The sequence below is a fragment of the Luteimonas aestuarii genome, assembly GCF_004357985.1.
GTDB classification, from domain to species: Bacteria; Pseudomonadota; Gammaproteobacteria; order Xanthomonadales; family Xanthomonadaceae; genus Luteimonas; species Luteimonas aestuarii.
The window spans coordinates 1-112,091 of the sequence record NZ_SMTF01000006.1; the positions used below are offsets into that span (position 1 = coordinate 1).

The window sequence follows — 112,091 nt, forward strand, 5'->3', positions numbered from 1 at the left end:
CGCCGACAGGTTGCGCTGCGAGAGGTCGTGGCCGGCGTTGACGCCCAGCCCGGCGCGATGCGCGGCGATGGCCGTCGCGCGACAGGCACGCAAGGCGGCATCCGCGCTGCCGGCGGCATGGGCCTCGGCGAAGGGACCGGTGTACAGCTCGATCCGGTCAGCGCCCGCAGTTGCGGCGGCTGCCGTGTCCGCCCCGGCGTCGGCGAACAGGCTGACGCGGCAGCCCAGCGACTTCAGCGCGGCGACGTGCGGATGCAGCGCGACCAGGTCGCGGGTGAAATCGAAGCCGTGGTCCGAAGTGAGCTGTCCGTCGCTGTCCGGTACCAGGGTGGCCTGCGCCGGGCGCACAGCCTCACACAGTGCGAGGAACCCGGGATAACCGGGGCGTGCGGGGGCGAACGGGTTGCCTTCGAGATTGAACTCGACGCCGTAACCGCGCGCGATGTCGGCCAGCAGCAGTACGTCGTCATGGCGGATGTGCCGGGCATCCGGCCGCGGATGCACCGTGAGGCCATGCGCGCCGGCCTCGAGGCAGGTGCGTGCCGCGCGCGCAACGTCGGGCTCGCCGCCACCGCGCGAATTGCGCAGCACCGCGATCTTGTTGAGGTTGACGCTGAGCCGGGTCATGCCGGCACCTTGCGCCGGATCATGGCCCCGGTGGATCCCCTTGCGCCGCGGCGGCCTGTCGCGCCTGCGCCTGCTCGCGCAGGCGGCGCAGTTCCTGCGGGTCGAGCATCAGCGTGTCGTCACGCGCCTGGTTGCCGATGCGCTGTGCCAACAAGCCCATGACCCAGAAGCCCAGCAGCGCGAGCGCGGCCAACAGGCTGATCGCGGCCAACGCCACCGACGATGTGGTGAACGCGAGCGCAAAGGCAAGGATGGCGAACAGCAGGAACAGCCAAGGCATGGCGAGGCCCCTTGTTGGGAACCGCGCCAGTCTACCCGCTCACGCGCAACACGCGGGCCGTCGGGTCGATGCCATCGGCCGCCGGTCGCCGCATTCGCCACGGCTCACAGCAGGGGCGATGCCAGTCGCGCGAGGGCTTCAGGCACGCGCGCGGTGAGCAACGGCCGGTGCCGGCCCTGGCGCACGCGCGGCGCGCTGGCGAGGTCGGTCTCGATGACGCGATGCAACTGCGCAGCGATGCCCGGATCGTCGAACAGCATCGACACTTCGAAGTTGAGCCGGAAACTGCGGTGGTCGAAGTTGGCGCTTCCGATGATCGCCAGGTGGTCGTCCACCAGTAGCGACTTCGAATGCAGCATCCGCGGGCCGTACTCGTACACCTTCACGCCGGCTACCAGCAGGGGCCCGAAGTACGAGCGTGCGGCCAGCGTGACCAGCCGCGAATCGCTCATGCGCGGCACCAGCAGGCGCACGTCCAGCCCCGCCAGTGCGGCCGAGGTCAGCGCCATCATCGCCGCCTCGCCGGGCACGAAGTAGGGCGTGGTCATCCACACCCGCTGCTTGGCGGCATGGATCGCACTGACATGCGCGCGGTGGATCGCTTCCCAGGACGAATCCGGCCCGGACGCCAGGACCTGCGCGGGCACGTCGCCCTTCGGCGGCAGCGCGGGCATGTCCGCGACCACGCTGGAGATGAATTCGCGGCGGCCGGTGGCATAGGCCCAGTCCTCGACGAACAGCAGCTGCAGCGCGCGCACGGCGCGTCCTTCCAGGCGCAGGTGCAGGTCGCGATAGGCATCCTCGCGCAGCGATTCGTCCTGGATGTCGCAGACGTTCATCCCGCCGGTGTAGGCGATGGCGCCATCGACCACCACGATCTTGCGATGCGTGCGCAGGTTGGTCCACGGCCGCGACCAGATCCGGCCGAAGCGCGGCGGGTGGAACCACGCCAGCTCGCCGCCCGCGGCCAGCAGGGGCGCGAAGAACCGCCTGGCCGCCGCCGAGCCGACCGCGTCCACCAGCAGGCGCACGCGCACGCCCGCGCGGGCGCGTTCGACCAGGGCATCGCGCAGTGCGGCACCGGTCTGGTCCGGCTGCCAGATGTAGTACTCCAGGTGCACGTGCTGTCGCGCGCGGGCGACGTCCTGCAGCAGCGCGGCGTACTTCGCCGCACCGTCCACCAGCAGGCGCACATCGGTGGCGGTGGTCATCGGCAGCCGCGTTGCCGCCTGCACCATCCGCGCGATCTCGGCGGCCTCTTCGTCCATCGGAAGGGTGTCGTCCGGCAGCGTCGAGCGGCTGCGAGAGCGGCGCAGGCGGTGGCGGCGGATCTTCTGCGGCCCGAACACGTGGTAGACCAGGAACCCGACGTAAGGCAGCAGCGCCAGCCCCAGCAGCCAGCTGAGCGTGGCCACGGGCTCCCGCTTCTGCAGCACGATCCAGCCGCCCAGGAGCAGCAGGTAGAGCAGCCAGCCGAGGACGAGCAATGCCGCCCAGAAGTTTCCGGCAAGTGGCTCCAGCCAGGCGAAGACACGATCAGGCATGGGACAGGGGCCAACGGGGCGGGGCTACAGCATAGGGCCGCGGGATGCATTGGGTTCGCATCGCCAAGGCGGCCGCACGCCCCGCGGTTGTGCCAGGAGAACGCCTGGCGCGTGCCGCCTGGCCTCCGAGGAGGAGAAGCGAAATGCCACGCCGCACGGACATCGCCTCCCGGGCGCCGCAGGACGGCCCGGCCTTGCGGGCAACTGCACCATGCGCTCCCCGGGCCGCCGGTGCGTCCCGGTGCCGTGGGACCGAGGCCGTCGAACGCCTTGCCATCGTCCCGCCGCAAACCGACATGGCTGGTCGCCGCAATTGCGACGCCAACGGCGTAGTCTCGCGGCATGTCCCACGGCCGCACCATGTCCACCACCCCGCCCGCCATCGCGCCAATCAAGGGGCGTGGCGCGGCCTCGCAAGTGGTCGGGCGGTTCGAGGTCACCAGCGCGCATGCCGAAGACGATGGTTGGGGATCGCTGCACGCGCGCGCCGAGGAAGATCCGTCGCCGCATCCCGACACCCGCGTCCGGGAGGAGCGCGCCCGCAGCGTGGTCAGCCGCAACGACTCGCCCGACATCTCTTTCAGCCAGTCGGTCAACCCGTATCGCGGCTGCGAGCACGGCTGCGTTTATTGCTTCGCGCGCCCCTCGCACGCCTATCTCAACCTGTCGCCGGGTTTGGACTTCGAGACGCAGCTGTTCGCCAAAACCAATGCCGCCGAACGCCTGCGCGCCGAGTTCGCGCGACCGAAGTATCGCTGCGCCCCGATCGCGCTCGGCATCAACACCGATGCCTACCAGCCGATCGAGCGCCGCTACCGCATCACACGGTCGCTGATCGAGGTGATGGCCGAGTGCCTCCATCCCTTCAGCCTGATCACCAAGAACGCCATGGTGCTGCGCGACCTCGACCTGCTGGCGCCGCTGGCCGCGCAGCGCCTGGTGACGGTGTACTTCTCCGTGACCACGCTGGACAACAGGCTGTCGGCGCGGATGGAGCCGCGCGCGTCGGCACCGCATGCGCGGCTGCGCGCGATGCGCCAGCTGGCGGAGGCGGGCGTACCGGTCGGCGTGATGGTCGCGCCGGTGGTGCCGATGGTCAACGATCGCGAACTGGAAGCCATCCTCGAGGCCGCCCACGATGCCGGCGCGCGCGCCGCGGGCTACGTGCTGCTGCGCCTGCCGCACGAATTGAAGGCGATCTGGCAGGAATGGTTGCAGCTGCACTATCCCGAGCGCGCCGGGCACGTGATGAGCCTGGTGCGGCAGATGCGCGGTGGCAAGGACTACGACAGCGCCTTCGGCAAGCGCATGCGCGGCGAGGGGCCGTTCGCCGACCTGCTGGCGGCTCGGTTCCGCAAGGCGCATCGCCGGCTCGGCTTCGGCCGCCTGCCGCCTCTGGACTGTGATCGCTTCGTGCCGCCGGCGAAGGACGCGTCGCAGGGCCGCCTGTTCTGAGGCCTGACGACCGCGCGGGGCGAGGATGAATGCACGCTGCCCGCGCAGGGATGATGACCGCGCCTGCACGGGTCGATTCCGTACACTCGGGCGCACCCTGCCGCTGGAATCCTGCGGACACCGCGATGCCTGCCCAGACCACCCGCAACGACGCGCTGCTGGCCTACGCCCGCTGCGGCATGGCCATGGTGGCGGCCAGCGGCGAGTGGCTGGCCGTCAATCCGGCGCTGTGCCGGCTGCTCGGTGAGCCGGCGGACGCCTTGGTGGGCGAGGCTGCGCATCGGCGCCTGTTCCCCGACAACGCCGCGCGCATCGATGCGGTGCTGCACGGACTCGCCGGCGGCGTGGCGATGCGGCTCGGGCTGGATGTCGATTTCCGCCACGCCGATGGCACGCAGCTGCGCCTCGAACTCGATGCCGACCTGCTGCCCGACGCGGGCAATGGCAACGAGTTGTTGCTGCAGGTGCACGACGCCACCGCCGCGCATCGTGCGCAGGCGGCGCTGGACGCGGTGAACCACCAGCAGGAACAAGTGGCCTTCGGCATTTCCCACGACCTGCGTGCCGCGCTGCGCGGCATCGAGGGCTTTGCCAGCCAGTTGGCGAAGCAGCCGCTGGATGCGCAAGGTGTCGAGCATCTGGACCGCGTGCGCAGCGCGGTATCGCATGCAGGCGCCCTGGTGGATTCGCTGGTGCAGCTGATGCGTGCCACGACCGCGCCGCATGACGAAGACGTGGTGGACGTCAGCATGCTGGCGGCGTGGACCATCGCCGAGCTGCAGGATGCCGAGCCCGGGCGCGAGGCGGTGTACGACATCCAGCCCGATGTCCTCGTGCGCGGGGACGAGCGCCAGCTGCGGCGCATGCTGCAGCACCTGCTGCACAACGCCTGGAAGTTCTCCGCGACCCGGGAGCGCGTCGAGATCGCATTCAGCGCCGTCGCCGGCGATGCCGGGCGTTGCACCCTGTGCATCCGCGACCACGGCAGCGGATTCGACATGCGCTATGCGGACCGGCTGTTCGTGCCGTTCCGGCGCCTGCATGGCGCGGACGATGGCGGCGGCCCGGGATTGGGGCTGGCGATCGTGCAGGCCATCGTGCAGCGACATGGGGGCCGCGCGTGGGTGGAGTCGGAACCGGGAGCCGGCAGCCGGTTTTACGTAGAATTGCCCGGAGTCGACGCAGGGAGCACCCCATGACCGCCCAGGACATCCTGCTGGTGGAGGACAACCCGGACGATGTGGAACTGACCCGCATCGCCTTCGCCGAAGCCGGCATCGACGGCCGGCTGGCCGTGGTGCGCGATGGCGCCGAGGCGCTGGACTACCTGTTCGCGCGCGGTGCGCACGCCGGGCGCGACCCCGATGCGCTGCCGGCGATCGTGCTGCTCGACCTCAACCTGCCCAAGCTCGATGGCCGCGAAGTGCTGCAGGGCATCCGCTCCGACCCGCGCACGCGCAAGCTGCCGGTGGTGGTGCTGACCACCAGCGACGAGCCGTTCGACGTCGAGGCCAGCTACGCGCTGGGCGTGAACAGCTACATCCGCAAGCCGGTGGATTTCGACCAGTTCGTCGCCGTGGTCAAGCAGATCGGGCTGTACTGGCTGGTGCTGAACCAGCCGCGCGTGGACGCGTGACCGCGGGCGCGATGCTCGAACTTCCGGTGAGGGAGCCTTGCGACCTCTGCGTCGCGGCACGCGACGAACCATGGAAGGTCATCGACGAGGGCGAACACACGCTGACGGTGATCAATCCCTGGCAGTTCGAGGTCGGCCAGTGCTGCGTCATCACGCGGCGGCATGTCGCGACGCTCCTCGAGCTTTCCGACCCGGAGTGTGCGGCCATCCTGGCCGCGGCCAGGCGTGTCGCAGGGGCGCTGGTCGGCGCCTATCGTCCACTCGGAATCCTGACGTTCCAGAACAACGGGGTCTACAGCGGGCAGGAAACGCCGCACTTCCATTTCCACGTCGTGCCGCGGCAGCCGGGCAGCGACTGGGGGATCGGTCCGCCCCAACTCGCGACGTTCGACGGTGCGGGACGCGAGCCGGGCACCGCGCATGATTCCGCCGGAGACATGCAGCGACGCGAGCGTGTGCAGGCGTCCGTGGCGCAACTTGCCGAGACGGTGCGCAAGATTCGTTCGAACCTGCCGGCGTAGCACGCCATCGTCAAGCCGGGGATTCTGCTTCCTGAATCGATGCGAGGGCACGGGTGTCCTGGCGTTCACCGGGGAGACGATGCCTGGACGGCGGGGCCGGAGTCGCGCGGGCATGGGCTGCTGCGCCAACCTGAAACCATCAACCACCGCCGTAGAGCGTTTCCGCGCGCTGGAACAGGATCCAGCTGGTGGCGATGAACTTGTCGCCACCAGCCGGACGGTTGCCGCGATGGGTGTGCGTGAACGCAGTGGGCGCGAGCAGCAGGTCGCCGGTGCGCGGCGCGACCTTGCGCTGCTGGAACAGGAATTCGGTCTCGCCGTCGTCGAAGCCGTCGTTGAGGTACAGCGTCCACAGCAGGTGGCGGTGCAATGGCTCGCAATCGGCGCCGCGCGGGTACAGCTCGCAGTGCCAGTACGGATAGCCCCCTTCGCCCGCCGCATACCACTGCAGGTTGATCGCACCGGGCCGCAGGCAGGTGCGCGCCAGCTGGCCCAGGGCCTTGTCGTCCATCGCCGCGATGTCCTCAGCCGACAGCCGGCGCAGCGTGCCGTCCTCGCCGGGGACCTGCAGCATCAGTGGCGCCACGAGTGCCTGCGGGTACTTGCGCAGGTAAGCCAGCAGGCCGCCGTAGACCGCGACATTCAGTGCCTGCGCCACGTCGGCCCAGTCGCCGCGGCCTTCCAGCGACAGGTCGCGGCTGCGCTTGAGGTCGGGGAACACGCCGCCGCCGATCCGTCCCGGCTGCAGCTGTGCGCTGTCGTGCATCCGCGCCACGATCGTCGCGCAGGTCTCCGCCGGCAGTACGGATGGAAAGACTTCGATGAAATCAACGTTGGACATGGACGCGCGCCGACGGGGACTCAGTGATTGTCGCCAGCCGCCCATTGCCAGCGCAAACCCGCCAGTACGCCGCGGCCCGGGCCGGGCTCGTGGAAGCGGCCGTTGCCTTCGTTGACGATGATCGATCCCACGTGCGTGCGGTCGAGCAGGTTGTCGATGCGAAGGAAGGCGCGCAGCGTGCCGTGCGGGACCGCCCACTGCCGCGATGCCTCGACGTGCGCCAAGGCGTGTCCTGGCGCGCGTTCGCTGCCGCGATCGTTGACGGATACCGAAGCGATCGCCTGCGCCTCCAGTGCCAGTCGCCAGTCCGCGCGCTGCCACTGCAGGCGCGTGAACAGCTGCTGCCGTGGCACGCCCGGGATCGCGGTGCCGGGCGGCAGCCGTTCCACCGGTTCGGTGCAGCCGGCGCCGACGCACAGCGGGAAGCCGTCGCGGAAGCGCGCGTCGATCCAGGTGTAGGCGAGTTGTGCCTGCCACGCTTCGGCGAACGGCAGCGTCGCGCCGATCTCGATGCCCTCGCGCACGCTGCGCCCGACGTTGCGAAAGCTGCTGCGCCCGGCGACGTTGCGCGCCACCGCGATCTCGTCGTCGGTCGTGGCGCGGAACAGCGCGGCCTCCACGCGTACCGCGCCCGCGCGCCACTTCGCGCCCAGCTCCACGTTGCGGCTGGTCGCCGGGCGCAGGTCGAACGCCAGGCCCGCGCCGCCATCGGCGCGATAGCCGAGTTCGTTGAAGGTCGGCGTTTCGAAGCCGCGGCCGGCGGACAGGTACACGCGTGCATCGTCGTGCGGCGAGAACACCACCCCCGCGACCGGCGTGGTCTGCGCGTAGCGGACGCGGCCGCTGTCGTCGGGGTTGCTGTCGGTGATGTAGTCGTCGTCCGCGCGGAAGTCGACGCGGCTGCGGCGCACGCCGGCCTGCACCGCCCAGCGCGGCGCAACCTGCCACCAGGCCTGCGCGTACTGGTCGAGGTTCCGTACGCGGTTGCGCTCGTCGCGTCGCAGCGCACCGCGCACGCCAAGCGCCTCGCCGATGAAGTTCTCGAACCCGCGGCGGTGCTGGCGCATGGCATCGGCATTGCCGCCGATGGCGACCTCGAACGGACGATCCGCCAGCAGCCCCGTCCAGTTCCAGCGCAGGTCGAAGCCGTGGTATCCGCCATCGAGGTCGATCACGCCGCCGGCATTGAGCGGATTGGCCTGCGCGGCCACCGGCAGCGCGAGGAATTGCTCCACCTCGCGCTGCCCGCCGTAGGCCATCGCGCGCAGCACGTGGCCGTCGCCGACCGGTTGCTCGAAGGTCATGCCCAGTTGCCGCTGCGCCACCGACTTGCGGGTATCGAACTGCGTCGCCACCGGGGCGACCTGGCGTGGATCGGCGCGATATTGCGTCCAGGTCAGGCCCAGCGGGTCCTGTGCATCCGGTGCATCCAGCGCATTCGCCACCACCTGCAATCGCCCGCCTCGCGCCGTGTCCAGATGCCACTTGCCATTGAACGTGGTGCGCCGCGCGGCGCTGTGCGCGCGCCAGCCATCGGTCTCGAAGCGCGACAGCGACAGCGCATACCCGGAGGCGCCACCCCCACCGCGCACACCCGCCGACAGCGCGTGGCTGGCGTGGCGGCCACTGCTGGCCTGCACGTGGCCCTGCGTCGGCGCCACGCCATCGGCGGTCCACAGTTGCAGCACGCCGCCGGACGAGTTGCCGTGCAGCGCCGAGAACGGCCCGCGCAAGACTTCGATGCGCTCCGCGCCGGCCAGTGCGAAATGCGAGACCTGCCCCTGGCCGTCCGGCATGGTCGCCGGGATGCCGTCCGCGTACAGGCGCAGCCCACGCACGCCGAAGGTTGCGCGCGCACCGAACCCACGCAGCGACAGCTGCAGGTCCTGCGCATAGTTGCCGCGGTCGCGCGCCACCAGTCCGGGAACCGCATCGAGAAACTCCGAGACGTGCACGCCCGCAGTGGCGGCGTTGCCATCGACTGCGATTCGCGAGACCGACGCAGGCGTATCGAACGCGGCCACGCCGCGCAGCGGGCCCGACGTGACCACCACGCGATCGAGGTCGGCGGCGTCTGCTTGCGCTTGCGCAAAGGCGACGGCGGGCAGCAACGCGGCGGACACCGCCGCGGCGAGGAGAATGGGGGAAGAGCGCATGCGGCCAGCATACCGCCGGGCCGTGACCGGCGCGTGTTCTGCGCTGCTCAGATCACGCGCAAGGTAATGGCCTTCAGCACCGCGCGGGTACGGTCGCGCGTCCCCAGCTTGTCCAGGATCACCGACACGTAGTTCTTCACCGTGCCTTCGGCGAGGAACAGCGTGCGCGCGATCTCCTTGTTGGAGTAGCCGCCGGCCAGCAGCCGCAGGATCGCGATCTCGCGTTCGCTGAAGGTGTCGACCGGTGCGCTGTCGTCGTGGAAGCGGTAGCGCGATCGCACCGGATCCGTACTGACCGGCTGCAGCAGGGTATCGCCGGCGGCCACGCGTTCGATGGCATCGCGCAGGTCCTCCGGCGCGGCATCCTTCAGCAGGAAGCCCTGCGCGCCGGCTTCGGTGGCGCGCAGCAGCAGGTCGCTGTCGTCGAAGGTGGTAAGCAGCAGCACCGGCGTGGCGTCGCCGCGTTCGCGCAGCGCCTGCAGTGCGGCGATGCCGTCCATGCCGGGCATGCGGATGTCGCTGAGCACCACGTCGACGGATTGCGCCGCCAGCTTGCGCAGCAGGCCTTCGCCATCGTCGGCTTCGAACGCCACGTCGATATGTTGCGCCTGCAGCAGCGCGCGCAGGCCCGCGCGCACCAGCGCCTGGTCGTCGGCGAGGGCAACACGGATCGTGGAAGTCGTCGCGGTCATGCCGGCAGGCTCGCATGGATGCTGAGCCCACCGCCGGCGGTGCGTCCCAGGTCGAAGCGCCCGCGTGCGGCCGCCACCCGTTCGCGCATGCCTGACAGTCCATTGCCCTCGCGCAACGGACCGCGCAGCACGCCGTCGTCTTCGATGGCGAGGTCGATGCCGTTGACTGCGCGCGCGATCGTCACCGACACGCGGCTGGCACCTGCGTGCCGCGCGGCATTGGTCAACGCCTCCTGCACCAGCCGCAACACGGTCTCGGCCTGTGCGGGATCGGTGACCTGTACATCGTGGTCGATGCGCAGGTCCAGCTGCAGCTTCGGCAGCGGCGAGGCAAGCGCACGCAAGGCGGTGTCGAGGTCCAGGCCCCGGGTATCGCGGATCGCCTGCACCACGCCGCGGATGTCATCCAGCAGTTCGGTCGAGAGCTGCTGCGCCACGCGCACGTCGTCGCGCGCCTGCAGCGCGGGATCCACCGCCAGCGCGCGCAGGTTGAGCTTGAGCGCCGTGAGCTTGTGGCCCGCCACGTCATGCAGCTCGCGCGCCACGCGCAGGCGCTCGTTGTCGCGCGCGCTGTCGGCCAGCAGTGCGCGGGTCGCCAGCAGGTCGGCATTGACCAGCGAAAGCGCATCGCGCGCCTTCTCGGCGGTGCGTGCGTAGTGTCCGACCAGCAGCGCGAACCCCTGGAAGCCACCGTAGATCATCACCGTGAACAGCGCCCGCGAATGGTGGGTGGCGTCGCGCATCACCAGGTACAGCGCCAGGTCCACCAGCAGCAGCACCACCAGGCAGGTGCGCAGCGGCCAGCCGACGCCGAGCTGCGCCGCCACCACCACCAGCAGCACCGGCATCGTGCCCGAGCGCGGGTCGATCACCACCAGCCCGAGTCCGCAGGCAATCTGGATGGCGAGCAGCGCGGCGGCGGGCCATTTCGGGGCCTCGGGTTCGGGACGGGTCAGCAGGGCGGCGACCAGGAAGGCGCCCATCAGCGCCCACGCCAGCGTCGCGTTGTGGCCCACGTTGTCCGACAGCGCCAGCGCAACCGCCAGCCAGGTGAGCAGCAGCGCGATGTGCATCGGGTTGAACAGCAGGGCCCGGAACGTGTGCATGCCGCCATGCTGCGACTGGTGGCTGGGCGTGGCAATGCCCCGGCGGCAGAAAGTGACTTCCGGCAGGTCGAGGCAATGACCATCGGCCACTCCATGGCGCGGGCGCATTGAGCAGGATGGCGCCATCCAGCCACGTCCACCAGGGAGACCGCCATGATCCGCACCCTCCGCCGCGCCGCGCTCGTCCTCTCGCTGTCCGTACTCGCGACCTCGCCGGCGTACGCCGGCGACCTCGCCATCGACCTGTCCGGCATCCGTGTCGCCGAAGGCCATCTGATGGTCTCGCTGGTCGATTCGGCCGCCGGCTGGGACGACCAGGCGCCGCCGCGACAGGCCACGCGCGTGGCGGCCGTCGAAGGCACGACCCGCGTCGTGTTCGAAAACGTGTCGCCCGGCACCTACGGCGTGATGGTGCTGCACGACGAGAACGACAACGGCAAGCTCGACACCAACATCGTGGGCATGCCGATCGAAGGCTACGGCTTCAGCAACAACCCGCGGGTGATGCGCAAGCCGACCTGGGCCGAGGCGCGCTTCGAGCTGGCGGCCGACGGCGCCACCATCGCCATCGCCCTGCGCTGAGGCTGCTGCCATGGACCGTCGCCGCTTCCTGCGCAACCTGCTGTCCGGCACCGCCGCGCTGGCCGTCGCCCCGTCCCTGCTGCAGCAGGCGCTGGCCGCCGACCCCGCCCGGTTCGCGGCGGGCCTGCGGCGCCATCCGTGGATGGCGGGCTGGCAGCAGGTGTCGGCCGAGGCGCTGGGCCCCGCGGTGGCGCGCATCGAAGGCCGCGTGCCCGATGGCTTCGCCGGCACGCTGTACCGCAACGGGCCGGCGTGGTTCGAGCGAGACGGCTTCCGCTACGAGCACTGGTTCGATGGCGACGGCATGGTGCACGGCTGGCGTTTCGGCGACGGCGTGGTGACCCATCGCGGACGCATGGTGCAGACGCCGAAGTTCATGCGCGAACGCGCCGCAGGCCGCTTCAACACGCTGGCGGCGGGCACCACCATTCCCGACGCCGGGCCGATCCGCAACAACGACGATGCCAATGCCGCCAACACCTCGGTGGTGGCCATCGGTGGGCGCCTGTTCGCGCTGTGCGAAGCGGGCTCGGCGTTCGAGCTCGACCCCGACCAGCTCGACACCCTCGGCCCGGTGGCCTGGCGGCCTGACCTGCAGGCGCTTCCGTTCTCGGCGCATCCGATGCAGGACCGCGACGGCAGCTGGTGGAACTTCGGCGCGATGGCGATGATGGGCGGCGCCGGCTTGCTGGTCTGGCACATCGGCGCCGATGCGGCGCTGCGTGGCGCACACATGGTCCCGATGCGCGAGCCGGGTTACCTGCACGCCTTCGCGATGACCGACCGCCACCTCGTGTTCGTGCTCACGCCTTTCGACCATGTGCAGGCCGGTTCGTTCTTCGAGAGCCTGCGCTTCGCGCCGTCGCGCGGCTGCCAGGTGGTGGTGGTGGACAAGGATGCGCCGGACAACGTCCGCTGGTTCGAAGTCGACTATGCGATGGCCTACCACTTCGGCGATGCCTTCGAACGCGACGGCGAGATCGTGGTCCGCGCGGTGCACCATACCGACCCCGACGAGGCGATCTCGCCGATGCGCGAGGCGATGCAGGGCCATGCCGGAGCGGCAACGCCGGCGCGACTGGCGGAGCTGCGGCTTGGCCTGCGCAGCGGCCGCGCGCGCTGGGAGAAGGTGTTCGACGGCACCCTGGAATTCCCGTTGTTCGACGCACGGACTCCGGGCGACCGCGGCGCGCGGCTGTACATGCCGGTGGCCGAGGGTGAACGCACGGCGCCGTACTTCAATGCGGTCGCGATGGTGGACCTGCAGCGCGACGTGCGCGACGTGCATCGCTACGGCCGCGACATCCTGGCCGAGGAGCACGTGTTCGTGCCGCGACCGGGCAGCCGCGATCCGGACGACGGCTGGCTGGTCGGCACCCTGCTCGACCCGGTGCAGGGCCGCAGCGGCATCGCGGTGCTCGATGCAAAACGCGTGGGCGACGGCCCGCTGGCGCAGGCGTGGTTGCCGTACACGTTCCCGCTGGGCTTCCATGGCCACTTCGCTGCCGCGTAGTGGCGGGGCCTTGCGCGGCCGCAGGTGGGTTCGCGCCGGCCGGATGCGCTAGACGTCGCCTTCGCTGCTCCAGCCTTCGCCGCTGCCGCGCTGGAACACGTGGTCACCCGCCAGCACGGTGCCGGCCGGCACGGATTCCTGCGCCGCCAGCCGCGCATAGATCGGCGTGAAGTCGGGATCGGTGGCGTCCATCAACTGCTGGAAGCTGTCGATGACGAAGTAGGTCTTCTGGTAGGTGTCGATGCGATAGCGCGTGCGCATGATGCGTTCGAGGTCGAAGCCGATGCGGTTGGGCGCGGCGCTTTCCAGCGCATGCACGCTTTCGCCGGCCGACGACACGATGCCGGCGCCGTAGATGCGCAAGCCGTCGTGCTGCCGGATCAGCCCGAACTCGACGGTGTACCAGTACAGCCGCGTCAGGTTCTGCAGCGCCTCCGGGCCAATGCCGTGCGCCTTCACCCCGCCCTTGCCGTAGGCCTCCATGTAGTCGCCGAACACCGGGTTCATCAGCAGCGGCACGTGGCCGAACAGGTCGTGGAACAGGTCGGGCTCTTCGATGTAGTCGATCTGGTCCGGGCGACGGATCCACCACGTCACCGGGAAGCGGCGGTTGGCGAGGTGGTCGAAGAAGTCCAGTTCGGGCAGCAGCCCTTCCACGCCGATCAGGGTCCAACCGGTGGCCGCCATCAGCGCGTCGTTGAGCTCGGTGAACTTCGGGATGCGGTCGGGCGTCATGCCCATCGCATCCTGCGCCTGCAGGAACTCGTCGCAGGCGCGACCCGCCAGCACCTCGCGCTGGCGCGCGAACAGCGTCGCCCAGGTGGCGTGGTCGTCGTCGCTGTAACCGTCCCAGGGTTGCTCGACGATGCCGGTCGCGTACACCGGCACCTTGCCCTTGTCGGTATGCAGGTTCTCGACGCGGCGCGGTTGCGAGGACATGGCGGTCTCCGGGGGGCGGGGCTTGCGAAGGCAAGGCCAGCATAAGCGCGGGGCGGCGCAACAGGCTTGCAAAGTTGCGCGTTATCGCGCTACTGCGGCAACATCATTGCGCCAATGACGAAACAAGGGCATGAAATGGGCGCCGTCGACCTCGATCGCACCGACCTGCTGCTGCTGGCCGAACTGCAGCGCGCCGGCCGCCAGACCAATGCCGAACTGGCCGAGCGCGTGCACCTGTCGGCCTCGGCCTGCCTGCGCCGGGTGCAGCGGCTGGAGCGCAGCGGCGTGATCGCCGGGTACCGCGCCGAGGTGGATGCCGAGCGCATCGGCCTCGGCCTGCAGGCGTTCGTGCGGGTGCAGCTGAAGCAGCACGACGCCGAATCGGTCGCCGCGTTCGCGCGCCACGTCAACGCCTGGCCGGAAGTGGTGGCCTGCCACGCGCTCACCGGCGACATGGACTACCTGCTGATGATCGCCGTCGGCGACCTCGAGCATTTCTCGCGCTTCCTGCTGGACAACCTGCTGGCCGAGGCAGGCGTGGCCGACGTCAATTCCAGCTTCGTGCTGCGCACGGTGAAGGCGTTCCGCGGATTGCCGCTGCCGGCGGGATGAGGCCGGCGGACGGGGGCCTGTCGCGGTGGTGTAATCTGCCGCAAGCGGGACGGTCGCATGATGTTCCGCAAGTGATCGCCAGCACCCTCGCCGGGGATGGCGGGCGTGTTCGAAGCGCCCTGGGCAAGGGGCAAGGTCAGCGGATCGCCATGGAATTACCTGCCTTGAAAGCATGGATGCTTGCGGTTGTGGCCGGCCTGGGTGCGATCGCCGGCCCTGCCGTTGCCGAGGAAAACGTGCGTGCGAAGTACGCAGAATACGCACAGGCTTGCCGGACCGAGCCGGGGACGGATGGCAGCAACCCCTGCAGCCACGCGCTGTGGTACTACGGCGGGCGCATCTCGCTGGAGGACCTGGAAGAACCGCTGGAGCTGCTGTGGGAGAACTGCCGTCCGGAAGGCAGGATCGCCGGTTGCAGCACGCTTCACAGCTTCTACGCCGGCAACGAACGGCTTTTTGCGGACGGAACCCGCAGGACGTGGCCGCGTCAACCCGATCTGGCGCTGAAGGCGGCGCAGACTGGCTGCAGGGCAACGCTGGAGGGCGTCGGCAATTGCGGCAGCCTCGGCCTCCACCATGAGGCAGCGGGCGATTTTGCCGCTGCCGGCCGTGCCTATGCGATGGGATGCGAGGCTGGCATGAGGGCCCGCACCGGCGAATATTACGGCCAGGGCAGGGTCTGTTACTGGGCGGCGAAGAATGCTCGCGACAACCTGCAGGACCATGCCAATGCGCGCCGGTGGTTCGACTATGTCTGCGAAGCGGAGCGGGACCCGTTCGCCTGCAAGTTCCTCGGGCTGATGTACGCCCAAGGCGAGGGCGGCGAGGCGGATCCGGTCTCCGCGCTTGGCCTTTACGCGCGTGCATGCAACATGGTCGACGACATCAGGACGGGGGACGGGCAATCCTGCTTCCTGCTCGGCCAGTCGCTCGTCACGCTGCGCGATAAGGTCGTTCCGCAAGGCGCGGGCTATCGGTATCGCGCGGCGACGACGGGCGATCCGGCCCCGGAGGCGCGACCGAGGGACAATCTGGTCGTCGCGTCCCGTGCGTTCCTGCGCGCCTGCATGGATGGCCGAACCGAAGGCTGCAAGGCCCATGCCGAGCTGTTGGGCGCCTGGTCAACGGGCGGCCATCCGCGCACGCCCCTGAGGTGCCGGCTCATGGATGCCGCCGGGCAGATGGCGCCGGAAAGCGTCTGCCAGCGATTCGATTTCTACCTGTCGTCCCCGGCGGGGACGGATGATCAGTCGCCAGCGAGCGTTTTCGTCTGGCCGGATGGCGACAGGACGATCCTCGTCGGCGACGACATGGCGCCGACGCTCAACGGCGCGGCGGCGGAATGGAGTGTGTCCGGGCACTGGGAATGCGCTCGAAGCGCGGTGACGGGGCGCAGCTTTTGTCTGGCGTCGCCATCCCTGTAAGGCTTCTTCGTGGCCGGAGCGCCCAGGCCGCGCTTGCAATCAAGCTCGCGGCTCGAGGGAACATCAGGACTGGCGGAACCGAAACACCGCGTCGTCCACGATGCGCGGGATCTGGATGTCCACGCACAGCGTGCGGTGCGGGCTGAAGGCCTTGGCGAAGTCGCGGCCTTCGATGTGCCAGGCGCCGATGTCGCGGCCGGTGGCGGTGCTGTAGCCGACCTTGGCGTTCCCGGTCTTCGCCGGCGAGGCGAACACGCTGACCAGCAGCTTCTGGAACCCCAGCGTGCCGTGCATGCGCAGCGCGTCGAACTTGTCGATGTCGAGGTTCAGCGTGCGCCAGGCGCCGTTGGCGGCATACGTGTGCACGTGGCTGATCACGTCCTGGTAGAAGCGCTGCTCGAAGGTCTTGTCGCTACGCTCGCTGCGCCAGAACTCGAAGAAGAAGTCGTCCACGTCGTCACCGACGCTGTCGGCGAGGTGCACCACGGTGTTCTGTCGCCGCGGCGAGGACAGCTTCGCCGCACCCGCACGCGCATCCAGCGTGGCCTGCCACGGGAACGCGCCGTCGGCGGATTCGGGGAAGTCGCCGTCGCGCACCCGGAGCGCGCCCAGGATCAGTTCCTCGCGGATACCGTTGCGCGAGGGCTTGTCCTTCATGGTGATGTCGCTGTGGTTGTCGCCATCGACGATGGCGAAGGCGGTGGCACCGGCGGCATTGCGGAACTGCACGACGGGCGCGACCGGGCCGGGCGGGAACACCACGCTGGCCTGCGCCACCTGCAGGCTGGCGGTGCCGATGCGCACGGTGCCGTCGGAGCCGGCCTCGTTGGCGATGGCCTGGATGCCGGTGTAGCCCTTGTTGCCCACCAGCACCGTGGACAGGATGCGGCCGGCGCCGTACCAGCGCTTCGACGGCGCCACGAACAGGTCGCGATCGGCCAGCGCGCGCGTGTACGGCGAGGCGAGCTCGAGACCCCGCAGGATGCGCGTACCGGTCTGGAAGCCGGTCTTCCAGCCCTTCACCGCGCGGCCGATGAACGAGCGTCCCTTGTGCGCCAGGTGCGAACCGAAGTTGGCCGGCGCCAGCTGCAGGAAGCGTCCGATCGGCACCGTCTCCGGCGCGTGGTACCGCGTCATCCATTCGCGCACCACCAGCGCACCGGTGCTGTGCACCACGATGTCCACGCTGCGCGGCGAGGTGGGCAACCCGGCGGCATGCCACGCGCGTTCCAGCGCGATGGCGATGTCGGCATAGCCGACGTTGTCGTCCAGCGAGATCCAGTCGCCCAGACGGATGATGGTGGCCGGCACGCCGAGGTTGGCGACGAGGAACTCGCGCAGCTTCTGGAACGAGCCGAAGTCGTCGCTCCAGCCGTGGACGATGGCGATGGGATTGGGCGTGGGCATGGCGTCTCCGAACGGGGGATTCCGGAAAGTGCTTGGCAACATCGGTGCAACGGGCGCTACTCCGAGCCCAACGCAGTGCGGTGGCCGCCGCGGACAGCCGCCCCTCCCGTCGTCAGGGCACGAACAGGAAGTAGTCGTGCGCGGCGCGTGCCAGCTGGGCGATGGTGCCGGCACGCGTGGCGGCCGGCGCATCCGACTGCACGAAGGCCACCACCACCACGTGGCCGCGCCCGTCCGGCAGCGTGATCACGCCGACGTCGTTGACCATGTCGCCCACGGTGCCGGTCTTGTGCGCGACGGGCGTGTGCGGCGGCAGCGCGCCGCGCAGGCGGTCGCCGCCGGTGCGCGTGGCCTGCATGATCGCCTGCAGCAGCTGCGTGGAATCGGCCGAGAGCAGTTCGCCGCGCCAAAGCCGCGCCAGCAGCGTGGCCATGGCGCGCGCAGTGGCGGTGTCGCGTGGGTCGGCGTTGTAGGCGTCCATGTTGCGGCGACGTTCGTCGGCGTCGCGATCGCTCGCTGCGAGGGCGCCGTAACCTTCGGCATCCAGTGGCGTGGCCTGGGACGCGACGGCATCGCCGTAGTAATTGGCCAGCAGTTCCCAGATGTAGCGGTCCACGCGGATGCCGTCGATGCCCAGCGCGCGCATGCGCGCATCGACCGCGGCCGTGCCGCCGCCCAGGCGCAGCAGCAGGTCGGTGGCATTGTTGTCGCTGACGGTGATCATCATGTGCAGCAGGTCGCGCACGGTGATGGCCGAGCCGGGCGTGAGGTGCAGGTCCATCGGACCGCCCATCTGCGGATACACGTCGCCCGGCGCCAGCAGCACCTGCTGGGTGAGCGACAGAGTGCCTTCGTCGACCTGCTTGAGGATGTGCACGGCGACCGGCAGCTTCATGGTGCTGGCCATGGGGAACGCGCGGTCGCCGTCGACGAACACTGAGCGCCCGCTTTCGACATGGATCGCCGCCGCGCCGACGCTGCCACGCAGCTGGCCTGCCAGGCGCTCGGCTTCACGCTGCAGCGCGACCGGAGTAGCCGAGCTGCGTTCGCGCGCCTGCGACAGCGGCGCGGCCAGCAGCAGTGCGACCAGGGCAAGCGACGCGACGCGCTTGAGGCAAGGGAGGGAAGGGCGGCACAAGCTGATCATCGACATGCGGGCTCCGGCGAGAGACATGCCGCGCGACGTCGCGCACGGCGGACGCGACCCATGGTACGCGTGTCGTGGCGGCAGGGAGGCATGGCGTCGTCGAGGACGCGGCGCAGGCATGCCGATGACATCCGCGTCGGGCGCACCAGGGCAGGCCGCCGCCGAAGCCGCGGCGGGGATGCCAGGTCCGGTGGAGACGCGATCGCGTCAACAGGCCCTAGTGCGTGTCGCCGACATGCCGTGCGCACTGTCCGCGCGCGGTCGATTCGGTGACGCCGAAGAATGTATCAAACGTGGTGAGGGTTACCACGGACAGGTCGCTGCGATCGATGTCGATCTGGCTGCTGTACATGGCATCGCCGGCCTCGCCCGCGACGAGGGTGAGCCGGATGACATCGGGCAGCATTTGCTTCGCGTAGACCTGGCCACCACAGGCACGCTCCGCGGCACATGCCGCGTCCCGCGCGTACAGTTCAACCGCTGCCTGTTCCGTGGAATCGTCGAGGGCGGCGTGGATCCTCTGTTCCACGCCATCGTGTGTCGTTTGCACGCACTCCAGATGCGTCGTGCCCGCGGTGGACGGGACGGGAAACAACAAGGCGAGTGTGACGAGGGCCAACGGACGCATCATGGCGTCTCCTCCTGCGTGAAGCGCACTAGGGTTGCGGTGCCGGCACTGCCGCTGCAGCGGCGTCCGCGCCGAATGTCTTGCCGAAGAAATTCCCTTCGTTCCACGCCGGACGTTCCGGCGCGTCGCCGACGATGCGGCCGATGCCGGCGGCGATGCGCGCCATGCGTGCGGCGTCGTTGTAGTGGATCGGCAGGTCGGCCCGGTCGCAGGGCTTGTGGTAGCAGTTGCGCAGGAACCACGCGACGGCAAGCTTCGGGTCCTGCGCGTCGTTCGCGGCGACCACGCCGCCGTCGAGGTAGACCGCCGGGATGCCGGCGCGCACGAACGCGAACTGGTCGCTGCGCACGAAGGCCACCTGTTCCGGGAACGGGTCGGCCGACACGGTGGCGTCGTGCGCGGCGGCAGCGTCTTCCACCACTTGCTTCAGCGTGGAATGTTCGGCGCCGATCGGCACCACGTCGGTGGTGGGCGCGGTCAACACCGGCATGTCGATATTGAGGTTGCCGACCAGGCCCTCGCGCGGCACCGTGGGCCGGCGCACGAACCAGCGCGAACCCAGCAGGCCCTGTTCTTCGGCACCGACCGCCATGAACAGCATCGAGCGCGCGGGGGGCGACGCCGCGGCATGCAGTTCGCGCGCCGCTTCCAGCACGATCGCGACCCCCAGCGCGTTGTCCAGCGCGCCGTTGTGGATCGCATCGCCGTCCACCGGTTCGCCGATGCCCATGTGGTCGAGGTGGGCGGTGTAGACGAAGTGTTCGCTCGACAGGGCGGCATCGCGGCCGGGCAGCCGGCCGATGACGTTGCGCGATTCGACGCGCCGGGTGGTCGCGCGCGCCGCAAGGGTCAACGTGCCCGGCAGGTCGAAGCCCTTGAGCGTGCCGGCGTCGGCCGCGGCGAACAGGTCGGCGCCGGTCCAGCCGGTGTCGGCGAACAGCAGGTCGACTGCGGTGACGTTGACGAAGGCGCCCGCCCGCACGCCGGGAGTGCCATCGACCACCGTGCCGTCGTCGTCGACCAGCACCATCGACGGCTTGTCGGCGGTCGCGCGGATCACGTCCCAGGGGATGCGCGCCGCGAAGGACGGCGTGGGGATCGCGATCCACGCCACCGCACCTCGCGCGGCGAGCGCCTCCGCGCGCGCGGCCTGCGAGGCGTAGTAGGCGCGCATGTCGTCGTCGAAATGCGCGGGCGCTTCGGGGAACGTGAGCACGATCTTGCCGCGCAGGTCCAGGCCGGCGAGGTCGTCGTGGCCCAGGTGCGGCGCGTGCACGCCGTGCGCCACGAACACCGCGGGGGCTTCGATCTCGACGTCGGTTTCGGCGCCGCTGGCGCCGGACAGGAACTGGTCGAGGTAGGTGAGTTCGATCGTGCGGCCGCCACGGTGGATCGCCAAGCGTGCGCCCTCGGGCACGCGGGTGCTGGCCAGCATCGGGATGCGCTGGAACCAGGTGCCGTCGTCGCCCGCAGGCTGCAGGCCGATCTCGGCGAAGCGCGCGGCCACGTACGCCGCGGCGCGGTCGTAGCCGGGGGTGCCGGTCTCGCGCCCTTCCATCGCATCGTCGGCCAGCGCCAGCAGGTCGGCTTCGATGCGTTGGCCGGCGGCGGAGTCGTTCGGCGGTTTCGGCGTATCGGGGTGTGCTGCGCCGGCGGCGTCCGCGGAGGTGGTGTCATTGCCATCGCGCGTGCAGGCCGGCAGGGCGAGCATCAGGGCGAGTGCGATGGCGATCGGCGGGAACAGGAAGGGGCGCACGGCGGTTCCAGGGGCGGGGCGGGCCAAGACGCTAGCATCGGCACCTGGTGGCGGCAATGGATCGCGGCGGCCGTCCATCACGGATGCGGGCAGTGCGTCAGTCCTGCGTGTCGTCGTCGAACAGCGCCGCGATCCGCCGCGCCAGTGCATACGGACGCGGCGCGTTGCGATTGCTCAGCAACACCACTGTCAGCCGACGCTCGGGCCAGCGCAGCATCACGTTGCGGAAGCCGATGGTTTCGCCGGAATGCCACAGCAGTCGCTGGCGGCCGGCACCGTGCACGCGGATGCCGTAGCCATACCCATCCACATCCGCTTCGCCGGTGGCGATGTGCGGGGTGAACGCTTGCGTGCGGGTCGCATCGCGAAGCAGGCGGTCGTCGTGCAGGGCGGCATCCCACCGCGCCAGTTCATCGATGGACGCATGGATGCCGCCATCGCCCAGCACCGCGCTGGTGGGGCTCTGGTCGGTGCGCAGCCAGCGGCCGTCCACCCGGCTGTGGCCGTAGGCGCGGTCGGCGACCACCGAGGCGCCTTCGACGAAGGCCACGGCACCCGCCATGTCCAGCGGCGCGAAGGTCCGCGCCTGCAGGAACGCCGGGAACGACAGGCCGGAAGCGCGTTCGACCACCAGCGCCAGCAGCGCATAGCCACTGTTGCTGTAGCGGTAGGCGCTGCCCGGCACGAAGTACAGGTGGTCTTGCGCTTCCAGCAGGCGCAACACGTCGGCATCGCGCAGCTGGCGGTCGAGGCCATCGGGCAGCAGGTCTTCGTAGTCGACCAGCCCCGACGCGTGCACCAGCGCGTGGTGCAGGGTGATGTCAGCGGTCGCGGGCGGCAGCGATGGCAACCAACGGCGCAGCGGATCGTCGAGCGACAGCGTGCCGTCTTCGGCCAGCAGCAGGACGGCGGTGGCGGTGAACTGCTTGCTGACCGACGCCAGGCGGAAGCGCGTCGTGGGCGTGACCGCCACCGCGTTGTCGATGTCGGCCAGTCCGTAGCCCTTGCGCACGACGGTTGCGCCATCGCGGACCACCAGCAGCGCGGCGCCGGGGCCGTCGCCGTCGTAGCCGGCCATCAGTGCATCGATACGATCCTGCATGGCGGGAACTCCGGTGGCGCAGGCCGACGACAGGCAACACAGCATGAGGATGAGCAGGCGCATCGGCCGATTCTGGATCGGGTCGGCGTCGATGCGGTGCTGGAGGCCCGACGTTTCAATGCGCGGGCGGATCGCGTGGCGGGAAGCGCAGCACCACGCCGCGCTCGTCATCGGCCGGCGTGCGATGCCACAGCACGGGCACATCGCGTGGCGACGGTGGCTCGAACTGGTCCTGCAGCTCGCGCGCGGCGGCTTCGGCTTCCTCTTCCTCGAGTTCCCAGCTGTACTTGCGCCGCGGCGGCACCGGATCGGCATGCCGGAACAACACTGCGCCCAGCAGGCCGCCCAGCGCGCCGCCCAGGTGCGACTGCCAGGACACGCCGGGCTCGTGCGGCAGCACGGTCAGCAGCATGCCGCCGTAGAAGAAGAACGCGATCATGCCGGCCGCGATCGACGGGCGGTCGCGACGCAGCAGCCCCAGCATGAACACCAGGAACATCAGCCCGTGGGTAACGCCGCTGGCGCCGAGATGGTGCGAACCGGCAACGCCCAGCAGCCATGCGCCCAGCCCCGACCCCAGCCACATCAGCGGCAACGCGCGCAGCGTGGCGCGCGGGTACACCGCCAGCGCCAGCGTGCCGAGGATCAGCAGCGCCGATCCGTTGGCTACGAGGTGCGCGGGCGATCCGTGCAGCAGCGGCGCAGTGAGCACCCCGAGCAGGCCCGGCCACGACCACGGCGACACCGCGAACAGTCGCCAGTCGCCCATCGCCTGCAGGCCGAACACGATCACCAGCAGCAGCACGAAGGCGATGCTGGCCCGCAGCGCGCCGCTCAGCCGGCGCCGGTCGGCGGCGCGCTGGGCCTTGGGGTCGAGCGGCTCTTCGGGCATGTCCAGGTGCATGCCCGAGAGGATGGCGGCGAATTCCTGCGATGCAAGTGCGCCGTTGCGTGCCGCACGCTCAGGAGGTGGCAGGCGTACGCGGTGGCCGCGCCAGGCTCAACGCGATGGTGATGCCCAGCACCACCGCAACGGCCGCGAGCGACCACGGCACCGGGATCTTGTACACGTCGATCAGCAGCATCTTGGCGCCGATCAGCACCAGCACGATCGCCAGCCCGTAGGGCAGCAGGTGGAAACGGTCGGCCAGGCCGGCGACCAGGAAGAACATCGCGCGCAGTCCCAGCACCGCGAACACGTTCGAGGTCAGCACGATGAACGGGTCGGTGGTGATGGCGAAGATCGCCGGGATCGAATCGACCGCGAAGATCACGTCGGTCACGCCGATCATCACCAGCACGATGAACAGCGGCGTGAACTTGCGGTGGCCGGGGCGGCCCAGCCACAGTGCGCTGCCGTGGTAGCGGCGCACGAAGGGCACGTGCGTGGTCATCCAGCGCAACAGCGGGTTCTTGTCGAGGTCGGGCTCCTGCCCGGCGGCGAACCACATCTTCACGCCGGTCAGCAGCAGGAACGCGCCGAATACGTACAGCATCCAGTGGAAGTTCGCGATCAGTGCGGCACCGGCGAAGATCAGGATCGCGCGCAGCACGATCGCCAGCAGGATCCCGATCACCAGCACCCGCTGGCGCTGTTCCTCGGGCACCGCGAAGTACGTCATCAGCATCAGGAACACGAAGATGTTGTCGACCGCCAGCGCCTTCTCGACCAGGTAGCCGGTCAGGAACTCCAGCCCGATGCGCCGCGCGTCCTCGGCACCGGCGGTTTCGGCGAGGTACCACCACAGCGCCAGGTTGAACAGCAGCGCCAGCGCCACCCAGCCCGCGCTCCACCATGCCGCTTCCTTGAACGTGACCTTGTGCGCGCCGCCGTGGCGCATCAGCACCAGGTCCACCGCCAGCGCCACCAGCACCAGGCCGGTGAAGCCGGCCCACAGCCAGGCGTTGCCTATCGTTTCCATCGCGTTTTCCGTGCATGCCAAAGGGGACGACCGCAGGAACCGGCGTCTTCGGACCGTTGCACGGAATCCGGGGACATGCCTTCGCCATCGCGGCGAAGGTCTTGCTCACAACCCGTGCCTGTCGCAAGCCGGGCTGCCGTGGGACCGGGGCATCGCTGCCCGAACTGACGGCCTTCACGCGTGGGAGCTACTCCCCTTCGGCGCGCATTCTGGGCGTGCGGGCACGACGCCGTCAACGGGGCGGATAAACTGGGGCCATGACCGAACCCCTGCCCATCGTCCGCCTGAAGAACGCCTGGCGGTCCAACCATCCGTGGATCTTCCAGAAGCTGGTGGAGAAGCCGACCCCGCGGCCCAAGCCCGGCACCATCGTCGACATCGTGGGCGTGGATGGCGTGTGGATCGGCCGCGGCTTCTACAACGGCCACTCGCGCATCGCCGTGCGCATCCTCGAAACCGATCCGGACGTGGCCGTCGACGCCGCCTGGTTCGCGCGCAGGATCGCCGAGGCGGTGCGCCTGCGCCGCGAGGTGCTCGACCTCGACGCCACCACCAACGCCTGGCGCGTGGTGCACAGCGAGGGCGATGGCCTGAGCGGCCTGGTGGTGGACCGTTACGACGACCTGCTGGTGGTGGGTTTTTTCAGCGCCGGCATGTTCCGCCACCGCGAATGGATCTACGGTGCGCTGCGCGAACAGTTCCCCGGCTGCCGCTTCCACGCCAGCGCCGACGAACACGTGCAGAAGCAGGAATCGTTCGACTTCCACGACACGCGCGGGACCGAGCCGGCGGAGATCGTCGAGCACGGCATCCGCTTCCGTGCCGATCCCGCCGACGCGCACAAGACCGGCTTCTTCGCCGACCAGCGCGACAACCGCGAGTGGCTGTCGCACCGCTGCACCGGCAAGCGCGTGCTCGACCTGTGCTGCAACACCGGCGGCTTCGGCGTGTATGCGGCGGTGCGCGGCGCCAGTGAGGTGGTGGGCATCGACATCGACGATGCCGTGCTCGAGATCGCCAGGGGCAACGCGAAGCTCAACCACGTGCGCCCGCGCTTCGTGCAGGCCGACATCTTCCCGTGGCTGCGCGATGCCGCCAACAACGGCGAACGATTCGACGTGGTGATCCTCGACCCGGCGAAGATGACGCGCGACCGCGACCAGGTCATTCCCGCGCTGAAGAAGTACCTCGACATGAACAAGCTGGCGCTGGGCGTGGTGAAGCCCGGCGGCCTGTTCGCCACGTTCTCGTGCACCGGCCTGGTCAGCGAGGAGCAGTTCCTCGACATGCTCCGCCGCGCGGCGTTCTATTCCAACCGCACCGTGCAGATACTCAAGGTATCGGGCGCAGGCGCCGACCATCCGTTCCTGGCCCATGTGCAGGAATCGCGTTACCTCAAGGCGGTGTTCTGCCGCGTGCTGGATTGAACCGCCGCGTCGCGCGCGCCGCGCGGCCGGGCACGCGGCGCGCCATGGTTGCCGTCGTCGTGCTGGTGCTGCTGGCGCTGGCGGCGACCTTCGTCGTCGAATGGTGGCGCGATGCAAGGGCGCCCGAGCCGGGTGTCGCGGCAACGCCGTTCGAGTGGGCCGCGCGCATCGACCCGCTGGCGGGCGACGGCCACCGCGGTGCGCGTGACGGCCATGTCTTCGCCGCGCGCTTCGACGAGCCCTGGGGGCTGGTGCGCGCGGCCGACGGCAGCCTGTTCGTCAGCGATGGCGGCGAGGCCAACCGCATCCGCCGCGTCGCCCCCGATGGAGAAGTGACCACGTTCGCAGGCTCGACGGAAGGCTTCGCCGATGGCAGCGGTGGCGAGGCGCGCTTCCATACGCCGTCGTCGCTCGCCATCGATCGCGACGGCAATCTCTATGTCGCCGACAGCGGCAACCACGCGATCCGCAAGATCACCCGCAACGGTGTGGTGACCACGCTGGCGGGCAACGGGCGCGCCGGCTTCCGCGATGGCGATGCCGCGTCGGCGCAGTTCCACGCGCCGATGGGCGTGGCGGTGGACGATGCGGGGCGCGTTTACGTGGCCGACACCTGGAACGACCGCATCCGCGTCATCACGCCGGAGGGCCGGGTACGCACACTGGCCGGCGGCGGGCGACCGGAGCATGTCGATGGCCCCGGCGTAGTGGCACGCTTCGATACGCCCACCGCACTGGCGCTCGCGCAGGACGGCAGCCTGTGGATCGCCGATACCGGCAACGGCGCACTGCGCCGCCTCGATGCCGCGGGCGTGGTGCACACCTGGCAGCCGACGCCGGGGCGCGCCGTTTCGCCGGGGCGTGTGATCGCACTGGCCACCACGGCCGATGGGCAGCTCTACGCGGGCGAACTGTCGCCCGGCCGCGTACTGCAGCTCACGCCGCAGGGCGATGCGCGCGTGCTCGCCGGCGCGAATGCGCCGTGGTTCGCACGGCCGTCCGCGCTGTGGCGCGATGGCGATGGCGCACTGCTGGTGGCCGACGCGGCCGGCCATCGCCTGCACCGGCTGGTGCCACGCGACGACGGTGCTGGCGCCGGCGAAGGCTCGCTCGCGGACGGCCCCGTCGGCCCGTCGCCGGAGCGCGCGCTGCCCGACACGCGGCGACGCTGGCCGCTGCACCCGCAGGACGGCTGGCATGAAGTCGTCGGTACGATGGGCGAAGTGCGCGGCAACTTCCGTGGCGAAAGCCGCAGCCACCTGCACAACGGTCTCGACATCCGTGGCGACGTCGGTGCCACCGTGCTGGCGATCGCCGATGGCAAGGTCACCAGCCCGCTGGCGGCGTGGAGTTTTGGCGGGCAGGCCGAAGGCCTCGGGGTCGATGAACTGTCGTACGTGCACATGCGCGTCGGTCGCACGCCGCAGGGTCGCAACCTCGATCCGGCGCGCTTCCTCATCCCGGTCGGCGACAGCGGCCGGCCGGACCGCGTGCGTGTCGCGCGCGGCACGCGCTTCCGCGCGGGCGATGCGCTGGGCACGATCAACGCGCAGGCGCACGTGCACCTGATCGTCGGCCCCAACGGCCACCAGCACAATGCGGTGCGGCTGGGCTTCCGCAACTACGTCGATACCGTGCCGCCGCGCATCGACGGCGTGCACCTGCTCGACGCATACGACCAGCCCATCGACGCCCGCATCGATGGACGCATCCGCGTGCCGCGCGTCGGCGGCGTGCAGGTGGTGGTGGATGCCTGGGACCAGGTGGACGGCAACCTGCCGCGTCGTCGGCTGGGCCTGCATCGCGTCGGCTACCAGGTGTTGCGCGCCGACGGCACGCCGGTGCCGGGCTTCGAAACGCCCGCGATGAACCTCGACTTCTCGCGCATGCCCGCGCACCGCGGCGCGGTGAAGGTCGCCTATGCCGCCAACAGCGGCATCACCGTGCACGGCGCCGCGCGCACGCGCTTCCTGTATGTCGCCAGCAACATCGTGCGTGCCGACGAGATGGCCGTGGCGCACTGGCAACCCGCGCAGCTGCCGCCGGGCGACTACGTCATCCGCGCCCATGCCGAGGATGCCAGCGGCAACCGCGCCATCGGCGTGCGCGACCTGCCGGTCAGGCTGGTCGACGCAATGCCATAGGCGCTGGCCATGTCCGTGACCCTGCGCCTGCCTTGAACACCACCCGCCTCTCCCGGACTGCCGACCTCGCTCAGTACCCGTTCTCGCGCAGCGTCAGCCGGACCTGCTCGTGCCGGGCCTGCAGGTCCTGCGATGGCGGCTTGTCGAGGCGGCTGGCGATGACGATCGCCAGCGTCGCCAGCACGACGCCGGGCACCATTTCGTACAGCGCGCTGCCGGTGTGCCGCCACAGCACCACCGTGACCGCGCCGACCAGCATGCCGGCCAGCGCGCCGTTGCGCGTCATCCGCTTCCAGAACAGCGACAGCACCACCACCGGCCCGAACGCCGCACCAAAGCCCGCCCAGGCGTAGGAGACCAGCCCCAGCACACGGCTCTCGGGATCGCGCGCGACCCACATCGCCAGCAGCGCGACCATCAGCACCATGCCGCGGCCGAACCACACCAGTTCGCGATGACCCGCCTTGGGCCGCAGGAAACCGCGATAGAAGTCTTCCGTCAATGCGCTGGAGCACACCAGCAGCTGCGCCGACAGCGTGCTCATGATCGCGGCCAGGATGGCCGACAGCAGCACGCCGGCGATCCACGGATTGAACAGCAGCTCCGACAGCAGGATGAACACGCGCTCGGGATTGGCATCGACCGGCCCGGCGGCCGCGGGATTCGCCGCGAACCACGCGATGCCGAAGAAGCCCGTCGCCATCGCGCCGGCCAGGCACAGCACCATCCAGGTCATGCCGATGCGGCGCGCGCGGGGGATGGTCGCCAGGCTGCCGGCGGCCATGAACCGCGCCAGCAGGTGCGGCTGGCCGAAATAGCCCAGGCCCCACGCCATCGCCGAGACGATCGCGATCACGCCGCCGGTGCCGATCCACTGCAGCCGCGTCGGGTCCGCCTGTTCCACCAGCGCCATCGCCGGGCCCGGCCCGCCGACGCCGATCAGCGCGAACACCGGCACCAGCAGCAGTGCGAAGATCATCAGCGTGGCCTGCACGGTGTCGGTCCAGCTGACCGCGAGGAAGCCGCCGATGAAGGTGTAGGCGATGGTGGCTGCCGCGCCCCACAGCATCGCCTGGCCGTACGGCAGGCCGAACATGCTTTCGAACAGGCGCGCGCCGGCGACGATGCCCGACGCGCAATACACCGCGTAGAACGCCAGGATGACCACCGCCGCGAGGATGCGCAGGATGCGGGTGTCGTCGGCGAAGCGATGCGTGAAGTAGTCCGGCAGGGTCAAGGCATTGCGCGCCCGCTCGGTGTACACGCGCAGCGGGCCGGCGACGTACTTCCAGTTGCACCACGCGCCGATCACCAGGCCCACCGCGATCCACGCTTCCGACGCGCCACCGAGGTACAGCGCACCGGGCAGGCCCATCATCAGCCAGCCACTCATGTCCGACGCGCCCGCCGCCAGTGCGGTGACGTAACTGCCCAGCGAACGGCCGCCGAGGATGTAGTCGTCGAAGGTCTGCGTGCGGCGCCAGGCGATGAACCCGATGCCCACCATCAGCAGCAGGTAGGTGGAAAACGTCACGAGCAGCGGCGTGCTGAGGGTCATGCGGGCGGCACCGTCGAAAGCCTGGTTGGCGCAGAGTGTGACCGAACGCGGTGCAGCAATGCCACGGCTATGGGCATCGAGTGGCGGACCGCCGGCTCACACGCATCCAATCCATTGCCGCAGGATCGCCCGAAGCGTGGGGATGCGCGCATCCACTGCCTTGGCATCGGCGAATACCACCTGCGCGCGGTCGTTGCCCAGCCAGGTCAGCAGGCGCTGCGGATCTTCGATGTCGAGGCCGCCGGCCGGGAGGTCGCGTGCCTTCGCGCCGAGGTGCAGGATCAGCATCAGCCCGGCCTTGCCGCGCAGGTTGAAGGTGGCGAAATACTCGTCGGTGCGGAAGCTGGGCGCATTCCACTTGATGCCTTCGGCGATGGCGGGATCGACGGCCAGGATCGCCTCGCGCAGCACTTGCAATTGCGGTTTGCGTGGATCGTCCAGCGACGCCATGAACGCATCGACGGCGGCCGACGTATCGGCGCGGGTGGCGTGGCGCGCGGTGCCGTGCCTCGTCGCCATCGCAGTGCGCGCTCAGTCCGGCGTTTCGTTGGTGCGCACGTAGGCGCTGGCACGTTCCGGTTCCACCGGGCGCAATTCGTAGAACAGGCCGTGCCGGAGTGTCGGGCTGTCGGCGAGGCGCCGCGCGGCCTCTTCCAGCGAGCGCGCCACCACGAACCAGTACCCGCCGACCAGTTCCTTGGTCTCGCCGTACGGGCCGTCGATCGCCACGCCCTTGCGCGAGACCGTCGCGCCTTCGCGCGCCAGCCGTTCGCCGGTCTTCATCCGCCCGGCGGCGATATGCGCTTCCAGCCACGGGTAGAACGCGTCGATCGCGCGCTGGATGTCCTCCGGCGAGGCGTCCTTGTCCCACTGCCCGCGCGACAGCACCAGGTAGTCGTGGGGATCGTCGTTCCCGTTCATCGCCCGGGCGCCTTTGCAGGTGGAATGTCGAAATGCAGCACGTCCTCGCGCGCGCCGAGTCTGGTGTACAGCGCGATGGCCGCGTCGTCGCCATGGTCGGCCTGCACGTAGACCACCCAGGCATCGCGCGCGGCCGCTTCGCGCTGCAGCGCGGCGATCAGCGCGGTGGCGATGCCGCGCCGCCGGTGCGCCGCCTCCACCGCCAGGTCATAAATATAGATTTCGTTGCGCGCCTGCTCGAACTTCGGCAGCACGTAGGCCGCCAGCCCGCCGACCACCGCATCGCCTTCCAGCGCGGCAATGGCGATGAACGATTCGCCGCGCAGCAGGCGCGCGAGGTACAGCGTGCCCGGGGGCGCCGAAGCGTAGCTGCCGGGATCGTCGAACACGCGGCCGAACAGCGCGTTCATGTCGGCCATCAGCGCCGCGTCGCCGGCGCCGAGGATGCGGATGTCGGGGGCTTGTGCCAGCGCCATGGGGTGCCTGCGGGGGTCGCGGCCATCGCGCCGCGTGCGCAGGCTAGCGCATCGCGGGCCGATGGCATGTGCCGGACGGCAGGGCGCCATCAGCGCGGCGCGTCGCCGTCCACCGCCAGCGGACGCACGTATTCCAGCAGGCTGACCAGCAGCTTGCCCGGCTCCTCCCACGGTGCCATGTGCGCGGAACGCTCGAACCACACGCCGCGCTTGTACGGTGCCTGCACGCGGTCCAGCCACTCGGCGGTCGGTCCGGACGGCGTGGTGTAGTCGTGGCGGCCCATGAACATCAGCACCGGGATCGGGAATTCACGCACCGGCTTGAAGTCCACCTGCACGTATTCGTCCAGCAGACGGCCGAGCGTGAACAGGCTGCCTTCGTTGAGTGCGGCGCGGTCCTGTGCGTCGTAGTCGGGTGACAGCCGCGCCGCGCCGAAGAACCACAGGTTGGTCTCGTCGCGGAACGCGGCCATGCCGCCGTAGTGCTGCGGCCACTTGCGCGCAGCGACGATGCGCTCGCGGGTGATCGGCGCGTCGCCGGGGTAAGGCAGGATCGCCTCGATCTCGCGCACGGCCGCGTCGTTGCCGCGCCGCTTCGCCTCGGCCAATCCGTATTCGATGCTGATGCGCTCGTTGTCGCGCACGTTGATCGCCTGGCCAATGCCGACGTAGGCGTGGAACAGGTCCGGGCGCGCCAGTGCCGCGTGCATCGCCGGGATCGTGCCCCAGCTGTGCGCCATCAGCACCAGCTTGTCTTGGCCGAGTTTCGCGCGGACGTGCTCGGCGATGGCGACCAGGTCGTCGACGTAGGTCTGGATGCGGATCGTCCCGGCGACCGCATCGGAGTGGTCCTCGCGGAACGTCTTGCCCGCGCCGCGCTGGTCGTAGTTGACCATCGTGAAGTACTCCTCCAGCGGCCGCTGGAACTGCCACAGGCTCGGGATCGTCGGCGTCGCAGGCCCACCGTGCACGAACAGCACCACGGGATTGGCGCGGTCCTGCCCGCGGATGCTGATCCACTGGTCGATGCCGCCGATGCGCGCGGTGTAGGTCTCCTGCACGCCTTCGGGGTTGGGGATGCGCATCAGGTCCTCGACCACGGCGCGGGCGCGGGCCAGGTCGTCGACGGGCGACGGTGCCTGCGCGCGGGCGGCGGGCGTGGCGAACGCGGGCGACAGGAGGGCGGCGGCAAGCAGCAGAAGCTTCTTCATGGAAGGGTCGGTAGCGGTGGCATGGAGGGGGAAGCCTAGCGCGCGGCCGGTCGGTGTCGCGTCTGCCATCGGTCCTGCCGCGGCGCAGCCGGTGAGACGCCGCGGGCTACACTGGCCGGCATGACGAACGACCTGCTTCCGATCCTCGCCGTGGTGCTGTCCGGCCTGGCCGTGGTGCTGCTGGCGGCGCTGCTGCTGCGCCGCCCCGACGCGCGGCTGGAGCAGGCGCTGCGCGAGGAACAACGCGATGGGCGCGGCGAATTGCGGCAGCAGCTCGACAGCCTGTCCGGCGCGCAGGCGCAGCGCATCGACGCCTTCGGCGCCCAGTTGCAGGCGGTGGCGACGCGGCAGGACCAGCGCCTGGACGAGTTCACCCGGGCCACCGACCAGCGCCTCGACCTGCTGCGCGAGACCTTGGGCGAGGACGCGCGCAAGGCGCGCACGGAGGCCGCCGAGGGGCAGCAGCGCTTCGAAGCCGCGCTCGGCCAGCGGTTGGCCGAGCTGACCCAGCGCAACGAGCAGCGCATCGGCGAGATGCGCGCCACGCTGGAACAGCAGCTGCAGAAGTTGCAGGCCGACAACGCGCAGAAACTCGAACAGATGCGTGCGACGGTGGACGAGAAGCTGCAGAGCACGCTGGAAACGCGGTTGGGCCAGTCGTTCAAGCTGGTGTCGGAACGACTGGAACAGGTGCAGCGCGGGCTGGGCGAGATGCAGCAGCTGGCGACCGGTGTGGGCGACCTCAAGCGCGTGCTGACCAACGTCAAGACCCGCGGCATCTTCGGCGAAGTGCAGCTGGGCGCGCTGCTGGACCAAGTGCTGACCATTGAACAGTACGCGAGCAACGTCGCCACCGTGCCTGGTAGCGGTGACCGCGTGGAGTTCGCGGTGCGCCTGCCCGGCAGCGACGAGACGCCGATCCTGCTGCCGATCGACGCCAAGTTCCCGCGCGACGACTACGAACGCCTGCTCGACGCACAGGAGCGCGCCGATGCCGATGCAGTTGCGGCATCCGCTGCCGCGCTGGAACGACAGGTGAAGGTGGAGGCCAAACGCATCCGCGACAAGTACCTCGCGCCGCCACACACCACCGATTTCGCATTGCTGTTCCTGCCCACGGAAGGCCTGTATGCCGAAGTCCTGCGCAGGCCTGGCCTGTTCGAAGGCCTGCAGCGCGAGTTCCGGATAACGCTGGTCGGACCGACCACGTTGCTGGCCTTGCTCAACAGTCTGCAAATGGGCTTCCGCACGCTGGCGATCGAGAAGCGCTCCAGCGAAGTCTGGCAGTTGCTGGGTGGGGTGAAGGCGGAGTTCGGCAAATTCGCCGGCGTGCTGGAGAGGGCCACCACCCAACTCGACACCGTGCAGAACAGCATCAAGGCTGCCGGCGTGCGCACGCGCGCGATCGAACGCCAGCTCAAGGGCGTGGAATCGCTGCCGGGAAGCGAAGCCGTACAGTCATTGAGTGGCGAGGGCCTGCTCGACGAGTGATACTCCGCGCACGTCCCTCTGGAAGAGGTGGATGCGATGCAGCGGATGATCTGGGGATTGGCAGGCATGGCGGCGCTTGCAGCCGCCTTCCTGTTGGGGCGCTACACCGCCCCCATGCAGGCTGATGGGGGGATTGCCGCTTCGGCGGTGGACAGCGCCGAAGCGGCATCGCAGGCACGTACCGGTCCGGCTGCAGCCCTTGCGCCCGCGGACGGGCGTGCGATTCCGACGCAGGACGCCGATGCAGCGGCGGCGCGATCCATGCCTTCTTCGTCCATGAACGCCGGTGGGACGACCCGCCCGGCGACGACGGACGCGGACAGGCGCAATCCGGTGTCGATGGGGCCACAACCGCTGGCGCAGGAGGATCTGCCGAAGCTTGCGCAGGCGATCGACAGGCTGAGGGGCGAGGGCGGCGCATGGCAAGACCTGCTCGACCTGTCAGAGGCGGAGGAACCGGACGCGGAGGCACGCCGGCTCGAACGGCAGATCGAGCAGTCGATTCTCCGACACGGCGGCCTGTACACGAAGCTGCGGCTGGCACCGCCGTATTGCACCCGGTCGGTCTGCCTGCTGCGCGCGGTGGGCGCCGGCGGCATGCGCGCCCAGTCGGACTGGCAACAGCTGGTGCTGACGATGCTCAACGAGCCCTGGTTCCGCCAATCATTCGATGACATGCGGACGTCGGTCAGCAGCAGCGGAGATGACGTCCTCTACGTCACGCTCTTCGTGCGCTGCGCGCCGGGGGCGTGCCGCCTCGCCGATCGCTGACGGGAGCGCACCGGGAACACAGGCAGCACATGCGCTGGAGACGCAAGCGCGCAGGAACGGCGCAGCGATCACCGATCAGGGCGCTGCCGCGCCCGGGTTCAAGGCACCGGCGACAGCGGCACCACCGGCATCACGTCCACGGGCACGGTGGGCATGCCGTCGTCCTCCAGCAGGTAGTCGGGCAGGCCGTCGTTGTCGGAGCGACGGTTGCGGTCGCCGTGGATCTGGTAGTTGCGGCGCTGGAGCCATGCATCGCGCACCAGCGCGTACTCATCGGCGGCGCCGGCGCGCATCGAGTCGACGGCGAACAGCTGCGTGCGCAGGTCCACCAGCTGCAGGCCCTGGAGGAAGAAGCGGGTGTTGCTGTCGTCGATCTGGCGCGTGGCCGAGAGCGGCGCGTCGCCGATCAGGCCGAAGCTGTCGCGCAGCGTGCGCGGGCCGAACAGCGGCAGTTCGACATAGCGCGAGGTGCGCCAGCCCCAGACGCCGAGCGTCTGTCCGAAGTCTTCGCTGTGGCGAGGGATGTTGGCGTCGCTGGCGGGGTCGAAGATGCCGGCGATGCCCAGCGTACTGTTGAGCAGGAACCGGCCCATCGCCTGTCCCGCCGCCTTGGGCTTGCCTTGCAGCAGCGCGTTGACCGCGGTGACCGGCTGGCCGAGGTTGTTGAAGAAGTTGCTCACGCCCAGCCGCACCGGGCGCGGCACCACCGCTTCGTAGGCCTTGGCCAGCGGGCGCGCGATGGTGCGGTCCACGGCGTTGTTGAACCCATGCACGCGGCGGTTGAAGCCCTCCCACGGGTCGTAGCTGACCGGCATCTGCACGGGGTCGGGCAGGGTGGGGTCGGCGATCGGCTCGTAGACCTCGCCGCCGTAGATCGCGGCGTAGTCGAGTTCTTCCTGGGTCGGCCCGTTCTGCGTGGCATCGGCGGAAACGGCATGCTCGTCGACGACGACAGCCGCATCCATGGCGTTTCCGGCGTCCGCCACCACCACCGCCTCGGCACCGATGGCCGTCGTGGTCGCGGGCGCGCCAGTCGCCGGTTGCGTCGCGACGGCGTCGGTCGTTTCGACCGCATCCGCGGCCGTGGCGTTTCCGGCCTGGTACGGCGCGATATCCCCGCGCACGCCCCCGCCGCCGGCGCAGGCGGCGAGCAGCGAGGCGGACAACAGCAGGGCAAGGGGGTGCAGACGGGGGAGGGGGCGCATGGGAGGCGTTCCGTCGACGTCAGGACATCATGTCGTGGCGAAGGATAGCGAAGGCGACAGCCGATAGGCGCGACGCAGTTCCGGAAGTCCGGTCGGCTCGCCGGACACCGCCACGCCATCGATGCCTGCGGCCAGTTCGCCCAGCAGCGCCAGGCCGGCGCTGTCCACGCGTTCCACCGCGGCCAGGTCGAACCGGCGCACGCCATCCAGCATGCGCACGGCGTCCTGCCACAGCGGCGCGGCCGCGGCGCGGGTCAATGCGCCGGTGAACACCAGCGCGTCGGCATCGCGACGGACCGAGGCCATCGCCATGTCAGTCGGCCGTGGCGCGCAGCTGCCCGCTGCGCAGTTCGCCGGCGACCTGGCGGATCGACTTCCGCTGCAGTTCGTTGTCGAACTGCTGGCGGAAGATCTGCACCATCGACACGCCTTCGACCATCACGTCGAACACGCGCCACTCGTTGCCGACGCGACGCATCAGGTAGTCGACCGGGATCGGGTCGCCGCCGCTGCGCAGCAGTTCGCTGGCCACGCGCACGCCGGCGTCGCGCGGCAGTGGCGTCTCGGAGCGGATGCGCACCTGCAGCCGGGTGTTGAAGTCGAGCAGCGACGAGCCATAGCGCTGCAGCAGGTTTTCCGCCAGCGCGTCGCCGAACAGCTTCACGTCGGCCTCGGCGGCACCGCGGGCGTGGCGGCCCAGCACCAGCCGCGCGGCGTGTTCGCGGTCGAACATGGCGTCGAACTCGCTGGTGATGAACCGGCTCAGCGCGGCGCGGTCGCGGGTGAACTCGGCGCGGCGCGATTCCAGCGTGGCCAGCACGCGCTGGGTGTTGTCGAGTACCAGCTTGCTCGGCGAACCGTTCATGCTGGCGGCCTGCATCGAAGCGGCCGGCACGGCCTGTGCGAACGACAGCGCGGGCGCGGCGGCAGCGAACACGATTGCCGACAGCGCGAGCGCCAGCGCCTTGCGGGGGAAGTTGCGTGGGGTCATGGGGTCGGTCCTTCTTCCAGTGCGGGGGGGACGGCCATGTCGGCCGCAGGTGCGGCGGCATCATCGGTGCCTTCACCGGCACCGCCGCTGAACATGTAGCGGCCGACCATCTGGATCAGGTCCACCGCGGGCGAGGTGTAGACGATCTCTTCACCCGGCTGCAGCGACTCCATGTCTCCGCCGATCTGCAGGCCCACGTAGCTTTCGCCCAGCAGGCCGCCGGTGAGGATGCCGGCCGACGTGTCGACCGGGATCTCGTCGAAGCGCGAGTCGATCGCCAGGGTGACGATGGAGTCGAACTTCACCGGGTCAAGGTCGATCTTCGACACCCGGCCGACCGTGACGCCGCCGATCTTCACCGGCGCGTTGGGACGCAGCTGGCCGATCTGGGTGAAGCGGGCGTTCAATTCGTAGCTGCTGCCGCCGAAACCGCCGAAGCGGCCGTTGGTGGACGCAATCGCCAGCACCAGCAGCGAGCCGAGCGCCAGCAGCAGGAAGGCGCCGACGGCGAATTCGAGACGTGGACCGCGTGTTGCCATGTGGATCACCTTTCTATCAAGCGTGTGTCGGCGCGTTGTCGTGGCGCCGACGGGAAGCCGGCGTCAACGGAACAGGAACGCCGACAGCACGAAATTGAACATCAGCACCAGCAACGAGGCGTTCACCACCGCGCGCGTGGTCGCCACCGAGGTGCCTTCGATGGTCGGCTCGGCGTGGAAGCCTACGTACGAAGCGACCAGTGCCGCGGTACCGCCGAACACGGCCGCCTTCATGAACGCGGTGAGGAAGTCCGCGCGGAAATCCACCGCGTCCTTCATCGCCTGCCAGAACATGCCGTTGTCGATGCCGAGGATCTGCACGCCCTGGAACCAGCTGGCGGCCAGCGCGAACGTACTGAAGAACGCGACCAGCATCGGCACCGTCAGCACCGCCGCCCAGAAGCGCGGCGCGACCGCCTTGGCCACCGGATCGATCGCCATCAGCCCGAGCGCGGTGATCTGGTCGGTGGCGCGCATCAACCCCAGTTCGGCGGCGATGGAGCTGCCGGCGCGGCCGACGAACAGCAGCGCGGTCAGCACCGGCGCCAGCTCGCGGTACAGGCCCAGGCCGATCAGCACGCTGACCTGGTTGCTGGCGCCGTAGGTCTCCAGCGCACGGTAGCCCAGCAGGGTCAGCGACAGGCCCACGAACGCGCCGCCCACCGCGATGATCGGCAGCGAGCGGCCACCGATCTTGTAGATCTCGCGGACCAGCTCGGCGAAGAAGTCGGCGGTCGGCTTCGACGCGCGCAGCACCGACAGCGAGAACAGGCCGGCGCGGCCCAGCGAGCGGATGGATTCGGCGAAGGCCATCAGCGCGCCTCCATGTCCTGCACCTTCCCGCGTTTGCGGGGAAGGAGATGGGAGATCGACCAGTCCGCTTCCATGCACTGCACCTCCCCCCGCTCGCGGGGGGAGGCTGGGAGGGGGGCGACGGCGCGACGCGGGTTGGTCGTGGCGACCTGCGTGCCCCCACCCCAACCCGTCCGGCCCGGCGCAGCACGCCGGGCGTTCGTGCCGCCTGCACGGCTGTGCCGTGCGGGCAGGCTGCCCTCACCCCCCGCGCGGCGGGGGAGGGAGTCGGATATCTCGATTCGGAAGGCGAGCACCATCACGCGGCCTCCGTGCGTGCCGCGCTGTCGAACGCGATGGGGCCATCGGGTTCGCCGCGCAGGAATTGCCGGACCAGCGGATCGTCGCTCGCCTCCAGCTCGGCCGGGGTGCCGGCGAACACGATGCGGCCGTTGGCGATCACCACGGCGCGGTCGGCCACCGGCAGCGTCTCGTGCACATGGTGGGTCACGATGATGCTGGTCAGGCCCAGGTTGTCGTTGAGTTCGGAAATCAGGTTCATGATCACGCCCGACGCGATCGGGTCCAGCCCGGTCAGTGGTTCGTCGTAGACCATCAGCGGCGGGTCCAGGGCGATGGCACGCGCCAGCGCCACGCGGCGGGCCATGCCGCCGGACAGCTCGCGCGGATACAGGTCGGCGGCGTTGCGCAGCCCCACCGCGTGCAGCTTCATCGCCACCAGCCGGTCGATCACCGGCCGCGGCAGCGAAGTATGCGTGCGCAGCGGCAGGGCGATGTTCTCGGCCGCCGTCAGGTCGGTCAGCAGGCCGTTGCCCTGCAGCAGCACGCCGATCGACTTGCGCAGTTCCAGCAGCGCGCGCTGTCGCTGCGGTACCGGCTGGCCGAAGACTTCCACCGTGCCAGCGGCGGGTGCCAGCTCGCCGGTCAGCGCCGCCAGCAGGGTCGACTTGCCGCTGCCCGACGGGCCCAGCACCGCGGTGATGCTGCCGCGCGGCACGTCCAGGTCGATGCCGGACAGGATCGTGCGCCGCCCGCGGTCAAGGCGGACGCCGGCGAAACGGACGGCGATGTCGATCGCTTCGGTCATGGGGTCCGGATGCGCGAAGCCCGACGTGCGCGGGCGTAAACCGGTGAATCATGGCCAACGCCAGCTGAATCCCGCCGGAGTGACTGAACTGGAAGGTACAGGAATTAAGCGTGACGAAAGGGCGCGGAGAGAGGACGCAGCGTCTCGTGGGTTGCGAACCCGCTCCGGCACAATGCGACGGCCGATGACCGACGCCACGCCCGACTTCCGCCTCTACCACTCCAATGCGCTGGACGTGCTGGCGGGACTGCTGGCGAATGAGCTGCGGACGCGCGCGCCGGGCGCGTCGCTGCTGGCGCCGGACACGGTATTGATCCCGCAGGTGGCGATGCGGCGCTGGCTGCAGGCCACGCTGGCGGACGCGCACGGCATCGCCGCCAACCTCGAGTTCCTCACCCCCGGCGAGTTCGTCACCCGCGCGCTCGACGCCAACGTCGGCGGCGACGGCACCGACCTTGATGCCGACCGCCTGCGCTGGCGCCTGTACGCCGCATTGACCGACCGCGCGCTGCTGGCGCGCCCGGCGCTGGCGCAGATCGCCGCGTACCTGTCCGGCGACGATGCCATCAAGCCCTGGGCGCTGGCCGGCGAACTGGCCGATGTGTTCGAGAAGTACCAGGCCTGGCGCCGCGACTGGCTGCTGCGCTGGGATGCCGGCGCCGACCCGGACGATCCGCAGGCGATCCTGTGGCGGCGCGTCGCCGGCGACCACGGCTATCGCGCGCGCCGCATCCAGCAGTACCTCGAGCGTTTCGAGAGCGGGCGGGCCGACGGCACCGGCAAGCCGCTGCCGCAACGCCTGCCGACGCGGCTGTTCGCCTTCGCCACGCTCAACGTCTCGCCCGACGTACTGCGCGTGGTCGCCACCCAGGCGCGCGTGGGCACCCTGCACTTCTACCTGCCCACGCCCACGCAGCGATACTGGGGCGACCTGCAGGCGCTGTCGGCGAAGTTGCGCGCGGGCGCGGCCGATCCGTTCGATGCCGACACGGGCGACAACCGCCTGCTGCAGGCCTGGGGCGCCGCCGGGCGCGACTTCATGGCGGTGCTGGGCAGCTACGAAGTGGTGCACCCGCGCGGCGAGATCGCCGCCTATGTCGATCCCGAACACGACACCCGCCCCACGCTGGCCGAAGGCGGGCTGTCCGACAGCCTGCTGCACCGCCTGCAGCGCGACCTGTTCCATCGCCGCGCCACCCCGACCGGCGATGCGCTACCTGCCGTGCGCCGCGACGATCCCAGCCTGCAGGTGCACGCCTGCCACACCCGGCTGCGCGAGCTGCAGGTGCTGCACGACCAGCTGCGCGCGCTGCTGGAAGACAAGCGTTTCGATCCGCCGCTGCAGCCGCGCGAGATCGCGGTGCTGGCGCCCGACATCGACCCGTACGTGCCGTACCTGGAAGCGGTGTTCGGTGCACCCGGCGACGGCGACCGCCTGCCGTATGCGCTGGCCGACACCAGCCCGCTCGCCGGCGAACCGCTGGCCGAGGTCTTCGTGCGCCTGCTCGGCCTGCCGGTGTCGCGCTTCGGCCTCAACGAAACACTGGACCTGCTGGCCAGCGCGCCCATCGCCGAGGCCGCAGGGCTGGATGCGGCCGCGTTCGACCGCCTGCACGCCTGGCTGCTGGCCGCCGGCGCGCGCTGGGGGCTGGATGCCAAGCATCGCGCCGCGCACGACGCGCCCGCCGACGATGCCTACACCTGGCAGTTCGCGCTCGATCGCTTGTTGTTGGGCCACGCCAGTGGCGACACCGGCGACATCGCCGGCGTTGCGCCCTGGCCGGACCTGGAAGGCAGCGCGCTGGATGCGCTGGACACGCTGGTGCGGCTGCTGCGCGTGCTGGCGCGGCACCAGGCCACGCTGGCCGATGCGCTCGCGCCCGCCGCGTGGCGCGAGCGCCTGCTCGGCCTGCTGCGCGCACTGTTGCCGAAGAAGCCGTCCGACCCCGCCAGCCAGCGGACGCTCGACCGGCTGCGCAAGCTGATCGACGACTTTGCGAAGCACGCGCACGACGCAGGTTTCGACGGCAGTGTGCCGGCCGAGGTGGTGCGCGCGCATTTCGCCGCCGCGCTGGCCGAAGCCGACACCCGTGCGCCGTTGCTCACCGGTGGCATCAGTTTCGGGCGCATGGTGCCGATGCGGCTGCTGCCGTTCCGCGTGCTCTGCGTGCTGGGCATGAACGATGGCGACTACCCGCGTCGCGATCCTGCCGCTGGCCTGAGCAAGCTCACCGCCGAACTGGGCACCGACCGCCGCCGCCACGGCGACCGTTCCACCCGCGAGGACGACCGCTTCCTGTTCCTGCAGCTGTTCGCCGCCGCGCAGGAGGTGTTCTACCTGAGCCATCTGGGCCGTGACCCGCGCGACGGCAGCATGCGCGAGCCCTCGGTCCTGGTCAGCGAACTGCTGGATGCCGCCGCGCAGTACCACGCCGATATCGGTGCGGCGAAGCGCGACCTGGTGGTGCAGCATCCGCTGCAGCCGTTCTCGCCCGATGCCTTCGGCGGCGATGACGCGCGCCGCTTCAGCTACCGCACGCAGTGGCACCCGGCGGCCGGTTCGCTGGGGGTGGCGCGCAAGCAGCGGCTGGCGCCCTGGATCGACGCCGCGCTGCCGGCGATCGACGACGCCGAACCGGAACTCGCGCTCGATGCATTGAAGAAGTTCTTCATTGATCCGGCCGGCGAGTTGCTGCGCCGCCGGCTCGCGCTGCGCCTGCCCGACGGCCTCGAGGCGCAGGACGACATCGAGCCGCTGCTGCTGCCGTCGCGCGGACTGGAGAAGTACCAGCTGCAGCAGGCCGTCGTCGACGCGTTGCTGCGCGATGATGGCGATGGCTTGCACGCCCGCCTGCGCGCACGCGCGTTGCTGCCCTCCGGTGCGCTGGGAGAACGCCAGTTCGAAGCGCTGCTGCGCGACCTGCGCGAACCGGTGGCGGCGTACCGCGATTGGCGCGGCGCCAGCGTGGGCACGTCCGAGGTGTACGCGGTCGAGATCGACGGCACCCGCATCGTCGGCCGCGTCGACGACGTGCATGCGGCGGGCATCGCCGTGTTGCGGCCCGGCAAGTTGACGGCAAGCACGGTCATCCGCAGCGGCCTCGACCGCCTCCTCGCGAACGCCGCCGGTGCCGCGCTGCCGCTGGTGCAGTTCCATGACGCAGGCGACGGCATCGGCCCGCACATCGCACCGGCACTGGCGGCCGATGACGCACTTGCCGCACTGCGCAGCCTGCTGCAACTGCGACGCACCGGGTTGCGTGCGCCGTTGCTGTACGGGCCGCGCACCGGCTGGGTGCTGTGGAACGCGCCGGACGACGACGACAGGCGTCGCAACGCGGCGTACACCGCCTGGCACGGCAGCGACCACGCCTGGGGCGAGGCCACCAGCGATGCCATGCAGCTTGCGTTGCGCGGGCGCGACCCCTTCGCCAGCGACACCGCCTACGCCGAACTGCTCGACACCTGCCAGCGCGTGTTCGCCGCCGTGTGCATGGGCGTTGCCGGTGGCGATGTGCCGGGAGACGCGGCATGAGCGCGGCCGAACTGCACGAGGACGACTACTTGCGCCTGCCGCTCGACGGTGTGCAGCTGATCGAGGCCAGTGCCGGCACCGGCAAGACCTTCACCCTGGCCACGCTGTTCACCCGGCTGGTGGTGGAACGGCGCCTGCGCATCGGCCAGATCCTCGCGGTCACCTTCACCGAAGCCGCCACGCAGGAGCTGCGTCGCCGCATCCGCGAGCGGCTTGCATTGGCGGCACGCCTCGTCGACACCGTGGCCGATGACGGGGACGGCGACGACCACGAGGCCGCGCTCACCCGCGCCATCCTCGCGCGCGCGCTGCAGGCCGGCGAGGAAACCCCGGCGCAACTCACGCGTCGCCTGCGCGTCGCCGCCGAAGAGATCGACCTCGCGTCCATCTTCACCATCCACGGCTTCTGCGCGCGCGTGCTGTCCGAGCACGCCATCGACAGCGGCCACGCGCTCGACACGCCCGGACTGCTGGCCAACCTGCAGCCGCTGCACGCCGAAGTGGCCGCCGACCTGTGGCGCACCCACGCCAACAACGCAGACGCGCTGGACGCCCTCACCACGCTGTGGAACGGGCCAGACGCGTTGGCGAGCGACCTGCGCGTGCTGCTCGGCGACCTGCCGCTGCTGCCGGCGCCCGAGGAAGCGATGGCGGTTGACGATCCGCGCGACGGGTTCGCCGCGCAGGTCGCTCGCCTGTCGGCGGCCGTCGACGCGCATGCCGAGGATGCGCAGGCCGCCATCGGGCATGCCTTCGACGCCAAGGTGTTCGACGGCCGCCGTGCGCGTCGTGCCAGCTTCGACAAGGCGTTTGATGAGTTGCGTGCCGGTGGCACCGTCGGACATTGGCCGCGCACCGACAAGACGCACCTGCAAAAGCTGCTGCCCGCGCATCTGCAGGCCTACTGCAAGGAGGGCAGGCAGGACGATCTGCCGACATCGCCGCTGTTCGATGCATTGCAGGCATGGTGCGACGCCGACGATGCGATGGAACAGTGGCGCACCGCGCAACGCATCGCCCTGCTGCACCACATCCGCGCCGAAGCCAGATCGCGCGTTGCCCTGCTCAAGCGCCAGCGTCGCCTGAGTACCTATGACGACCTGATCGACGGCGTGGCCGACGCACTCGAAGGCCCGCGTCGCATGCCGCTGGTCGAGCAGTTGCGCCGGCAGTACCGGGTGGCCCTGGTCGACGAATTCCAGGACACCGACGCGCGGCAGTGGGCGATCTTCCACCGCGCGTTCGGCGATTCGGACGAGGTGCGCAATATCGGCGCCACACCGGCGCTGTTCGTCATCGGCGACCCCAAGCAGGCCATCTACGGGTTCCGCGGTGGCGACGTGCACACCTACCTGCAGGCGAAAGCGCAGGCGCGCGTCGCGCCACCGCTGCGCCACAACTTCCGCTCGCGCCCGGCGGTGCTGCGCGCCATCGATGCGCTGTACGCCAGCGCCGGCGACGCCGCCTTCCTCGAGCACGGCATCGCCTTCGAACAGGTCCTGCCCGGCGGCAAGCGCAGCGATGGCGACTACCTGCGCGACGGCACGCCCGCGCCTGCGCTCACCCTGCGCCTGCTGGAAAGCGACGGCGGCAAGCCGCTCAACGCCGAACCCTCGCGCGAAGCGGCCACCGCCGCTTGCGTCGCCGACATCCACCGCGTGCTGTCCGATGCGCGCGCGGGCCGCGCGCTGATCGCCGGCAAGCCGGTGCAGGCCGGCGACATCGCGGTGCTGGTGCGCACCCATCGCGAGGCCACGCGCGTGCAGCTGGCGCTGGCTGCCGCAGGCATTCCCGCCGTGGCCGCCGGCAAGGCCAGCCTCTACGCCACGCCCGAGGCGCAGGAGCTGCGCCTGCTGCTGCTCGCCCTGCTGCAACCGGCCGACGAAGGCCGCCTGCGCGCGGCGTTGGCCACGGTGCTGCTGGGCTTAGATGCCGCCGCCATCGCCGCGCTCGACCAGCAAGGCGATGCCCTGCGCACGGCACAGGATGCATTGCTGCAGTGGCGCGAGCGCTGGCAGCGCGGCGGCCCGTTCGCGCTGCTGTCGGACCTGTGCGCGGCGCAGGCCGAACGCCTGCTGTCGTTGTTCGATGGCGAACGCCGCATCACCAATTACCTGCAGCTGGGCGAAGCCCTGCAGGAAGCCGCCACGCAGTCGCTGGGCCTGCATGGCCTGCTCGACTGGCTGCAGGCGCGCATGGTGCGCGCCGACGAGAACGACGAAACGCAGCTGCTGCGGCTGGAGTCGGATGCGCGCCGCGTGCAGATCGTCACCCTGCACAAGAGCAAGGGCCTGGAGTATCCGCTGGTGTACCTGCCGTTCGCCGGCATCGGTGGCAAGCCGCCCGCCACCGCGCGCCACCACGCCGTGCACGACGGCAGCGGTCGCACGCTGCACTGGAAGATCGCGAAGGACGCCGACTGGGTCGCGGCCGAACAGCGCGCCGCCATCGAACGCGCCGCCGAGGATGCGCGCCTGCTGTACGTCGGCCTGACCCGCGCCGAACACGCGCTGTGGATCGCCGCCGGTGCGCTGAAGGACTTCGGCACCACGCGCCTCGCGCCGCTGTTGGCTGACCTGCCCGCGCTGCGCGCCGGCGACGACGTGCGCATTGTCGAAGGCCCGGCGGAAGGCCCGCCTGCGCGGCTGCCGCCAGAACGCGATGCCGCCATGCCCGACGCACGCATCGCCACGCGCCACATCGCGCCGGACTGGTGGGTGTACAGCTTCACCCAGCTGGCGCGCGCCGACGGTCTGCACGCCACCGCGGCCGTGGAGACCGAAGACAGCGGTGCGGCCTCCGACGAACCGGCGCAGCCGCTGGACGACGTGCCGGAAACCACTACCGATGCCGCGACCGATGCCGCCGCCGACGCCCCATCGGATGTCCACGACCCGCGCTTTTCCGGCAGCCGCTTCGGCAACGTGTTGCACGCTGCGCTGGAAAACACTGCGTTCGCGGCCTGGGCGAATTGGCAGCCCGGCGACGACGCCCCCGCCGACGAAGGCGAGGTGCTGCTGCAGGCACTGCGCGAGGAAGGCTATGCCGAGGCCGATCTCGACGACGGCCTCGCCACACTCACCTCGCTGGTCGGCCGCACGCTCACCGTCCCCCTGCCCGAAGGCGGCGCCCTGCACGCCGTGCCCGAACACGAACGCCGCGCCGAGATCGAGTTCCACTTCGCCATGCAGCCCACCAGCGTGCCTGAGCTGCTCGAGCTGCTGCACGCGCACGGCGTGGTGCGCGAACGTCGCGGCTTCGGCCTGCGCCGTCGCCTCGAAGGCCTGATGACCGGCAAGATCGACCTCACCTACGGACAGGGCGGCCGCTGGTACGTGCTCGACTACAAATCCAACCGCCTGCCGCGCTACGACGCCCCCGCGCTCGCCGCCGCCATGGCGCACAGCGAGTACGACCTGCAGTCGCTGGTCTACACCGTGGCCCTGCATCGCTGGCTGGGTTTCCGCCTGGGCGACGATTACGACTACGCCCGCGACTTCGGCGGCATCCGCTATCTGTTCTGCCGAGGACTGGACGCGCAGGATGCGGCGTCGCCCGGCGTGTTCGCCCATACCTGGCCGCCGCAACTCGTCCACGCACTCGACGCGCTGTTCTCAGGGCACACGCAAGGGGCCGCGGCATGAACCTGCTCGACACCCTGTTCGCGCGCGCTGGAGAGCCCCTCTCTCCACGGGAGAGGGGTTGGGGTGAGGGGCACGCGCAGCCTGCGAGGGATTGGCCATGACGCGCACCCTCCTCGACACGCTGTACCGCAACGGCCACCTGCGCACGCTCGACCACGCGCTCGCGCAGAGCCTGCGCCGGCTGGATCCGGACACACCCGACAGCGTGCTCGCCGCCGCCGCGCTGGCCTCGCTTGCCGTGTCGAAAGGCCATGCCGGCGTGAAGCCGTGCAACGCACGCGCACTGCTCGATAGCGACGACGCCGACATCGCCTGGCCCCATGCCGACGGCTGGCGCACGACGCTCGCGGCGTCGCGCTGGGTATCGACGCCGGACGACCCCACCCGGCCTGCCGACACCGACGCGCCGCTCGTGCTCGAAGGCGACCTGCTCTACCTGCGCCGCTACCGCGAGTACGAACGCGCGCTGGCCAACGGCCTGCACCGCATCGCGTCGCATGCCGTGCCGCAGACGAACATCGCCGCACTGGCCCCGTTGTTCGCGCAGCTGTTCCCGGCCACCCCCATCCCAACCCTTCCCCCGCAAGCGGGGGAAGGGCAGAAAGCCCCACCCGCTCCGCCCCTTCCCCAGCTCGCCCAGGAAGGACAAAAAGCCGCCCTTGCGCTTCCCCTTCCCCCGCTTGCGGGGGAAGGTCGGGATGGGGGCGCTCTACCCACGCAAGACCACCGCGCCCGCGCCGCCGCACCTGCTCTGCCCCTTCCTTCACACGCGGAGGAAGGACAGCAGCAAGCGCCTGCACAGACCCTTCTCCGGCACGCGGGAGAAGGTGCCCGCGGGGCGGAGGAGGGCAAGGCCGCCGATGACCACCAGGCCCACGCCGCCGCACTCGCGCTGCGCCACGCGCTGCTGCTGGTCACCGGCGGGCCGGGCACCGGCAAGACCACCACCGTCGCGCGCCTGCTGGTGCTGCTGGCGGCACAGGCACGCAACACCAACGCGCCCGCGCCGCGCATCGCCCTCGCCGCACCCACCGGACGCGCCGCGGAACGCATGGCCGAAAGCGTGCGCAACGCGCTGCAGTCGCTCGCCGGCGGCGGCATCCACGCCCACCTGCTCGACACCCTGCCCACCAGCGGCAGCACCTTGCATCGCCTGCTCGGCACGCTTCCGGATACGCCACGCTTCCGCCACCACGCCGACAACCCGCTGCCGTTCGACGTGGTGGTGGTGGACGAAGCCTCGATGATCGACCTGCCGCTGATGGCCAAGCTGGTCGATGCCGTCGCCGACGGCGCACGCCTCATCCTGCTGGGCGATCCGGACCAGTTGCCCTCGGTCGAAGCCGGCGACGTACTCGCCGCGATCCTGCAGGCCGCAGGCGATGGCAGCACGCTTACGCCCGGCGATGCCGAGGCGCTGCAGCCGTTGCTTCGCACGGGACCCATTCCCGGTGGCGCCTCCATTCGCCCCCACGAAGATGACGGGAATGGCGGTGATGGCGGTGGTGTGAGTGGAAGTGACCGTGGTGTTGAAGGTGACGCCACCGCGACACACACCTCTCCGGCAAGCGGGAGAGGTCGCGCCGCAGGCGCGGGTGAGGGACCGCCTTTCCCCGGCCGCCGCATCCACCTCGCCCGCGGCTACCGCCAGTCCGAATCCCTGCAGCTCGCACCGCTCGCCGCCGCCGTGCGCGAGGGCGACGCGCGCAACGCACTCGCATTGCTACGCAGCAACACGCTGTCCAACGTGCACTTCCACGAGGGCCTGGCCGATCCGCTGCAGGCGCATGGCGACCGCCTGCTCGCGCACTGGCGATCGCTGGCCCAGGCCGAGACCCCCGTCGAAGCCCTCGCACGCGCCAGCCGCCTGCGCGTACTCACCGCGGTGCGCGACGGCCCGCAGGGTGCGCGCAGTCTCAACGCCCGCATCGAAGCCCTGCTGTCCGAAGGCGGCGACGCCGCCGCGCCGCGTCGCGGCGCGCGCCACTTCCACGGCCAGCCGATCATCGTCACCGAGAACAGCTACCGCCATCGCCTGTTCAACGGCGACACCGGCATCCTCCATCGCGATGCCAATGGCACCTTGATGGCCTGGTTCCCCGGCGACGAGCCACGACAACCGCGCGCCTTCCATCCCGCCACGCTGCCCGCGCACGACAGCGCCTTCGCCATGACCGTGCACAAGGCGCAGGGCAGCGAGTTCGACAGCGTCTGGCTGCTGCTGCCCACGCGCGACAACCGCGTGCTCAGCCGCGAGCTGGTCTACACCGGCATCACCCGCGCACGCCGCGAACTGCACCTGGCCGCGACAGGCGACGTGATCCGCGCGGCGCTGTCGCGCCACGCCAGCCGCTGGTCGGGGCTGGCGTGGCGGTTGTCGTCCGGATGATGGCGTCGCGCGCCGCTACATCGCGCCGGCGGCCACCGCGTCGGCCAGGCGCGGATACTTCGGCCTGAAGCCCAGGTCGTCGCGTATCCGTTGCGTGTCCACCACCACACCGAAGGCCGCCGCGCGCGAATCGTCGGAACCTTCGGGTGGTGGCGCGCCAACGGATGCAAACAGCGCCGTGAGATCGGGCGCTTCGTCGTCGGCGACGTTGTACAGCCGGTGGGCAGGTGCATTCGCCTCCGTCACGCGCCACACCGCCTGCGCGATGTCGGCATGGTGGCCGATCGACATGCGCAGGCCAGGCGGGAAGCCGCGCAGCATCGGCACCACCTCGGCGATGTGCGGGTCGCCGTCGCCGTAGACGAAGGGCAGGCGCAGGATGCGCACGTCCAGGCCCTCGGTGCCCAGCAGCATGCGCTCGGCCGCCAGCTTGCTCAGCGGATAGGCGTCGACCGGTGCGGAAGGATCGTCCTCCACCGCGGGCCGGCCGGGGGTCGGCCCGTAGCACAGGCTGGTGCTGGTGAAGACGAAGCGCACCACGCCTGCGTCGCGCGCGGCCTCGGCGAGCCGGCGCGTGCCTTCATCGTTGACGGCGTGCGCCTGTTCCGGCGTCGCGCCGCGGAAAAACGCCGCGCAGTGCACCACCGCGTCGGCACCGCGCACTGCGGCGGCGAGCGTGTCGGGCTGCAGCAGGTCGCCGTGCGCCAGCACCACGCCTGCATGGGAAAGGGATTCGGCGCGCGCGGGCTCGCGCACCAGGGCGCGGACCGCATGGCCGCGCTGCATCAGTCGCGTGGCGAGCCGGCTGCCCACCTTTCCCGTTGCGCCGGTGATGAGGATGTCCATGGCGACAGGATGGCGTGCAATCGGCCGGGCGCATTGGAAAAACCGGACATGGCGTGCACTTGTTTCGCGCCCATGCCGTCGCCAGATTCGCGGCATGCATGACGTCCAGACGCAGTACCTGCCGATCCGGCGCGATGCCGCGCGCCTGGTGTCCGCACTGCTGGTGGACGAAAGCCCGCAGCCGCTGGCGCGCATCGCCACGCCGTCGCCATGCGCGCAGCTGGTCGCGCGATTCGGCCCGACCGTGCCCGGTGGCGTCGACGTCCACCTGCTTGGCCCGCAGCGACGGGTGCGGCGCAAACACGTCGGCGGGGGGCATCGTGCCATCCTGCTGCGGTTGCGCCCCGGCATGCAGCCTGCGATCGCGGGCGTGGCGCCATCGGAGTCGATCGGCAGCGCGATCGCGATCGACGACCTGTGGGGCGCGAACGCGGCCAACCGGCTGCGCGCGCAGCTGGCGGCCGCGATGGACGCAAACGCGGCGGCGGCGCTGCTGCAGGCTGCGATTGTCGAACAGGCGTCCAGCGCACGGGGCGCGAGTCCCGCGACGCCGCGGCTTGCCTTCGCGCTGGCACGACTGCAGGCATCGGGCGTCGCCGACGTGGCGCGCGCGGTGGGCGTCAGCGAGCGCCAGTTGCGACGCGAGTTTCGAGACCTGCTTGGCCTGTCGCCGAAGGCGGTCGCACGGCTGGACCGCTTCGCACGCGCGGTGCGCGCGGGGCAATCCATCGCGTCGCCATCATGGGCCGCAGTCGCGGCCGATGCGGGTTACTACGACCAGGCCCACATGATCGCCGACTTCAAGGCCATCGCCGGCGTCACGCCACGCGCGTTGCTGGCCGAACTGCGCGTAGCGACGCCGATCGGCGGCAGCGGATTCAGCCGACCGCCGCCGGACGCGTCAGCCACGCTGCCAACACCAGCGCGCAGAACACCGCGGCGTTGATCCGCGGCGGCCAGTAGGGCGAGAACAGGCACGCGATCGCCAGCCAGCCGAGCCCTGCCAGCAGCGCCAGCGCCAGCGGCGGCGTCGTGGCCAGCAACGGCATCGCACGCGTCGCCACGAACAGCGCCAGCAGGCCCACCACGACCTGGCCGAGCGCATAGGCGGAATGCAGGCCGTAGTACAGCAACGTGGCCTCCGCGCCTGGCGGATGCTTGCCGCGCAGGTGCTGCGAGACCACGTCGATCGCGAAGTGCAATGCGCCGGTGAGCGTGAGCCAGCCGAACGCGATGTAGATGAGCCACTTGTGCATGCCGCGCCTCCGTCGTGTGTCAACCGTGCAGCGCGCGGTGGCGCCGACTGGATGTGGCGACGCTTGTCGCGGTGCCGTACTCGCGGCCACCGCGGCTGCCGTCGAAGCGCAGGCCGGTCAATTGCTCCGACACCTCCCACAACCGCTGCGCGTCGCCGAGGTCCAGCGCCCGGTTGGGCACGCGGGCGATGCTGGGCGCGCCACGGGTTTCGCCGAAGTACGCCGGTCCGTAGTACGCACCGCCTTCCGCCTGTGGCGCCGTGGCGGCGAACAGCGTCGGCCACGCACCGTGCGCCGCGGGCTGGAACAGGAACCACAGCCATCGTCGCGCCCGGCCCGCCGCGCTGTCGCTGCCGGCACCGTTGGGCAGCAGGTCGGTGCGCGAGATGCCCGGGTGCGCGGCGATGCTGCGCAGGCCCCAGCCGTTGGCGTCGCTGCGTCGCTGCAGCTGCAGCGCGAACACCAGGCACGCCAGCTTGGACTGTGCATAGGCCGCCATCGGCGTGTAGCCACGTTCACTCTGCAGGTCGTCGAAGTCGAAGCGCCCCTGCCGCGCGGCGACGCTCGACAGGGTGACCACGCGTGGCGCATCGCTCCTGCGCAGCAGCGGCAGCAGCTCGGCGGTCAGTGCGAAGTGGCCGAGGTGGTTGGTGCCGAACTGCAGCTCGAAGCCATCGACGGTGGTGCGACGTTCGGGCGGGTTCATCACCCCGGCGTTGTTGACCAGCATGTCGATGCGCGGCAGCGATGCGCGCAGGCGTTCGCCGCACGCGGCGATCGAGGCAAGGCTGCCAAGGTCGACCTGCGCGAAGACGATGTCGGCACCGGGCACGGCGCCACGGATGCGCTGCACCGCCGCCGCGCCCTTGCCGGCATCGCGGCCGGCGAGGATCACGTTGGCACCGGCACGCGCCAGCGCCAGCGCGTCCTCGTAGCCAAGGCCGCCGGTGCCGGTGACGAGCGCGGTGCGCCCGTACTGCGGGGGAATGTCTGAAGTGGTCCAGCGGTCCATGGCGAAGCTCCGGTAACGGGCGGGAGGGCGGCGCGCGTTCAACGCGCGCCGGCGGGGAAGCGGCTGCCGGTCAGCTGTTCGGTCAGCGACCACAGGCGCGCGCTGGCAGCCGGGTATTGCGCCGCCGCGGGTACGGTGGCCAGGCCCAGCGGACCACTGATTTCCTGCGGCCCGGTCGGCCCGTAGTAGGCGCCGCCCACGGCGTCCGGCGCAGTGGCGGCGAACAGCGTGGGGATCGCGCCCTGCGCGGCGGTCTGGAAGTTGTCGCGGTTCGCGGCCCACTGCTGGCCCTGCGGGCTGTCCAGCCCGGGGCCGCGCGCCACCAGCTCGGTCACGGCGATGCCGGGGTGCGCGGCGACGCTGCGGATGCCCCAGCCGTTGGCGTCGCTGCGGCGCTGCAGCTCCATCGCGAACATCAGGCACGCCAGCTTGGACTGCGCGTACGCGGCGTACGGGTCGTAGGCGCGCTCGGACTGCAGGTCCTCGAAATCGATGCGGCCACGGCCGGCGGCCACGCTCGACAGCGTGACCACGCGCGGCGCATCGGACTTGCGCAGCAGCGGCAGCAGCTCCGCGGTCAGCGCGAAGTGGCCGGCGTAGTTGATCGCGAACTGCGACTCCAGGCCATCGGGCGAGGTGCCGCGCTCGGGCGGCGCCATGATCGCGGCGTTGTTGATCAGCCCGTCGATGCGCGGCAGCGCGGCCTGCAGGCGCGCGGCGAGGGCGCGCACCGAAGCAAGATCGCCCAGGTCGACGGCCTCGAACTGCACCTGCGCATCGGGATCGTCCGCGCGGATGCTGGCGATCGCTTCGGCGCCGCGTTCGGGGTTGCGCGCGGCGATGATGACGCGCGCGCCCGCTGCGGAAAGCGCCTTGGCGTCCTCGAAGCCCATGCCGCTGGTGCCGCCGGTGACCACGAAGATGCGGTCCGCCTGCGACGGCATGTCGGCCAGCGACCAGTCGGGCTTGGGCGCCGATTGCGCCAGTGCGCCGCCACTGGCGAAGGTGGCGGCGGCCGCCACGCACACTGCGGCGAGGCGCTGGTACCAGGCGGCACCGGCGTTGCGGCGGTCGCGCACGCGGTTGCGTTGGTGCGCGGTGGAGAGCCCCTGCGCATTGCGCGTCGCGGAAGGGGCGGAGGCAAACGTGATGTCCATGGCGTGTCCTTTGTCGAGGGGAAACGGAAGCAGTGCGGCGGGCCGCATCAGGGTTCCAGGTGGAAGTGGAAGAACGGCGCAAGCCGGTTGATCGCCGGGTCGATGTGTTCGTCGCGGCGGGCGAGGCCATCGGGGTCGGCGTCGGGAATCACGACCAGTGCCTGGTCGCGTCCGCGCGCAAGGCCATAGAGCGCACGGCCGGTTTCGTGCTGGCGGGTGCCGCCATGGCGACTGCCGACGATCACCATCAACGGCTGCAGCAACCGGTCCGGAAGGTCCTGCAGGGGGCTGCCATCGCGCACCGGTGCGATGCCGCGCAGCTGCGGCCGCGCTTCGTGCCTGCGCCTGCGCGCCAGCAGGCGTCGGAACGTGCCGCCGGCGTCGGTCCCGGCAACCGTGGCCAGTGCCTTGACGCGCGGGTCGGTCAGGGCCGCGCGTGCCGCCGGCCCGCCGCCGGCACAGATGCCCAGTACGCCGATCTGCCGGGCATCGACGAACGGCAGCGACACCAGGTGGTCCACGGCGCAATGCAGGTCGTCCGCGCGCCACGCGGAGGTCGCGGCAGCGCGTGTCGCATCGCCATTCGCATCGCGATGCAGGCAATCGAAGGCGATCACCACGAATCCGCGCGCAGCGAGCTTGCTTGCATAGCGAGCGTCCATCGTCGGCTGGATGTGCCGGCCCGGCGTCGACAGCACCAGCGCCGACCAGCGGCGGCAGGCATCGAAGCCCGGCGGCAGGTGCAGCTGCGCGGCAATGACCGTATCGCCATTGCGGAAGCGTGTGTCGTGCACGTTGGCGGATTGCGTCGCCATGCTCAGAAGCGCCGGCCGAAACCGATGAAGAGTCGGCCCGTGCGATCGCTGTCGGGTTCCAGCAGCGGGCTGTCGCGCAGCTCGCCGGGCAATTGCGTCGCCTGCACCGAGGCCACCAGCTGCCAGGCGTCGCCCAGCGGGCGCGTCCACGACACGCCGATGCGGTGCACGATGGCCGAGCCGGGTGCGTACGCCACCACGCCGCGTGCCACCTCGCTGTCGAGCGTGCCGTAGTAATAGCCGGCCAGGTCATCCGAAAGCAGGCTGCTGCCTGCATTGGCGGTGATCGCCGAACGCCCGACCAGCCACGTGTAGCGATAGTCCAGCGCCACTTCATATCCGCCGCTGGCGTCGGTCACGTCGTGCAGCGCATCGAGCGACACCGCGCCCCAGGTGCCGCCGTAGCCGATGCGGAAGCCCGCGTCCAGGCCGTCGTCGCGGTCTTCCAGCAGCGCGGCGTCGACGCCGTTGGCGAGCAACTCGGTGCGGCCCAGGTCGTCGATGTCGAAGCCGTCCAGGCGCACCGCCGCAATCGCGTCCAGCGTGAAGCCCTGCGATTGCACCAGGCGCAGTCCGGCGGTGGTGCCGCGCAGGTAGACGCGCTCGCCTTCGTAGCCGAGCAGCGGCACCGGCCGCACGCGCGAACCCTCGCCGGCATAGGGGCTGTCGATGGCGATGGCACCGATGCCCAGCGTCCATTCCCCGGTCGCGCGCGGCGCAGGGTCGTCGGACCGGGATTGCGCGAACGTGGTCGCGGACAGGGCGAGGAGGACGAGGCCGGCGCTGCCGGCGATCGCATGGCGGAGTGCAGTCATGGGGTAGGTTCCTGCTGTGGGGTGGTCGCCGCGGCGCCGACACTGCGGCGCGGGGATGCGGCGGGAGGGGACATCAGAAGCGGGGCGTCCGGCGTAGTGCGTTGCGCATGCGCGCGCCCGAGCCACAGGCCCAGCGCGGTCCAGGCGAAGGCAAGCGGTACCACCACGCCCACCAGTCCGCCGAGCGCGAAGCCAAGACGGCCCAGTGCGCCTTCGACCTGCGCGCCCAGCACGTCGCCGCCGCGATACACGAAGGTGTCGATGAAGGCCTTGGCCTTGTAGGCATCCTCGCGGCCCAGCGCGGTGAACAACGCCTCGCGCGCCGGCCGGGTGATGCCGCGCTGCACCGCGCGGTTGGCGGCTTCCAGCAAGACCAGCACCACGAACGATCCGTAGATCGCCAGGCCCACGAAACCGATCGCCGTCGCCAGCGGCAGCACCGCCAGCGCCACGCCCAGGCCGAAGCGCTGGATGATGCGGCCGGTCAGCGTGAGCTGCAGTGCCAGCACCGCCACCTGCGTCCACATGTCGATGTTGGCCAGCACCGCGGCGCGCGTATCCACGTCGTCGGCCACGCCGGCCACCATCTGCAGCCGGGTGAAGTAGATGAAGGTCGCCATGACCGTCATCAGCAGCACGTAGCCCGCGATGCCGGACAGGTACGGCGAGCGGAACACCGCGCGCAGCCCGGCCCACGCGCTGCCGCCCACCGGTGCGTCGCGCTCGGCACGCGGCACGCCGCTGCGATCGGGCAACAGCCGCAGCAGCCACCACGCCAGCGCCAGCGCCGCCAGCAGGAAGCCGCCGGCCACCAGCAGCAGCGCCGGCGTGCCCAGCGGCGCGACCAGTTGCGCGGTGAGCCACGGCCCGGCGATCGCACCCAACGTACCGCCCACCGAGATCGGCGCGAACAGGCGCTTGCCCTGGTCGCCGTTGAAGCGCTCGACCAGCAGCGCCCAGAACACCATCGTCGCGAACAGGTTGAACACGCTGAACCACACGTAGAACACCTGGCCGCTGGTCTCGCCGATGGCGCCGGGCGCGAACTGCAGCAGCGCCCAGAAGCCGACCAGGCACGCCACGAAGAAGCCATACGTGGTGCCCAGCAACGGGAACCGGCGCAGTCGCGCCACCAGCCAGGCGAACAATGGATTCACCGCCAGCGTCACCACGGCCGTGCCCACGAACAGCCAGCGCACCGCATCCATGCCACGCGACATGCCCAGCGCATCGCGCACCGGGCGCAGCAGCATCAACGCGGTCAGCACGCAGAAGAAGAACGCGGCGGCCACGGCCACGGCCATCCACTCGTCGCGGCGGATGTTCGCCAGCGACTGCAGCAGGCCGCTGCGGCGTGGCCGTGGCGCGGAGGGCAGCGATGCCGACATGTCAGTGCCCCGCATCCGCGAAACGCACGCCGCCCAGGGCTTCGCTCATGTCCCACAGGCGTGCGGAGGCCGTTGCGTCGGTGGCAGCCGCAGGCACGTTGGCCAGTCCCAGCGGGCCGCGGAACTCCATGACGCCGGTCGGACCGTAGTAGCGCCCACCCTGCGCATCGGGCGCGGTGGCGGCATACAGCGTCGGCAACGCGCCGCGCGACGCGGGCTGCAGGATCATGCGCCCCACGATGCGGCGGACCACGCCGTTGTTGACCTGCAGGTTGGTGCGCGACACGCCCGGATGCGAGGCGATGCTCTGGATGCCCCAGCCCGCGGCATCGCTGCGGCGCTGCAGCTCCAGGGCGAACATCAGGCAGGCAAGCTTGGACTGCTGGTACGCCGGGCCGGGCCTGTAGTCCTGCGAGAACTGCAGGTCGTCGAAATGGATCGTGCCAAGGCGGGCGGCAATGCTGGACAGGCTGACCACCCGCGGCGACGACGCCTTGCGCAGCAGCGGCAGCAGTTCCGCGGTGAGCGCGAAGTGGCCGAGGTAGTTGGTGGCGAACTGCATCTCGAAACCGTCCGCGGACACACCCCGCTGCGGCGGTTCCATGATCCCGGCGTTGTTGACCAGCACGTCGATGTGCGGAAGCGAGGCTTCCAGCCGACGGCCGAAGGCACGCACCGACGCAAGGTCGGCCAGGTCCAGAGGCTCGAAACGGACCACCGCGCCGGGCGCTTCACCGTGGATCGCCGCGACTGCTTCCGCGCCGCGCTCGGCGTTGCGCGCCGCGATCACCACGTGCGCGCCAGCGACGGCCAGCGCCTTCGCGCTCTCGAAGCCGATGCCGCTGGTGCCGCCGGTCACCACGACGACGCGCCCGTCCTGCGCGGGCATGTCGGCAAGGCTCCAGTCGGGATCTGGCGCGCCCTGCGCCGCCGTGCGCCCCGCGCTGCAGGCGGCGGTGGACACCAGGGCCAGCGCGAGCAACACGACGCGCACGCTCGATGCGACCAAGCCGTTGCGGCGGTGCTGCGGAAGCGCGGCGGGAATCGAGGGTAAGGCCATGGGGTTGCTCCTGCATGCGGCGGTCGGCGGATGCGACCGTGGCGATGGAGTGCATGCTGGAAGCGGGCGATTAAGCCGGTTTTAAGCGGATCGCCATGCGCACCTGCGGCCTTAAAACCGTTTTAATGTGCGCACCGGAAGATGCCCGGCACCGCCTGTGCACAGCCCCCAATGGACGAAATCCTCCTGGTCGAAGACGACCACATGCTCGGCCGCGCGCTGACCGCCGCGTTGGCCCAGGAGGGTTGGCGCGTGGTGCATTGCGAGGACGCGCCCGCCGCGCGCGCGGTGCTGGTCGACCATGCCTTCGTCGCCGTGCTGCTCGACCTCGGACTGCCGCAGGGCTCCGGGCTCGACGTGCTGGCCGCCATGCGCGCGCGCTACGACCCCACGCCGGTGTTGGTCATCACCGCGCGCGACCAGCTCAGCGATCGCGTGCGCGGGCTCGATGCCGGCGCCGACGACTATATCGTCAAGCCGTTCCAGCGCGACGAGATGCTGGCGCGGCTGCGCGCGGTGCTGCGCCGCAGCCGCGGTGCGGTCACGCCGATGCTGCACTGGCGCGACGTCGAGATCGATCCGGCCGCGCGCGTGGTGACCCGCGGCGGCGAGCGCGTGGCCCTGAGCGCCAACGAGCTGCGCATCCTGCTGGCGCTGTTCGAGGCGCGCGGCCGTGTGCTCGGCCGCGAGCAGCTGCAGGCGCGGCTGTACGGCAGCGACGGCAGCGTGGGCAGCAACACGGTGGCGGTGTACATCCACCAGTTGCGCCGCAAGCTGGGCGACGGCGTGGTGCTGACCGAGCACGGCATGGGCTATCGCGCCGGGGACGAGGCATGATCCGCGCGCCGCGTTCGCTGCGCACGCGGCTGCTGGCGGCGCTGACCATCGTGCTGCTCGCGGGCTGGGCCGGCTGGTTCGCGCTGCAGTACGTGCAGATGTCCACGCGCCAGGTCGGCGACCTCGACGGCATGATCCGCAATGTCGCCGAGCAGATCCTGCAGTCGCTGCCCGAAGACCTCACCGGCGCCGCGCAGCAGCCGCGCCGCTTCGAGCTGGACCTGGAAGAGAAGAAGGTCCTCGGCAAGTTCGACCTGCTCGCGTTCCAGGTCTGGGACCTCGGCGCCCGCCGGCGGCTGGTGTCGTCGCGCTCCGCGCCCGTGCAGGCGCTGGTGCACGATTTCGAGGACGGCTTCACCTCGCAGTCCATCGACGGCGTGCCCTGGCGCGTGTACTCGGTGCGCGACCTGCATGGCGCCGTGCAGGTGCAGGCGGGCATTCCGGAGGCGGCGGTGCACATGGAGATGCGGCGCTGGTTCCGCAACAGCCTCGGCACCGCGCTCGCCCTGCTGTTCGCGTTCGGCGTGGCGGTGTGGCTGGTGATCGAGTGGTCGCTGCGGCCGGTGGCACGGCTGGGCGATGCGCTGGCCGCGCGCGCGCCGCTCGATTTCGCGCCGCTGCCCGATGCCGGCCTGCCGAGCGAGGTCGCGCCGCTGGTGCAGGGCTTCAATCGACTGCTGGCGCGGCTGGCGCAGGCGCTGCAGCACGAGCGCGAGTTCCTCGGCGAGGCCGCGCACGAGTTGCGCACGCCGCTGGCCGCGCTGCTGGCGCAGGCGCAGGTACTGCAGCATGCCGGCAACCGCGACGAGGCGCGCATCGCGCTGGCGGAGCTGATTGCAGGCATCGAACGTACCTCGCGGCTGGCGCAGCAGCTGCTCGACGCGGCCCGGGTGGAGGCCGGCGGCGGCGCGCGCAGCACCGACCTGGACCTGGCCCTGGTCGCCGGCATGGTGGCCGACGAGTTTGCGCAGGTGGCCATGCGCGCTGGACAGGCGCTCGAACTCGACCTGCGTCATGCGCCGGTGCGTGGCGACATCGACGATCTCGGCATCTTGGTGCGCAACCTGCTCGACAACGCACTGCGCCACGGCGGCGACGGCGCCCGCGTGCGCCTGTCGACCGGGGTGGTGGTCGAGGGCGACGCGCGGATCGGCGTGCTGCGCGTGGCCGATGACGGCCCCGGCATTCCCGAAGCCGATCGCGATCGCGTGTTCGAGCGCTTCTATCGCGGCGGCAACGGCCATCGCACCTCGGGCATCGGCATGGGCCTGTCCCTGGTGCAGCGCGTGGTGGCCGCCCACGGCGGGCAGGTGCGCTGCGAGGCCGGCATCGACGGCCGCGGCTGCGGCATCGAAGTGCGCTTGCCGCTGCGCGACGGGGAGTGAACGCGACGCAGTAGTGTCGACAAGCCGGGTGACGGCGTGGTGCCTGACAGTTCGGCGACATGAGGACTGCGCTCACGCATCCGTCGCCGTTGCAGTCGTAGCCCGGATAAGCCCGCAGGGCGCATCCGGGGAATCGGCGTCGTGTCTGGGCGTGGATGGTTTGCGTTGTTGTGGCATGTCTCCGGTTCTCGTTCCCGGATGCGGATTCGCCCTGCCGGGCCACGGGCTGGGAGCGCCCGCTACGCGCATGCTGCTGGGTATGACCGGACATGTACGATCGTCGCGACGCCATCGCATCCACGCGCCATGCCTGCGTCCGCATTCCCGGCGCAAACGCGACTGCGGCCTGCGTTGACGGGCGTCACGTCCGCGTTGTCCGCGGCGCTGGGTTGCGGCCGATTGCGCTATCGTGGTCGACCGGACAGCGTGCGCGTGGCGGCGCTGCCGGTCCTGCTTCCTGATCCGGGCCAATGCATGGCGAACCTCGAACAAGTCCTGCTGCTGCTGGCGGTGGCCATTGCCGTGGTGGTGACGCTGCAGCGGCTGCACGTGCCGGCCAGCCTGGGGTTCCTGCTGGCTGGCGTGATCCTCGGACCGCATACCTTCGGCCCCACCGTGCCGCAGTTCGATGCGCTGGCCGAGTTCGGCGTGGTGTTCCTGCTGTTCACCATCGGCCTGAGCTTCTCGCTGCCGCAGCTCAAGGCGATGCGCGGCCAGGTGTTCGGGCTGGGCACCGGGCAGGTGGTGCTGACCACGGCAATCGTGGGCGTCATCGTCTGGTTGGCGGGTCTGCCGCTTGCGGCCGCGTTCGTGTTCGGTGCGGTGTTCGCGCAGTCCTCCACCACCATCATCGCCAGCCTGCTGGCCGAACAGGGCGAGGACAACACCCGCCATGGCCGCTTGGGGCTGGCGATGTCGGTGTTCCAGGACGTCACCGCGGTGCCCTTCCTGGTGATCATCCCGGTGTTGGGAAGCGCGGTGGCCGCCAGCGTGCTGGCCACCACCCTGGGCTGGGCCCTGCTCAAGGCGGTGCTGGCCTGTGCACTGGTGCTGCTGGCCGGACGCTGGCTGCTGCGCCCGCTGTTCCACCTGGTGTCGGCGCGCAGGTCGCTGGAGCTGTTCACCCTGGCGGTGCTGCTGGTCGCGCTGCTGGCGGCGTGGACCACCAACAGCCTGGGCCTGTCGCTGGCGTTCGGCGGCTTCCTGGCCGGCATGGTCCTGGGCGGAACCGAGTTCCGGCACCAGGTGGAGTCGAGCATCCGTCCGTTCCGCGACGTGCTGCTGGGCCTTTTCTTCATCGGCATCGGCATGCGTTTCGATCCCGCCGCGATCCTGCCGATTTGGCACTGGGCGGTGCTGGGCGGGCTGCTCATCCTGGCCAGCAAGGCGCTGATCGTCACCGCGCTGGTGCTCCGTTCGGGGGTGGATGCCCGGGTGGCGCTGCGCACCGGGCTGATGCTGGGCGTGGGCGGCGAGTTCGGCCTGGCGCTGGTGGCGATCGCCCTGGACGCCAACGTCATCGACGGCGGCCTGGGCCAGGTGGCCATCACCTCGGTATTGCTGTCGATGGTGGTCGGCGCCGTGCTGATCCGCTTCAACGGCGCCATCGCGATGCGGCTGCTGGGCGCGCCGCGCAGCGAAGCATCCGAGCTGCCCGAGGTGCCCGACAGCCCGGAACGCCACGTGGTCATCGGCGGCTATGGTCGGGTGGGCCATACCGTCGCGGTGCTGCTGCATTCCAGCGGGGTGCCGTTCGTGGCCTTCGACACCGATCCGGCGCGTGTGGCGCAGGGTCGCGCCGACGGCCATCGCGTCGCGCTAGGCGACATCTCCGACCCAGCCCTGCTGTCGGCGATCCACGTCGAGCGCGCGTCGCTGGTGGTGATCACCTCCGACGGCGCCCACACCGCGCTCGCCGCGCTGTCGTATCTGCGCCGCACCTGCCCGCACGTACCGGTGATCGTGCGCGCGCGCGACCTGGAGAGCAGCACGCGGTTGCTTGAAGCCGGTGCGGTGCACGCCTATCCCGAAACCATCGAGGCCAGCCTGCGCCTCGGCGCCACTGCGCTGCAGATGCTGAACGTCGCCACCGACGATATCGACCAGCTGATCCAGGAAGTGCGCGACTGGCGCTACCGGGCGGTGGCGGAAGATGCGGGCGATGGCGCAGCCGAGCGGATGAGTGTATCGGTATCCCCGAACGGAGACAGGAAATGAAGCAGTTCGCCAGGATCCTCTACTTCGCGGCGGCGCCCTGCGGGCAGGCACAGGCGATGGCGCGCGCGGTGTCGCTGGCCGAGAACAACCAGGCGGAACTGACGGTGCTCGACGTCGTGCCGGCCGTCCCCACCGCTGTCGGCAGGTATCCAGGTGGGCCCGAGCCGGGCCGGCTGCAGGAGGCGCTGGTGGATGGACGACGCCGCGAGCTGGAAGCGCTGGTCGAACCCCACCGCCAGCGGGGGATCCGCGTCCAAGTGCGGGTGGGCCGGTCCCACATCGAGGTCATCCGCGCCGTCATCGACGACGGTTACGACCTGCTGGTCAAGCCCGCGGAGAATCCCGATGTGGTCGACCGGTTGTTCGGCAGCACCGACATGCACCTGCTGCGCAAGTGCCCGTGCCCGGTGTGGCTGACGCGGCCGGACGAGCGGTCCAACTACGCCAGCGTGCTGGCGGCGGTCGACTTCGATCCCGATGAAAGGTCGGCCGCCGACGAAGCCGGCCTCAACCGGCAGATCGGCGCGATTGCCGGGACCCTGGCGATGTCGGATTTCGCGCAATTGCATATCGTCCACGTCTGGGACGCGTTGGGCGAAACCATGGTGCGATCCTGGGCCAACGAGCCGGAAGAGGCCGCGATGCGATATGCGGAGGGCGAGCGCATGCGGCATGAATCGGCCCTGTCGCGTTTTGGCGATCAGCTGCGCGCGCTTCTGGGGGCCGAGGCCTACGACCATCTGGCGCCGCGATTCCACCTGCGCAAGGGCTCGGCCTCCGCGGTCATTCCCGCGCTGGCGAAGGAATTGCAGGCCGACCTGCTGGTGATGGGCACGCTCGCCAGGACGGGCATCGCCGGGCTGTTCATCGGCAACACCGCCGAGAACATCCTCGAGCAGGTGCAGTGCTCTGTGCTTGCGGTCAAGCCGCCGGGCTTCGTGTCGCCGGTGACCGCCGCGGAGCGTTGAGCCGGGCATCGTCCATGCCCGGCAGTATTGATGGACCATGCTGTCGCGAATGTGGCGTGGGTGCGACCGGCGCGGTTCACGACGCGGGTGGCGAAAGGGGGCACCAAGGCCTGCGCGGGAGGACGGGATGCACCACGCCCCGGCCGATGCGTGGCCGGTCTCTGTGCCGTGGGCATCAGGGTCGGGGACGCAGCGTGCGGGTGCGCGTCACAGCGGTATCGGGATCTGCCTGGCCGGCATTGACGAAGCTGCGACATGCTTCCAGACACCCTGGCCCTTCGTGCGCAGTGGTGCTGGAGGAACGGCCATGAAGCCCTACCGCGACGCCGACGGCGATTCCGGCATCGCCGCCTACGAAAGCGGCCCCGGCTGTATCCTCGTGCGCTTCCACCGCGGCGGTACCTACCGCTACGACGACACCCGTCCAGGTGCCGTACACGTGCTGGAGATGCAGCGCCTCGCCGACGCCGGCGACGGTCTCAATACCTACATCAACCAGCACGTGCGCGACGACTATGCGCGCAGACTGGATTGATCCTTCCCACCCGTCGTTCCCGCGCAGGCGCACCGCTGTGCGCGAAAGCGGGAATCCAAAGACTTTGCCTTTGAATTCGATGCAAAGGCACTGGGTCCCGGCTTGCGCCGGGATGACGGGGTGTTGGTGCCTGAGTCGAAGATGCTCCAGCCGGGCCGCAGCGTCGGATTGGGTCACCACCGCCCCGGGGCGGCTTCGTCTTACCCGGGCCACGAGTGGCGTTGTGCGCCTCCGCCGCCGTAGCCCGGATAAGCCCGCAGGGTGCATCCGGGGCATGGCCGTTCGCTACGCAAGACCGCGCTCACTGCATCAACGCATCCAGCGCCCACGTATCCAGGAACGCCACCACGCGCACGATCCTGCCGTCGCCGTCGAACACCATGTGCCAAGCGTAGTGGTTGGTGTATGCGCTGCCATGGTGCGCACGCGCGACGCCGCGCCAGATCACCACCACCGCATCGCCCTGTGCGACCACGTGCTGCACCTGCGGCACGATCGGCGTGGCCAGCCGCGCGGTGATCGGCGCCACGGCGTTGTCCATGAAATCGGCCTTGCCGCGGTAGATGCCCGACACCGGGCTGTCGCCGGCCACCGTCCACACTACGTCTTCGTGCAACAGGTCGAACACGCTGCCGGTGCCGGCGCGCCAGGCGTCGAAGGCGGCGCGGACGCGGGCGGTGTTCGCCTCCTCGCGGCTGGCAGCAATGCCCGGTCCGGTTTGCGACGCTGAGGCCGCGGAGGCCATCGTCGCGGTGCATCCGGTCGACGCGGCGCTCGTAGCGTGCGCAAAGGTCGACACGGCCAGCACCGCCATCAACCACGCGCCGCGCGTCCCCCTTCCCCGCCCGCGGGAGGCTAGGCACGGCGGCGTACACGGCACTGCCGTGCAACCTTCCTGCCCCCTCCCCCGCTTGCGGGGGGTGAGGCGGGGCTGCTTGCACGGCATTGCCGTGCAGCCCTTCCGAACGACCGGCGCGCTGCGCCGGGCTGGACGGGCTGGGGTGGGGGCCTGCCCGCCGCTACTCACGCCGGACTCCTCACATGCCGCACCACGATGTCGGTGGTATCCACCTCCGCCGGCTGCGCAATCGCATGCGCAATCGCCTCGGCGATCGCCTCCGGCTTCAGCGCGATCTGCCGGAACTCGTCGATCACCTTCGCCGTCTCCGCATGCGTGATGCTGTGTGCCAGCTCCGATTCCACCGCGCCCGGGTACACGCAGGTCACGCGCACCACGTCGCTTTCCATGCGCAGGCCTTCGGAGATCGCGCGCACCGCGTACTTGGTGGCGCAGTACACCGCCGCGCTGTGCATCACGAACAGGCCGGCGATCGAGGACACGTTGACCACGTGGCCATGGCCCTGGGCCTCCATCCGCGGAAGCACCGCGGCGATGCCATGCAGCACGCCGCGGATGTTCACGTCGATCATCGTGTCCCATTCGTCGGTCTTCAGCGCCGACAGCGGCGCCAGCGGCATCACCCCGGCGTTGTTGACCAGCACGTCGACGCGGCCGTAGCGCGACACGGCGTCGTCCACGAACGCCTGCATGTCTTCGCGCGAGGTCACGTCCAGCGTGCGCACATGCGCGGTGCCGCCATTCGCGGCGATGTCGGCGGCCAGCGCCTGCAGCCGGTCGCCGCGGCGCGCGCCCAGCACCACGGTGGCGCCGCGTTCGGCCAGCACGCGGGCGGTGGCTTCGCCGATGCCGCTGCTGGCGCCGGTGATCAATACGATCTTGTCGATGGTTTCCATGTCGCTCTCCTCGGTGGGGTTGGGCGGCCGGTCGCCGCCTGCCGCACACCGTAGAGGCGGCCCGGCGTCGAGAGAACCCGCCAGGCGCTGACCACTTTGGTTAGACTTGCTAACCAATGCAACCCGACCTCAATCTCCTGCGCATGTTCCTGGCCGTGGCCGAAGCCGCCAGCTTCCGCGCCGCGGCCGATGCCCTGGGCGTCACCCGCTCCGCCGTCAGCCAGGGCATCCGCCGGCTCGAGGACAGCCTGGGCGTGGCCCTGGTCCAGCGCACCACCCGCAGCGTGCGGCTGACCGAGGCCGGGCAGCGCCTGCACCGCCAGGTCTCCGCGCCGCTGCGCACCGTGGATGCCGCGCTGGAGGAAGCCGTCGACGACGGCCCGCCGCGCGGCCTGCTGCAGGTCAGCGTGTCCTCGATCGCCGAGCGCTTCCTGTCCGGCCCGTTCGTCGCCAGCTTCGCGCAGGCCTACCCGGGCATCACGCTGGACGTCACCGTCAGCGACGACCCGGTCGACCTGGTCGCCGCCGGCTTCGACGCCGGCGTGCAGCTGGGCGAAGTGATCGCGCAGGACATGGTGGCCGTGCCGCTCACCGGCCCGCAGCGGCAGCTGGCGGTGGCCGCGCCCGCGTACGTCGAAGCGCATGGCGTGCCGCAGCATCCCAGCGAACTGGTGCGCCACCGCTGCATCGGCTGGCGCCCCGCGCCGGGCGTCGCGCCCTACCGCTGGGAATTCACCGAGGACGGCCGCGACTTCGAGGTGGACGTGAACGCGCAGGTCACCACCAACGACCTGCGGGTGATGCTGCGCACCGCACTCGCCGGCGGCGGCATCACCTTCGGCCTGGAGGAGAACTACCGCCAATGGGTGCAGGCCGGCCAGCTGGTGCCGATGCTGCAGGACTACCTGCCGCCGTTCGCCGGCTTCTTCCTCTACTTCCCCAGCCGCCACAACCAGCCGCGCAAGCTGCGCGCGCTGGTGGAGCACGTGCGCACGTTCCGCGGGCACGATTGACGCCCCCATCCCCGCAAACCCTCGGGCTCGTCGTCCCCGCGCAGGCGGGGACCCAGGGACGTTGCGCCTGTCGTCAACGCCTGCGACAGGCCGGTCGCGCATCCGCCTCGACAGACCGGCTTGTGAATGCCCAAAAAGGGCATTATCATGCCCGACATGGGCACCGGCCAGCGCCAACGTATCAGCGAAGCCGCGGCGATCTACGCCAGCACCAACCTGTCCGAAGCCCTGTTCACCGCCACCCAGCGCCGCGTGCTGGCCTGCCTGTTCGGGCAACCCGGCCGCTCGTACAGCGTCAGCGAACTCATCCACGCCACCGGTGCCGGCAGCGGCGCCGTGCAGCGCGAGGTGGCGCGCCTGGCCGGCAGCGGCCTGCTCGATGTCGAGCGGGTGGGCAACCAGAAACGCTACCGCGCCAACCCCGACGCCCCGATCCATGACGAACTGGCCGCCATCGTGCGCAAGACGTTCGGCCTGGCCGAACCGCTGCGCGAGGCGCTGGCGCCATTGCGCGCGCAGATCCATGCCGCCTTCGTCTACGGCTCGGTGGCCAAGGGCAGCGACACCGCCAGCAGCGACATCGACCTGCTGCTGGTGTCCGACCAGCTGACCTACGCCGATGCCATGGGCGCGCTGCACCCGCTTGCCGAACAGCTGGGGCGCACGGTCAACCCCACGCTCTACACCCGCGCCGAGTTGCGCGAGCGCATCAAGACCGGCAACAGCTTCGTATCGCGCCTGCTCGAACAGCCGCGCATCTGGGTGATCGGAGGCGAGCGTGACTTCGCCGCTTGAGCACCTGGCCGGTGCCGGCAAGCCGTTGTCGATCAAGCCGCCGGACGGCGCCGAAGTCGCCGGCCTGCTCCGCTCCGGCCGCGCCCGCCTCGCAGACGCACGCCACCAGTCGCTGTCGCTCGACAGCCGCTTCGACCTGGCCTACAACGCCGCCCACGCACTGTGCCTGGCGGCCCTGCGCCGGCACGGCTATCGCGCCCGCCATCGCTACATCGTCTTCCAGGCGCTGCCGCACATGCTGGGGCTGGGCCCGGAAGTCTGGCGGGTACTGGCCAAGGCCCACGACCTGCGCAACCTGGCCGAGTATGAGGGACATGTCGAGGTGGAACAGCGGCTGGTGGCGGATGTGATCACCGCGTGCGAAACCGTCGCGGCCAGGCTCGATGGGGCGCCGCAGGGATAACCTGCGGGCCGAAGCCGCGTCCCGGCGTTCTGCCGGCTGCGGTGGAACTGCACCGCGGTCCCGAATCAACCCGCATCAAGGGCCTTTTCCGCCGCCTGCAGATAGCGCGCCGGATGCACCACCTCCACGTCGTCCAGCCCGGTCATGCACTCGCGCAGCCAGTACACGTGGCCCACGCCGTACAGCACCACGATGTTGTCGCCGGGCTGCGCCACCTGCAGGATGCGCGCGCAGATCTGCATGTTGCGCGCGTACCAGTCGGTCACCAGCTTCGCGCCGGGATACGCGCCGTCGCCCGACACCCGCAGCCAGCGCCGGTACATGCGATGGTTGGCCTCGATCATGGCGTCGCTGTTGAGCCAGTCCAGGTACGCCGGGATCGACAGCGCCGCCAGCCGCTCGCCCATCTGTTCGCCCACGTGCGCGCCCTCGACCATCGCTTCGCGCATCTCGCGCGCACCGGGCTCGGCAGTGACCGCGCGCAGGGGTGCCAGGTCGAACTCGCCGGACACGTCCACCGCATGCAGGCGCTCGATGCCGGCCTTCATCGCCAGCCGCTGCGCGACCTGGGTGATCTCGTTGCGGTCGGTGCGCAGCGCCTCCGGATCCAGCGGTTCCGGCCACACCAGGTCGGTGCCGCCGGCGCGCGCCTCTACCGCCACCTTGGTGGGCGCGAACGCCAGCAGCGCGTCGGCCAGCGCCTCCAGCTCCGCCTGCCGGCGCGGCGCCAGCACGTCGTCGCTGTCGATGTTCACCGCGTCCTGCCCGGGGTTGTGCATGTGGTAGGTGCCCAGCAGCAGCACGCGGATCGGCTTGGCGTCGGACGCCATCGCAACCTGGCCGGCCAGGACCAGTGCGGCGGCAAGGCCCGCCGCCAGCAGGCGCGGGAGCGACAGGAAAGGGAGGGTCGGGGAATGCGAACGGTTCATGGGGCCTCGTCGTCGACACTGCTGATGAAGCCGGCCAAGGCCGGCAGGTAGGCGCGGAAATCGCGCTCATGGCGGCCGGGCGCGTACGCATCGCGCAGGTGCGCCACGACCGGGCGGTACAGGGTGCCGCCCATGGCCTCGTTCTGTGCAAGATGCGTCTCGGCCGATTCCGCGCCGAAGCGCTCGCCCTTCAGGTGGATGGCCACCGCGTCCGCCAGCACCTCGTGCACGAAGAAGTACGTGTCCAGCCGCGGATCGTCGAACACCTGGAACCGGCGCGAGAAATCGTCCGCGTAGTCGATGTCCATCAACACCTCGCGCTGGCCCTCGGCGAACTGTTCCAGCGCAATGTGCGTGGCCTCGTGCCACACCGCATTGGCCAGCGGCTCGTCGGCGTAGTCGAAGCGGGCCGTGTCGGTGGGCTCCTCGGGCAGGAAGCGCGGGTCGAACGGGACCAGGATCGGGCCGTAGCCGGCATGCCGCGGCGCCACGGCATCGACCACGATGTTCGCCTTCAGCACCACGCCCAGCGGCGAGATCGAGAAGTACAGCGTCTTGTCCAGCCCGGTGCCGTAGAAGTCGGCCAGCTGCGGCAGCGGATCGGCCTCGCGCATCCGCCGTTCGAACTCGGCCACCCAGCGCGCGTAGTCGGCCTCGTGCGCGGCGAAGAAGCCGGAGAAATCGGCGTCACGCGCAAACGCCACCGCCAGCCGCAGGTACTCGCGCAGGTAGGCCTCGTCCTTGATCAGGCCCAGGTGGCCGAAGCCCTCCGGTTCCACCAGCGTGGGCCCCGGAAACTCCAACGCCCAGCCCAGCTCGGCGAAATCGTTGTACGGCAGCGTGCGCGCATGCACCACCGCCGGGTGCTCGCGCAGGTGGCCGAACCACGCGTCCACCGCGCGGCGGTAGTCGTAGTCGCGCACCGGCGGCCCGTACACCCGCGCCAGGTAGTTGATGACGTGCAGCAGCTCGGTGCCGGGATGCACCGCCACCACGTAGTCGATGGACGGGGTTTCGCGCGCCGGGGCGGCGGCGTCCTCGGGAGCGGCGGGCTTGCCGCATGCAGCCAGCAGCAGGACGAGCACAGGCAACACAAAGCGCATCACGTTCAGCGATCCTCGTGGGGGGAGGTACTTCATCCTAACGGCTGCACGCTGCAATCGCAGTCATGTCGCGGCGTGGTGCGTGCGGGTACGTGAAGCAGCGCACACACAGCGGATGCACCCAGGCACGTGCGCACTAAGTCATCCCGATGCCGTCAGCTCCACATCGCCATCCCGGCGACGTTCACTCTCCACCGCAAAGGCGTTACCACCAACAGCCCGCCCCCAAACCACCAGCCCCCAACCACCGCACCCTAACCACGACACCCAACACCTACGCACTTCGCCCACGCGCCCGCACGCGCTATGGTCGCCCCGGGTGTAGTGCTGTGGGGAGTCCGCATGGTACGCCGAAGACTTGGCTTGCTCGATGATCTGGCAGTGCTGCCTGCCGTCGCCGACGGGATTGCGCTGGGTGCTCCGCCCATGCAGGGCGTGCCTCGCACCATCCTTGCCTCTATTTACCGCCGCCAGCCCTAGCAACGTAGGCCAGGCCCAAGCTTGCGCGGCTAAGATGCGCCTGAGTTTGGGAGGGACGCCTGCATGCCGTTGAGCTGGAACGAGATCAAGGACCGCGCGCTGAAGTTCTCGCGCGAATGGGAAGGCGAGGCCAGCGAGGACGCCGAGGCCAAGTCGTTCTGGGACGACTTTTTCCATGTCTTCGGCGTGTCGCGCCGCCGCGTGGCCAACTTCGAGCGGCGCGTGAAGAAGCTGGACGGCAAGGACGGCTACATCGACCTGCTGTGGAAAGGCATCCTGCTGATCGAGCACAAGTCGCTGGGCAAGGACCTGGACCGCGCCCATGCCCAGGCCCGCGACTATTTCCACGGCCTGACCGACGCCGAACTGCCGCGCTACCTGCTGGTCAGCGACTTCGCCCGCTTCCGCCTCTACGACCTGGAAGGCGAAGCCGAGCCGGCCGAGTTCGCCCTGCGCGATTTCCACAAGCACGTGCGCCGCTTCGGCTTCATCGCCGGCTACCAGCCGCGCGCCTTCCGCGAGCAGGACCCGGTGAACGTGCGCGCCGCCGAACGCATGGGCAAGCTGCACGACGCGCTCAAGGCCGTGGGCTACACCGGCCACGCGCTGGAAGTGCTGCTGGTGCGCCTGCTGTTCTGCCTGTTTGCCGACGATACCGGCATCTTCCCGCGCCACGCCTTCCACGACCTCATCGCCCAGCGCACGCGCGAGGACGGCAGCGACGTGGGCATGTGGCTGGCGCAGCTGTTCCAGACGCTCGACCGCATGCCCGAGCAGCGCCAGACCACGCTGGACGCGCAGCTGGCCGAACTGCCCTACGTCAACGGCAAGCTGTTCGAGGAAGCGCTGCCACTGGCCGCGTTCGATGCCAGCATGCGCACCCTGCTGCTGGACGCCGCCGCGCTGGACTGGAGCCGCATCAGCCCCGCCATCTTCGGTTCCATGTTCCAGTCGGTGATGGATGCGAAGGCCCGCCGCAACCTGGGCGCGCACTACACCAGCGAGAAGAACATCCTCAAGCTGATCGGCCCGCTGTTCCTCGACGGACTGAAGGCCGAGCTGGACAAGGCCGGCAACAACGACAGGGCGCTGGCGCAACTGCACCGCAAGCTGGCCACGCTGAAGTTCCTCGACCCGGCCTGCGGCTGCGGCAACTTCCTGGTCATCGCCTACCGCGAGATCCGCCTGCTGGAACTGGAGGTGCTGCGGCGCCAGTTTGCCACCCAGCAATCGGTACTGGCCCACGTGCAGGACCACGTGCTGGTCGATGTGGACCAGTTCTTCGGCATCGAGATCGAGGAGTTTCCCGCGCAGATCGCGCAGGTGGCCATGTGGCTGATGGACCACCAGATGAACCTGCGCGTGGCCGAGGCCTTCGGCGAGAACGTGGTGCGCCTGCCGCTGAAGAAGTCCGCGGCCATCGTGCATGGCAATGCGCTGCGGATCGACTGGAATGATGTGGTGCCGGCGGGGGAGGTGGACTACATCTTTGGCAATCCGCCGTTCATTGGGCACCAATGGCGCAACGCTGAACAGATGGCGGACATGGAGCGCATCTGGGGCAGGGACGGGCGTTTTGGGCGATTGGACTATGTCACGGCCTGGTATCGAATGGCTGTGGACTACATGCAGAGCAATCCCGGGATCGTCACCGCTTTTGTGTCCACGAATTCAATCAGCCAAGGCGAGCAGGTCGGCATCCTCTGGGGAGATTTGCTCGCGCGCGGGGTGAAGATTCATTTCGCCCATCGAACGTTCCAGTGGGCGAATGAGGCCCGCGGCAAGGCGGCGGTGCATTGCGTGATCGTTGGGGTCGCGCTGCGCGACATCGACGTGAAGTGGATATACGAGTACGAGACAGTCAGGTCAGATCCCTTCCCCATTCAAGCGACGAACATCAATCCCTATCTCGTTGGCGGCCCTGACGTGCTGTTGCCATCGCGTTCTGATCCCCAGCCAGGCATGCCGCCCATGTTCAAGGGCAGTCAGCCCACTGATGGGGGACACCTGATTTTGACTGACGAGGAAAAGGACGCCCTGACGCGGGATGAACCGGCAGCTGCCAGGTTTATTCGGCCATACATCGGAGGTGAGGAGCTGATCAACGGCACGCGGCGCTGGTGCCTGTGGCTGAAGGACGCATTGCCAAGAGAGTTGGCGGCAATGCCTGTGGTCAAGGCGCGAGTGGCGGCTGTGCGGGAGTCGCGCCTGAAAAGCCCGACCCGACAGGTGCGTGACTATGCAGAAATGCCAACGCTGTTCACGCAGGATCGGCAGCCCTCCGGCAGCTATGTGGCGGTCCCTGAAGTCTCGTCCGAGAGCCGGCGCTTCATCCGCTGGCATTCCTCGATGCAAGCAGTGTGGCGAGCAACAAGATCCAGATGGTGGTGGGCGGCACGCTGTTTCACTTCGGCGTGCTGACGTCCACGATGCATATGGCGTGGGTGCGTTCTGTAGGCGGACGCTTGAAAAGCGATTACAGCTATTCACCTGCTGTCTACAACAACTTCCCCTGGCCCGACCTGTCCCCGCCGCAACCGGAGTCCGCAAGCGCAGGAGGTGGTGCTAACGACAAGCATCGCCCTGCGATTGAATCCGCAGCGCAGGGCGTGCTCGACGCCCGCGCGCAGTTTCCCGATGCCACCCTGGCCGACCTCTATGACCCGCTGACCATGCCACCCGCGCTGGTGAAAGCGCATACCACGCTGGACAGGGCCGTGGACGCCGCCTACCTCGCCGCGGAAAAGGCCGCGGGCCGCAAGCCGCCGAAACTCGGCACCGATGCCGAGCGCGTGGCCTTCCTGCTCGAGCGCTACCAGGCGCTCACCTCGTTGTTGCCAACGACGAAGCCAAAGAAGACCCGTAAACCCCGCAAGGAGGCCTGATCCTCATGGAAGCGCTGCTCATGCCATTCGTGCCCGCCATCACCATGTTGGCCTTGTTGTTCCTGCCGGTGCTGCTGGTGGTGGCGATTGTGTCACTGCAGAAGCGGGCGGAGCGGCGAGACCAGCGGCGTTCTCCATTGAACGACAAGCTGCTCCATCAGGCGGGTGCGCAGGCGCGCATCAAGGCCGACGAGATCGGCGATGACATCCAGGCGCGCATCGTCCAGCTCATGGTGATCGGCCCGCTGGCCATGCTGGCGATCCTGCTACCCCGCGTGCAGTGGTCGCAGCTGCGGTTCGGATGGCTGGAATGGGTGATCGGCCTGATGTCGTTAGCCGCCATCGTCATCATCACCCGGAAGATGCTTCGGCTGCGTCGGGCGCGACGCTATTGGCTGGAAGGCATGCGGGCCGAGATCGCCGCCGCGCAGGCGCTCGACCGCCTGCGCGCCAACGGCTGCGAGGTATTCCACGACGTACCGACCGGCCAGGACTTCAACCTCGACCATGTGGTGGTGGGGCCTTCGGCCGTGTGGGTGGTGGAGACCAAGTCCCGGCGCAAGCCGGGCAAGGGGTTCGGCTCGGCCGACGTGCAGTTCGATGGCAAGCGGCTGGTCTTCGCCGGCGGGAAGATGGACGACAAGGCCGTCAGGCAGGCCGAGGCGGAAGCGGCCTGGCTGTCGAAGCACCTGCACGGCGAAACCGGACAGCACACGCCCGTGGTGCCGGTAGTCGCGCTGCCGGGCTGGTTCGTCAAGCCGTTGCCGGTCGAACAAACGTCATCGGTGAAGGCCATCAATCCCAAACGCGCCTACATGCTGCTGCAGGATGGCCGGCCTGCCGTGCACCCCGCGCAACGCACGCGCATCATCAACGCGTTGGTCAAGCTGTATCCGCAGCAGGAAGACTGAGAGGACACGCAATGTCGAATGAAGCGATCTGGGGCATCCACGCGGGACGTCGGGGCGAGGCCGATGCGCTGTTCCTGGGGCAGGGCTGCATCGCGCTGGGCTGGGACCGCATGGGCGACCTCTCGCAACTGGCGGCCAACCGCGAGGCGTTCAAGCTGCGCTACCAGCAGGCCTATCCGGAAGCCAAGCCCGGCGCGATTGCGACGATGGCCGGCATGCCGTTCCGCTTCGTGCACGAGATGAAGCCGGGCGACCTGGTGGCGTATCCCTCCAAGGCCGATCGCCTGATCCACATCGGACGGGTGACGGGCGAATACACCCACGTTGCGCAGGCGCGTGAAGGCTATCCGCACCGGCGCAAGGTGGAATGGCTGGCCCAGGTCCCGCGCCTGCACTTTACCCAGGGCGCGCTGTACGAGATTGGCGCGGCGCAGAGCCTGTTCCAGATCAGGAACTACGCGGACGAATACCTTGCGGTCGTGGCGGGTGGCCCGGCTGCATCCATGGTGGTGGACGACGACCAGACCGTCTCGATGGTGGCCGAGGACATCGAGGAAACCACGCGCGACTTCATCCTCAAGCGACTGTCGCAGGAGCTCAAGGGCCTGCCGCTGGAATCCTTCGTGGTGCACCTGCTGCAATGCATGGGCTATCACGCCCGGTTGACCCGCAGGAACGAGCCCAGCGTGGACGTCATCGCGCACAAGGACCACCTCGGCATCGAACCGCCCATCATCAAGGTGCAGGTCAAGAGCAGCGACACTACGGCCACGGACAAGGACGTGTCGGCGCTGTACGGCAAATTGTCGGCGGGGGAGTACGGGCTGTTCATCACGCTGGGCACGTTCAGCCCCGCGTCGCGCAACTTCGAGCAGGGCAAGCCGAACCTGCGCCTGGTCGATGGCGACGAGTTCGTGAAAATGGTGCTGGAGCATTACGAAGCGTTCGACTCCAAGCACAAGGGGCTGTTGCCATTGCGGCGCGTCTATGTGCCGCAAGGGCTGGAATCGGAGTGACTGGAAGATGGGGCGTCAGGATCGACGGGCTCCTCTCTGGATGAGAAGCGCAACGCTGCCCGCTCGTGATGGACGACGGGTTGAAGGTGGCATCACCGATACGAATTGTTTTCCGGAAGCCGCCTAACCGACACAAGGATGATTGCAATGACGAAGCGCCGCGAACCCTCCAGTATCGAACCAGATCTTGACGGGCAGTACGCACTGCCTTTGCCCCGGGTACCGGATGCGCCCGTCGAAGAGCCGCCGCGGCTGTCGGCCCCTACCAACCAGTACAGCAACTATGTCGTCTACGTCGACGAGAGCGGCGACCACGGTCTGGAGACGCTGGACGAGAGCTACCCGGTATTCGTGTTGTCGTTCTGCGTATTCCACAAGGGACATTACGCGCAGAAGGTTGTCCCGGCCATCGAGACCTTCAAGTTCAGGCACTTCGGCCATGACACGGTCGTGCTGCACGAGCACGAGATTCGCAAGGAAAAGGGTGTCTTCCGGTTCATCGACCGGGCACACAAGCGCGCTTTTTATGACGAACTCACCGGAATCATCGAAACCAGCAACTTCGTCCTGATCAGTTGCGTCATCGACAAGCGCCGGTTGCGCGAGCGATCGCAATTGGGCAGCAACCCCTATCACCTGGCCCTGGGGTTCTGTCTGGAGACGTTGTTTGAGCTCATGCAAGAGAAGGACCAGCACGAGTACCCGACCCACGTGGTCGTGGAATGTCGGGGCCCAAAGGAAGACAGGGACCTGGAGCTGGAGTTTCGCCGGATCTGCGATGGCGAAAATCGATGGGCTCAGCGCCTGCCGTTCCGCATCGTCATGGCGGACAAGAAAACCAATTCGTCCGGGTTGCAGCTGGCGGATCTGGTCGCCAGGCCGATCGGCATCGCCACGTTGCGCCCCCAGCAGGAGAACCGCGCGTTCGATGTCCTGAAGCAGAAGTTCTTTTGCAGTGGCGGGCGCAAGAAACTGGGCGTCGGCTACGAGGGGTGGGGCCTGAAGATTCACCCGGCACCACAAAGCGAAAAGCCCCGGTGAACCCACCGAGGCCAGACGCCGACCGGGTACTCCCAGTCCACTTGAAGTCGCAGTCTATGGGATTTTGACGTCTCCGCAAGCACTGAGACCTAAAGTCGTATGGAACGGTGCCGCGTCTCTCATGTGATGGCAACGGCATTCCCCCGCCGGTTCCTGCCCCGTACGTAAGGGGCGAACGGTCTGGAGATGTGGGTAGGGGTCAGGTTGATTCTTGGCTTTCCGCATCGGGGTGAGCCGGTCATCATCTAAACCCTCGCAACGTGGCCCGGCTCAACCCTCTCGTCGCTGGGCAGCCGCGCAGCCGGATGCACCCGCCTCCGCTTGTCCTGCCTGCGCCTAGCCGCCGGCGTCACAACGCCCTTCGGCGATGCGTTGCCGCGCGGTTCGCATGGCATCGCTGTCGAACGTCTGTCCGCAGGCGGCATGAGCGTCTTCGAGCAGGCGTCGCTGTCGGCGGCAGCCGCGTCCGCGCAGCGCGGTGGTCGTGACCATCAGGCCGAGCACGGCGTGCTGCGTGGAGGCGTCGGCGTGGGCCAGCTGGTCGCGCACCGCGCTCCATTCGGGGATGCGCGTCTCCAGCCCCAGCGCCTTGCGCAGACGCGCCAGCAGCAGGTCGTAGTTGGGGTGCGCGTCCTCGGCGGCGACGACCAGCTCGGCCACGGCATCCAGCGCCAGGCGCTTGCCGTCGTCGTCCAGTCGTGCGCGTTCGAGCGCGGCAACCGCTTCGCTTACGGCCAAGGGGCCCGCGGCCCGCACGCGCGCCTCGCGGATCACCCACCACGCGATCAGCGCGTTCCAGCCTGCGAACACGGGCACGGCCGCGAACGGCAGCAGCATGCGCAAGCCACCGCGCGCGAGCACGCGACGGGCGAGGATGCGCACGATGAAGCTGGTCGCGCCCACCTTGATGCGGTACAGCACGGTGTACACCAGCAGCTTGAGCCGTGAGGCCCGCACGTACGGATCGATGCCGTGCAGCGACCGGCGCGGGTTGGGGATGTCCAGTGCCGCGCGGGACAGGCCCGTGGTCAGCGCGTCCTCGGCGTCGGCCTGCGAGAACGACAGGCCGGCCGCGTCCGCGATGCCCGCGACGCTGCGCAGCAGCAGCCAGTACATCGCCAGCAGTTCCAGCAGGCTGGCCAGCAGCGCGATGCCGCCGAACCACGCCCAGTAGGCGGCATCGCGGCCGGGGGAAAGCAGCGACGGCTCGCGTCCGGCGTCGAGCGCGTCGCGAAGCCAGAGGTCCGCCGCACCGATCAGCGCAGCCGAAACGGCGCCCGCCAGTCCACACAGCACGATCGCCCGGGCCTGCAATCGGCGGATGCGGGCCCGGTCCTCGTCGCGCCACGGCCGGACCTGGCTGTCGTCGCGCTGGCAACTGCGCTGCAGGAAAGCCAGGCCAGTGCGCTCCACGGCATTGAGGCGCTTCTCGTCTGCTTCGGTCTCCACGGGGCTCCGGCGCGATCGGGTCAACCGAGTCTAAGGCGGGTGCAGACAAGGCGCTGCGAACAGGGCCGGGGTCGACGTTCGGAGTCGCCGCAAGAAAACGTGTCAGCGTCGATATCGTCCCGGAAGATCACGGTCGTGTCTTCCTTGCCGCCTCAACCAGCCGCAGGCGCTCGTTGGTACGAGGCAACGCCAGCGGTCGATGGCCGTGCGGGCATGCGGCGGACCTTGCGGGTTGGAGCCCTCGTCGCACACGCGACGGTACCGATTCGCAACGCACGCGCGCTCTGGTTCTCCCGGTTCGATCAAATGCAAGACGATGCCACCGCGGTGCATCCGGCACGTGATGCGTCAATGCGTTGTCACATTCCATGCCCATCATTGCGAAGTCACATCGGCGCGCAGAACGCAGGATGTGGCCGGGGACAAAACAAGCAAGTGTGGTTGGCGCCGCCTCTGCTGACGCAGCGGCCGGGGGTGGATTGCAGCGCTCCCTCAACTTGCAGTGAGGCGCAGGAAGCGCATTTCCCGCCTTCCAAGCCATCTCCCACCAGCAAAGCAAGAGAGTTCGTCCCCCATGTCCATACTGAAGAAGACTGCGCTATGCAGCGCGGTGGCGGTTGCCTTGTGCGTGACGTCGCAGGCGTTCGCATATGAGCAGGCGCAGACGCCCGCCCGGGCGGCCGACAACCAGGCCGCGGGCACCGGCGCGATCCTCGGCCGTGTGCTGGATCCGGCCACCGGCGAGTACCTGCGCAATGCGCGGGTGATGATCGATGGCCGCCAGGCCGCGCTCTCCGGCGAACGCGGGGAATTCCGCATCAACGGCGTGGCGGCCGGGGTGCATGCGCTGACGGTCGAGTTCACTGGCTTCGGCTCCTTGCAGAGGGACATCCACGTGCGTGCCGGAGAGACCGCCGAGCCGGTGTTCGAGCTGTTCAGCACGGCCGGCCCGGCCGGGGACACTGCCAGCCTGGACACCGTGCAGGTCGTGGGCGCACGCGAGGGCGACGCCCGCGCGATCATGGAACAGCGCGCCTCGATGAACATCACCAATACCCTGTCGGCCGACAGCTTCGGCGACATCGGCGACGGCAATCCGGGCGAGTTCCTGAAGTACATGCCGGGCGTGGACTTCGACGTGGTGGCCGACGACGCCCCACGCAACATCTCCCTGCGCGGCCTGCCGGCCAAGTACACCGGCGTGACCTTGAACGGCGTGAGCCTGCCGGGCATCGACGCCAACTCGTCCAGCTCGCGCACCTTCAGTTTCGAGCAGTCGGCGCTCAGCGGCGTCGACTCGATCAGCATCAACAAGACCACCAGTGCCGACATGGATGCGAACGCGCCGGCCGGCACGATCGACATCCGCACGAAGCGGGCGTTCGATGCCCGTGGCCGCCGCATCGTCGTGTCGGCGGGCGGTACCACCCACGCCGGCCTGTGGGACAGCAGGCAGACCGGATGGATGGAAGGCGGCTACGACCGCAAGTGGCTGCCGGCCAGCAGCATCAGCTACGCGGACGCCTTCTTCGACAACCGGCTCGGAATCGCGGCGGGCATCAGCAGCATCACCAACCTGGTCGAACAGGTGCAGATCAACTCCGGCCGCAACTACGTGGCCACGGCGACCAGCCCGTACCCGTACGCGGTGACCTCGATCGCGGCCACCGGCTACGACCGCGAGTACAACCGTCGCGTCGCATCGCTCAGCACGGACTTCAAGGCCACCGACGCGCTGATCCTGTCGCTGAACGCCAGCGTCAGCCGTGGCGACATCGATCCGAGCACCATCGTTCCCACCTTCACCAACGGGCGCGCCACTGCCGCCAATCCGCACGAAGGCGATCCGTCGCTGGACTGGACCACCCGCTTTCCCGAGACCACGAACACCCTGACCAATGCCCAGACCTATACCTACAAGGTCGGGTACTCGCGCAACTTCGTGCCCAGCTTCGAGTGGAACACCGAGAACTTCAAGCTCACCGGCAACCTGTTTTCGGCCAGTTCCAACAGCCGCTACGACTCGCCGAAGAAGGGCATGGTGTCCAACCTGCTCAACACCATGAGCACGCGCGGCAACTACAGCGCCTCGCGCAGCGACTGGATGCGCCAGGACTGGCAGATCCAGCAGGTCAGCGGCATGGACTGGTCCAACCCCGATGCCTGGTCGCTGGGGTCGTACAGCGGCGCGCTGGGCGCATCGACCCGCCCGTCGATCCGCACCACCCCGGGCAGCAGCGCCGAACTGGACTATCGCGGTGGCAGCCTCGACTTCGAGTTCTACCAGGACATCGGCGACGTGCCGGTCACCTGGAAGACCGGCCTGAAGGCCACCCGTGCCGACTATGAGTTCGGCAACGACTCCGACGCCAACATCTACACGTACAACGGCCCGCTGACCAATGCCGAGTTCCTGCGCGCGGTGCAGAGCGCGAACCAGTGGCACAGCGGCGAGTCGGGCATGACCATCAGCACCCTGAGCGGCGGCGACCTGTACGTCTACAGCCTGCGCAAGATCTACGAAATGATGCAGGCCAATCCCGAGCAGTGGCTGCGCAGCGAGACGCCAGCGCAGTGGTACAACGCCAACGTCGCCAACGTGAACAAGATCGACGAGCGGATCACCTCGCTCTACTTCATGGGCACGGCCGAGTTCACCGACAAGCTGACGGGCCGGGCCGGCGTCCGCTGGGAACGGACCAAGGCGATCGGTTACGACTTCGACCCGCTCAGCCCGGAGGACGTGCGCGCCGCCGGCTACGAGGTGGCGGCCGCGACCGGCCGCGCCACGACCGTGGAGGGCCTGGAGTACCAGTACCTGACCAATCCGCGCAGGGAGACCGAAGGCAGCTACGACGACTTCTTCCCGAGCGCCTCGCTCAAGTATCGGATCACTCCAAGCCTCGACGTACACGCAGGCTACAGCAAGACCATCATGCGCCCGGAAGTGGGCGACCTGGCCGGGGTGTGGTCGATCGCCTATGGCGACGACGGCAACGTGCTGACTGCGCCCAACGTGAACCTGAAGCCGGAGTACTCGGACAACTTCTCCATTCGCGCCACGCAGTACTTCGAGCCGGTGGGACTGGTCGCCTTCGGCCTGTTCCACAACCGGATCAGGGACCTGATCGCCACCACCACGATGAGCCCGGAAGAGTTCGGCTACGACGGCGACGAGCCGGTGGACCTGGTCAACACCACGATCAACAGCGCGGACGACATCACCGTCAACGGCTACGAGTTCGAGCTCAACCACGCCATGGACTACCTGCCGGGCGCGCTGGGCGGACTGACCATCCGCGCCGCCTACACCCACGTCAACCCGTCGCAGAAGCTGCCGCGCGTGGCGCAGCAGGTGGCCAACCTCGGCTTCGCCTGGCGGTACGGCCGGGCGCGGCTGAACCTCAACACCGTGTGGAGCGACGAAAAGGATCGCGGCCCCACCGCCAATGTCACCGTGGACAACGGCAATGGCCGTTACGTCATCAACCAGGAGCAGCCGTTCGACGACTACCTGGAAGTCAACCTGTCGGGTGGCTACACGATCATTCCGAAGACCAGGAACAACTTCATGGGCCTGGAGTTCTACTTCACCGCGAACAACGTGTTCAACCAGAACCGCCACACCGTCTACTCGAACGGTCCGGTCGGCCTGGCCGAGAAAGGCCACCACAGCCAGATCTACATCACCAGTGGACGGCGCGCGTCGATCGGCTTTCGCGGACGTTTCTGACCGCCTGAACACATCGCGCTGACGCGTCGCATGGCGTCACCCGACATTTCGCTCCAGCAACACAGGTGATCCACACGATGGGATACCCCAGGTTCGACCGCCGCAAGTTCCTGCTGGGCGCCAGCGGCATGGCCCTGTTCGCCGGGCTCGGCCCCGCCGGGAGGCTGTGGGCCACGCCCAGGTTCAACGCGTATCCGTTCTCGCTGGGCGTGGCGTCCGGCGATCCCTGGCCGGACGGCTTCGTGATCTGGACCCGGCTCGCGCCGGAGCCGCTGGCCGAAAACGGCGGCATGCCGATGCTGGCGGTGCCGGTACGCTGGGAGGTCGCCGAGGACGAGCGGTTCGGCGGGGTGGTCCGCCGCGGCGAAGCCATCGCCCGGCCCGAGCTGGGCCACAGCGTGCATGTGGAAGTGGACGGACTGCGGCCGCATCGTCCGTACTGGTACCGCTTCTACGTCGAACGCCAGGCACCCAGCCCCACCGGCAAGGTGCGGACCGCACCGCAGACCGGCGTCGCGGTGGATCGCGTGCGCATCGGCGTGGCCGGCTGCCAGCACTGGGAAGCCGGCAGCTATACGGCCTACCGCCATCTGAGCCAGGAGCCGGAACTGGATGCGATCTTCCACTACGGCGATTACATCTACGAGGGCGCGGGCAAACCCGGGAAGTCCATCATCGACGCGGCCGGCAACGAGATCGCTCGGCAGCATGCCGGCGGCGAGATCTACACGCTGGACCAGTACCGCCGCCGCTACGCGCAGTACAAGTCCGACCACGACCTGCAGGCCGCGCACGCCGCTGCCGCGTTCCTGTCGACCTGGGACGACCACGAGATCGACAACAACTGGGCCGGCAGCCACGACCAGGACGGCACGCCGCCCGAGGTGTTCGCGCTGCGCCGCCACGTCGCCATGCAGGCCTGGTATGAAAACATGCCGGTGCGCCGCGCGCAGTTTCCTCGCGTCGACGGCCTGACGATGCATCGCCGCCTGGATTACGGCGGCCTGTTGCGCGTGCACCTGATGGACACCCGCCAGTACCGGACCAAACAGCGCTGCGACGCGTCGCTGCTCGAGCGCATGCGTCCATGCCGTCCGCAGGACGACGCTGGCGAGGAACAGATCATCGGTACCGCGCAGGCGCAGTGGCTGGCGCAGGGACTGGAAAGCGACGCCCGCTGGCACCTGCTGGCGCAGCAGGTGATGATGATGCCGTACGCGTATCCGCCAAGCCGCGCGGCGGGGCCGGTCAATACCGACTCGTGGAGCGGTTACCCACGGGCGCGCCAGCGCGTGCTCGACCTGATGCGGCAGCGCGCCCATGGCAACGTGATCGTCGCGACCGGTGACGTGCACAAGCACCATGCCGGCGTCATTCCTTCGAACCCGGCGGACCTGCTCAGCACACCCGTCGCGACCGAGTACGTCACCACGTCGATCTCGTCCGGCGGCGATGGCGAAGACATGCCGCCGACGTGGGCGAACGTGTTGTCCGACAACCCGCACACCAAGCTGCTGAACGACAAGCGCGGCTACCAGGTGTTCGAGGTCGGCCCGAGGGCGTGGCGCACCGACGTGGTGGCCGTCGACCGCGTTTCCGTCACGGGGGGCGAGAAGAGGGTCATCGCAAGGTTGGTCACCGAGCACGGCAAGCCGGGCGTCGAGCACGCATGAAATCCAGGCCTGACGGAGTGGAATGCGTGCGCAAGGCTGCGCTGGTCCTGGCGATGCTGGTACCCGTCGTCGTTCCCGTCCATGCGCTGGCGGGAGACGGGGTGGAGGAGTCGGCGGCGACGATCGCCCATGAAGTGGGAAAGCCGCTGCGCGCATGGTCCGAGGGGGAACTGGACATCCACCACATCAACACCGGTCGCGGCGAGGCGCAATTGCTGATCCTGCCCGACGGCACCAGCGTGCTGGTGGACGCCAGCGGCAAGACCGTGGAACACCCACCGTTCTCGCTGCCGAGCAAGCCCGATGCCTCGCGCCCGCCGGGCGAATGGGTGGCGCGCTATGCCATGCGCGCGCTGCCGGAAGGCGCGAGGGCCATCGACTATGCGCTGGTCTCGCATTTCCACGGCGACCACATGGGCGCCATCGCCGCCGATTCGCCGCGCACGACGCTCGGCGGCGACTACCGGCTCAGCGGCTTCACCCAGGTCGCCGAACTGGTGCCGATCGCCAGGCTGATCGACCGCGGCTGGCCCGGCTACGACTATCCGGAACCGATCGACAACCCGACGGTGAACAACTACCGCAGGTTCATCGACTGGCAGATCAGAAACCGTGGACTGGAAATGGAAAGGTTCCAGCCCGGCCGCAACGACCAGGTCAGGCTGCTGCACCGGCCGGAAGCCTATCCGCAATTCGAACTCCGGAACCTGTATGCCAATGGCGTCGTCTGGACCGGCGAGGGCAACGGAACGCGCAATCTCTTCCCGCCGCTGGAGAGCCTCGCGCGCGCGGATCATCCGACCGAGAACAAGCTCAGCCTGGCCTTCCGCATCAGCTACGGAGCGTTCGGCTACTTCTCCGGTGGCGACCTGTCGTCCATCGACGAGGAAACGGCGTCCGATCCACCTCCATGGAAGGACGTCGAGCCACCGGTGGCCCTGGCCAGCGGCCCGGTCGACGTGCTCAAGGCCAACCACCACGGCAGCTGGGACGCCAACGGCATTCCCTTCCTGGCGGCGCTGCGCCCGCGGGTCATCGTGGTCGCCTCGCGCGCCGAAGGCCATCCGGCGGCCAATACGTACCGGCGCATGACCTCCCGGGACGTCTGGCCGGGCGAGCGGGACATCTTCATCACCAACGTCTCGCCCGCGACCTTCGCGACCACGTACGGCGTCGAGAACGCCGCAAGCACGCAGGGTCATGTGGTCGTTCGCGTCGAGAAAGGCGGCGCGACGTATCGCGTGTTCGTGCTTGACGACGACAGCGAGGCAATGACGGTGAAGGCGGTATTCGGCCCCTATGCTTCGAACTGATTCCGGGGCCGTGGTTGCCGGGCACGCCTTGCCGGGATTCACCGGGGTCCGATACCCCCTGCCGGATGTCCGGCAACGCACCAACGGCGCGGATCCTTTGCTTCTCCGCCATTCGCGTTGAAGGCGCGGTGTCGTTGCGCTGCGGATACGCGCCGGAAGATCGGTTCGCACACGCGCATGCATGCCGTCCCTGTCACGCCCCAGCCGCAGGCCGCGCGTCGATCCCCAATGTCGGTGCAAGGATGCGCATCGCGGTGTCGTCGCTCGACGCGGTCATCCAGCCGGCCACGTGTTCGGTGCCGGTGTCCCAGGTCCACAGGGTGTAGCCGTCGAGGCGCAGCTGGTCGTGCGCGGTCTCCAGCAGTTCGTCGGTGCTGGTGCGCGCGAGGAAGGCGTCGTCGGTGGGTCTTCCACGCCCCAGTCGATGTCGAGGTTGTAGCGCCATCAGGGTGGAGACGAGGTGTTCCGGAGAGGGAGCTACGAGGCAAACACTCAACCTGTGCTGGACTTCCTCATCCGCCCGTCGATCTGCTCAGCCTCTTTCAAACTCTCCGATCTGACGTTGATCAGCACGCGGTTGCTGAACTTCCCGTTCTCCGGCCTGTTGCCGTGCCAACAGCTGTTCTCCGCGATGGATGAACGCAACGCCCTGGGGAGACTGCGCGAATTCCTGTGCGATGCGACTGGCCCCCGCCTCGTCACCCGCGGTTACCGCGGCGAGCATGCGGTTGAGGTACGGGTTTTCGAACGGGGTCGCTGGTGCGGCTACCAATTCTCGGTGCTCCGGCGCAGCACCTGGGCTCTGGCGCGAAAGGATTCCGGCATCGCGGGTCTCCCCGCCATACCCCGGCCCCTCGGGTGGGTGCGGCGCAACTACGAAATCCCTATCGCGTTCGTCCATGGCATGGTGGACATCGCCAGGAGTCGTCGTCACGTCGGCACGCAGCGCTGGCACGCTGGGATCGACACGCAGCAACGTCGCGCGCCGCCCGTCCTCGTTGATCATCAATTCTGTCGTACCGTCGTCATTGCGCACACGCGTCAAGTTGTCCGGATCGATACGGCGCCATTGCCCGCCGATGAAAGCTTGGCCCTGACCATTGCGGTTCCAGTGCACGAAATCGTCGCCAGAGACGTAGAAGCCGGCCTGCCGGCTGCCATTCGCTTGCGCCTGCGGATTGCCTTCCGCCATTGTTGCCCCCTGATCGAGCGAAGCGATGAACCGGCGCGAGGCCTCGGGCGTCAGGAACAGCGAACGTACCGTGTCGTACTCGAAACCGAGATCAGGATTGCGCGCATTGGGCTGGTGAGCGGCAACCGGCCCGACGAGAGGATCGGCGGCCACGTTGGCCCATGCCCTCGACAAAGGGTTGTCCGCATCGGCGCCGCGCAACGCATTGAGGACTGCAATGCCTCGCAATGTATTGTCCGCGCCGCTCTGCAGATAATCCGGATTGCCATTGGGTTGGTTGGGCAGCAGGCCGTCGATGGCTGTCTTCACAGCAGCGGACGATGTCAGCGCTCCCGCTTCGACGCGGTCCAGCAGGCCCGGCCAGCGAGCCTGGCCGGCCTGGTTCTGCAGCTTCATGAACATGCCTGCCAGTTCCGCCTGCTCGTCGCCCGTGGCGTTGCGATAAAGGTTCGTGCGTAACAGGCGTTCCAGCGCCGTGTCCCGATTGCCCACGATGTCATCAGCCGCGGTCACGCCATCAACGTGCGCGGTGTCCAGCCCATGCACGAACGTCCGCCCATCGTCGGATTCCAGGAACCGGTTGATGCCCGAGCGGTCGACGTCGACCGCGTTGGCCGCGCGCATCTCGCGCCCGGTGCGTTGCAGGGATGCCAGCACGGCCTCGTAATCGTCCTGCCCGAGTTCGAGCGCGGCCCGATCCGGTTGTGTCGCCGCCCAGCTCTGGTAGCGATCCAGCAGGTCGCCGGCCACCTCCGCATGCTGTCCCAGATCGACCTGCATCGTGCCGAACGAGTAGCCGCTGTTGGCCACCGGCTGCATTCGCCCGCCTGGCCCGACATTGCCGGCGAAGCTCAGGCGGTAGGCAACATCGCGACCTGCGATGCTGCCTTCCGAGGTCACGCCCACGGCGAAGTAGGCGGCCGCCCGCAACTCGTTTTCAGTCAGAGGATTCGGGTTTGTCATGATTCATTTCCCTATGAGTCATCCACGATGGAGCGTCCGACAGGCAGTCCTGCACCCAAGGCTCCATCTGCAATGCTTCCCACTCGCCTTGCAACGTTCGGGCGGCCTGGTAATCGGCGAAACATGCGCCATCTGCGCCCACCAGATCGCCAAGCTTGCCGTCGCAAAGCAGCAGCGGCTTGTCGATGCTTTGCCACCCGTCGCTGCATTCCGTGTCGGTTTCGGCACCCGGACGCCCGCACACTTGCGTGCGACGCGCTTCCGTAGGGGAGGTCGCATGCGCGACGACCCTGCCGTCGTACGCCTTTCCAGATGCGAGGTAGGACCAGGTTCCACAGATACGGTCGCCACGCTGTGCCAGCAGGTAACGACTGCATTCTTCTGGCGAGGACGCGCCATCGCATGATTGCCAGGCACCCGCGAACGGATCGCCAGGCGACGTCTCCCCGGACCCTTGCTGCTGCGCGAATGGTGTTGAAGGTGCCGCATCGTCCACCGCAACCGACACCCCCCCGTTACCGGTCCCGGGACCCGGCCCCGCGCACGCCGCAAGGCCCAACAACACCATCGTTCCCAGAGCACGCATCCAGAATCCCTCCTGAAGAGGGCTCTACCCTACGCGTGGATCAGTTTGTCGACAATTGATGGGGCATCGGGGGCGGGACCAGGGGTCAGACTCGGTTTTTTCCCCGCGTACCGGGCAACGCCACGAGCTCCTGTTTGGATGCCATGGATCCCGGTCGCGAGAGACGGAACAACACACGCGTGCAGCTTTCGGCGGCTTGTCTCACATCCCCGCAGGCCGCGCGTCGATCCCCAATGCCGGTGCAAGGATGCGCATCGCGGTGTCGTCGCTCGACGCGGTCATCCAGCCGGCCACGTGTTCGGTGCCGGTGTCCCAGGTCCACAGGGTGTAGCCGTCGAGGCGCAGCTGGTCGTGCGCGGTCTCCAGCAGTTCGTCGGTGCTGGTGCGCGCGAGGAAGGCGTCGTCGGTGGGGTCTTCCACGCCCCAGTCGATGTCGAGGTTGTAGCGCGCGGCCAGTTCGGTGAGGGCGTCGACCAGGGTGCCGGTCGCGGTCTCTTCGACGTGGAAGCCGGACTTCCAGTCGATCACGTCTTTCAGCAGCCACGCCGCTTCGATGTCGTCGGCATCGGCGCCGGCCAGGGCGTCCTGGAACGCGGCGAACTGCTGCAGTGCGGCGTCTTCGTCGCCGGGGTTGATGACCAGCAGCAGCTGCCAGACCAGGGCTTCGGCGCTGACCTCGTCGTCGATCTCCGTGCCGTCGGCGTCATCGGCGTAGTTGTTGTCCGGATCGAATTCGTCGGGGAGCGTCATCGCGGGCGTACCGGCGGGGTTGCTGGGGCGTCAGTGTGCCGGAAGCAGGCCCGCGTGGTCAGCGGGGTGCCGTTGGCAACGCCATGCCTCCGGTCCGCGTGTCAGGCTTGCCGTGGTTTCTCCGTTGGATGCAGAGACCCGGCCCCTGCGTGCCGCCCTGTTCCGGAGATATCCGATGCTGGACTTCCGTCCGTCGCGGTCGCTGTGGCTGTGCGCCCTGCTCATCCCCTGCGTGTCCCTGGGCCAGCCGCCTGCGGCGAAGGTCGAACCGGTGGTCGACGACTACTACGGCACGCAGGTCACCGACCCCTATCGCTGGATGGAAAGCGGCAAGGACCCGGACTGGCTGCCGTGGCTGAAGGCGCAGGGTGGACACACGCAGGCGGTGTTCGCGGCCTTGCCGGGACGCGCCGCGCTGCTGGCCGACGTGGCGGCGCGCTCGGGCGAACTGTCCTCGGTGGGCATGGCCGAGCTGGCCGGTGGCCGGGTGTTCCATGAGATCCGCGCCGCCGGCGAACAGGACACCAAGCTGATGCTGCGCGAGGCCGACGGTCGCATCCGCGTGCTGTTCGACCCCGGCACGATGCAGGGCGACGGCGACCAGGTGCTCGATCGCTGGATGGCGGCGCCCGACGGCAGGCACGTGCTGGTGGCGGTGTCCAAACGCGGCACCGAGCACTCCACGCTGCGCGTGCTGGACGTGGACAGCGGCGCGTTGCTGGACGTGGCCATTCCGCATGCGATGGGACTGAGCTGGACCGGCGACAGCCGCGGTTTCAGCTATCTCAAATTCGTGGGTGAGCCGGGTACGCCCAGCTATTTCGTCAACAACGAACCGCGATTGCACGCGCTCGGCAGCCCCGGTGACGACGTGGTGCTGGCGCGTCGCGGCGAGGCGGGGCTGCAGGCGGTGCCGGAACAGTTCCTGCTGGTGGTGTTCGAACCCAGCAGCGACACCGCGCTGGCGATCGTGCGCGATGGTCGCAGCGAAGCGGCCGTGTATCGCGCCGATGCCGATGCCACGATGCGCGGGCAGCCGCAATGGACGCTGGTGGCCGGCTTCGACGACGTGGTGGTGGACATGGGCCTGGCGGGCGATCGCCTGTACCTGACCTCGAAGAAGAACGCGTCCGGCGGACGCATCCTGCAGACCTCGGCTTCGGCGCCGGACCTGGCCAATGCGCGCGCGCTGCCCCTGCCCGGCGAACCGGTGATCGAGTCGATCCTGTCCACGGGCGGCGGCCTGCTGGTACGCACCATCGATGGCGCGTCCTCGGGCCTGTGGCGCGTGCGCGAGGACGGTGCCGCGGAACAGGTCGCGCTGCCGTTCGCCGGCAGTGTCCCGTGGGTGCACGGCACGGCCGCGTCGGGCGACGTGCTGGTGGCGATGACGGGCTGGTTCACCCCGAACACGGTGTACCGGCTGGACCTGGACGGTGGCGACGCGCACGACCTGGCCCTGGTGCCGCCGCCACCGTTCGACACCACGGGCTACGAGGCACGCCGCAGGGTGGCCATCGCACGTGATGGCGTGCAGGTGCCCTACACGCTGGTGATGAAGAAAGACGCCACGCCCGACGCCACGACGCCCGTGTTGCTGGAAGCCTACGGCTCCTACGGCTATCCCGCCTCGCCGCGCTTCAACGCGCGGATGCTCGCCTTCCTCGACCGCGGTGGCGTCTACGCGGTGGCCAACGTGCGCGGCGGCGGCGAGTTCGGCCGCGACTGGCACTACGCCGGCAAGGCCGCGACCAAGGCCAACACCTGGCGCGACGCGATCGACGTGGCGGAGACGCTGGTCGCCGATCGCATCGGATCACCCGCCACGATGACCCTGCTCGGCACCTCGGCCGGCGGCGTGATGCTGGGCGGCGCGATCAACGAGCGGCCGGACCTGTTCAGCGGCGCGATCGCGAACGTCGGCTTCATGAATCCGATCCGCTACGTGTCCGAGCAGAACTACGCCGACATCGAGGAGTGGGGCGGGCCGATCACCGATGCGCAGTCGTTCCGCACGATGTACGACCTCGATCCCTACCAGCACATCCGCGAAGGCGTGGACTATCCCGCGACGCTGGTGGTGAGCGGTCTCAACGATCCGCGCGCGGCCACGTTCCACAGCGCCAAGTACGCCGCGCGCCTGGCCGCCGCGACCGCCAGCGCCGAGCCGGTGCTGCTGCGCATCGATTTCGAGGCCGGCCACGGCATGGGCTCCAGCCGCAGACAGCTCGACGAGGTGTGGACCGACATCTATGCGTTCGCGCTGTGGCAGGGCGGGATGCGCGAGTTCCAGCCCGGCGCGGCCACGACGGTGCCGTAGCCGCACGCTTGGTCTGTGCAGCGGTGCCCGATGGGGCACCGCCGTGCTGCGTGCACCGGGCCGGCGGATCACGCCGGCCCGTGCGCCTGGAGCAGTTCCACCTGCCGGCCCTCCAGCCGGGGCACGATCCGCTCGACCACCAGCGCCGCGTAATGCGGCGAGTTGCGGTGCGCGTCGAGCGCGGCGGCGTCGCGGTAGCGTTCCAGCAACAGCAGGGTGGCCGGCGCATCCGGCGCCTGGAACACCTCGTAGCCCAGGCAGCCGGGTTCCTGCAGCGAGGCGGTGCGCATCGCGGCGACGTGTTCGAGCACGTCGCCGAGGGCGTCGCCGGCCACCTGCCAGCGCGCGACCACCACGATCTCCTGCGCGGCCCCGGCCATCACGCGCGCCCCTGCAGGGCGTCGGCGATGGCCTGGCCGACCAGGGTGCCGGAGGCGGGGTTCTGGCCGGTGACCAGGCGTCCGTCCACGGCCACCGTCGGCTGCCACGGGTCGACCGACCGGTACAGCGCGCCTTCCGCCCGCAGCGCGGTTTCCAGGTCGAACGGCACGTCGGCGCGGGCGTAGCCGTCCTCCTCGGCGGTCGAGAATCCGGCCACCTCGCGGCCCTGCACCAGCGGGCTGCCATCTTCCAGGGTCACCCCGAGGAACGCGGCCGGGCCGTGGCATACCGCGGCCACCACCTTGCCGCCGTCCCAGGCGCGGCGCACGGCCGCCTGCACCTCGGGGTTGCCGGTGATGTCGACCATCGGCCCCAGCCCGCCGGGGAAGAACACCGCGTCGTAGTCCAGCACGTCCACCTCCGCCAACGGGCGGCTGCGGGACAGGCGGCGGTAGGCGTCGCTGGCGAGGAACGCCGCCTGCACCGGATCGCTGCCGTCGAAGCCGTCTTCGGGCAGCTTGCCGCCGCGGGGCGATGCGAATTCCACTGCGATCCCGGCCCGGTCGAGCACCTCGAACGGATGCGCGATCTCGGGGAAGAAGAACCCGGTCGGGCGATTGTTGGGGCCGATCTCGGCCGCGTTTGTCACAACGAACAAGACATGCTGGACGCTCATGGCGCACACTCCCTTGGTTCGATAAGCCCGGCGATTCCGGGCGAAACAAACATTAGGGCCACGTTCTTGTGCCCGGTAGGTGCGCGGAAACTGACGTATTGTCATATTTCCTATGACAATTTCGCCGGATGAGCGACCATCCCTCCCCGATCCTGGACGAGCTGCGCGGCATGGCGGTGTTCGCCACGGTCGTGCGCTGCGGCAGCTTCGCTTCCGCGGCGCGCGCGCTGGGGCTGACCCGCGCGGTGGTCAGCCACCATGTCCGGGTGCTGGAGACCAAGCTGGGGGTGCCGCTGGCGCAGCGGAGCACGCGCAGCTTCAGCCTGACCCCGGCCGGCGAGGCGTTCCGCGTGCATTGCGAGCGCCTGCTGGACGAAGCGCACGACGGCATCCGCGGCATGGAGCTGCTGCGCGCCGAACCGCGCGGCGAAGTGCGCATTACCTGCTCGCACCACTTCGGCAACAAGCGCATCCTGCCGGCACTGCTGGACTTCCGGCGGCGCTACCCGGCGATCCGCCTGCACGTGGCGATGAACGACAACAATGTCGACCTGGTGCAGCGTGGCATCGAACTGGCCGTGCGCGCCGGGCCGCTGGCCGATTCCGATCTGGTCGCGCGCCTGCTGGTGCGCGAGCCCACGCTACTGTGCGCCGCGCCCGCCTACCTGCGGCGCTACCGCGCGCCGGCCACGTTCGCTGAACTGGAACAGCATCGCTGGGTGGTGTATCCGCCCAGCCAGCGCGTGCTGTCGGCGCGCGTGGGCGGCCGGCCGATGGAGATGGCGGTGCAGGGCGACATCGTCACCGACAGCGCGGCCTCACGGCTGGCCTTCGTACTCGCGGGCGAAGGCATCGCGCGCCTGCCCGCGTACGACGCCGCGGCGCCGCTGGCCGCGGGCGACCTGGTCCACCTGCTGCCGGACGTGGAAACGGCGCCGCTGGAGATCTTCGTGGTGCATGGTCGGCGCATCGGCCCCAGCGCGCGCCTGCTGCGCGACTTCCTGCTGCAGGCCGCGCCCGGCGACGCAGGCTGAGGCGGCACGCCGGCGCCGGTGCGCCTCAGTCGTCGACGGGCAGCGGCGCGTCCGGATGCACCAGCTGCGCCTCGCGCAGTTCGCGCCAGAAGTCGGCGGGCACGTCTTCATTGAGCGCGGCGCGATCCTCGGCGATGCGGTCGGGCCGGCTTGCGCCGGGAATCACCGCGGCCACCGCCGGGTTGGCGAGCGCGAACCGCAAGCCCGCTGCCTTCATGCTCACGCCGTACCGGTCGGCGATCGCCTTGATGCGCGCCACCTTGTCGAGGATGCGCTGCGGCGCAGGCGCGTACTCGAAGGTCTTGCCGCCCACCAGCACGCCGGAGCTGTAGGGGCCGCCGACCACGACGCCCAGGCCGCGTTCAGCCACCTTGGGCATCACCCGCTGCAGGGCGCGTGCGTGGTCGAGCAGGGTGTAGCGGCCGGCCAGCAGGAAGCCGTCGGGGCGCGGTTCGTCCAGGTCCAGCAGCAGTTCGATCGCCTCCACGCGGTTCACGCCCAGGCCCCAGGCCTTGATCACGCCTTCGTCGCGTAGCTTGTCCAGGGCGCGGAACGCGCCGGTGCGCGCGCGTTCGAACTGGGCCAGCCATTCGTCGCCGTAGAAGTCCTGGGCAACGTCGTGCACCCAGGCGATGTCGATGCGGTCGGTGCGCAGGCGCTGCATGCTGTCGTCGAGCGAGCGCAGGGTGGCGTCGTGCGAGTAGTCGTCGACCACGCGGTTGGGCCGGCCGTGTTCGAACAGGCCGCCTTTCTCGCCGTTGTCGCGCGCGCCGTCCTCCTTCTCGTCCAGCACCAGGCGGCCGACCTTGGTGCTGAGCACGTATTCGTCGCGCGGGTGCGCGGACAGGATCTTGCCAAGGCGCAGCTCGGCCAGGCCGGCGCCGTAGAACGGCGCGGTGTCGAAGTAGCGGATGCCGTCGTTCCACGCAGCTTCCACCGTGGCATTGGCTTCGTCATCGGGGATGTCGCGGAACATGTTGCCCAGCGGCGCGGTACCGAAACCGATGCGCTCGGGCAGGAGGGTCTTGAGGGACATGGGGGCGTCTCCTGTGTGGGGCGGGTGCCCCGCACGTGCGACGGGGCCAGGCGCCCATCTTGTCGAAAGCCACCTTCAGGCGATGTCGTCGCGGTGTGGCGCGGCGGTTGCGCGGCGGCCGGGCGGACAGGGTGCGAAGTCAGCGCGCGGCAGGCTGGCGTGGTCACCACACCAGGTCGTCGGGCACCTTGAACTGCGCGTAGTAGGCGTCGTCTTCCGAGGTAGCGGCGTCGGGCTCGGCATCGTTTGCCTGGCCGTGGTCGAGCACGATGCGGCTGGCATCGCGTTCGCGCACCTTTTCCGCGGCGCCGCGCGGCAGCAGTTCGAAACGATCGTCGATGCGTGCGATCACGATGGCGCCGGCGGACAGCTGCTTGCGCTGGGCGTCGTCCACCAGCAGGGTGCGGATGGCGCCGTCCGCGGTGAAGCGGTACTCCTGTCCGCCGCTGCGCGGCAGCTTCTTGTCCGCGATGATCTGCCGGGCCTGCCTGGCGAGTTCGGCCGTGCGTGCCTTGGCCTTCTGTTCGGCGGCGAGTGCGCGGTCGCGCTCGACCTTCTCGGTGCGCACGCGCTCGGCTTCACGCTGGATCTCGCTGGCCTTGGCCGGTCCCTTGCCGTGCCGCGCCTTGACCTGCGCGCGCGCCACTTCGGCCACCTTGCCTTTCTTGACCAGGCCCGCCTTGAGCAGTTGTTCCTGGAGCGGATTCGGCTTCGCCATGGTGTGGAATGCGTGATGGGTGCGGCGACATCATACGTGCCGGCCAGAGCGACACGCTCCGCCCGACATGCTCGAAAGCCGTCATCCCGGCGCTGGCGGGGACCCTCGGACGCTGTTGTCGAGAGGGCGCCACGCCGTCCGCGCCAACGTCCATGGGCCCCCGCCTTCGGGGGGGCGGCCATCCGCGTTTCAACGCGAAGGATTGGCAGCGAGCAGCCATGGCGGAGGCAGGCAAGGGCTGGCGCGGGCGCATGGTGATGCTGGTGGGTGCAGCGGTGTCGCTTGTGCCGGGCTGGCTGGCGTGGCGCTGCATGGCGGGCATCGCCGCACTGGCCTGGGCGATCTGGTTGGCCGCCGTCGCCGCGTTGTTCGCGCAGTTCGCGCCCATCGCCTGGATCCGCGCGGCGCTGGGCCGGGACATCCTGACGCACGATATGTCCCTGCGCTGATCGATGGTTGTACGTGATCGTCGGCATGCAGCCGCGAGGCATCGATGCAAGCGCACAACGCGATGAATGCGGCGCCCGCTGCCGTGCGCACGCATGCGCGTCCCCGCGACATGAATCCCGTTGTGCAACGCGTTCAGTCTTGCCCGAACGTCGCGGGAGCAGCCGATGGAAGCGATTTCCGTGCCGCATTCGTAATCGACGCGTGATACGCGCGCAGCTTTGCGATGACATCCGCGAAATATCGGATGTGGTGTCGTGTACCCCAAGCCAGCCAACGGTGGCGGCTGCAGGTTCCACCCTCTTTCATCCCCCGAAAAGACGAGACCAAGCCATGAAGATCATCCACACCCTTGCCCTGACCACACTGTCCACCGCGCTGGCCGCCGGCACCGCGTTGGCGCAGGACCCGCAGCCGACCGCGCCGCCCACCGGCGTGCCGCAGGCCGAGATGCAGTCGCATGACCGCCACGACAAGGCCGACAAGCCGAGCTTCGACCAGCTCGATACCCGCGGTGCAGGCAGCATCTCGCGCGCCGACCTGGCCGCGCATCCCAAGCTGCTGGAAAAATTCGACGAGATCGACACCGCCGGCGACGGCAGCATCTCGCGCGCCGAGTACGAGGCATGGAAGTCGCGGAAGGAAGCGACGCGCGGCGACGGCTACTGATCGCGCCATCCAACCGCCTGCTTCAACGGAGCGCCCCGCATGGGGCGCTTCGCTTTTGCGGCCACGCTTGTCGGGATGCGCTGCCGCCGCGGTGGCGCGCAGGCAGGCCCGATGGCCCGCGGAACCGCAGCGTCAAAGTTCGCTGGCGAAGCGGTCGGCGACGTCCTGTCCCTGCTGCGCGGCAAGCAGCTGCAGGAATGCATCCAGCGTGTCGTCGGGCGCGGCGTGGGCCTGCACCAGCAATGCGTCCACCGCGCCGCGCCCGATGCGGTCCTGCAGCGCGAACAGCGCGGTGGGGCCGCGGTGGTAAAGCAGGTCCTGCCGGGTGGCCGTCAGCCCGTCGATGTCGCGCAGCGAGCCTTCGATGGCGGCCGAGCGCTGTGCCATCGTGGCCCGCCGCGTCTCCAGCCAGGCGTCGCCCCATGCGTCGCCGCCGTGGCGCACGGCAAGGTATTCGCTGATCGACTCGGACAGGAACTCGTGCGGCGTGCCCGGCCTGCCGCGCGACCACCAGAAGTGCGCGACCTCGTGGTGCAGCGTGTCCAGCTGCACCCGTTCGTCGGACTGGTCGAGCACGATGAAGTCGCCGCCGGTGGAATAGGCCTGTCGCGGATACTTCAGGCCGATGTCGCGGTTGGCATACACGATGGTCAGCGCGGTGCTGGCGGTCTCCGGTTCGCCGAACAGCGCGCGATAGGCCGCGAAGGCGGCGGCGGTGCCATCGAGGATGGCGTCGGCGCGCGGTTCGGGGTCGATGCTCAGCACCACGCCGGACAATCCCTCGCCCAGCGCGCGACGCGTCTCGACCCAGCCATCGGATGCGATGAAGGTGACGCGTCCGCTGACCGGTCCGTTGGGGCGCAGCCGCCAGCGGCCTTCCCCTGCGGGTTCCACGCGGCCCGGCGCGGCCACCTGGTAACCCGCGGGCAAGGTGAGCGTGACGTCGGAGTGCACGCGCGTGCCCTTCAGCCACACCGGGTACCACAGCGCTTCCATCGTCATCTCGCTCCACCCGGGCGTCACCACGCCACGGCCGATCTCGATGCTGTCGGTGGTGACCTGGCCGGCGTAGTCGAAGGCGATGGACATGCGCTCGCCTGCCAACAGCGGCTGCACCAGGGTCACGGTGATGCGTTGCGTCTGGGGCAGCGCATAGCTGTCGATGCTGATGCCGTTCTCGAATGTCACCGCGGCATTGCGGTCGGGCTGCAGCGTGTCGATCGCCAGTCCGCCGTTGAGCAGCAGTTCGAAGCCATCCAGCGCTTCGTCGGTGTGGATCTCCAGCGTACCGCTGGCCGACAACGCGCCGTCATTTGGATCGAAGTGCACGTCCATCCGGTACGTGCTGCCGCTGCCGGGTGCGGGTTGCGCCGCCAGCGCGGGCGCGCAGCACAGCAGCAGCGTGGCAAGGAGGACGAGTCGGTGAACGATGGTCATGCGTGCGGGTCGGCGTGGCGCGTGCGTGTGGAGGAATGCGCGAGCGTAAACGCCTGTCCGCGTGCGCTCAAACCCGCGAGGCCTTTTGCATCGGTACACGCGGGCTGAATGCACGCGCTGCATGTCCGCGGCTTTGCGACATGGCATCAGCGATACGGACGCGGCCCGCGCCACAGCAATTCGCCGAGGCGATAGACCTGATTCATGTCGAGCACGTCGCGCGCATCACCGATGGCGTCCAGTTCCGGGTCATCGGGTTCGACCATGCGGCACGGACCGGAGCCGCGTCGCAGCGCGGTTTCCAGCGGGCACACCATGATCCGTCGCGTGCCCGGCAACGGCAGCGAGAGTTCGGTCATGCCGGCATCGCGCCATGCGCGCAGGCGCGGCTCGGCACGCAGGTCGTAGATCACCTGGTAGCCATCGACCTCGAGGCTGGCTTCGTTGCCCGACGTCTGGTGCCGGCGGCCCGCGCCCGGCGCGGCACTGGCTGCCGGCCCGGCGTTGACCGGGGCCAGGTCTTCCAGGCGCATGCCGGGCGGCTGGCCGCGCAATGCGCTGGGGCGCCGGGTGGGCGGCGGTGGCGGTGCCGGCGGCTGTGGCGTGGCGGCCGGGCGTGGCACGGGTTGCGGCGGGCGTGGTGGCACCGGCGTTTGCGCCGTCGATTCGACCACCAGCGGCACGGTAGCCTCCGCGTCCGGGACCGGCGTGGTCTGCAACCGCGAAGCCGGAGGCGGCGGCGTGGCGGCGGCGTCGTCCGCCGGCGGTCGGTCCGTCGGCCGCGGCGAGGGAACGGGCGGCGACTCGCCGATGTACTGCACTTCGATGCGGCTGCCGCCCACCGCTTCGCTGCCGCTGCTCACCACCACCGGCGGCGTCAGCATCACGATCAACACCAACAATGCGTGCAGCAGCAGGCTCGCCAGCGCCGCGATGCGCGGTTGCAGGCGTTCGATGCGGTGGGCGGGCCCGGCGTGCGGCCGGGGCGGCGCGTGGCTCATGCCGCCGCGGGCGCGGCGGGAGTGCGGGACTTCATCGGCGATCGGGGCGGACGACGTGGGTGCGGCATCGTAACGCGCCCGGGTTCAGGCCCGTCCCTTCCCGGCGGCATGCGTGGTGCCGATGCATGCGTGTGTTCATGCGGAGGCGCGCAGGCGCATCATCGCTGCGCGGGCATCGGCGACCGGCGGACGACCGAACAGTCGGCTGTACTCGCGCGTGAACTGCGGCACGCTTTCGTAGCCCACGGTGTAGGCCGCGGTGCTGGCGCTGGCACCCTGCGACTGCATCAGGCGCCGCGCTTCCACCAGCCGCAGGTGCTTCTGGAACTGCAGTGGCGACAGCGAGGTGACGGCCTTGAAATGCTGGTGGAACGACGACGCGCTCATGCCCGCGATGTTGGCCAGCCGTTCCACTGCGATGGGTTCGGCGTAGTCGCGGCGCAGCACCTGCACGGCGCGGGCCACCCGCTGCACGTGGCCGTCGGGCCAGCCGAGCTTGCGGATGGCATCGCCGTGGCGCCCGGCCAGCAGCCAGTAGTGCATCTCGCGCACGCGCTGTGCCTGCAGTACCGGCAGCGCGTGCGGCTGGTCGAGCAGCTGCATCAGCCGCAGGGCGGCATCGCGGGTTTCGAGATCGGTGGGTTCGGCGCGGATGGGGGCTAGGTCGGCGCTGTCGGGCAGCGCCATCTCCGCGACCAGGCTGGCGACGATGCCGGGGTCGATCTCCAGCACCAGCGAGTAGTACGGCGTGGCCGCACTGGCGTGGGTGATCTGGCTCACGGTGGGCAGGTCGGCGGTGACCAGCAGCGAGTCGCCCGCGGCGAACTCGACGGTGCGGGTGCCGGCGGTGACCCGCTTGGCCCCCTGCTGCACCAGGCAGGCCATGGGACGGTGCACGTCGTGCATCAGCTCGCTGGGCGCGGTGGCGCGGACCGCCATGAGTCCCGGGATCGGCGTAGGCGCGAGGCCGTCGGGGCCGGCATGGGTATCGGCGAAGCGGCGGACAGCATCGAGCAAGGCGTTCATGCCGTAATTCTAGCGAATCCCGGAATCGTGTCTTGTGAATTGGAGGATCAGGCAAGGCTTGGCGAGGTTCCGGCAACCCGTTTCCGGCCGGGCTGGCGATGCTGTCCCTACCTTCCCCACACCCACAGGAGACGCGCATGTCCACCCTCACCCTGATTACCGGCGGCAGCCGCGGCCTCGGCCGCAACACCGCCCTCCATGTCGCGCGGGCCGGCGGCGACGTGCTGCTGACCTATCGCGGCAATGCCGAACAGGCCCACGCCGTCGTCGCCGAGATCGCGGCGCTGGGCCGGACGGCGGTGGCGCTGCAGCTCGATACCGGCGCGGTGTCCGGTTTCGCCGACTTCAGCGAGCGGCTGCGCACCGCGCTGCGCGACACCTGGCGACGCGAGCGTTTCGACCACCTGGTCAACAACGCCGGGCATGGCGATACCGCATCCATCGCCGACACCACCGAGGCGCAGTTCGACCGGCTGGTGGACGTGCACTTCAAGGGCGTGTTCTTCCTGACGCAGGCGTTGTTGCCGCTGATCGAAGACGGTGGCCGCATCGTCAACGTGTCCACCGGCCTCACCCGGTTCGCCTATCCGGGGTACGCGGCGTATGCGGCGGCGAAGGGCGCCGTCGAAGTGCTGACGCGCTACCTGGCCAAGGAACTCGGCGCGCGCGGCATCGCGGTGAACACGGTGGCGCCGGGCGCGATCGAAACCGATTTCGGCGGCGGCGTGGTGCGCGACAACCCGGAGATCAACCGCCAGCTCGCCGGCATCACCGCGCTCGGTCGCGTGGGCGTGGCCGACGACATCGGCGCGATGGTCGCCAGCCTGCTGGGCGACGCCAACCGCTGGGTCACGGCGCAGCGCATCGAAGTGTCGGGCGGACAGGCGATCTGACGACGCAGTACGCAATCACTGCCTCACATGAAAAAGAGCCGGGCATCTGCCCGGTCTTCCACCTTGCCGCATGCAACAACTTGCCGCATGCAACAAGAAGCCGTCACCCCAGCAGCAGGCGGTTCACGCGCTGGATGAAGGCGGCGGGATCGGGCAGCGGTGCGCCTGCGGCGATCTCGGCCTGCTCCAGCAGCAAGGTGGCGAGGTCGCCGGCCTTGGCATCGTCGCTTTCACCTTCGATCCGCTGCAACAGGGCGTGCTGGGGATTGATCTCCAGGGTCGGCTTGCTGTCGGGGATGTCCTGCCCGGCCTCGCGCAGCAGGCGTGCGAGGTGCGGTGCCATGTCGTAGTCGGCCAGCGCCAGGCACGAAGGCGAGTCGGTCAGGCGCGCGGACACGCGCACGTCCGCCACGCGCTCGCCCAGCAGCGACTTGATCCGTTCGACCAGCGGCGCCGCGGCCTGCGCGGCTTCGTCCTGCTTCGCCTTGTCGGCGGCATCGAGCGGCAGTTCGCCCTTGGCGACGTTCTTCAGCGGCTTGCCGGCGTACTCGTGCAGGTGGCCGAGCATCCATTCGTCGATGCGGTCGAACATCAGCAGGACCTCGATGTCCTTCGCGCGGAAGGCCTCGAGCTGCGGGCTGCCGGCGGCGGCCTTGTAGCCATCGGCGGTGATGTACCAGATCGGGTCCTGCCCCGGCGGCATGCGGCCAACGTAGTCGTCCAGCGAGACGGCCTGCGTCGCGCCTTCGCCCTTCGTCGAGGCGAAGCGCAGCAGCTTCGCGATGCGCTCGCGGTTGCCGTGGTCCTCGACGATGCCCTCCTTCAGCGTGTTGCCGAAGGCCTTGAGGAAGGCGGCGAACGCCTCCGGCTCGTCGCGCGACAGCTTCTCGATCAGGTCCAGCACGCGCTTCACGCAGGCGCCGCGGATGCGTTCGAGCTGGCGGTTCTGCTGCAGGATCTCGCGGCTGACGTTGAGCGGCAGGTCGTCGGCGTCCACCACGCCACGCACGAAGCGCAGGTAGTTGGGCAGCAGTTCCTCCGCCGCGTCCATGACGAAGACGCGCTTGATGTACAGCTTGAGACCCTTGCGCTCGTCGCGCCCGCCCAGCATCAGGTCGAACGGCGGTTGCGCCGGCAGGTACAGCAGGGTGGTGAAACTCTGGCTGCCCTCGACGCGGTTGTGGGTCCACGCGGCGGGATCGTTGAAGTCGTGGCCGAGGGACTTGTAGAAGGCCTTGTAGTCGTCGTCGGGGATGTCGGACTTGGATTTGGTCCACAACGCAGACGCGTCGTTCGCGGTTTCCCATTCCGGCGCGGCCTCGGCCCTGGCGTCCTCGCCTTCGGCGGCCGGCGGCGCCTCCTTCGGCATGCGGATCGGGAAGGCGACGTGGTCGGAATACTTGCGCACCAGCGAACGCAGCTTCCAGCCATCGAGGAAATCGTCCTCGCCGTCCTTGAGGTGCAGCACGATGGTGGTTCCGCGTTCGGGCAGCGTGGCGGCATCGAGCGTGTACTCGCCGCGGCCGTCGCTTTCCCAACGCACGCCGTCTTCGGGCGCGGCGTCGGCGCGGCGGGTGAGTACGGTGACGCGGTCGGCGACCACGAAGGCCGAGTAGAAGCCGACGCCGAACTGGCCGATCAGGCGTGCGTCGGCCTTCTTCTCTTCGCCCAACGCTTCCAGGAAACGGCGCGTGCCCGAGCTGGCGATGCTGCCGATGTTGGCGACCACCTCGTCGCGCGACATGCCGATGCCGTTGTCGCGGAGGGTGACGGTGCGCGCGGCCTTGTCCCAGCTCACGTCGATGTGCAGTTCACCGTCGCCGGCGGTCAGGGCGGGATTGGCGATGGCCTCGAAGCGCAGCTTGTCGCAGGCATCGGAGGCGTTGGAGATCAACTCGCGCAGGAAGATTTCCTTGTGCGAGTACAGCGAGTGCGTCACCAGGTGCAGGACCTGGGCGACTTCGGCTTCGAACTTGCGGGTTTCGGTGGTGGTGGTCATGGCGCTCCCTGGCGTGCCTTGGCTGGGCAGGGATATGCGCGCAGCGCAGCCGATTTCAAGCGCGGCCGGTCGAAGCCCATCCGCGGCGAGGCGTGCCCTGCCGCGAGGCCGTACGGCAAGCGGCCGGGCGCGGCGTACGGCGTCCCGACTAAAAAAGCCCCGGCAGGACCGGGGCTTTCGCAGTGCGTCGCCGACCCTCCCCGCGGACAGGGAGGGCCCGGGACCGGCGACTTACTTGACGGCCTTCAGCGCCGCCTTGCGGTTGCGCATGATGTCGTGGCACTGCACCACGCGTGGCATGTACTTCTCGGCGGCGGCGCGGGCCGGGGCCGGGGTGCCGCTGTCGTTGATGGTGTCGCGGAAGGCTTCCAGCAGGCGGTCTTCCGACTCCTCCAGCTCGGCCACGTAGGCATAGTTGGTGTCGCCCAGCGCGGCGCGGGTCTTGCCGTACAGCTGGTGCATGCTGCCGACCATGGTGCCCTTCTCGGCCGGCTCGCCGCCGGCGGCGGCCACGTCGACGCTGAGGCCGTTGACGATCTCGCGCTTGTGGCCGGCCATCTGGTTGAACAGCGAAGCCAGCTCGGGATCCTTCACCTTCTCGGCGGCCTCGCCGTAGAACTCGCTGCCATCGCGCGCGATTTCGATGAGGTCGTTGAGGCTGTGCTGGATCTTCTTTTCCATGTTCATGGCGTGACTCCTTGGGGGAAAGTGCAGCTACTTTCCGCGATCGCCCATGAAGCCCGCGTGCAGCATCGCGCATTCACGGAATGCGCGGACCGATGCGTTGAACTTTGTGCAGCGCGCGCGAAGAAGGCGCGCCGCGAACTGCGTCGATCACCAGATCATCCGCAACATGGCGGCATCGATCGCAGTGCCCGGCAACACGTACGCGGGCGCCAGGTGCACCACGAGGAAGAAGGGCACGCCCCACAGCGTCTGGCGATGTACCCGGCGCAAGGTCAGCAGGTCGTACGCCACCAGGATGGCGCCCAGCGCGAGCAGCCCGGCCATCGTCAACGGCACCGCGGGCAGTCCGGCGAACACCGGCAGGCTGAACACGCGCACGAGTGCCGGCGACATGATGGCGAACATGGCCAGCAGCATCAGCCGCTTGTGCGCATCGGCCTGCGTGCGCATGGCGATCGCGCGGGACAACAGCGTGGCGTAGGCCACCAGCGCACCGAAGTTGCCCCACAGCACCATGCTGACCATGCCCCGTCGTGCGTCGACGTCGATGCCGCCCAGCCGCCACTGCGTGGGCATCTGCGCCATCGTGTGCAGCGACGTGACGATGACGGCGACGGCGAGCACCACGCCAAATGTCCCCAGGCGGCGATGCAACGCGGTGCGCCCGCCGGCCACCAGCAGCGCCTGCACCGCGAACAGCACGAACCAGGCCGTGACCACGATGCCGTGCACCTGCTGGTGCAGCGGCAGCGGCTGGGAAGGCCGGAACAGCGTGCCCCAGAAACCCAGCACCACCGAGGCCAGCAACAGCAGCCCCATCGCCGGGAAGAACAGGCCGCGTCGCCGCGTGCGCGGCATGGCGTGGGACGTGGCGACGGAGGACATGGGCATTGGCCTTCTGGCGGCGGACATCAGGGGGTTCCAACGCGACTCGTGGTCGCGAACGGACGGTGGCAGGCCAGTGCTATCGTGCGGCCATGCCCAGGACAATCGAAAAAATTGCCTTCAAGGCGACATTGCAGCGGCCCGCCGAGCCGAAGGACGCCACATGGACCTTCCTGGTGCTGCCATCAGGCGCCAGCGCGAAGCTGCCGGCACGCGGCATGGTGACGGTGGAGGGCACGCTGGCCGGGCAGTCGTTCCAGGCCACGCTGGAACCCGATGGCGAAGGCAGCCACTGGCTGAAGGTGGACAAGGCGCTGCATGAATCCGCCGGTGTCGACGCGGGCGATACGGTCGCACTCGAGGTTGCACCGGTGCGGGAAGAACCCGAGCCGAAAGTGCCGCCCGACGTACGCAAGGCGCTGGCCGATCATCCTGCCGCGATGGCGACCTGGCAGGACATCACCGCGATTGCGCGGCGCGACTGGATCCACTGGATCACGTCGGGCAAGAAGGCCGAGACACGCGTCAAGCGCATCGCCACGGCGTGCGACATGCTGGGCTCGGGCAAACGTCGCGCGTGTTGCTTCGACCGTTCCGGCAAGTACAGCCGCGGCAACATGGGCGCGCCGAGGGCAGCGGACCGCAAAGCCTGATCGGTGGGTGGGCGCAGGAAGGGGAGACGACGATGGCCGTCTCCCCCGGGAACGCGCAGGCCAGACGAGTCGCCCGCGCGCAAACCTGGCGATACGCAAGGTGCGCATGCCGGTGCGGGCATGCGCACCGGCACCGCTTACGGCATCAGCACCGTGTCGATCACGTGGATCACGCCGTTGCTCTGGCGCAGGTCGGCGGTGGTGACGGTGGAGGTGCCGCCCTGGGCGTCGGTCAGCGTGACGGTGCCGCCGTCGGCGCGCGCGGTGAGCGTGCCGCCCTGCACCGTGGTCAGCGTGGCGCTGCCGCCACCGGCTTCGATCTGCTGCACCAGCGTGGCGGCATCCACGTTGCCCGGCACCACGTGGTAGGTCAGGACGCCGGTCAGGTCGTCGCGGCGCTCGGGCGTGAGCAATCCGTCCACGGTGCCGGCCGGCAGCTTGTCGAACGCGGCGTTGGTCGGCGCGAACACGGTGAACGGACCGGTGCCCTTCAGCGTGTCGACCAGCCCCGCCGCCTGCACCGCAGCGACGAGCGTGGTGTGGTCGGGCGACGCGATGGCGCCATCGACCACGTCGCCGGTCGCGGCGGACGCATCGCCATAGGCCATGCCGGCATCGGCGACGGGCGCGCTTTCGGCCACTTCGGTGCCGACGGCATCGGCGTCTGCGGTGGTGTCGGCCGGCGTGTCGGCGGCGCAGGCGGTCAGGGTGAAGGCTGCAAGCAGTGCGGCGGTAAGCATCGAGGTCTTCATCGGTTCGGTCTCCTGGGCGATGTTCCCGGCCGGATGGCGCGGGAGGTCCGGCGTGATGACCGGATGTGATCGCCAATACGCGGCAGACGCGCGGGTAGATGCATCACGCGGCGCTAACAAATGAGGCGCCACGCGGCGACAGGGGAAAGTGCGCGGCGCAACGCCCGCATTCCGACTGGCGTCGGATCGCGCCATGACCCAAGCGCTCAGCGCAGGTCGCCAGGGCCATGGACGAGTTCCCGCGCCGACGCCAGCGACGCCAGCAGGTCACATGCATCGAAGCCTCGCCCAAGGTGCGCGTGCCGGCGGTCTTCTGGTTTCCCCGCAAGAGGCGCGAGCGGCACTCGATTGAACGCTGGCGTGTCGAAAGGCTGGCTTAGCGGGCGCGCTTGCGCGTCGGCGGATCCGCCGCGCGCGACGGTGCACCTGGATCGGCATCGATCCGGGTGAGCGTTCGTGTGGTGCCGAGAACCTCGACTTTTCCGCCGGACTTGCGGAAGGCATCCATGTCGTCGGCGATGCGTTCGCGGGTGAGCGTTGGCGACTGTTTCGGCTTGCGCGAAACGGACGTGCGGCCGGTTTTGGCGCTTTCGCCCGCGGGCGGAGCGGAGATGGCGCCGGGGCGCTTGGGACGCGGCATGTCGCTTTCTCCTCAGTACATCTGCAGCGGGATGCCGCGGCGGTTGCGGTCGCTGTAGTCGGCGCGCACGTCGTTGCAGTACGGGCCGGCCATGACGAAACGCCTGCAGACGTCAGGGCGGGTGTCGTAGATCCCGCAACGCATGTGCGCGGCATCGATGGCCACGCACCAGCCCTCGGCATCGCGCGCCATCACGTCGAGACCGGCAGCGGTGGTGTCGGTAAGGTGTGTCGGAATGCGGTCTTCCGGCTGCAGTACCACCGTCAGTCGGCAGCAGACGGCGTCGCAGCGCTCGCAGAGGGCGGATGCAGTGCTACAGGCCATCAGGCGAGCTGTCGCGGGCGTCGGCGCCAGGCATGCGGCACTCCCGTGGGGGCTTCGACCGTGCAGGGAGGAAGCGGGGGAAGAAGCGCAGCGAGCGACACGAAGCGCAGTCGGACGGCACGCGAAGGCTGGCAACGCGCCAGTGAAAGGACTCGCGGCGTCCATCCTACGCCCATTGGTGGCGACGCGCCTGTGCAAGACCCGTGCCGTCACGGCAACGATTCAGGCGCATACTCGGTGCTCCGATGGAGCCATCACATGCCGAAGCACCAGATCGCGTTCTTCACCTTCACCTTGGGCCGGCGCGAGAGCATCGGGCCCATCCCGCTGCGCGCGATGTGGGCGCGCGCAAGTGGCATCGCCGACGCCGGCGTCGAGCGCAAGGTCGTGCGCGGCGACGAGGAGCGGCCGCTCTACACGCTGTATGCGCCGCAGCACCTTCCGGACCTGCCCGGCGTGGAGCAGCGCCTGCGCGTGCTGCTCGAGGCGGCGCACCTCAAGGCGTCGCTTCGTGCCGTGTACATGTAGCGCGTCGCCGGCGCCTGGTCCTGGCGCAGGTCGCGCACCGACCGCGACAGGGATGCCGTGAATGCGTTAGCGTCGGCGCACCATCCAGAGGGCCTCCTTCCATGCGCAGCGCCATCCACCACACTTTCGGCGAGCCTGCCGATGTCCTGGTCGTTGAACAGGCGCCGGTGCCGCAGCCCGGGCCCGGTGACGTGCGCATCCGCACCACGCTCGCGTCGATCCACAACCACGACCTGTGGACGATCCGCGGCCAGTACGGCTACAAGCCGGCGCTGCCGGCGATCGCGGGCAGCGAGGCCCTGGGCGTGGTGGACGCACTGGGCGAGGGGGTCGAAGGCATCGCCATCGGCCAGCGCGTCAACGCCGCCTCCGGGCGTGGCACCTGGGCCGAGTATTTCACCGCATCGGCAAGGATGGTCATCCCGATGCCCGATGCGATCGACGACCAGACCGCCGCACAGCTCATCGCCATGCCGCTGAGTGCGCTGATGCTGCTGGAGTTCCTGCAGGTCGAGCGCGGGCAGTGGATCGTGCAGAACGCGGCCAACGGTGCGGTCGGCAAGACGCTGGCGATGCTGGCGGCGGCGCGCGACATCCCGGTGCTCGGCCTGGTGCGTCGCGATGCCGCCGTCGATGAGATGACGGCATTGGGCGTCGACCACGTGGTGTCGACTGGCGCCGAAGACTGGAAGCGCAAGGCGCGGGCGATCCTCGGCGAAGCGGGTGCGCGCGCCGCCGTGGATTCGGTCGGCGGGCAGGCGAGCGCCGACCTGCTGTCGCTGCTCGGCAACGACGGCACCCTGGTGTCGTTCGGCGCGATGGGCGGCGAAGCGATGCTCGTCCCGCCGGGCGAGATGATCTTCAAGCACGCCACGGTCAAGGGCTTCTGGGGCAGCAAGGTCAGTCGCGAGATGCCGGTGGCCGACAAGCGCCGCCTGGTGGGCGAGCTGATCCAGCGCGCCGCCGCGGGCGAACTGAAGCTGCCGGTCGATGCCGTCCACGACCTGGCGGACGTGGCCAGGGCTGCCGCCGAAAGCCTGCGCCCGGGGCGGGGAGGCAAGGTGTTGTTGCGTGTCTGACGCAGGCGCAGTGGACATGCCGGAAGGCGCGCTTCGCTTCGACCATGCACTGACCGAGCGCCCCCCACCTGCAGGCATCGACGTGCTTTGCAAGCTCCAGCACTTCGCGATCATCACCTACGCCTTCGATCCAGCAAGATTCGCCGGCGTGATGCCACCGAGGTTCCGGCTCGACACGGTGACGATCGACGGACGGCAGCGCGCGCTGCTTTCGGTCGTGCCGTTCGTCGACGTCGATTTCACCTTGGCCGCCCGCCCCTTCCTGAAGTTCCGGATGGGGCAGACCAACTACCGCATCTACATCATCGATACCCTGACCGGCGAGCGCTGCGTCTGGTTCATCGGAACGACGCTGGACTCGTGGACGCGCGTCGTGCCGTACCGGCTTTGGAACCTGCCCTGGTATGGCGGCAAGGTGCGATTCGATTGCGAACAGGATGCCGATGGCCGGTATCTGCGCTACCAGATGGTTACCAGGGCGGATTGGGCGCCTGCCACGATGTCGCTGGTCGGCGTACCGGATGTCGATCCGTCGTTGGCTGGATTTTGCGATCCGGAATCCGGGTTGGTGTACCTGACGCATCCGCTGCGTGGTTATTACCATCGGCGCGATGGCCGACTGGGCACCTACCACGTCTGGCATGCGCGGCTGAAGGTCGCCCCGGCACGTTTGCTGCACGCGGATTTCGGCTTGCTGGACCGTCTCGGACTGGTCACGCGCGAGGAACAACAACATCCCCATAGCGTCCTGGTCGAACCACTCAACGAGTTCACGATCTACTTGCCTCCGCGCGTACTGGATTGACTGGAAAGGTCGTCCATCCAGGGCGGCGCGTGGCCTGCCCGGCCCTTGCTCCGGCGCACTCGCCGCGGCATCCGTCAGCGCATCAACTGCTCGAGTGCCCACGTATCCAGGAAGGCGATGACGCGGACGATCTTCCCGTCCTCCAGCACCATGTGCCAGGCGTAGTGGTTGCGATAGGCGCTGCCGTCGGTGGCGGTGGCCACGCCGTTCCATACCACCACCACGGTGTCGCCTTGCGCCACGATGTGCCGCACCGTCGGTGAGATCGGCGTGGACAGGCGCGCGATGATCGGCGCCACGGCATCGTCCATGAAGGCCGCCTTCGAGCGATAAATGCCCGAGACCGGGCTGAAGCCGGCGACGGTCCATTCGACGTCATCGTGCAGCAGGTCGAAGACGCTGCCGGTGCCGGCGCGCCAGGCCTCGAAGGCTGCGCGTACAAGCGCGGTGTTGCTGGCCGCGGTGTCGACGGCCGGTTCGCGTGCCGCGACGGGCGACGACAGCATCAGGGCAATGAGGATCGCGCCAAGGCTGCGCAGGTTGCGGGTTCGGGCATGCATGGTGGATCTCCTGTGGAAAGGGATGCGCGGTCACGCCGGACTGGCGACGGGGCGCACCACGATGTCGGTGGTGTCGACGTCGGCGGGCTGGTTGATCGCGTGCGCGATGGCGTCGGCGATGGCCTCGGGCTTCAGCGCGATCTTGCGGAAGTCGTCGATGGCCTTCGCCGTATCGGCGTGGGTGATGGTGTGCGCGAGCTCGGACTCGACCACGCCGGGGTACACGCAGGTCACGCGGAGGGTGTCGTTCTCCTGGCGCAGGCCATCCGAGATCGCGCGCACCGCGAACTTGGTGGCGCAGTAGACCGCGGCGGTCGGCATGACGTACAGGCCGCCGATCGACGACACGCTGATCAGGTGGCCGCTGCGCTGCGCCTGCATCGTGGGCAGGACGGCGGCGATGCCGTGCAGCACGCCCTTGATGTTGACGTCGACCATGCGGTCCCATTCGTCGACCTTCAGCGCCGCCATCGGCGACAGCGGCATCACGCCGGCGTTGTTGACCAGCACGTCGATGCGGCCGAAGCGTTGCAGCGCCAGGTCGGCGAAGGCCTGCATGCTGTCGCGGCGGGTCACGTCGAGGGCGCTGGCGACGGCGGTGCCGCCATTGGCGATGATGTCGGCGGCCAGGGCGTCGAGGCGCTCGGTGCGGCGTGCACCGAGCACGACGTTCGCGCCTTGTGCGGCCAGCACCTTCGCCGTGGTTTCGCCGATGCCGCTGCTGGCGCCGGTGATCAGTACCACCTTGTTCTGGATGTTGTTCATATTGATCTCCTTGCGGTTGCGTTGGGGGGCATGTGCGACTCAGCGGTCGCCGCCGGCGGCGTTGCGCGAAGGCGTTTCGCGGCGCAGCACCATGCCACCGTGGTGCAGCACGTCGTCGATGAAGGTGCCGTCGGCGGTGAATCCGGTGTCGTCGACGTAGTCGATGTGCCGGCCGGTCACGGTGTAGCGGCCCTGGTACGCACTGGCGCGGCTGCCGCGGGCCTCGTCGTACCGGCCCACGCCATTGCGGTCGGGCGGCAGCAGTTCATGGCGGACATGGCCATCGGCGGTGACCCACATGCCGACGTACGGGTGGTCGGCATCAGGACGGGCAGGTGCGCCGGTCGGTTCGACGGCGTCGCCGGCGCTGCAGGCCAGCAGGGCGGTGGCGAGGGTTGCGCCGAGGGCGTGGTGGCGAATGGAATCCGGCATCGGGAGGCTCCGGTGTGGGTGGGGACACACACCGTAGGACCCCGGCAGTGTCGAGAGAAGCCGGTAATTGCTGTCTACATTGGTTAGTATTGCTTTCCAATGACGCCCGATCTCAATCTGCTGCGGGTGTTCCAGGCCGTCGCCGAGGCGGGCAATTTCCGTGCCGCGGCCGACCGGCTGGGGGTCACCCGCTCCGCCGTCAGCCAGGCCATCCGCAAGCTGGAAGACGGGCTTGGCATCGCCCTGGTGCTGCGCTCCACCCGCAGCGTGCGCCTGACCGAGGCCGGTGCACGGCTGCATCGGCAGGTGACGGGCCCGCTGGCGGCGATCGGCAATGCGCTGGACGACGCGCTGGACGACGGCCCGCCGCGCGGCCTGCTGCGCGTGGCGGTGACCTCGATCGCCGAGCCGTTCCTGTCGGGCCCGCTGGTGGCCACGTTCGCCGAGGCCTATCCGGGCATCGTGCTCGACGTGACCGTGACCGACGCGGAGTTCGACATCGTCGCCGCGGGCTTCGACGCCGGCGTGCGGCTGGGCGAGGTGGTCGAGCAGGACATGATCGCGATCCCCGTGGGCGGCGAGCAGCGCGAAGTGGCGGTGGCGTCGCCGGCCTATGTCGAACGCAACGGGACGCCCGCGCACCCGCGTGAGCTGGTGTCGCACCGCTGCATCGGCTGGCGGCCCGCGCCCGACGTGGCGCCGTGGCGATGGGAGTTCGAGGAAGACGGGCGCGCCTTCGACGTCGCCGTGCAACCGCAGGTCACCACCAACGACCTGCAGCTGATGGTACGCACGGCGCTGGCCGGTGGCGGCATCACCTTCGGGCCGGAACAGTGCTTCAGCCCATGGATCGCGCGTGGCGAACTGGTCCCGATGTTGCTGGACTTCACGCAACCGTTCGCGGGCTTCTACCTGTACTACCCGAACCGGCACAACCCGCCGCAGAAACTGCGCGCGCTGGTCGAACACGTGCGCGCGGCGAACCTGCGAGGCGCAGCCCCGTCGCGCTGACCGTCATGTCGCGCCCGGCGGCGTCGCGATGCGCTCGGCGCCGCCATCCTCCGCGCCGGGCGATCCGGTGTGGCCTGGCGGCGCGGAATGGGCGCGGCCTGGCGACGGCTCGCCTTCGCGTTCGCGCGACAGCTCCGCGCGCATGCGCGGCAACGCCTCGGGACGGTGCGCGTCGAGGTAGGCCACCATGCCCTCGCGGACTGCGCAGCGCAGGTCGAACAGGTCGCCGGAATTGCGCGCGCTGACCAGCAGGCGGACTTCGATGGTGCGCTCGGTGGTGTCGGTCACCTGCGCCACGCACACGCGCCGGTCCCAGCGCGGATCGCCTTCGCAGATGCGCTGCAATTCGGCGCGCACATCGGCCATCGGCGTGCGGTAGTCCAGCCACAGGAAGGTGGTGCCGAGCAGCTGCGCGCTGGTACGCGTCCAGTTCTGGAACGGGTTCTCGACGAACCATTGCAGCGGTACCACCAGCCGCCGCTCGTCCCAGATGCGCACCACCACGTAGGCGCTGGTGATCTCCTCGATGCGGCCCCATTCGCCATCGACGATGACCACGTCGTCGAGCCGGATCGGCTGGGTCAATGCGATCTGCAGGCCGGCGATCAGGTTGCCGAACACCGGGCGCGCCGCGATGCCGGCCACCAGGCCGACGATGCCGGCCGACGCCAGCAGCGTGGCGCCGACCTGGCGGATCGCCGGGAAGGTCATCAGCGCCAGCGCGACGCCCACCAGCACGATCGCACCCTGCACCACGCCGGCCACCACGCGCGTCTGCGTCTGCACGCGGCGCGCGGCCAGGTTGTCCTCGATGTCGACCGGATGCTCGCGCAGGATGCGCGCTTCCACGGCATCCACCGCGCGTACCAGCAGCCAAGTCCCGCAGAGCAGGATGCCGACGCCCAGCCAGTGCTCGATACGGTCGATGGTGCTTTCTGCCAGAGGCGTCGCCGATACCGCCATCCACAGGAACGCCAGCGGCAGCGCCACGGCGAGTGGCTTGGCGACCACGCCGACCATGCGCGCACGGCGGCGCGTGGCCGCGTGCGCGCGTGCACGGCGCGCCACCGCATGCAGGCCAAGGTGCACCAGCATGCCGAGTGCCAGTGCGACGAACAGCGGCCACGCGACCGCGGTGAGGTAGGGCCAGTCCATCGACGGCATCCAGCCAGCCTTCGTCATCGAATGGCTGCCCATGGTGACGCGGACGCCGTGGACAGGATGTCGAATGACGCCGTCGCGGGCGGATTCAGCAAGCTGACGCGGGTGCCGTGGCTGTCTCACGGATTGAGATGCGCGCGTGTCAGCGTGCGCCGGCCATGGAACTGATGCAGAAGCTGGCCGTCCTGGCCGATGCCGCCAAGTACGACGCCTCCTGCGCTTCCAGCGGCGCGGGCCGGCGCGATTCGCGCCGCGGCGGGGGCATCGGCAGCACCGAGGGCATGGGCATCTGCCACTCGTACACGCCCGATGGCCGCTGCGTCTCCCTGCTCAAGGTGCTGCTGACAAACTTCTGCATCTACGATTGCGCCTACTGCGTCAACCGCGTCAGCAGCAACGTGCGCCGCGCGCGGTTCGCCAGCGACGAAGTGGTGCGGCTGACGCTGGATTTCTACAAGCGCAACTACATCGAGGGCCTGTTCCTCTCCAGCGGCATCATCCGCAACGGCGACTACACCATGGAGCAACTGGTGGAAGTGGCGCGCTGCCTGCGCGAGGACCACCGCTTCGCCGGGTACATCCACCTCAAGACGATTCCCGAGGCGTCGCCGGAGCTGATCGAACGCGCCGGGCGTTACGCCGACCGGTTGAGCATCAACGTCGAATTGCCCACCGAGGACGGGCTGAGGCAGCTCGCCCCGGAGAAAACCGCAGGCGGCATCCGCGCGGCGATGGGCCGGGTGAAGGATGGCATCGCAGACAATCGCGCAGAGCGCCGTGAACATGCGCGCAAGACGTTTGCGCGCGCGAGGCCGCCGCGGTTCGCGCCGGCGGGACAGAGCACGCAGATGATCGTCGGCGCGGATGGCGCAAGCGATGGCACCATCCTCCACGCCAGCCACGCGCTGTACCGCGGCTATCGCATGCGCCGCGTGTACTACTCGGCGTTCTCGCCGATCCCCGATGCCTCCGCGCAGCTGCCGCCACGCGCGCCGCCGCTGCAGCGCGAGCATCGGCTGTACCAGGCGGACTGGCTGTTGCGCTTCTACGGGTTCGACGTGGGCGAGATCGTCGCGCCGGGCGATGATGCCACCGGCGGCGGCATGCTCGACCTCGACATCGATCCGAAGCTGGCGTGGGCGCTACGCCATCCGCAGCTGTTCCCGGTCGACCTCAACCGCGCGCCGCGCGAAACGCTGCTACGCGTGCCCGGGCTGGGCGTGCGCAACGTCGCGCGCATCCTCGCATCGCGCCGGCATGCACGGCTGCGGCTGGACGACCTCACGCGCCTGCGCGCGCCACTGGTGAAACTGCTGCCTTTCATCAGCGTGCTGGACCACCATCCACGCCAGCGCCTGGACGACCCGGCGCGCCTGCGCGCGGAACTTGCGCCGAAGCCACGGCAGGCGGACCTGTTCGGATGAGCTGGCAGGCGCGGGTGGACCCGCCGTGGAGCCTGTCGTCCTGGCGCGCGCTGGCACGGCATGGCTGGTGCGCAGGCATCGCGCCGGAGGGCATCGACTGGGACGTGCAGGCGCAGGCGGGGCTGCTGGGCACGCGCGCGTTGCCCGATGCGGCGGTGGTGCGCGACGCGCCTGCGGTGCCGTCGCGGTTCCTCGCGCTGGCCGAATGCGTGGTGTGCCATCGCGATGCCGCGCGCCACGCCCTGCTGTACCGCGTGCTGTGGCGCATCGCCAGCGGCGAACCCGGCCTGCTGGAGCGCGCGGTCGATCGCGACGTGCATGCGCTGCAGCGGATGGCGCAGGACGTGCGCCGCGACACCCACAAGATGAAGGCGT

Annotated in this window: 101 protein-coding genes and 2 pseudogenes (1 of these 103 running past the window's edge); 43 read left to right on the forward strand and 60 right to left on the reverse strand. The window is 69.5% G+C overall.

Annotated features, from left to right (window positions below; translation table 11 throughout):
* The 3 genes from E2F46_RS09325 to cls form a co-directional block, all read right to left on the reverse strand.
* On the reverse strand, window positions 1–627 hold a 627-nt coding region (locus E2F46_RS09325), incomplete at its 3' end, for a pyridoxine 5'-phosphate synthase (RefSeq protein WP_133321821.1).
* Between the two features lie 19 nt (window positions 628–646).
* Window positions 647–907, reverse strand: a complete 261-nt coding sequence (locus E2F46_RS09330; protein WP_133321822.1) for a hypothetical protein — start codon at window positions 905–907, stop codon at window positions 647–649.
* Window positions 908–1,011: 104 nt separating this feature from the next.
* Window positions 1,012–2,451 (reverse strand): cardiolipin synthase, encoded by a 1,440-nt coding sequence (cls, locus tag E2F46_RS09335; protein WP_133321823.1) that lies wholly within the window; start codon window positions 2,449–2,451, stop codon window positions 1,012–1,014.
* Between the two features lie 360 nt (window positions 2,452–2,811).
* Between cls and E2F46_RS09340 the strand changes: the two genes are divergently transcribed.
* The 4 genes from E2F46_RS09340 to E2F46_RS09355 all read left to right on the forward strand — a co-directional run bounded on the left by E2F46_RS09340 (window position 2,812) and on the right by E2F46_RS09355 (window position 6,063).
* Window positions 2,812–3,906, forward strand: a complete 1,095-nt coding sequence (locus tag E2F46_RS09340; protein ID WP_133321824.1) for a PA0069 family radical SAM protein — start codon at window positions 2,812–2,814, stop codon at window positions 3,904–3,906.
* Window positions 3,907–4,031: 125 nt separating this feature from the next.
* Window positions 4,032–5,105 (forward strand): sensor histidine kinase, encoded by a 1,074-nt coding sequence (locus tag E2F46_RS09345; protein WP_165967418.1) that lies wholly within the window; start codon window positions 4,032–4,034, stop codon window positions 5,103–5,105.
* On the forward strand, window positions 5,102–5,542 hold the full coding sequence (locus E2F46_RS09350; protein ID WP_133321826.1) for a response regulator: 441 nt from the start codon (window positions 5,102–5,104) through the stop codon (window positions 5,540–5,542). Before E2F46_RS09345 ends, E2F46_RS09350 begins: the two co-directional genes overlap by 4 nt.
* Complete coding sequence (locus E2F46_RS09355; protein ID WP_133321827.1) at window positions 5,539–6,063, forward strand: HIT family protein; 525 nt, start codon at window positions 5,539–5,541, stop codon at window positions 6,061–6,063. Before E2F46_RS09350 ends, E2F46_RS09355 begins: the two co-directional genes overlap by 4 nt.
* A 139-nt stretch (window positions 6,064–6,202) precedes the next feature.
* Here E2F46_RS09355 and E2F46_RS09360 read toward each other — a convergent pair whose 3' ends face one another.
* The 4 genes from E2F46_RS09360 to E2F46_RS09375 are packed head-to-tail and all read right to left on the reverse strand — an operon-like array spanning window position 6,203 to window position 10,966.
* On the reverse strand, window positions 6,203–6,904 hold the full coding sequence (locus tag E2F46_RS09360) for a 2OG-Fe(II) oxygenase (RefSeq protein ID WP_133321828.1): 702 nt from the start codon (window positions 6,902–6,904) through the stop codon (window positions 6,203–6,205).
* Between the two features lie 20 nt (window positions 6,905–6,924).
* The gene (locus tag E2F46_RS09365; protein ID WP_133321829.1) at window positions 6,925–9,060 is read right to left on the reverse strand and encodes a TonB-dependent receptor family protein; all 2,136 of its coding nucleotides are present in this window, start codon (window positions 9,058–9,060) and stop codon (window positions 6,925–6,927) included.
* A gap of 47 nt (window positions 9,061–9,107) precedes the next feature.
* Window positions 9,108–9,752, reverse strand: coding sequence for a response regulator transcription factor (locus E2F46_RS09370; protein ID WP_133321830.1), 645 nt, complete (start codon window positions 9,750–9,752; stop codon window positions 9,108–9,110).
* Window positions 9,749–10,966 (reverse strand): sensor histidine kinase, encoded by a 1,218-nt coding sequence (locus E2F46_RS09375; RefSeq protein WP_243720372.1) that lies wholly within the window; start codon window positions 10,964–10,966, stop codon window positions 9,749–9,751. Before E2F46_RS09375 ends, E2F46_RS09370 begins: the two co-directional genes overlap by 4 nt.
* A gap of 45 nt (window positions 10,967–11,011) precedes the next feature.
* Between E2F46_RS09375 and E2F46_RS09380 the strand changes: the two genes are divergently transcribed.
* Complete coding sequence (locus E2F46_RS09380) at window positions 11,012–11,440, forward strand: DUF2141 domain-containing protein (protein WP_133321832.1); 429 nt, start codon at window positions 11,012–11,014, stop codon at window positions 11,438–11,440.
* Between the two features lie 10 nt (window positions 11,441–11,450).
* Entirely contained in the window at window positions 11,451–12,953 is a 1,503-nt protein-coding gene (locus tag E2F46_RS09385; RefSeq protein ID WP_133321833.1) for a carotenoid oxygenase family protein, read from the forward strand.
* Window positions 12,954–13,001: 48 nt separating this feature from the next.
* On the opposite strand, the gene phhA is transcribed toward E2F46_RS09385, so the two are convergent.
* Window positions 13,002–13,892, reverse strand: coding sequence for a phenylalanine 4-monooxygenase (gene phhA / locus E2F46_RS09390; RefSeq protein WP_133321834.1), 891 nt, complete (start codon window positions 13,890–13,892; stop codon window positions 13,002–13,004).
* 114 nt (window positions 13,893–14,006) lie between these two features.
* On the opposite strand from phhA, the gene E2F46_RS09395 reads away from it, so the two are divergent.
* Together E2F46_RS09395 and E2F46_RS09400 are read left to right on the forward strand one after the other, a co-directional pair.
* On the forward strand, window positions 14,007–14,504 hold the full coding sequence (locus tag E2F46_RS09395) for an Lrp/AsnC family transcriptional regulator (protein WP_243720373.1): 498 nt from the start codon (window positions 14,007–14,009) through the stop codon (window positions 14,502–14,504).
* A 71-nt stretch (window positions 14,505–14,575) separates the two neighbouring features.
* Window positions 14,576–15,928 (forward strand): SEL1-like repeat protein, encoded by a 1,353-nt coding sequence (locus E2F46_RS09400; RefSeq protein ID WP_133321835.1) that lies wholly within the window; start codon window positions 14,576–14,578, stop codon window positions 15,926–15,928.
* A 63-nt stretch (window positions 15,929–15,991) separates the two neighbouring features.
* Here E2F46_RS09400 and E2F46_RS09405 read toward each other — a convergent pair whose 3' ends face one another.
* From E2F46_RS09405 to E2F46_RS09435, 7 genes are all read right to left on the reverse strand, one after another.
* A complete protein-coding gene (locus tag E2F46_RS09405) occupies window positions 15,992–17,335 on the reverse strand; it encodes an esterase/lipase family protein (protein ID WP_133321836.1) in 1,344 nt (447 codons plus the stop codon).
* A gap of 112 nt (window positions 17,336–17,447) precedes the next feature.
* Entirely contained in the window at window positions 17,448–18,488 is a 1,041-nt protein-coding gene (gene bla / locus E2F46_RS09410) for a class A beta-lactamase (protein WP_165967419.1), read from the reverse strand.
* Between the two features lie 211 nt (window positions 18,489–18,699).
* The gene (locus tag E2F46_RS09415; protein ID WP_133321838.1) at window positions 18,700–19,113 is read right to left on the reverse strand and encodes a hypothetical protein; all 414 of its coding nucleotides are present in this window, start codon (window positions 19,111–19,113) and stop codon (window positions 18,700–18,702) included.
* A 25-nt stretch (window positions 19,114–19,138) separates the two neighbouring features.
* Complete coding sequence (locus tag E2F46_RS09420) at window positions 19,139–20,866, reverse strand: M20/M25/M40 family metallo-hydrolase (protein ID WP_165967420.1); 1,728 nt, start codon at window positions 20,864–20,866, stop codon at window positions 19,139–19,141.
* Window positions 20,867–20,963: 97 nt separating this feature from the next.
* On the reverse strand, window positions 20,964–22,031 hold the full coding sequence (locus E2F46_RS09425) for a serine hydrolase domain-containing protein (RefSeq protein WP_133321840.1): 1,068 nt from the start codon (window positions 22,029–22,031) through the stop codon (window positions 20,964–20,966).
* Window positions 22,032–22,083: 52 nt separating this feature from the next.
* A complete protein-coding gene (locus tag E2F46_RS09430; RefSeq protein WP_133321841.1) occupies window positions 22,084–22,872 on the reverse strand; it encodes a rhomboid family intramembrane serine protease in 789 nt (262 codons plus the stop codon).
* A gap of 58 nt (window positions 22,873–22,930) precedes the next feature.
* Window positions 22,931–23,890: a TerC family protein gene (locus tag E2F46_RS09435; RefSeq protein WP_133321842.1), complete on the reverse strand. Its 960-nt coding sequence runs from the start codon at window positions 23,888–23,890 to the stop codon at window positions 22,931–22,933.
* A gap of 257 nt (window positions 23,891–24,147) precedes the next feature.
* Here E2F46_RS09435 and E2F46_RS09440 point away from each other — a divergent pair, with 257 nt between their 5' ends.
* Both E2F46_RS09440 and E2F46_RS09445 read left to right on the forward strand, forming a co-directional pair.
* Window positions 24,148–25,317, forward strand: coding sequence for a class I SAM-dependent rRNA methyltransferase (locus E2F46_RS09440; protein WP_133321843.1), 1,170 nt, complete (start codon window positions 24,148–24,150; stop codon window positions 25,315–25,317).
* Between the two features lie 44 nt (window positions 25,318–25,361).
* Window positions 25,362–27,461, forward strand: a complete 2,100-nt coding sequence (locus E2F46_RS09445; protein WP_133321844.1) for a gluconolaconase — start codon at window positions 25,362–25,364, stop codon at window positions 27,459–27,461.
* Window positions 27,462–27,531: 70 nt separating this feature from the next.
* Here E2F46_RS09445 and putP read toward each other — a convergent pair whose 3' ends face one another.
* The 5 genes from putP to E2F46_RS09470 form a co-directional block, all read right to left on the reverse strand.
* Window positions 27,532–29,019 carry a sodium/proline symporter PutP gene (gene putP, locus E2F46_RS09450; RefSeq protein WP_133321845.1) on the reverse strand — a complete coding sequence of 496 codons (1,488 nt, stop codon included), beginning with the start codon at window positions 29,017–29,019 and terminating at the stop codon, window positions 27,532–27,534.
* Between the two features lie 96 nt (window positions 29,020–29,115).
* Window positions 29,116–29,538: a DUF1801 domain-containing protein gene (locus E2F46_RS09455; RefSeq protein WP_133321846.1), complete on the reverse strand. Its 423-nt coding sequence runs from the start codon at window positions 29,536–29,538 to the stop codon at window positions 29,116–29,118.
* Between the two features lie 12 nt (window positions 29,539–29,550).
* The gene (locus E2F46_RS09460) at window positions 29,551–29,940 is read right to left on the reverse strand and encodes a YciI family protein (RefSeq protein WP_133321847.1); all 390 of its coding nucleotides are present in this window, start codon (window positions 29,938–29,940) and stop codon (window positions 29,551–29,553) included.
* Complete coding sequence (locus E2F46_RS09465) at window positions 29,937–30,416, reverse strand: AAC(3)-I family aminoglycoside N-acetyltransferase (protein WP_133321848.1); 480 nt, start codon at window positions 30,414–30,416, stop codon at window positions 29,937–29,939. The genes E2F46_RS09460 and E2F46_RS09465 overlap by 4 nt, the downstream gene beginning before the upstream one ends.
* A gap of 89 nt (window positions 30,417–30,505) precedes the next feature.
* Window positions 30,506–31,627, reverse strand: coding sequence for an alpha/beta fold hydrolase (locus E2F46_RS09470; RefSeq protein ID WP_133321849.1), 1,122 nt, complete (start codon window positions 31,625–31,627; stop codon window positions 30,506–30,508).
* A gap of 120 nt (window positions 31,628–31,747) precedes the next feature.
* On the opposite strand from E2F46_RS09470, the gene E2F46_RS09475 reads away from it, so the two are divergent.
* Window positions 31,748–33,118 carry a DNA recombination protein RmuC gene (locus E2F46_RS09475; RefSeq protein WP_133321850.1) on the forward strand — a complete coding sequence of 457 codons (1,371 nt, stop codon included), beginning with the start codon at window positions 31,748–31,750 and terminating at the stop codon, window positions 33,116–33,118.
* A 36-nt stretch (window positions 33,119–33,154) separates the two neighbouring features.
* Window positions 33,155–33,889: a hypothetical protein gene (locus tag E2F46_RS09480; RefSeq protein WP_133321851.1), complete on the forward strand. Its 735-nt coding sequence runs from the start codon at window positions 33,155–33,157 to the stop codon at window positions 33,887–33,889.
* A 98-nt stretch (window positions 33,890–33,987) separates the two neighbouring features.
* On the opposite strand, the gene E2F46_RS09485 is transcribed toward E2F46_RS09480, so the two are convergent.
* The 6 genes from E2F46_RS09485 to E2F46_RS09510 all read right to left on the reverse strand — a co-directional run bounded on the left by E2F46_RS09485 (window position 33,988) and on the right by E2F46_RS09510 (window position 38,524).
* Window positions 33,988–35,094, reverse strand: a complete 1,107-nt coding sequence (locus E2F46_RS09485; RefSeq protein ID WP_133321852.1) for an MlaA family lipoprotein — start codon at window positions 35,092–35,094, stop codon at window positions 33,988–33,990.
* Window positions 35,095–35,121: 27 nt separating this feature from the next.
* Complete coding sequence (locus E2F46_RS09490; RefSeq protein WP_425599819.1) at window positions 35,122–35,400, reverse strand: STAS domain-containing protein; 279 nt, start codon at window positions 35,398–35,400, stop codon at window positions 35,122–35,124.
* 7 nt (window positions 35,401–35,407) lie between these two features.
* Window positions 35,408–36,085, reverse strand: a complete 678-nt coding sequence (locus E2F46_RS09495) for an MlaC/ttg2D family ABC transporter substrate-binding protein (protein ID WP_133321854.1) — start codon at window positions 36,083–36,085, stop codon at window positions 35,408–35,410.
* Window positions 36,082–36,624: an outer membrane lipid asymmetry maintenance protein MlaD gene (mlaD, locus tag E2F46_RS09500; protein ID WP_133321855.1), complete on the reverse strand. Its 543-nt coding sequence runs from the start codon at window positions 36,622–36,624 to the stop codon at window positions 36,082–36,084. Before mlaD ends, E2F46_RS09495 begins: the two co-directional genes overlap by 4 nt.
* Before the next feature lie 63 nt (window positions 36,625–36,687).
* The gene (locus E2F46_RS09505; protein ID WP_133321856.1) at window positions 36,688–37,437 is read right to left on the reverse strand and encodes an MlaE family lipid ABC transporter permease subunit; all 750 of its coding nucleotides are present in this window, start codon (window positions 37,435–37,437) and stop codon (window positions 36,688–36,690) included.
* A gap of 298 nt (window positions 37,438–37,735) precedes the next feature.
* Window positions 37,736–38,524, reverse strand: coding sequence for an ABC transporter ATP-binding protein (locus E2F46_RS09510; RefSeq protein ID WP_133321857.1), 789 nt, complete (start codon window positions 38,522–38,524; stop codon window positions 37,736–37,738).
* 184 nt (window positions 38,525–38,708) lie between these two features.
* Here E2F46_RS09510 and recC point away from each other — a divergent pair, with 184 nt between their 5' ends.
* The 3 genes from recC (at window position 38,709) to E2F46_RS09525 (ending at window position 48,092) form a co-directional block, all read left to right on the forward strand.
* The gene (gene recC, locus E2F46_RS09515; protein WP_133321858.1) at window positions 38,709–42,059 is read left to right on the forward strand and encodes an exodeoxyribonuclease V subunit gamma; all 3,351 of its coding nucleotides are present in this window, start codon (window positions 38,709–38,711) and stop codon (window positions 42,057–42,059) included.
* Window positions 42,056–45,703: a UvrD-helicase domain-containing protein gene (locus E2F46_RS09520; RefSeq protein WP_133321859.1), complete on the forward strand. Its 3,648-nt coding sequence runs from the start codon at window positions 42,056–42,058 to the stop codon at window positions 45,701–45,703. Before recC ends, E2F46_RS09520 begins: the two co-directional genes overlap by 4 nt.
* A 97-nt stretch (window positions 45,704–45,800) precedes the next feature.
* Window positions 45,801–48,092: an AAA family ATPase gene (locus E2F46_RS09525; protein WP_133321860.1), complete on the forward strand. Its 2,292-nt coding sequence runs from the start codon at window positions 45,801–45,803 to the stop codon at window positions 48,090–48,092.
* Window positions 48,093–48,107: 15 nt separating this feature from the next.
* On the opposite strand, the gene E2F46_RS09530 is transcribed toward E2F46_RS09525, so the two are convergent.
* Window positions 48,108–48,938: an NAD-dependent epimerase/dehydratase family protein gene (locus E2F46_RS09530; RefSeq protein WP_133321861.1), complete on the reverse strand. Its 831-nt coding sequence runs from the start codon at window positions 48,936–48,938 to the stop codon at window positions 48,108–48,110.
* Window positions 48,939–49,032: 94 nt separating this feature from the next.
* On the opposite strand from E2F46_RS09530, the gene E2F46_RS09535 reads away from it, so the two are divergent.
* On the forward strand, window positions 49,033–49,884 hold the full coding sequence (locus tag E2F46_RS09535; protein ID WP_165967421.1) for a helix-turn-helix domain-containing protein: 852 nt from the start codon (window positions 49,033–49,035) through the stop codon (window positions 49,882–49,884).
* Here the strand turns inward: E2F46_RS09535 and E2F46_RS09540 are convergent.
* The 7 genes from E2F46_RS09540 to E2F46_RS09570 are packed head-to-tail and all read right to left on the reverse strand — an operon-like array spanning window position 49,817 to window position 56,441.
* Window positions 49,817–50,194 carry a hypothetical protein gene (locus E2F46_RS09540; RefSeq protein WP_133321863.1) on the reverse strand — a complete coding sequence of 126 codons (378 nt, stop codon included), beginning with the start codon at window positions 50,192–50,194 and terminating at the stop codon, window positions 49,817–49,819. The genes E2F46_RS09535 and E2F46_RS09540 overlap by 68 nt on opposite strands.
* Window positions 50,195–50,213: 19 nt before the next feature.
* On the reverse strand, window positions 50,214–51,206 hold the full coding sequence (locus E2F46_RS09545) for an SDR family oxidoreductase (RefSeq protein ID WP_133321864.1): 993 nt from the start codon (window positions 51,204–51,206) through the stop codon (window positions 50,214–50,216).
* 38 nt (window positions 51,207–51,244) lie between these two features.
* Window positions 51,245–52,363: an SDR family oxidoreductase gene (locus E2F46_RS09550; RefSeq protein ID WP_133321865.1), complete on the reverse strand. Its 1,119-nt coding sequence runs from the start codon at window positions 52,361–52,363 to the stop codon at window positions 51,245–51,247.
* A 47-nt stretch (window positions 52,364–52,410) separates the two neighbouring features.
* Entirely contained in the window at window positions 52,411–53,178 is a 768-nt protein-coding gene (locus E2F46_RS09555) for an alpha/beta hydrolase (protein WP_133321866.1), read from the reverse strand.
* A gap of 2 nt (window positions 53,179–53,180) precedes the next feature.
* Window positions 53,181–53,993 (reverse strand): MipA/OmpV family protein, encoded by an 813-nt coding sequence (locus E2F46_RS09560; RefSeq protein WP_133321867.1) that lies wholly within the window; start codon window positions 53,991–53,993, stop codon window positions 53,181–53,183.
* Entirely contained in the window at window positions 53,990–55,381 is a 1,392-nt protein-coding gene (locus tag E2F46_RS09565) for an NTP/NDP exchange transporter (protein ID WP_133321868.1), read from the reverse strand. Before E2F46_RS09565 ends, E2F46_RS09560 begins: the two co-directional genes overlap by 4 nt.
* Window position 55,382: 1 nt before the next feature.
* Window positions 55,383–56,441, reverse strand: coding sequence for an oxidoreductase (locus E2F46_RS09570; RefSeq protein ID WP_133321869.1), 1,059 nt, complete (start codon window positions 56,439–56,441; stop codon window positions 55,383–55,385).
* Window positions 56,442–56,612: 171 nt separating this feature from the next.
* On the opposite strand from E2F46_RS09570, the gene E2F46_RS09575 reads away from it, so the two are divergent.
* The 5 genes from E2F46_RS09575 to E2F46_RS09595 all read left to right on the forward strand — a co-directional run bounded on the left by E2F46_RS09575 (window position 56,613) and on the right by E2F46_RS09595 (window position 62,383).
* Window positions 56,613–57,278 carry a response regulator transcription factor gene (locus E2F46_RS09575; protein ID WP_133321870.1) on the forward strand — a complete coding sequence of 222 codons (666 nt, stop codon included), beginning with the start codon at window positions 56,613–56,615 and terminating at the stop codon, window positions 57,276–57,278.
* Window positions 57,275–58,663, forward strand: coding sequence for a sensor histidine kinase (locus tag E2F46_RS09580; RefSeq protein ID WP_133321871.1), 1,389 nt, complete (start codon window positions 57,275–57,277; stop codon window positions 58,661–58,663). Before E2F46_RS09575 ends, E2F46_RS09580 begins: the two co-directional genes overlap by 4 nt.
* A gap of 306 nt (window positions 58,664–58,969) precedes the next feature.
* Window positions 58,970–60,880, forward strand: a complete 1,911-nt coding sequence (locus E2F46_RS09585; RefSeq protein WP_207949559.1) for a cation:proton antiporter — start codon at window positions 58,970–58,972, stop codon at window positions 60,878–60,880.
* Window positions 60,877–61,848, forward strand: a complete 972-nt coding sequence (locus E2F46_RS09590) for a universal stress protein (protein WP_133321872.1) — start codon at window positions 60,877–60,879, stop codon at window positions 61,846–61,848. Before E2F46_RS09585 ends, E2F46_RS09590 begins: the two co-directional genes overlap by 4 nt.
* Window positions 61,849–62,155: 307 nt before the next feature.
* Window positions 62,156–62,383, forward strand: a complete 228-nt coding sequence (locus E2F46_RS09595; RefSeq protein ID WP_133321873.1) for a hypothetical protein — start codon at window positions 62,156–62,158, stop codon at window positions 62,381–62,383.
* Between the two features lie 301 nt (window positions 62,384–62,684).
* Here the strand turns inward: E2F46_RS09595 and E2F46_RS09600 are convergent, their stop codons facing one another.
* Both E2F46_RS09600 and E2F46_RS09605 read right to left on the reverse strand, forming a co-directional pair.
* Window positions 62,685–63,128 carry a nuclear transport factor 2 family protein gene (locus E2F46_RS09600; protein ID WP_133321874.1) on the reverse strand — a complete coding sequence of 148 codons (444 nt, stop codon included), beginning with the start codon at window positions 63,126–63,128 and terminating at the stop codon, window positions 62,685–62,687.
* A 278-nt stretch (window positions 63,129–63,406) separates the two neighbouring features.
* Complete coding sequence (locus E2F46_RS09605) at window positions 63,407–64,138, reverse strand: SDR family oxidoreductase (protein ID WP_133321875.1); 732 nt, start codon at window positions 64,136–64,138, stop codon at window positions 63,407–63,409.
* A 116-nt stretch (window positions 64,139–64,254) separates the two neighbouring features.
* Between E2F46_RS09605 and E2F46_RS09610 the strand changes: the two genes are divergently transcribed.
* The 3 genes from E2F46_RS09610 (at window position 64,255) to E2F46_RS09620 (ending at window position 66,349) form a co-directional block, all read left to right on the forward strand.
* Entirely contained in the window at window positions 64,255–65,151 is an 897-nt protein-coding gene (locus tag E2F46_RS09610) for a LysR family transcriptional regulator (protein ID WP_133321876.1), read from the forward strand.
* Between the two features lie 147 nt (window positions 65,152–65,298).
* Window positions 65,299–65,946: a nucleotidyltransferase domain-containing protein gene (locus tag E2F46_RS09615; RefSeq protein ID WP_243720374.1), complete on the forward strand. Its 648-nt coding sequence runs from the start codon at window positions 65,299–65,301 to the stop codon at window positions 65,944–65,946.
* A complete protein-coding gene (locus E2F46_RS09620; protein WP_133321877.1) occupies window positions 65,930–66,349 on the forward strand; it encodes a hypothetical protein in 420 nt (139 codons plus the stop codon). The genes E2F46_RS09615 and E2F46_RS09620 overlap by 17 nt, the downstream gene beginning before the upstream one ends.
* 65 nt (window positions 66,350–66,414) lie before the next feature.
* Here E2F46_RS09620 and E2F46_RS09625 read toward each other — a convergent pair whose 3' ends face one another.
* Both E2F46_RS09625 and E2F46_RS09630 read right to left on the reverse strand, forming a co-directional pair.
* Window positions 66,415–67,278 (reverse strand): DUF5694 domain-containing protein, encoded by an 864-nt coding sequence (locus tag E2F46_RS09625; protein ID WP_133321878.1) that lies wholly within the window; start codon window positions 67,276–67,278, stop codon window positions 66,415–66,417.
* On the reverse strand, window positions 67,275–68,369 hold the full coding sequence (locus E2F46_RS09630) for a DUF4932 domain-containing protein (RefSeq protein WP_165967422.1): 1,095 nt from the start codon (window positions 68,367–68,369) through the stop codon (window positions 67,275–67,277). The genes E2F46_RS09625 and E2F46_RS09630 overlap by 4 nt, the downstream gene beginning before the upstream one ends.
* Before the next feature lie 555 nt (window positions 68,370–68,924).
* Between E2F46_RS09630 and E2F46_RS09635 the strand changes: the two are divergent.
* From E2F46_RS09635 to E2F46_RS09650, 4 genes and pseudogenes are all read left to right on the forward strand, one after another.
* Window positions 68,925–71,746 (forward strand): annotated as a pseudogene (locus E2F46_RS09635) (class I SAM-dependent DNA methyltransferase).
* Window positions 71,747–71,751: 5 nt separating this feature from the next.
* Window positions 71,752–72,657, forward strand: coding sequence for a nuclease-related domain-containing protein (locus tag E2F46_RS09640; RefSeq protein WP_133321880.1), 906 nt, complete (start codon window positions 71,752–71,754; stop codon window positions 72,655–72,657).
* 11 nt (window positions 72,658–72,668) lie between these two features.
* The gene (locus tag E2F46_RS09645) at window positions 72,669–73,673 is read left to right on the forward strand and encodes a restriction endonuclease (RefSeq protein ID WP_133321881.1); all 1,005 of its coding nucleotides are present in this window, start codon (window positions 72,669–72,671) and stop codon (window positions 73,671–73,673) included.
* A 147-nt stretch (window positions 73,674–73,820) separates the two neighbouring features.
* Entirely contained in the window at window positions 73,821–74,714 is an 894-nt protein-coding gene (locus E2F46_RS09650) for a DUF3800 domain-containing protein (RefSeq protein WP_133321882.1), read from the forward strand.
* Between the two features lie 336 nt (window positions 74,715–75,050).
* Here E2F46_RS09650 and E2F46_RS09655 read toward each other — a convergent pair whose 3' ends face one another.
* Window positions 75,051–76,163, reverse strand: coding sequence for an LBF_2804 family protein (locus tag E2F46_RS09655; RefSeq protein ID WP_133321883.1), 1,113 nt, complete (start codon window positions 76,161–76,163; stop codon window positions 75,051–75,053).
* 574 nt (window positions 76,164–76,737) lie between these two features.
* On the opposite strand from E2F46_RS09655, the gene E2F46_RS09660 reads away from it, so the two are divergent.
* From E2F46_RS09660 to E2F46_RS09670, 3 genes are all read left to right on the forward strand, one after another.
* On the forward strand, window positions 76,738–79,896 hold the full coding sequence (locus E2F46_RS09660; protein ID WP_133321884.1) for a TonB-dependent receptor domain-containing protein: 3,159 nt from the start codon (window positions 76,738–76,740) through the stop codon (window positions 79,894–79,896).
* 77 nt (window positions 79,897–79,973) lie between these two features.
* Window positions 79,974–81,569: an alkaline phosphatase D family protein gene (locus E2F46_RS09665; RefSeq protein WP_133321885.1), complete on the forward strand. Its 1,596-nt coding sequence runs from the start codon at window positions 79,974–79,976 to the stop codon at window positions 81,567–81,569.
* Between the two features lie 26 nt (window positions 81,570–81,595).
* Window positions 81,596–82,882, forward strand: a complete 1,287-nt coding sequence (locus tag E2F46_RS09670; protein WP_133321886.1) for a ComEC/Rec2 family competence protein — start codon at window positions 81,596–81,598, stop codon at window positions 82,880–82,882.
* 193 nt (window positions 82,883–83,075) lie between these two features.
* Here the strand turns inward: E2F46_RS09670 and E2F46_RS09675 are convergent, their stop codons facing one another.
* From E2F46_RS09675 to E2F46_RS09690, 4 genes are all read right to left on the reverse strand, one after another.
* Window positions 83,076–83,378 carry a DUF6630 family protein gene (locus tag E2F46_RS09675; protein ID WP_133321887.1) on the reverse strand — a complete coding sequence of 101 codons (303 nt, stop codon included), beginning with the start codon at window positions 83,376–83,378 and terminating at the stop codon, window positions 83,076–83,078.
* 36 nt (window positions 83,379–83,414) lie between these two features.
* Window positions 83,415–85,037 (reverse strand): hypothetical protein, encoded by a 1,623-nt coding sequence (locus E2F46_RS09680; protein WP_133321888.1) that lies wholly within the window; start codon window positions 85,035–85,037, stop codon window positions 83,415–83,417.
* Window positions 85,012–85,623, reverse strand: a complete 612-nt coding sequence (locus E2F46_RS09685) for a hypothetical protein (RefSeq protein ID WP_133321889.1) — start codon at window positions 85,621–85,623, stop codon at window positions 85,012–85,014. The genes E2F46_RS09680 and E2F46_RS09685 overlap by 26 nt, the downstream gene beginning before the upstream one ends.
* Before the next feature lie 201 nt (window positions 85,624–85,824).
* Window positions 85,825–86,373 carry a DUF6630 family protein gene (locus tag E2F46_RS09690; RefSeq protein WP_243720375.1) on the reverse strand — a complete coding sequence of 183 codons (549 nt, stop codon included), beginning with the start codon at window positions 86,371–86,373 and terminating at the stop codon, window positions 85,825–85,827.
* A 175-nt stretch (window positions 86,374–86,548) separates the two neighbouring features.
* Here E2F46_RS09690 and E2F46_RS09695 point away from each other — a divergent pair, with 175 nt between their 5' ends.
* Window positions 86,549–88,693 carry a prolyl oligopeptidase family serine peptidase gene (locus E2F46_RS09695; protein ID WP_133321890.1) on the forward strand — a complete coding sequence of 715 codons (2,145 nt, stop codon included), beginning with the start codon at window positions 86,549–86,551 and terminating at the stop codon, window positions 88,691–88,693.
* Between the two features lie 68 nt (window positions 88,694–88,761).
* On the opposite strand, the gene E2F46_RS09700 is transcribed toward E2F46_RS09695, so the two are convergent.
* A complete protein-coding gene (locus E2F46_RS09700) occupies window positions 88,762–89,073 on the reverse strand; it encodes a putative quinol monooxygenase (RefSeq protein ID WP_133321891.1) in 312 nt (103 codons plus the stop codon).
* On the reverse strand, window positions 89,073–89,750 hold the full coding sequence (locus tag E2F46_RS09705) for a type 1 glutamine amidotransferase domain-containing protein (protein ID WP_133321892.1): 678 nt from the start codon (window positions 89,748–89,750) through the stop codon (window positions 89,073–89,075). Before E2F46_RS09705 ends, E2F46_RS09700 begins: the two co-directional genes overlap by 1 nt.
* A gap of 128 nt (window positions 89,751–89,878) precedes the next feature.
* Here E2F46_RS09705 and E2F46_RS09710 point away from each other — a divergent pair, with 128 nt between their 5' ends.
* Complete coding sequence (locus E2F46_RS09710; RefSeq protein ID WP_133321893.1) at window positions 89,879–90,784, forward strand: LysR family transcriptional regulator; 906 nt, start codon at window positions 89,879–89,881, stop codon at window positions 90,782–90,784.
* 25 nt (window positions 90,785–90,809) lie between these two features.
* Here E2F46_RS09710 and E2F46_RS09715 read toward each other — a convergent pair whose 3' ends face one another.
* The gene (locus E2F46_RS09715; protein ID WP_133321894.1) at window positions 90,810–91,820 is read right to left on the reverse strand and encodes an aldo/keto reductase; all 1,011 of its coding nucleotides are present in this window, start codon (window positions 91,818–91,820) and stop codon (window positions 90,810–90,812) included.
* 163 nt (window positions 91,821–91,983) lie between these two features.
* Window positions 91,984–92,538 carry a DUF2058 domain-containing protein gene (locus tag E2F46_RS09720; RefSeq protein WP_133321895.1) on the reverse strand — a complete coding sequence of 185 codons (555 nt, stop codon included), beginning with the start codon at window positions 92,536–92,538 and terminating at the stop codon, window positions 91,984–91,986.
* Between the two features lie 218 nt (window positions 92,539–92,756).
* Between E2F46_RS09720 and E2F46_RS09725 the strand changes: the two genes are divergently transcribed.
* Complete coding sequence (locus tag E2F46_RS09725; RefSeq protein ID WP_133321896.1) at window positions 92,757–92,987, forward strand: hypothetical protein; 231 nt, start codon at window positions 92,757–92,759, stop codon at window positions 92,985–92,987.
* A gap of 331 nt (window positions 92,988–93,318) precedes the next feature.
* Window positions 93,319–93,654, forward strand: coding sequence for an EF-hand domain-containing protein (locus E2F46_RS09730; RefSeq protein ID WP_133321897.1), 336 nt, complete (start codon window positions 93,319–93,321; stop codon window positions 93,652–93,654).
* A 132-nt stretch (window positions 93,655–93,786) separates the two neighbouring features.
* Here E2F46_RS09730 and E2F46_RS09735 read toward each other — a convergent pair whose 3' ends face one another.
* The 3 genes from E2F46_RS09735 to E2F46_RS09745 all read right to left on the reverse strand — a co-directional run bounded on the left by E2F46_RS09735 (window position 93,787) and on the right by E2F46_RS09745 (window position 97,118).
* Window positions 93,787–95,091, reverse strand: coding sequence for a gluzincin family metallopeptidase (locus tag E2F46_RS09735; protein ID WP_133321898.1), 1,305 nt, complete (start codon window positions 95,089–95,091; stop codon window positions 93,787–93,789).
* 146 nt (window positions 95,092–95,237) lie between these two features.
* On the reverse strand, window positions 95,238–96,092 hold the full coding sequence (locus tag E2F46_RS09740) for a hypothetical protein (protein WP_133321899.1): 855 nt from the start codon (window positions 96,090–96,092) through the stop codon (window positions 95,238–95,240).
* Window positions 96,093–96,227: 135 nt separating this feature from the next.
* Window positions 96,228–97,118, reverse strand: coding sequence for an AraC family transcriptional regulator (locus E2F46_RS09745; protein ID WP_133321900.1), 891 nt, complete (start codon window positions 97,116–97,118; stop codon window positions 96,228–96,230).
* Between the two features lie 137 nt (window positions 97,119–97,255).
* Here E2F46_RS09745 and E2F46_RS09750 point away from each other — a divergent pair, with 137 nt between their 5' ends.
* Window positions 97,256–98,011, forward strand: a complete 756-nt coding sequence (locus E2F46_RS09750; RefSeq protein ID WP_133321901.1) for an SDR family NAD(P)-dependent oxidoreductase — start codon at window positions 97,256–97,258, stop codon at window positions 98,009–98,011.
* 103 nt (window positions 98,012–98,114) lie between these two features.
* On the opposite strand, the gene htpG is transcribed toward E2F46_RS09750, so the two are convergent.
* The 3 genes from htpG to E2F46_RS09765 form a co-directional block, all read right to left on the reverse strand.
* Window positions 98,115–100,010, reverse strand: a complete 1,896-nt coding sequence (gene htpG / locus E2F46_RS09755; protein ID WP_133321902.1) for a molecular chaperone HtpG — start codon at window positions 100,008–100,010, stop codon at window positions 98,115–98,117.
* Between the two features lie 231 nt (window positions 100,011–100,241).
* The gene (locus E2F46_RS09760) at window positions 100,242–100,697 is read right to left on the reverse strand and encodes a PA2169 family four-helix-bundle protein (protein WP_133321903.1); all 456 of its coding nucleotides are present in this window, start codon (window positions 100,695–100,697) and stop codon (window positions 100,242–100,244) included.
* Window positions 100,698–100,844: 147 nt separating this feature from the next.
* Entirely contained in the window at window positions 100,845–101,582 is a 738-nt protein-coding gene (locus E2F46_RS09765; RefSeq protein WP_133321904.1) for a hypothetical protein, read from the reverse strand.
* 92 nt (window positions 101,583–101,674) lie between these two features.
* Between E2F46_RS09765 and E2F46_RS09770 the strand changes: the two genes are divergently transcribed.
* Window positions 101,675–102,235, forward strand: a complete 561-nt coding sequence (locus E2F46_RS09770) for a YdeI/OmpD-associated family protein (protein ID WP_133321905.1) — start codon at window positions 101,675–101,677, stop codon at window positions 102,233–102,235.
* Window positions 102,236–102,372: 137 nt separating this feature from the next.
* Here E2F46_RS09770 and E2F46_RS09775 read toward each other — a convergent pair whose 3' ends face one another.
* The 3 genes from E2F46_RS09775 to E2F46_RS09785 all read right to left on the reverse strand — a co-directional run bounded on the left by E2F46_RS09775 (window position 102,373) and on the right by E2F46_RS09785 (window position 103,951).
* Entirely contained in the window at window positions 102,373–102,987 is a 615-nt protein-coding gene (locus E2F46_RS09775; RefSeq protein WP_133321906.1) for a fasciclin domain-containing protein, read from the reverse strand.
* A gap of 376 nt (window positions 102,988–103,363) precedes the next feature.
* A complete protein-coding gene (locus tag E2F46_RS09780) occupies window positions 103,364–103,627 on the reverse strand; it encodes a hypothetical protein (RefSeq protein WP_133321907.1) in 264 nt (87 codons plus the stop codon).
* A 12-nt stretch (window positions 103,628–103,639) separates the two neighbouring features.
* Window positions 103,640–103,951, reverse strand: a complete 312-nt coding sequence (locus tag E2F46_RS09785; RefSeq protein ID WP_133321908.1) for a YkgJ family cysteine cluster protein — start codon at window positions 103,949–103,951, stop codon at window positions 103,640–103,642.
* 258 nt (window positions 103,952–104,209) lie between these two features.
* Here E2F46_RS09785 and E2F46_RS09790 point away from each other — a divergent pair, with 258 nt between their 5' ends.
* The 3 genes from E2F46_RS09790 to E2F46_RS09800 all read left to right on the forward strand — a co-directional run bounded on the left by E2F46_RS09790 (window position 104,210) and on the right by E2F46_RS09800 (window position 106,363).
* Window positions 104,210–104,479 (forward strand): hypothetical protein, encoded by a 270-nt coding sequence (locus tag E2F46_RS09790; protein ID WP_133321909.1) that lies wholly within the window; start codon window positions 104,210–104,212, stop codon window positions 104,477–104,479.
* Window positions 104,480–104,580: 101 nt separating this feature from the next.
* Window positions 104,581–105,558 carry a zinc-binding dehydrogenase gene (locus tag E2F46_RS09795; RefSeq protein ID WP_133321910.1) on the forward strand — a complete coding sequence of 326 codons (978 nt, stop codon included), beginning with the start codon at window positions 104,581–104,583 and terminating at the stop codon, window positions 105,556–105,558.
* Window positions 105,551–106,363 carry a DUF2071 domain-containing protein gene (locus E2F46_RS09800; RefSeq protein ID WP_207949562.1) on the forward strand — a complete coding sequence of 271 codons (813 nt, stop codon included), beginning with the start codon at window positions 105,551–105,553 and terminating at the stop codon, window positions 106,361–106,363. Before E2F46_RS09795 ends, E2F46_RS09800 begins: the two co-directional genes overlap by 8 nt.
* 74 nt (window positions 106,364–106,437) lie before the next feature.
* On the opposite strand, the gene E2F46_RS09805 is transcribed toward E2F46_RS09800, so the two are convergent.
* From E2F46_RS09805 to E2F46_RS09815, 3 genes are read right to left on the reverse strand one after another with little or no spacing between them, the layout of a single operon-like run.
* Complete coding sequence (locus E2F46_RS09805) at window positions 106,438–106,923, reverse strand: nuclear transport factor 2 family protein (protein WP_133321911.1); 486 nt, start codon at window positions 106,921–106,923, stop codon at window positions 106,438–106,440.
* A gap of 30 nt (window positions 106,924–106,953) precedes the next feature.
* Window positions 106,954–107,688, reverse strand: a complete 735-nt coding sequence (locus E2F46_RS09810; protein WP_133321912.1) for an SDR family oxidoreductase — start codon at window positions 107,686–107,688, stop codon at window positions 106,954–106,956.
* 39 nt (window positions 107,689–107,727) lie between these two features.
* Window positions 107,728–108,120, reverse strand: coding sequence for an Atu4866 domain-containing protein (locus E2F46_RS09815; RefSeq protein WP_133321913.1), 393 nt, complete (start codon window positions 108,118–108,120; stop codon window positions 107,728–107,730).
* A 99-nt stretch (window positions 108,121–108,219) separates the two neighbouring features.
* On the opposite strand from E2F46_RS09815, the gene E2F46_RS09820 reads away from it, so the two are divergent.
* Complete coding sequence (locus E2F46_RS09820; protein WP_133321914.1) at window positions 108,220–109,131, forward strand: LysR family transcriptional regulator; 912 nt, start codon at window positions 108,220–108,222, stop codon at window positions 109,129–109,131.
* A gap of 3 nt (window positions 109,132–109,134) precedes the next feature.
* Here the strand turns inward: E2F46_RS09820 and E2F46_RS09825 are convergent, their stop codons facing one another.
* The gene (locus tag E2F46_RS09825) at window positions 109,135–110,286 is read right to left on the reverse strand and encodes a mechanosensitive ion channel family protein (protein WP_133321994.1); all 1,152 of its coding nucleotides are present in this window, start codon (window positions 110,284–110,286) and stop codon (window positions 109,135–109,137) included.
* Window positions 110,287–110,450: 164 nt separating this feature from the next.
* Here E2F46_RS09825 and E2F46_RS09830 point away from each other — a divergent pair, with 164 nt between their 5' ends.
* Window positions 110,451–111,716 (forward strand): putative DNA modification/repair radical SAM protein, encoded by a 1,266-nt coding sequence (locus E2F46_RS09830; protein WP_133321915.1) that lies wholly within the window; start codon window positions 110,451–110,453, stop codon window positions 111,714–111,716.
* Window positions 111,713–112,091, forward strand: a pseudogene (locus tag E2F46_RS09835) (TIGR03915 family putative DNA repair protein) (its annotated part continues 431 nt past the right edge of the window); the annotation flags it as partial. The gene E2F46_RS09830 and the pseudogene E2F46_RS09835, both read left to right, overlap by 4 nt.

Bases quoted from the DNA above. Each gene is read 5' to 3' on its own strand.
- E2F46_RS09830 (WP_133321915.1), top strand. From the start codon at position 110,451: ATGGAACTGATGCAGAAGCTGGCCGTCCTGGCCGATGCCGCCAAGTAC.
- E2F46_RS09540 (WP_133321863.1), bottom strand. From the start codon at position 50,194: ATGCACAAGTGGCTCATCTACATCGCGTTCGGCTGGCTCACGCTCACC.
- E2F46_RS09475 (WP_133321850.1), top strand. From the start codon at position 31,748: ATGACGAACGACCTGCTTCCGATCCTCGCCGTGGTGCTGTCCGGCCTG.
- E2F46_RS09375 (WP_243720372.1), bottom strand. From the start codon at position 10,966: ATGCGCCCGCGCCATGGAGTGGCCGATGGTCATTGCCTCGACCTGCCG.
- E2F46_RS09330 (WP_133321822.1), bottom strand. From the start codon at position 907: ATGCCTTGGCTGTTCCTGCTGTTCGCCATCCTTGCCTTTGCGCTCGCG.
- E2F46_RS09345 (WP_165967418.1), top strand. From the start codon at position 4,032: ATGCCTGCCCAGACCACCCGCAACGACGCGCTGCTGGCCTACGCCCGC.
- E2F46_RS09495 (WP_133321854.1), bottom strand. From the start codon at position 36,085: ATGACCCCACGCAACTTCCCCCGCAAGGCGCTGGCGCTCGCGCTGTCG.
- E2F46_RS09825 (WP_133321994.1), bottom strand. From the start codon at position 110,286: ATGGACTGGCCCTACCTCACCGCGGTCGCGTGGCCGCTGTTCGTCGCA.
- E2F46_RS09490 (WP_425599819.1), bottom strand. From the start codon at position 35,400: ATGGCCTCGGTCCGTCGCGATGCCGACGCGCTGGTGTTCACCGGCGCA.
- E2F46_RS09745 (WP_133321900.1), bottom strand. From the start codon at position 97,118: ATGAACGCCTTGCTCGATGCTGTCCGCCGCTTCGCCGATACCCATGCC.
- E2F46_RS09750 (WP_133321901.1), top strand. From the start codon at position 97,256: ATGTCCACCCTCACCCTGATTACCGGCGGCAGCCGCGGCCTCGGCCGC.
- E2F46_RS09505 (WP_133321856.1), bottom strand. From the start codon at position 37,437: ATGGCCTTCGCCGAATCCATCCGCTCGCTGGGCCGCGCCGGCCTGTTC.
- E2F46_RS09660 (WP_133321884.1), top strand. From the start codon at position 76,738: ATGTCCATACTGAAGAAGACTGCGCTATGCAGCGCGGTGGCGGTTGCC.
- E2F46_RS09705 (WP_133321892.1), bottom strand. From the start codon at position 89,750: ATGAGCGTCCAGCATGTCTTGTTCGTTGTGACAAACGCGGCCGAGATC.
- E2F46_RS09425 (WP_133321840.1), bottom strand. From the start codon at position 22,031: ATGCGCCTGCTCATCCTCATGCTGTGTTGCCTGTCGTCGGCCTGCGCC.
- E2F46_RS09455 (WP_133321846.1), bottom strand. From the start codon at position 29,538: ATGGCGACGAGGCACGGCACCGCGCGCCACGCCACCCGCGCCGATACG.
- E2F46_RS09470 (WP_133321849.1), bottom strand. From the start codon at position 31,627: ATGAAGAAGCTTCTGCTGCTTGCCGCCGCCCTCCTGTCGCCCGCGTTC.
- E2F46_RS09480 (WP_133321851.1), top strand. From the start codon at position 33,155: ATGCAGCGGATGATCTGGGGATTGGCAGGCATGGCGGCGCTTGCAGCC.
- E2F46_RS09395 (WP_243720373.1), top strand. From the start codon at position 14,007: ATGACGAAACAAGGGCATGAAATGGGCGCCGTCGACCTCGATCGCACC.
- E2F46_RS09645 (WP_133321881.1), top strand. From the start codon at position 72,669: ATGTCGAATGAAGCGATCTGGGGCATCCACGCGGGACGTCGGGGCGAG.
- E2F46_RS09730 (WP_133321897.1), top strand. From the start codon at position 93,319: ATGAAGATCATCCACACCCTTGCCCTGACCACACTGTCCACCGCGCTG.
- E2F46_RS09560 (WP_133321867.1), bottom strand. From the start codon at position 53,993: ATGACTGCACTCCGCCATGCGATCGCCGGCAGCGCCGGCCTCGTCCTC.
- E2F46_RS09805 (WP_133321911.1), bottom strand. From the start codon at position 106,923: ATGCATGCCCGAACCCGCAACCTGCGCAGCCTTGGCGCGATCCTCATT.
- E2F46_RS09735 (WP_133321898.1), bottom strand. From the start codon at position 95,091: ATGACCATCGTTCACCGACTCGTCCTCCTTGCCACGCTGCTGCTGTGC.
- E2F46_RS09625 (WP_133321878.1), bottom strand. From the start codon at position 67,278: ATGAACCGTTCGCATTCCCCGACCCTCCCTTTCCTGTCGCTCCCGCGC.
- E2F46_RS09765 (WP_133321904.1), bottom strand. From the start codon at position 101,582: ATGTCCTCCGTCGCCACGTCCCACGCCATGCCGCGCACGCGGCGACGC.
- E2F46_RS09810 (WP_133321912.1), bottom strand. From the start codon at position 107,688: ATGAACAACATCCAGAACAAGGTGGTACTGATCACCGGCGCCAGCAGC.
- E2F46_RS09590 (WP_133321872.1), top strand. From the start codon at position 60,877: ATGAAGCAGTTCGCCAGGATCCTCTACTTCGCGGCGGCGCCCTGCGGG.
- E2F46_RS09565 (WP_133321868.1), bottom strand. From the start codon at position 55,381: ATGTCGGCATCGCTGCCCTCCGCGCCACGGCCACGCCGCAGCGGCCTG.
- E2F46_RS09795 (WP_133321910.1), top strand. From the start codon at position 104,581: ATGCGCAGCGCCATCCACCACACTTTCGGCGAGCCTGCCGATGTCCTG.
- E2F46_RS09695 (WP_133321890.1), top strand. From the start codon at position 86,549: ATGCTGGACTTCCGTCCGTCGCGGTCGCTGTGGCTGTGCGCCCTGCTC.
- E2F46_RS09545 (WP_133321864.1), bottom strand. From the start codon at position 51,206: ATGGACCGCTGGACCACTTCAGACATTCCCCCGCAGTACGGGCGCACC.
- E2F46_RS09510 (WP_133321857.1), bottom strand. From the start codon at position 38,524: ATGACCGAAGCGATCGACATCGCCGTCCGTTTCGCCGGCGTCCGCCTT.
- E2F46_RS09780 (WP_133321907.1), bottom strand. From the start codon at position 103,627: ATGCCGCGTCCCAAGCGCCCCGGCGCCATCTCCGCTCCGCCCGCGGGC.
- E2F46_RS09790 (WP_133321909.1), top strand. From the start codon at position 104,210: ATGCCGAAGCACCAGATCGCGTTCTTCACCTTCACCTTGGGCCGGCGC.
- E2F46_RS09350 (WP_133321826.1), top strand. From the start codon at position 5,102: ATGACCGCCCAGGACATCCTGCTGGTGGAGGACAACCCGGACGATGTG.
- E2F46_RS09555 (WP_133321866.1), bottom strand. From the start codon at position 53,178: ATGGCGACGCAATCCGCCAACGTGCACGACACACGCTTCCGCAATGGC.
- cls (WP_133321823.1), bottom strand. From the start codon at position 2,451: ATGCCTGATCGTGTCTTCGCCTGGCTGGAGCCACTTGCCGGAAACTTC.
- E2F46_RS09720 (WP_133321895.1), bottom strand. From the start codon at position 92,538: ATGGCGAAGCCGAATCCGCTCCAGGAACAACTGCTCAAGGCGGGCCTG.
- E2F46_RS09580 (WP_133321871.1), top strand. From the start codon at position 57,275: ATGATCCGCGCGCCGCGTTCGCTGCGCACGCGGCTGCTGGCGGCGCTG.
- E2F46_RS09360 (WP_133321828.1), bottom strand. From the start codon at position 6,904: ATGTCCAACGTTGATTTCATCGAAGTCTTTCCATCCGTACTGCCGGCG.
- E2F46_RS09435 (WP_133321842.1), bottom strand. From the start codon at position 23,890: ATGGAAACGATAGGCAACGCCTGGCTGTGGGCCGGCTTCACCGGCCTG.
- recC (WP_133321858.1), top strand. From the start codon at position 38,709: ATGACCGACGCCACGCCCGACTTCCGCCTCTACCACTCCAATGCGCTG.
- E2F46_RS09440 (WP_133321843.1), top strand. From the start codon at position 24,148: ATGACCGAACCCCTGCCCATCGTCCGCCTGAAGAACGCCTGGCGGTCC.
- E2F46_RS09725 (WP_133321896.1), top strand. From the start codon at position 92,757: ATGGCGGAGGCAGGCAAGGGCTGGCGCGGGCGCATGGTGATGCTGGTG.
- E2F46_RS09520 (WP_133321859.1), top strand. From the start codon at position 42,056: ATGAGCGCGGCCGAACTGCACGAGGACGACTACTTGCGCCTGCCGCTC.
- E2F46_RS09700 (WP_133321891.1), bottom strand. From the start codon at position 89,073: ATGGCCGGGGCCGCGCAGGAGATCGTGGTGGTCGCGCGCTGGCAGGTG.
- E2F46_RS09690 (WP_243720375.1), bottom strand. From the start codon at position 86,373: ATGACGCTCCCCGACGAATTCGATCCGGACAACAACTACGCCGATGAC.
- htpG (WP_133321902.1), bottom strand. From the start codon at position 100,010: ATGACCACCACCACCGAAACCCGCAAGTTCGAAGCCGAAGTCGCCCAG.
- E2F46_RS09525 (WP_133321860.1), top strand. From the start codon at position 45,801: ATGACGCGCACCCTCCTCGACACGCTGTACCGCAACGGCCACCTGCGC.
- E2F46_RS09570 (WP_133321869.1), bottom strand. From the start codon at position 56,441: ATGGCCTTACCCTCGATTCCCGCCGCGCTTCCGCAGCACCGCCGCAAC.
- E2F46_RS09815 (WP_133321913.1), bottom strand. From the start codon at position 108,120: ATGCCGGATTCCATTCGCCACCACGCCCTCGGCGCAACCCTCGCCACC.
- E2F46_RS09380 (WP_133321832.1), top strand. From the start codon at position 11,012: ATGATCCGCACCCTCCGCCGCGCCGCGCTCGTCCTCTCGCTGTCCGTA.
- E2F46_RS09600 (WP_133321874.1), bottom strand. From the start codon at position 63,128: ATGGCCTCCGCGGCCTCAGCGTCGCAAACCGGACCGGGCATTGCTGCC.
- E2F46_RS09575 (WP_133321870.1), top strand. From the start codon at position 56,613: ATGGACGAAATCCTCCTGGTCGAAGACGACCACATGCTCGGCCGCGCG.
- E2F46_RS09385 (WP_133321833.1), top strand. From the start codon at position 11,451: ATGGACCGTCGCCGCTTCCTGCGCAACCTGCTGTCCGGCACCGCCGCG.
- E2F46_RS09665 (WP_133321885.1), top strand. From the start codon at position 79,974: ATGGGATACCCCAGGTTCGACCGCCGCAAGTTCCTGCTGGGCGCCAGC.
- E2F46_RS09430 (WP_133321841.1), bottom strand. From the start codon at position 22,872: ATGCACCTGGACATGCCCGAAGAGCCGCTCGACCCCAAGGCCCAGCGC.
- E2F46_RS09820 (WP_133321914.1), top strand. From the start codon at position 108,220: ATGACGCCCGATCTCAATCTGCTGCGGGTGTTCCAGGCCGTCGCCGAG.
- E2F46_RS09585 (WP_207949559.1), top strand. From the start codon at position 58,970: ATGCCTGCGTCCGCATTCCCGGCGCAAACGCGACTGCGGCCTGCGTTG.
- E2F46_RS09535 (WP_165967421.1), top strand. From the start codon at position 49,033: ATGCATGACGTCCAGACGCAGTACCTGCCGATCCGGCGCGATGCCGCG.
- phhA (WP_133321834.1), bottom strand. From the start codon at position 13,892: ATGTCCTCGCAACCGCGCCGCGTCGAGAACCTGCATACCGACAAGGGC.
- E2F46_RS09615 (WP_243720374.1), top strand. From the start codon at position 65,299: ATGCCCGACATGGGCACCGGCCAGCGCCAACGTATCAGCGAAGCCGCG.
- E2F46_RS09485 (WP_133321852.1), bottom strand. From the start codon at position 35,094: ATGCGCCCCCTCCCCCGTCTGCACCCCCTTGCCCTGCTGTTGTCCGCC.
- E2F46_RS09445 (WP_133321844.1), top strand. From the start codon at position 25,362: ATGGTTGCCGTCGTCGTGCTGGTGCTGCTGGCGCTGGCGGCGACCTTC.
- E2F46_RS09785 (WP_133321908.1), bottom strand. From the start codon at position 103,951: ATGGCCTGTAGCACTGCATCCGCCCTCTGCGAGCGCTGCGACGCCGTC.
- E2F46_RS09415 (WP_133321838.1), bottom strand. From the start codon at position 19,113: ATGATGCGTCCGTTGGCCCTCGTCACACTCGCCTTGTTGTTTCCCGTC.
- E2F46_RS09715 (WP_133321894.1), bottom strand. From the start codon at position 91,820: ATGTCCCTCAAGACCCTCCTGCCCGAGCGCATCGGTTTCGGTACCGCG.
- E2F46_RS09710 (WP_133321893.1), top strand. From the start codon at position 89,879: ATGAGCGACCATCCCTCCCCGATCCTGGACGAGCTGCGCGGCATGGCG.
- E2F46_RS09595 (WP_133321873.1), top strand. From the start codon at position 62,156: ATGAAGCCCTACCGCGACGCCGACGGCGATTCCGGCATCGCCGCCTAC.
- E2F46_RS09365 (WP_133321829.1), bottom strand. From the start codon at position 9,060: ATGCGCTCTTCCCCCATTCTCCTCGCCGCGGCGGTGTCCGCCGCGTTG.
- E2F46_RS09640 (WP_133321880.1), top strand. From the start codon at position 71,752: ATGGAAGCGCTGCTCATGCCATTCGTGCCCGCCATCACCATGTTGGCC.
- E2F46_RS09405 (WP_133321836.1), bottom strand. From the start codon at position 17,335: ATGCCCACGCCCAATCCCATCGCCATCGTCCACGGCTGGAGCGACGAC.
- E2F46_RS09340 (WP_133321824.1), top strand. From the start codon at position 2,812: ATGTCCACCACCCCGCCCGCCATCGCGCCAATCAAGGGGCGTGGCGCG.
- mlaD (WP_133321855.1), bottom strand. From the start codon at position 36,624: ATGGCAACACGCGGTCCACGTCTCGAATTCGCCGTCGGCGCCTTCCTG.
- bla (WP_165967419.1), bottom strand. From the start codon at position 18,488: ATGTCGATGATCAGCTTGTGCCGCCCTTCCCTCCCTTGCCTCAAGCGC.
- E2F46_RS09550 (WP_133321865.1), bottom strand. From the start codon at position 52,363: ATGGACATCACGTTTGCCTCCGCCCCTTCCGCGACGCGCAATGCGCAG.
- E2F46_RS09775 (WP_133321906.1), bottom strand. From the start codon at position 102,987: ATGAAGACCTCGATGCTTACCGCCGCACTGCTTGCAGCCTTCACCCTG.
- E2F46_RS09610 (WP_133321876.1), top strand. From the start codon at position 64,255: ATGCAACCCGACCTCAATCTCCTGCGCATGTTCCTGGCCGTGGCCGAA.
- E2F46_RS09770 (WP_133321905.1), top strand. From the start codon at position 101,675: ATGCCCAGGACAATCGAAAAAATTGCCTTCAAGGCGACATTGCAGCGG.
- E2F46_RS09680 (WP_133321888.1), bottom strand. From the start codon at position 85,037: ATGACAAACCCGAATCCTCTGACTGAAAACGAGTTGCGGGCGGCCGCC.
- E2F46_RS09460 (WP_133321847.1), bottom strand. From the start codon at position 29,940: ATGAACGGGAACGACGATCCCCACGACTACCTGGTGCTGTCGCGCGGG.
- E2F46_RS09465 (WP_133321848.1), bottom strand. From the start codon at position 30,416: ATGGCGCTGGCACAAGCCCCCGACATCCGCATCCTCGGCGCCGGCGAC.
- E2F46_RS09370 (WP_133321830.1), bottom strand. From the start codon at position 9,752: ATGACCGCGACGACTTCCACGATCCGTGTTGCCCTCGCCGACGACCAG.
- E2F46_RS09740 (WP_133321899.1), bottom strand. From the start codon at position 96,092: ATGAGCCACGCGCCGCCCCGGCCGCACGCCGGGCCCGCCCACCGCATC.
- E2F46_RS09760 (WP_133321903.1), bottom strand. From the start codon at position 100,697: ATGAACATGGAAAAGAAGATCCAGCACAGCCTCAACGACCTCATCGAA.
- E2F46_RS09530 (WP_133321861.1), bottom strand. From the start codon at position 48,938: ATGGACATCCTCATCACCGGCGCAACGGGAAAGGTGGGCAGCCGGCTC.
- putP (WP_133321845.1), bottom strand. From the start codon at position 29,019: ATGACCCTCAGCACGCCGCTGCTCGTGACGTTTTCCACCTACCTGCTG.
- E2F46_RS09605 (WP_133321875.1), bottom strand. From the start codon at position 64,138: ATGGAAACCATCGACAAGATCGTATTGATCACCGGCGCCAGCAGCGGC.
- E2F46_RS09650 (WP_133321882.1), top strand. From the start codon at position 73,821: ATGACGAAGCGCCGCGAACCCTCCAGTATCGAACCAGATCTTGACGGG.
- E2F46_RS09685 (WP_133321889.1), bottom strand. From the start codon at position 85,623: ATGCGTGCTCTGGGAACGATGGTGTTGTTGGGCCTTGCGGCGTGCGCG.